The organism is Pseudomonas sp. TMW22080, from assembly GCF_022496745.1.
GTDB classification, from domain to species: Bacteria; Pseudomonadota; Gammaproteobacteria; order Pseudomonadales; family Pseudomonadaceae; genus Aquipseudomonas; species Aquipseudomonas bubulae.
The window spans coordinates 395,479-509,953 of the sequence record NZ_SCFF01000004.1 but is presented as its reverse complement, the minus strand read 5'-3'; the positions used below and the strand labels follow the sequence as shown (position 1 = coordinate 509,953).

Here is a 114,475-nt window from a genome sequence, read left to right as displayed (position 1 = left end):
CAGGGAAGCGATGTCACGGGACAGAACGACGGTAGCGTCCAAGTGGGCAAACGTGGTCGCAGGCGACGGGTCAGTCAAGTCATCCGCAGGTACGTATACCGCTTGGATCGAAGTGATCGAACCGTTTTTGGTCGAAGTGATGCGCTCTTGCAGAGTACCCATCTCTTCAGCCAGAGTCGGCTGGTAACCTACTGCCGAAGGCATACGGCCCAGCAGTGCGGATACTTCAGTACCGGCCAAGGTGTAACGGTAGATGTTGTCAACGAACAACAGTACGTCGTTACCTTCGTCACGGAACTTCTCGGCCATGGTCAGGCCGGTCAGTGCTACGCGCAGACGGTTACCCGGCGGCTCGTTCATCTGACCGTAAACCAGTGCCACTTTGTCCAGTACGCTGGAATCCTTCATCTCGTGGTAGAAGTCGTTACCCTCACGGGTACGCTCGCCCACACCAGCAAACACAGAGTAACCGCTGTGTTCCATGGCGATGTTACGGATCAGTTCCATCATGTTTACGGTTTTGCCTACACCGGCACCACCGAACAGACCAACCTTACCGCCTTTTGCAAACGGGCAGATCAGGTCGATAACCTTGATACCAGTTTCCAGCAGGTCGTTGCCGCCAGCTTGCTCAGCGAAGGACGGTGCTGGGCGGTGAATGCCCCAACGCTCTTCGGTGTCAATCGGGCCAGCTTCGTCGATCGGGTTGCCCAGAACGTCCATGATCCGGCCCAGGGTAGCTTTACCTACTGGAACGGAGATGGCTGCGCCAGAGTCGGTGACTTCCAGACCGCGCTTCAAGCCCTCGGTGGAACCCATCGCAATGGTACGAACCACGCCGTCGCCCAGCTGTTGCTGAACTTCCAGAGTGGTTCCGGCCGCGCTTTGTACTTTCAGCGCGTTGTAGATGCTCGGTACGTTTTCGCGTGGAAATTCCACGTCGATCACGGCGCCGATGATTTGAACGATACGTCCGCTACTCATAGCTGGATCCTCTGAATATTTGAACCGTTAAACCGCGGCAGCGCCGCCGACGATTTCCGAGATCTCTTGGGTGATCGCAGCCTGACGCGCCTTGTTGTAGATCAGCTGCAAATCGCTGATCAAGTCACCGGCGTTATCAGTGGCGTTCTTCATTGCGATCATCCGCGCAGCTTGTTCAGCTGCACTGTTCTCGACCACCGCCTGGTACACCTGCGACTCCACGTAACGCACCATCAAGCCGTCTAGCAGCTCTTTGGCATCCGGTTCGTAGAGATAGTCCCAGTGGTGCTTGAGTTCTTGATCCGGGGTCGCCACCAGTGGAATCAATTGCTCCACAGTAGGCTGTTGCGTCATGGTGTTGATGAACTTGTTGGATACCACGGACAGGCGGTCAATACGGCCTTCCAGGTAAGCATCCAGCATCACCTTAACGCTGCCGATCAAATCATTGATCGACGGTTCTTCACCCAGATGGCTGATAGCAGCGACGACGTTACCGCCGAAGTTACGGAAAAATGCCGCACCTTTGCTGCCGACCACGCACAGATCAATCTCGACGCCGTTTTCACGGTTTACCGCCATGTCCTTGACCAAAGCCTTGAACAGGTTGGTATTCAAACCACCGCACAAACCACGGTCACTGCTCACAACCACATAACCCACACGCTTAACTTCGCGGTCGATCATGAACGGGTGGCGGTATTCCGGGTTGGCGTTGGCCAAATGCCCAATAACCTGGCGGATACGCTCCGCATAAGGACGGCTAGCAGCCATGCGCATTTGTGCCTTGCGCATTTTGCTGACCGCCACTTTTTCCATGGCGCTGGTAATCTTTTGCGTGCTTTTGATGCTCGCAATCTTACTGCGAATCTCTTTTGCGCCTGCCATGTAACACCTATCAGGTTAGCAAGCGGGAGCCTTGCGGCTCCCGCTGCGGCTTACCAGGTTTGGGTGGCCTTGAACTTCTCGATACCGGCTTTGATGCCAGCGTCGATTTCGTCATTGAAGTCACCTTTAACGTTGATCTTCGCCATAAGCTCGGCGTGATCGCGGTTGAAGTAAGCAATCAGCGCTTGTTCAAAGCTACCGACCTTGGTGATTTCGACGTCAGTCAGGAACCCACGCTCAGCGGCATACAGCGACAGCGCCATGTCAGCGATCGACATTGGTGCGTATTGCTTCTGCTTCATCAGCTCGGTAACGCGCTGACCATGCTCAAGTTGCTTACGGGTCGCTTCGTCCAGGTCAGAAGCGAACTGGGCAAATGCTGCCAGTTCACGGTACTGAGCCAGAGCGGTACGGATACCACCGGACAGCTTCTTGATGATCTTGGTCTGAGCGGCACCACCCACACGGGATACCGAAACACCGGCGTTCACTGCAGGACGGATCCCGGAGTTGAACATGGCCGATTCCAGGAAGATCTGACCGTCGGTGATGGAAATCACGTTGGTCGGAACGAACGCGGAAACGTCGCCAGCCTGGGTTTCGATGATCGGCAGTGCGGTCAGGGAACCGGTTTTGCCGGTCACTGCGCCGTTGGTGAACTTCTCTACGTATTCTTCGGATACGCGGGATGCGCGCTCCAGAAGACGGGAGTGGAGATAGAACACGTCGCCTGGGTAAGCTTCACGGCCTGGTGGACGGCGCAGCAGCAGGGAAATCTGGCGGTAAGCCACTGCTTGCTTGGACAGATCGTCATAAACGATCAGCGCGTCTTCACCGCGGTCGCGGAAGTATTCGCCCATGGTGCAACCGGAGTACGGTGCCAGGAACTGCAGCGCTGCGGATTCGGAAGCACTGGCAGCAACGACGATGGTGTTAGCCAGCGCGCCGTTTTCTTCCAGCTTGCGAACCACGTTGGCGATGGTCGATTGCTTCTGACCGATCGCTACGTATACACAGAAAATGCCGCTGTTCTTCTGGTTGATGATCGCGTCGATCGCCAGAGCGGTTTTACCGATCTGACGGTCACCGATGATCAGCTCACGCTGGCCACGGCCGACAGGGATCATGGCATCGACAGCCTTGTAGCCAGTCTGTACAGGCTGGTCTACCGACTTACGCCAGATCACGCCTGGAGCAACTTTCTCGACTGCATCAGTCTCGGTGTTGCCCAGTGGACCTTTGCCATCAACTGGGTTACCCAGTGCGTCGACAACGCGACCCAGCAGTTCCTTACCAACCGGAACTTCCAGGATACGGCCAGTGCACTTGGCGCTCATGCCTTCAGCCAGAGTCGTGTATGCGCCCAGTACTACGGCACCTACAGAGTCTTGCTCGAGGTTGAGAGCCATACCGAAGACGCTGCCCGGAAACTCGATCATCTCGCCGTACATTACGTCGGCCAGACCGTGAATCCGCACAATACCGTCAGATACGCTGACGACAGTGCCTTCGTTACGGGCTTGGGAGGTCACATCGAGTTTTTCGATGCGGCCCTTGATAATTTCACTTATTTCGGAAGGATTGAGTTGCTGCATTGCTCTGCTGCCCCTTCAAACTCAAGATTTCAATGCTTCGGCAAGGCTTGCGAGTTTCCCGCGAACCGAGCCATCGATAACCAGGTCGCCGGCGCGGATGATGACACCACCTATAAGGCTGGCATCCTCCGCAACTTGCAGGCGCACTTCCCGGTCGAGTCGTGCACTGAGAACCTTGGCGAGTTTGTCTTGCTGTTCTTGGTTCAATGCAAAAGCACTGGTGACTTCAACGTCTACCGACTTCTCTTGTTCGGCCTTGTACAGGTCAAACAGAGCGGCGATCTCCGGCAACAGCGGGAGACGGTCGTTTTCGGCAACGACGTTGATGAAGTTCTGTGCTTCTACAGTGAACTTGTCGCCGCACACGTCAATAAACGTGGCGGCCTTTTCTGCGCTCGTCAGTCGCGGGGCCTTGAGCACGCGCTGCATAGTGTCGTCTTGCGACACTGCTGCAGCCAGGCCGAGCATGGCTGACCAAGAGGCCAGTTGCTGGTGGGCCTGGGCGTGCTCGAAGGCTGCCTTAGCGTAAGGTCGGGCCAACGTGGTCAATTCTGCCATGATCGCCCTCGCTTAAATTTCAGCAGCCAGTTTAGTAACCAGCTCCGCGTGCGCGTTTTGATCGATTGTGGCACCCAGGATCTTCTCTGCGCCTTCAACAGCCAGGGTACCCAGTTGGGCACGCAGGGCGTCTTTGACGCTGTTCAGTTCCTGTTCGATCTCGGCCTGAGCCTGAGCCTTCACACGGTCAGCTTCAACGCGAGCCTGTTCACGGGCTTCGTCTACGATCTGAGTACCGCGTTTCTTGGCTTGCTCAATGATTTCAGCTGCTTGAGCCTTAGCTTCGCGCAGTTGTTGACCCGCTTTATCTTGGGCCAACTCCAGGTCGCGAGCTGCTCGGTTAGCAGCGTCCAGTCCAGCCGCAATCTTCTTCTGACGTTCTTGCAATGCCGCGATGACCGGAGGCCACACGAACTTCATGCAAAACAGTACAAAAATGAAGAACGCAACGGACTGGCCAATCAGGGTTGCATTAATGTTCACGCCAACACCTCGCTCGTTCGTTGTCCATCACTCTAATCAACTCGAAAATTCGAGTGATTAGCCAGCGAGTTGACCAACGAAAGGATTAGCGAAGGTGAAGAACAGTGCGATACCAACACCGATCATGGTTACGGCGTCGAGCAGACCGGCAACGATGAACATTTTAACTTGCAGCATTGGAACCATTTCTGGTTGACGCGCTGCGCCTTCCAGGAACTTGCCACCCAACAGGCCGAAACCAATTGCGGTACCCAGTGCGCCCAGGCCGATCAACAGTGCAACAGCGATAGCGGTTAGACCAACTACAGTTTCCATCTTTCCTCCCGACTTTTACGTCGTATGGTTTAGGTTTTTAGATTAAAGCGGTAAAACAAAATCATTTTGCGACGCCCTCTCACCCGAAGGTGAGAGGAGCACCAGATTCGCCGAAGCGGATCTTAGTGATTATCTTCGTGTGCCATCGACAGGTAGACGATGGTCAACATCATGAAGATGAACGCTTGCAAGGTGATGATCAGGATGTGGAATACAGCCCACGCCCATTGCAGCACCACGCCCAGACCGCTAAGCCAAAGCAGGCCGCTGCCGAACATCACGGCGATCAGGATAAACACCAGCTCGCCAGCGTACATGTTGCCGAACAGACGCAGAGCCAACGAAATAGGCTTGGCAATCAACGTCACGAATTCGAGCAGGAAGTTCACCGGAATCAGCAGCGCCTGAACAAAAATGTTCTTGCTGCCGAATGGGTGCAGGGTCAGTTCACCGATAAAGCCACCGATGCCCTTGATCTTGATGCTGTAGAAGATGATCAGTGCAAACACCGACAGGGCCATGCCCATGGTCGCGTTTGGATCAGTCGTCGGTACGGCACGGAACGGGAAGTGTTCATCGCCAGTGATCAAGATGGCCAACTGAGGAATCCAGTCAACCGGGATCAAGTCGATGGCGTTCATCAGGAACACCCACACGAAAATGGTCAGCGCCAGCGGTGCGATTACTGCACTGCGACCGTGGAAACTGTCTTTTACGCTGCCATCAACGAATTCCACCAGTACTTCAACGAAGTTCTGCAGTGCGCCTGGCTGACCGGAAGTTGCCTTCTTGGCCGCCATGCGGAATACGAGGATGAAAATCAGACCAACAAACAGCGACCAGCCGAGGGTATCGACGTGGAACGCCCAAAAGCCCATTGCTTTAGCTTCTGCAACGGTGTGGGCAAAGCCCCAGCCGCCATCAGGTAGCTGCCCAAAGGTCAGGTTCTGTAAGTGGTGCTGGATATAGCCCGAAGCGGTTGTTTCTGCCATGGTTGCCTCAAACGCCCTAAGGTCTCGAAAGTGTTGTTCTCATTAGCAGGGGAGCGAACCAACTGACCAGTTGGGTCAGCACGAAGACACCGAATACTGCTAACGGCGCCAATGGCTTCACACCTGCAAACGTCAGCGCGAACAGCACTGCCGTCAAAATTAACTTGCCTGCCTCACCGGCGTAAAACGACCGGACGATGGCTTGCGCTGCTCGGGCGCCGGAAAACCGAAAAGCCCTGTGAGCAAAATACACATTGGGTAGCAAAGCTATCAGGCCTCCGCAGAGTCCTGAATATCCGGCGACGACTCCATGCCATTGCCAGAGCCCCAGAGCAGCCAGCAATAAAACGACAAATTGAGCCAGCAAAACCGGAAAAACCGCCAAGCGATGGAACGGCAAGCGGTTTGGCGTGCGGGTTTCCATCACAACTGCTCCTCAAAGGTCGGCTACCAAAAACAGAAAACTTGGCATAATTTGTGCCGACAAAATGCGCGCAGAGTATAGGGGCGACGAAGCCCCTATTCAACTGTCAGGTAGTGATTTCCGACTGCGCGCTACATGAGGAATTGTTTCAGCGGATGTGAGCAAGCACTCCTTGCAGCTCATCCAGGGAATTGTAACCAATCACTAACTGGCCTTTTCCCTTCTTTCCGTGGCGGATCTGCACCGCAGAGCCCAGCCGCTCAGCCAGACGCTGTTCGAGTCTGGCAATGTCCGGATCGGTTTTAACCGGTTCCGCGGGTTCCTGTTTGCCACTCAACCACTGGCGAACCAGGGCTTCAGTCTGACGTACCGTCAGGCCTCGTGCGACAACGTGTCGCGCCCCTTCAACCTGCTGAGCATCAGGCAAACCGAGCAATGCCCGCGCATGACCCATTTCCAGGTCACCGTGGGACAGCATGGTTTTGATCACTTCCGGCAACGAAATCAATCGCAACAAGTTAGCCACAGACACCCGGGACTTACCCACAGCGTCGGCGACTTGCTGTTGAGTCAGCTGGAACTCTTGCTGCAAACGCTGCAAGGCGACAGCTTCCTCGATCGGATTGAGGTCTTCACGCTGAATGTTCTCGATCAACGCCATCGCAATGGCGGTTTCGTCCGGCACGTCTTTGACCATCGCCGGGATCGTGTCCTTGCCGGCCTGTTGGCTGGCGCGCCAGCGACGTTCACCGGCGATGATCTCAAAGCGGTTACCTTCGATCGGGCGCACCACGATCGGTTGCATCACGCCCTGGGTGCGGATCGAGCTGGCCAGTTCTTCAAGCGCCTGCGGATCCATGTCGCGACGAGGCTGGTACTTGCCGCGCTGGATCAGGTCCAGGGGCAGGTGCTGCAGTTCGCTTTGATCAACCTTGACCGCTTGCTCTTCCAGCGAGCTGACCGTAGGACCACTCAGGAGTGCATCCAGTCCGCGTCCGAGACCTCGTTTCTTGACGGCCATGGAAATTCCTTAAGTTGGCTGAGGCGTGCGGGTAGAACGACGTTGACGACGAACCAGCTCGCCCGCCAGGGCAAGGTAAGCAATCGCGCCACGGGAATTTTTGTCATACGCCAGCGCTGGCATGCCATAGCTTGGCGCTTCGGCCAGGCGGATGTTGCGCGGAATCACGGTGTCGTAGAGCTGCTCGCCGAAGTGTTCCTTGAGCTGCGCCGAAACATCGTTCATCAGGCTCAGGCGCGGGTCGTACATGGTGCGCAGCAGGCCTTCGATCTTCAGGTTCGGATTGAGCAGCTCGGCGATGCGCTTGATGTTATCCACAAGGTCGCTCAGGCCTTCGAGTGCAAAGTACTCGCACTGCATGGGGATAATCACCCCATCGGCCGCCACCAGGGCATTCAAGGTCAGCATCGACAACGACGGCGGGCAATCGATCAGGATGTAATCGTAGCTTTCGCGAACCGGGGCCAGCGCTGTACGCAGACGGCTTTCCTTCATCTGCATTTCGAGCAGCACGACTTCAGCCGCGGTCAAATCGCGGTTGGCGGGAAGCAACTGGTAACCACCGTGCTCGGAGATGTGCATGGCCTGGGCCAGGTCGCATTCACCGATCAACAGGTCGTAGACCGAATTCTCAAGACCGTGTTTATCCACACCGCTACCCATGGTGGCGTTGCCCTGTGGATCAAGGTCAATGAGCAGCACGCGGCGCTTGGTCGCGACCAGCGATGCTGCGAGGTTGATACAGGTGGTGGTTTTACCCACACCACCTTTTTGGTTCGCTATTGCGAATACCTTAGCCATTCTTGCTTGCGTTCCCAATCATGCCGTGCGGCGCAGTATCAGCAGATGGCGTTGGCCTTGGCAACCCGGAACGGTCAAGGCGTGTTCGCCATCGAGACGAAAATCAGACGGCAATGCTACCAGCTCATCGGCCGGATGAACGCCCTTCATTGCCAACCAGCGGGTTTCGCTGTTGCCAAGGTGGCGCGTCCAGTTGCTGAAGTTCTCCATGCTGCTGAAAGCCCTGGAAACAATTCCGTTGAAAGGCTGCTCAGGCTGGAATTCTTCGACGCGACTGTGGATAACTTGCAGGTTATCCAGCTTCAGCTCGAGTTTTACCTGGGTCAGGAAACGGGTTTTCTTGCCGTTGCTGTCCAGGCAGGTCACTTGCGACTCGGGAAACAGGATCGCCAGGGGAATACCCGGCATGCCGCCGCCACTGCCCACATCCAGCCAACGGCCATTTTCGATGAAGGGCATCACGCTCAGACTGTCGAGCAAATGACGCGACACCATCTCGTCCGGGTTACGCACAGCCGTGAGGTTGTAGGCCTTGTTCCATTTGATCAACAGGGCCAGATAACCCAGCAATTGCTGATGCTGATGCTCGGTCAGTGCGACGCCCAGCTGGCGTGCACCTGTGGATAACTCTTCGGCGTGTTGTGCGGTTACCAGCGAACTCAAGCGTTTTGCTCCAACGTGCGGCCAGCGCCGCGCTTTTTCAGGTGAATCATCAACAGGGAAATTGCCGCAGGGGTCACACCCGGGATACGCGAAGCCTGGCCCAGGGTCTCGGGACGTGTTGCGCCCAACTTGCTCTGAATCTCTTTCGACAGACCGGAGATGGTCGTGTAATCGATATCCACAGGCAGCTTGGTATTTTCACTGGCACGCAGACGGGCAATTTCGTCTTGTTGACGATCGATATAACCGGCGTACTTGGTTTTGATCTCAACCTGCTCGGCAACCAGCGGGTCTTCTGCCCCCTGCCCGGTCACTTCAACCAGGCCGGCGTAATCAATTTCGGGGCGGGTCAGCAGGTTGAGCAAATTGTATTCATGGGTCAGCGGTGTGCCGAACTTGGCAGCAATGGCATCACCCTGCTCGGTACCCGGACGAACCCAGGTACTTTTGAGGCGTTGTTCTTCCTGCGCGATGCTTTCGCGCTTGGTGCAGAAAGCCGCCCAACGAGCGTCGTCGACCAGGCCCAGTTCGCGGCCTTTTTCAGTCAAGCGCATGTCGGCGTTGTCTTCGCGCAGGATCAGGCGGTATTCGGCGCGGGAAGTGAACATCCGGTACGGTTCTTGAGTACCCAGGGTAATCAGGTCGTCGACCAATACGCCGATGTACGCCTCATCCCGGCGCGGGCACCAGCTTTCCTTGCCCTGTGCGAGCAATGCCGCGTTGGCGCCAGCCAGCAAACCCTGGGCGCCGGCTTCTTCGTAACCGGTGGTGCCGTTGATTTGCCCGGCAAAGAACAAGCCGCCAATCACCTTGGTTTCGAGGCTGTACTTCAGGTCGCGTGGATCGAAGTAATCGTACTCGATGGCATAGCCCGGGCGCACGATATGGGCGTTTTCCATACCGCGAATCGATTGCACGATCTGGATTTGCACGTCGAACGGCAAGGAGGTGGAAATCCCGTTCGGGTACAGCTCGTGCGTGGTCAAACCTTCCGGCTCGATAAAGACCTGATGGCTTTCCTTGTCGGCAAAGCGATGGATCTTGTCTTCGATCGACGGGCAGTAACGCGGGCCAATACCTTCGATCACGCCTGAATACATCGGCGAACGATCAAGGTTGGAGGCAATGATTTCGTGAGTGCGGGCGTTGGTATGGGTAATCCAGCAGCTGACCTGGGCCGGGTGCTGTTCCTTGTTGCCCATGAACGACATGACAGGAATCGGTGTATCACCCGGTTGCTCGGTCATCACCGAGAAATCCACAGAACGGCCATCGATACGCGGTGGCGTCCCGGTTTTCAGGCGACCGACTCGCAGGGGCAGTTCACGCAGACGGTGTGCCAGGGCAATCGAAGGTGGATCACCGGCCCGACCGCCCGAGTAATTCTGCATGCCGATGTGGATAAGTCCACCGAGGAAAGTGCCTGTGGTCAGAACCACGGCATCAGCCATAAAACGCAGGCCCATCTGGGTCACTACGCCACGGACTTGATCCTGTTCAACGATCAGGTCATCAGCGGCCTGTTGAAATATCCACAGGTTGGGCTGGTTTTCCAGGATTTCGCGTACGGCGGCCTTGTACAGGATGCGGTCGGCCTGTGCACGGGTGGCCCGTACTGCCGGGCCTTTGCGTCCGTTGAGTACGCGGAACTGAATACCGCCTTTATCGGTGGCTATCGCCATCGCGCCGCCAAGGGCATCGATTTCTTTAACCAGATGGCTTTTACCAATCCCGCCAATTGCAGGATTGCAGCTCATTTGCCCGAGGGTTTCCACGTTGTGGGTCAACAGCAGGGTTTTCACACCCATACGTGCTGAAGCAAGTGCAGCCTCGGTTCCGGCGTGACCGCCGCCGATGACGATCACTGCAAAACGGGAAGGGAAATTCACCACGCACCTCGTGCCTGTTACTAGGGGTTTTTTGGATAGACCGCGAAGTATAGGGACTTCGCCCTTCTTAAAGAACCCTTTGCACAAAATTTAACCAGCTGTGGATAAGGGCAAGATAGATAAATAAATAGAGAAGAAATTTATAAAGCTTTGTTTTTATGTTTATTTCTACTGAGGCACCTTTCTGTGGATAGATTGCTACAGGCTATATTTTACGTACTGTACAGAGGATCAAAAGTCTGTGGTTATGCACTGATGAGGGGTTGGGATAAGTGCTTTAAGCCTGTGGGTAAAACAGGTGCTTATCCACAGGTGTGGTTATCTTCAGTTTTCAGACCTACTTACCCACTGACCTGAGGGCCAGTTATGCACAGGGCTTATTCCCGTGTTTGGGTGCTTTCGAGCCAATAAACAGGCAGCCGAAAAACGCTTGAAGGTGCAATCCGGCAAGCGGTCGGACGTTCGGTCAATGATTAATGTGATAAACGGTAGCCAACAGCCCCGTTAGACGGGGCAAAGCAGCCAGCCTGTGGGTGAGGCCATGAGCCTGTGGGTAATTCCGATTGCGGCCAGAAACACATCATCGTGTGAGGTAACGATCAGAGTGCCCGGGTAATGCTTGAGCATGCTCTCCAGGGCTTGAACGGAAGGCAGATCCAGGTGATTGGCCGGTTCATCGAGCAGTAACAGCTGTGGTGGGGATTGTGTATAAAACACGCAGGCCATCGCCGCTTTCAAGCGTTCACCGCCACTGAGCCGATGGGATGGCAGGTTGATACGATCGGCATTGAGGCCCAATTGCGCCAGCCGGGTACGTAATTCTCCTTCACTCAGTTGCCGGTTAAGTGACTGCAACTGCTCAAGAACTGACCGAGCCGGTTCCAAAACGCCCAGGTGCTGGTCGAGGTAAGTGCTGGTGACCAGGGTCCTGGCCTGACCGGAAACAACTGTTAGTTGCCCGGCCAATACCTTGAGCAAGGTCGACTTGCCGCAGCCGTTCGGGCCGGTCAAGGCAATGCGCTGGCCTCGCGTAACGGCAAGATTGATCCTGCGCAGTTGTTGCGCCCCATAAGGCAGGCGGGCCTCTATCAACCCGGCAATTTGAGCCGGCGAGCCAGAGCAAGGCTGCGGCGCAGAGATAAAGATGGCCTGCTGCTCTTCTACCTGATTCGCAGCCTGACGGACCTGCACAGATAATTGCTCGCGAGCCGCATCCTGCTGTACCCGCAACTTACCGCTGCTGGCCTGGCTGCGCTCCTTTTGCCGGCCCAGCAAAATCTTCGCCTGATTGGCGTCAGCGGCCTGTTTCCGGCCACGGGATTGTTTGCGCTCAAGACTTTCTCTTTGCTCACGCAGGGTCTGTTCCTGACGCTTGCGCTCCAGCCGGTATGCCGCCAGCTGTTGTTGCGCCGCTTGCAGTTGCCCGGTTTTGGCCTGTGCATAAAACGAGTAACCGCCGCCGTAACTGGTGAGGCCCTGTGGTGACAGCTCAACGATGCGCTCCATATTTTCCAGCAAGGCGCGATCATGGCTGATAACAAGTAATCCTTCTGGCCACTGCTGCAACTGTTCATGCAGGGCAAGTCGATGCTGGTAATCCAAATGATTGGTGGGCTCATCCAGGATCAACAGGTCGGCTTTCGACAAAAAGGCGCCCAGCAGAGCCACGCGCATGGTTTCACCACCGCTGAGTGCTGATGCAGGAGTCGAAAGGGTCAGGTGTGCAAGCTTGTTGCGGCTTAGCTGATCGAGCAGTTGCTGGCGGATATTCCAGCGTTCGCCCACACAGTCAAAGTCCGCTTGGGCGCTGCTGCCCCGCTCTATTCGCTCAAGGGCGCTAATGACTGGTTGCACGCCAGCAAGCTCGGCAAGGGTGTGATTGGGGTCATGGCTGACGTGCTGCGTCAGGTAATACACCGTGCCATTACGGATGCAGTGGCCGGTTGAGGGCAAGAGATCCCCTGCCATGATGCGCGCCAATATGCTCTTGCCCACACCATTGCGCCCTACCAGGCCGGTGCGGCGCTGGTCGAGATGCAGATCAATATCTGAAAACAGGGAACTGCCATCGGGCAGATGATAAGAAACGCCTTGCAGCGTTACAGAGGTAACGTTAGCCATACGCACTCCAGAGATGCACAGATCTACCCCCTGTTGCAGGGGAATCAAGAACTGGCCGCAAGCATCGCGGCGGCATCAATGGCGCATCGGACTAATACCTCGTGTGAATGTGGATAACTGTAGCAGCTGCCGTAGGAACGATGCTGCGTTCGGCGACGTAGTCGTCGTAAATCCTGAGCTCCGGTTTTAACTGGCACACCACAGTGTCTGATTTTACGACGGCTGTGCCGCCGGACGCAGCCTCGTTCCTACGGCAGCTGCTACGAGGGTCATTTACCGATACAGAAGCTGGAGAAGATCCGCCCCAGCAGGTCATCCGAACTGAATGCCCCGGTAATTTCGCCAAGGGAATGCTGTGCCTGGCGCAAATCTTCGGCCAATAGCTCCCCGGCGCCCGCCAGGGTCAGTTGTGCCCTGCCATGCTCAAGTGCCTTGCTGGCGTGCTGCAATGCCTCCAGATGGCGGCGGCGTGCGCTGAAGCTGCTCTCCGAGGTCTGCTCATAGCCCATGCAGGCCTTGAGGTGTTCCCGCAGCAGGTCCAGGCCTTCTGTAGATCTGGCACTCAGGCTGATGGTGACATGGCCATCTTCACTGACTTCAAGGGCTACATTCTCACCGCTTAGATCCGCCTTGTTGCGGATCAAGGTCACCTTCGCCGGATCCGGGCGTTGTTCAAGAAACTCTGGCCACAGGGCAAACGGGTCATCAGCTTCCGGTGCCGTGGCATCAACCACCAGCAATACCCTATCAGCTTCACCAATGGCCTTGAGTGCGCGCTGCACGCCAATTTTCTCAACCTGGTCATCGGTGTCGCGCAGACCTGCGGTGTCGACAACGTGCAATGGCATGCCATCGATGTGGATGTGTTCGCGTAACACATCACGGGTAGTACCCGCGATTTCGGTCACGATCGCCGCTTCACGCCCGGCCAGGGCATTGAGCAGGCTCGATTTTCCAGCATTGGGCCGCCCGGCAATCACCACGGTCATGCCGTCGCGCAGCAAAGCACCCTGGCCGGCTTCGCGCTGTACGGTGGATAACTCTTCACGAACCTTGTCGAGCATACCGAGCACATGGCCATCGGCGAGGAAGTCGATTTCTTCTTCCGGGAAATCAATCGCTGCTTCGACATAGATACGCAAACCGATCAATTGCTCGGTCAAGTTATGCACACGTTGAGAGAAAGCACCCTGCAAGGAACGTAATGCGTTACGCGCAGCCTGTGCAGAACTTGCCTCGATCAGGTCGGCAATCGCCTCGGCCTGGGCCAGGTCGAGCTTGTCATTCAAAAAGGCCCGCTCGCTGAACTCCCCCGGACGGGCCAAACGGCAGCCCAACTGGATGCAGCGCTGCAGCAGCATATCCAGAACAATCGGACCGCCGTGGCCCTGCAGTTCAAGGACGTCTTCGCCGGTAAAGGAGTTGGGCCCGGGGAAGTAGAGTGCTATGCCTTCATCCAGCACTTCGCGGTTGTCGCCGTAAAAAGGGCCGTAATGGGCATAGCGCGGTTTTAGTTCGCGTTCGCTGAACGCTTTGGCCGCAACACGGGCGAGTGGGCCGGAAATACGTACGATCCCCACACCACCTCGGCCTTGGGCGGTCGCTACTGCAGCAATAGTCTCTGCCGGAACACTCATAAAACAGGCCTCAAAACAAAAGTGACGGATAGCAAAACGCCCCACTAGGGGGCGTTTTGAGTGGTGCGTATCAGAGTAAGTTACTCAGCGACTTTTTTGGTAGCCGCTTCGACTTTACGCGTGATGTACCACTGTTGAGCGATGGACAGGCAGTTGTTCACAACCCAGTACAGCACCAGACCAGCCGGGAACCACAGGAAGAAGAAGGTGAAGATGATTGGCATCAGCTTCATCACCTTGGCCTGCATCGGATCCGGCGGAGTCGGGTTCAGACGCTGCTGGATGAACATGGTTGCGCCCATGATGATCGGCAGAATGAAGAACGGGTCTTTGATCGACAGGTCGGTAATCCAGAGCATGAACGGCGCCTGGCGCATTTCAACACTTTCCAGAAGTACCCAGTACAAGGACAGGAAGACCGGCATCTGCACCAGAATCGGCAAGCAGCCGCCCAGTGGATTGATCTTCTCTTTCTTGTACAGCTCCATCATCGCTTGCGACATTTTCTGGCGGTCATCACCGAACTGCTCTTTCAGAGCGGCCAGTTTTGGTGCCACAGCGCGCATGCGGGCCATCGACTTGTAGCTGGCGGCCGACAGAGGGAAGAAGATCCCTTTGATCAGCATGGTCAGGAAGATGATCGACCAGCCCCAGTTACCGACCAGGCTGTGGATATGTTGCAGCAGCCAGAAGATAGGCTGGGCAATGAACCACAGGATGCCGTAGTCAACCGTCAGTTCCAGGCCTGGGGACAACTCTTTGAGTACACCCTGGCTTTTCGGACCGGCGTACAACGTAGCGCTGGTTTCAGCGGTTTTGCCCGGCTCAACAGTCAATGTTGGGCCAGTGAAACCGATGATGTAGTTGCCTTGGTTGTCTTTGCGGGTCTGAACGACGTTGTTATCGCCTTTCTGAGGGATCCACGCGGTCACAAAGTAGTGCTGCAACCAGGCAACCCAGCCGCCTTGTACGGTTTCTTTCAGCTGAGCCTTGTCGATATCTTTCATCGACACTTTTTTGTACGGCTCTGCACTTGTCCACAGGGCAGCGCCCAGGTAAGTCGCAGTACCGGTGGCGGTGCTGGAAGAAGGATCGGAGCTGGCATCACGCTTCAATTGCGCGAACAGGTTGCCGTTCCACGGCTTGCCGCTCTCGTTATCAATCAGATAGCTGACTTGTACATCGTACAAACCACGCTTGAGCGTGAAGCGTTTGATGTAGTTGATGCCGTTTTCGCTGAATTTCAGATCAACAACCAGTTGATCCTGACCTGGGGCCAGTTCGTAGGTCTTTTTCTCGGTGCTGAAAACAGGACGACCTGACGGACGGGCGTCCGGGCCATCAACGCCTGTCAGGCCACTTTGGGCCAGATAGGTGCGTTCGTTGCCGTTATCGAACAACTGGAAAGGAACATCCGGGTGATCCTGGCGACGTGGATAAAGCGGCAGACGCAGCTGGGCAATATCACCACCCTGTGGATCAATCGCGATATCCAGAACATCCGTTTTTACGTGGATGAGGTCTTTGCTTGCAGCCACCGGGGTTTCAGTCGGTGTGCTGGTATCGGTATTGGCGCTGGGTACATCGGCACTGTTTGCAACGTTGTTACCTGAAACCGTATCGGGCAAAGCCGGTGCGGTGGTGCTGGCGGCAACATTCTGAGTCGGCAGGGCAGCTTGGCCGTAGTCCTGGTTCCATTTCAGAACCATAACGTAGGACACGACTGCGAGAGCGACGATCAGGATCGTGCGTTTAATATCCATGATTACTCGGCCATCAAGAAGAACGGGAGGTAGGGATAGGTGGAACCGGGTCGTAACCACCGGGATTCCACGGGTGACAGCGACCTAAACGACGAAAGGTCAGCCAGCCGCCGCGCAGAAGGCCATGATTTTCGATGGCTTCCAACGCGTAGCAGGAACAACTGGGGTAGAAACGGCAGTGGCTGGCCATCAAAGGACTAATGGCATAACGATAAAACTGGATCGGAACGAGTGCCAGTTTACGCATCAGGACTGCCTACCCCTACAGTTTCGGTTTTAACCGCTGGAACTGGCGTGTTACGGGCCAGACGCTTCCAGAGTTTGCCGAAATGCTGAATCAATTCGGGGTTCTCTACGTCACCCAAACCTTTGCGCGCGACGATAACGATATCCCAACCAACCAGTAAATCCTGGTGGAGACGAAACGATTCACGCATCAAACGCTTAAGGCGATTGCGCTCAACGGAGAGCTTTACGCTCTTTTTCCCGATCACTAACCCCAGGCGGGGGTGATCAAGATCGTTGCTACGCGCAAGGAGCAGGAGATTTTTCCCCGGAACCTTGCCGGTGGGGGAGTCAAAGACTGCCTTGAAATGTCGGGGAGTGAGTAACCGCTTTTCCCGACTGAAGTCCTGACTCACCACCATTGTCTGATTATCAAACTGCCAGACGTGCACGGCCTTTGGCGCGGCGACGCGACAGGACTGCACGGCCGTTTTTAGTAGCCATGCGAGCACGGAAACCGTGAGTGCGGGCGCGTTTGATAGTGCTTGGTTGGAAAGTACGTTTCATGTCGTGCTACCTGGTTCGTCCACAACGGGCCGGAATGGCCCCCGTTTTAAGAGACCGGCGATTCTAGAGAATGCAAGCCGATAGGTCAATTTCCAACCAACGTTTACTGCTAAATAGATGTTTGCCGTTTTGCACCAGTCTTGTGCCTGCCAACTATAGAAATAAAAAAACGAAGTATTTAAAGCTCTTTTAAAGAACTTACTACTCTTATAGAGCCGTTCTGCTGTGGATAACTCTATGTAGCCCTTGTAGAGCAAGGTTTTCAGAGAACAGAAAGGTTGTCCACAAGCGGTGCTTTGCCTGTGCTGCACCCTCGGAAAAGCTGTGCATGAAAGGGCTACTTATCCACAGCCGTGTTATGCACAGAGTTTTACCCCCACTTGTGCAACGAGCTCAGGCCCGCTTATCCACAGACCTTATGCACATACCATTTGTCGCTTTGTTCACAGTAAAAAGCCTGTCAACGCCTTATATGCAGGTCAGCTACATGTGGATAAGTGGGGCGGCGGTCGCTACAATGGCGCCTGTTTTTGCCTCACCGGCTTTCAACTTAGGGGATATCCGTGTCAGTGGAACTTTGGCAGCAGTGCGTGGAGCTTTTGCGCGATGAGCTGCCTGCCCAGCAATTCAACACCTGGATCCGTCCACTACAGGTCGAAGCCGAAGGCGACGAGTTGCGTGTGTATGCACCCAACCGATTCGTTCTCGACTGGGTTAACGAAAAATACCTGAGCCGTTTGCTTGAACTGTTGAATGAGCACAGCAATGGCATGGCGCCAGCGTTGTCCTTGTTAATAGGCAGCAAACGCAGCTCGGCGCCTCGTGCTGCCCCCAATGCGCCCTTGGCTGCATCGGCTTCTCAACAAGCCCCGGCGCCGAGCGCGCCTACGCCTGCAGTCTCTGCACCCGCGCCCAAGCAGTCCGAGCCCGCCAGCGAAGAGCCTTCGCGTGCCAGCTTCGACCCGATGGCAGGCGCCAGCTCGCAGCAAGCACCCGTGCGCGCCGAACAGCGCACCGTTCAGGTTGAAGGTGCCCTGAAGCACACCAGCTACCTGAACCGCACCTTTACCTTTGAAAACTTCGTCGAGGGCAAGTCCAACCAACTGGCCCGCGCTGCGGCGTGGCAAGTGGCGGATAACCCCAAGCATGGTTACAACCCGCTCTTCCTTTATGGCGGCGTAGGTCTGGGTAAAACTCACTTGATGCACGCGGTGGGTAACCACCTGTTAAAGAAGAACCCGAATGCCAAGGTCGTATACCTGCATTCCGAGCGTTTTGTAGCTGATATGGTTAAAGCCCTGCAGCTCAATGCCATCAACGAGTTCAAGCGCTTCTACCGATCGGTCGATGCCTTGCTTATCGATGACATTCAATTCTTTGCGCGCAAGGAACGGTCCCAGGAAGAGTTCTTCCACACCTTCAACGCCCTGCTTGAAGGCGGTCAGCAAGTGATTCTGACCAGTGACCGTTACCCGAAAGAAATCGAAGGCCTCGAAGAGCGTCTGAAGTCGCGCTTTGGCTGGGGACTGACGGTTGCCGTCGAGCCGCCGGAGCTAGAGACCCGCGTAGCGATCCTGATGAAGAAGGCCGATCAGGCCAAGGTTGATCTGCCCCATGATGCAGCCTTCTTTATTGCCCAGCGCATTCGCTCCAACGTGCGTGAGCTCGAAGGCGCGCTCAAGCGCGTTATCGCTCACTCGCACTTTATGGGCCGCGACATCACCATCGAGCTGATTCGCGAGTCCCTAAAAGACTTGCTGGCGCTGCAAGACAAACTCGTCTCTGTGGATAACATCCAGCGCACCGTGGCCGAGTACTACAAGATCAAGATCTCGGACTTATTGTCCAAGCGCCGTTCGCGCTCGGTAGCGCGACCACGCCAGGTCGCCATGGCACTGTCCAAGGAACTGACCAACCACAGCCTGCCGGAAATCGGCGATGTGTTTGGCGGTCGCGATCACACCACGGTTTTGCACGCATGCCGCAAGATCAACGAACTCAAGGAATCCGACGCGGACATCCGCGAGGACTACAAGAACCTGCTGCGAACTCTGACAACCTGATGACACCAGCGCAGCTTATTAAGGCAAGGGACTAGACCATGCATTTCACCATTCAACGCGAAGCCCTGTTGAAACCCCTGCAACTGGTCGCCGGCGTAGTAGAACGCCGCCAGACCTTGCCGGTATTGTCCAACGTGCTGTTGGTTGTCGAAGGCCAGCAACTGTCGCTGACCGGTACTGACCTTGAAGTCGAGCTGGTCGGTCGGGTGCAACTTGAAGAGCCGGCCGAGCCAGGCGAAATCACCGTGCCTGCGCGCAAGCTGATGGATATCTGCAAAAGCCTGCCCAACGATGCACTGATCGACATCAAACTTGATGACAACAAACTGGTGGTCAAGGCAGGCCGTAGCCGCTTTACCCTGTCGACGTTGCCGGCCAACGATTTCCCGACGGTTGAAGAAGGTCCGGGTTCGCTGACCTGCAGCCTGCAGCAGAGCAAGTTGCGTCGTCTGATCGAGCGCACCAGCTTTGCCATGGCCCAGCAGGACGTTCGTTACTACCTCAACGGTATGCTGCTGGAAGTGTCGGCCGGGATCATCCGTGCCGTAGCTACCGACGGTCACCGTTTGGCCATGTGCTCGATGAAAGCCGATATCGGCCAACCAGACCGTCACCAGGTGATCGTACCGCGCAAGGGTATCCTCGAGCTGGCGCGCCTGCTGACCGAGCCAGACGGCGAAGTGAGCATCGTTCTGGGTGCACACCATATCCGTGCGACCACCGGCGAGTTCACCTTTACCTCCAAGCTGGTAGACGGCAAGTTCCCGGACTACGAGCGCGTTCTGCCTAAAGGCGGTGACAAGGTGGTGATCGGTGACCGTCAGGCACTGCGTGAAGCGTTCAGCCGTACTGCGATCCTGTCCAACGAAAAGTACCGCGGTATTCGCCTTCAACTGGCCAATGGCCAGCTGAAAATCCAGGCCAATAACCCGGAGCAGGAAGAAGCGGAAGAAGAAGTTGGCGTTGATTACAACGGCGGCTCCCTGGAGATCGGCTTCAACGTGAGCTACCTGCTGGACGTACTGGGCGTCATGACCACTGAGCAAGTGCGTCTGATCCTGTCGGACTCCAACAGCAGCGCCCTGGTCCAGGAGTCGGACAACGACGACTCGGCCTACGTTGTCATGCCGATGCGCCTGTAACTTATGCACAGCCCACGCTAGATGTCCCTCAGTCGTGTCACAGTCACCGCGGTGCGTAACCTGCACCCGGTGACCTTCTCCCCCTCCCCCCGCATCAATATTCTGTACGGCGCCAACGGCAGCGGCAAAACCAGCGTGCTGGAAGCTATCCACCTGCTAGGGTTGGCGCGGTCGTTTCGCAGTGTGCGGCTGAACCCCGTTATCCAGCATGAGCAGCAGAGCTGTACAGTTTTTGGTCAGGTAGAACTGGCAGAAGGTGGACACAGTGCACTGGGTGTCTCGCGGGATCGTCAGGGGGAGTTCCAGATTCGTATCGACGGCCAGAATGCGCGCAGTGCTGCGCAATTGGCCGAGATACTTCCGCTGCAATTGATCAACCCTGACAGCTTCCGACTTCTTGAAGGGGCCCCAAAGATCCGCAGGCAATTTCTCGACTGGGGCGTGTTCCATGTTGAACCGCGGTTCATGTCGACCTGGCAGCGGCTACAGAAGGCCCTGCGGCAGCGGAACTCATGGCTGCGGCATGGTACACTCGACGCCGTTTCACAAGCGGCCTGGGACCGGGAACTGTGCCTGGCCAGTGCTGAAATTGATGAATACCGCCGCGCCTACATCAAAGCCTTGAAACCAGTCTTTGAGCAGACCCTGAGCGAGCTGCTGGATCTCCAGGGGTTAACGCTGAGCTATTACCGTGGTTGGGATAAAGACCGTGAGCTGAGTGCTGTACTCGCCGCGTCTGTCCACCGGGACCAGCAAATGGGGCATACCCAGGCGGGGCCACAACGTGCTGATTTGCGCCTTAAGCTGGGTGCAAATAACGCCGCAGATATTTTGTCGCGGGGGCAGCAGAAGTTGGTGGTCTGCGCGCTGCGCATCGCTCAGGGGCACTTGGTCAGCCAGGCCCGGCGAGGCCAATGTATTTATCTGGTGGATGACTTGCCGTCCGAACTGGACGAGCAGCATCGCAACGCACTGTGTCGCTTGTTGGAAGACTTACGCTGCCAGGTATTCATTACCTGTGTAGACCACGAATTATTGAGGGAAGGCTGGCAGACGGAAACGCCAGTTGCCCTGTTCCACGTGGAACAGGGCTGTATCACCCAGACCCACGACCATCGGGAGTGAAGGCATTGAGCGAAGAAAACACGTACGACTCAACGAGCATTAAAGTGCTGAAAGGCCTTGATGCCGTACGCAAACGTCCCGGTATGTACATTGGTGATACTGACGATGGCAGCGGTCTGCACCACATGGTGTTCGAAGTAGTCGACAACTCCATCGACGAAGCGCTGGCTGGCCATTGCGACGACATCACCATCACGATCCACCCGGACGAGTCCATCACCGTGCGCGATAACGGCCGCGGTATTCCGGTTGACGTGCATAAAGAAGAAGGCGTATCTGCAGCCGAGGTCATCATGACCGTGCTGCACGCCGGCGGTAAGTTCGATGACAACTCCTACAAAGTATCCGGCGGCTTGCACGGTGTAGGTGTTTCGGTGGTAAACGCCCTGTCCGAACTGCTGGTCCTGACTGTACGCCGCAGTGGCAAGATCTGGGAACAGACCTACGTCCACGGTGTTCCTCAGGCGCCTATGGCTATTGTGGGTGAAAGCGAAACCACGGGTACGCAGATCCACTTCAAGCCTTCGGCTGAAACCTTCAAGAATATCCACTTTAGCTGGGACATCCTGGCCAAGCGGATTCGTGAACTGTCCTTCCTGAACTCCGGTGTGGGTATCGTCCTCAAGGACGAGCGCAGCGGCAAGGAGGAGCTGTTCAAGTACGAAGGTGGCCTGCGTGCATTCGTTGATTACCTGAACACCAACAAGAACCCTGTGAACCAGGTGTTCCACTTCAATGTTCAGCGTGAAGACGGCATCGGCGTAGAAATCGCCCTGCAGTGGAACGACAGCTTCAACGAGAACCTGTTGTGCTTCACCAACAACATTCCACAGCGCGATGGTGGCACGCACTTGGTGGGCTTCCGCTCTGCCCTGACGCGTAACCTCAACACGTACATCGAAGCTGAAGGCCTGGCCAAGAAGCACAAGGTCGCCACCACCGGTGATGACGCCCGTGAAGGCTTGACCGCGATCATCTCGGTGAAAGTGCCGGATCCAAAGTTCAGCTCGCAGACTAAAGACAAGCTGGTGTCTTCCGAAGTGAAGACCGCTGTTGAACAGGAAATGGGCAAGTTCTTCTCCGACTTCCTGCTGGAACACCCGAACGAAGCCAAGTTGATTGTCGGCAAGATGATCGACGCAGCCCGTGCTCGTGAAGCTGCACGTAAAGCCCGTGAGATGACCCGTCGTAAAGGCGCGTTGGACATCGCGGGCCTGCCGGGCAAGCTGGCTGACTGCCAGGAAAAAGACCCTGCTCTGTCCGAACTGTACCTGGTGGAAGGTGACTCTGCTGGCGGCTCCGCCAAGCAGGGTCGCAACCGTCGTACCCAAGCCATCCTGCCGTTGAAAGGTAAAATCCTCAACGTCGAGAAAGCCCGTTTTGACAAGATGATCTCTTCGCAAGAAGTCGGCACCTTGATCACTGCGCTGGGCTGTGGCATCGGCCGCGAAGAGTACAACATCGACAAACTGCGCTATCACAACATCATCATCATGACCGATGCTGACGTTGACGGTTCGCACATCCGTACCCTGCTGCTGACCTTCTTCTTCCGTCAGTTGCCGGAGCTGATCGAGCGTGGCTACATCTACATCGCCCAGCCACCGTTGTACAAAGTGAAAAAGGGCAAGCAAGAGCAGTACATTAAAGACGACGAGGCCATGGAAGAGTACATGACCCAGTCGGCTCTTGAAGATGCCAGCCTGCACTTGAACGAAGATGCCCCTGGCATCTCCGGTGAGGCACTGGAGCGTCTGGTGTACGACTTCCGCATGGTGATGAAGACCCTCAAGCGTTTGTCGCGCCTGTACCCTCAGGAGCTGACCGAGCACTTCATCTACCTGCCGGCTGTAAGCCTTGAGCAGTTGGGTGACCACGCTGCCATGCAGGACTGGATGGCCAAGTTTGAAGAGCGTCTGCGTCTGGTCGAGAAATCGGGCCTGGTCTACAAAGCCAGCCTGCGTGAAGACCGTGAGCGTAATGTCTGGTTGCCAGAGGTCGAACTGATCTCCCACGGCCACTCGACGTTCATCACCTTCAACCGCGACTTCTTCGGCAGCAACGATTACAAAACCGTTGTGACCCTGGGCGCTCAACTGAGCACCCTGCTGGATGAAGGCGCCTATATCCAGCGTGGCGAACGTCGCAAGCAAGTGACCGAGTTCAAGGAAGCACTGGACTGGTTGATGGCTGAAAGTACCAAACGTCACACCATCCAGCGCTACAAAGGTCTGGGTGAAATGAACCCGGATCAGCTCTGGGAAACCACGATGGACCCAAGCGTACGTCGCATGCTGAAAGTCACCATCGAAGACGCGATCGGCGCCGATCAGATCTTCAACACCTTGATGGGCGATGCTGTAGAACCACGTCGTGAATTCATCGAGAGCAACGCACTGGCAGTGTCCAACCTGGATTTCTGATCCTGTTTTGACCCGCAGTACCCAAAAAGGCCAACGCTCAGCGTTGGCCTTTTTTAATGGCTAAAAAATGACTATGGCGCCAGCAGCACCGCCCTCTCCTCGCGGCACAACTCCAGTAAAAAATCCCACACCACCCTCAACCTTACGGATTTGTGCAGTTCCCGGCGGGTGCTGATCCAGTAACTGCGTTGCACAGACTCGCCCGGCAATACACGCACCAGGTCGGGGTCGTCAGCGGCCATGTAGTTGGGCAATACGGCGATACCCAGGCCGGCGCGAGCGGCTTGTTGCTGGGCAATGACGCTGGTGCTGCGAAAGGTCACGGTCGGGGTGCGGCAGAAGGTATTGAGGAACAGCAGCTCCTGACTGAACAACAGGTCGTCGACGTAGCCGATCCAGTAGTGGTTGGCCAGATCGTCGCGGCTGTTCAGAGGCGGCGCCTTGTCCAGATAAAGGCGGCTGGCATAGAGCGCGAGCCGGTAGTCAGTGAGTTTGCGAGTTATCAACAGGTCGGCGTTGGGACGCTCCAGATGAATACTGATTTCTGCTTCGCGGTTGAGGATGCTGACGAAGCGCGGTACTGCGACCAGTTCCACCTCCAGACCTGGATAACGCTCAAACAAACCCCGCAGTCGCGAGGTGATAAACATGATGCCAATGCCCTCGGTGACACCCAGACGGATTTTGCCCAAGGGGGTGAGGGACTGGTTGATTTCTTCCTGGGCCAGCAGTGCGACGTTTTCCATCGCTTCGGCATGTTTGAGCAAGGCTTGCCCGGCCGGGGTCAGTTCGTACCCCTGGGCATATTGCACAAATAAAGCCGCGCCCAAGTGTTGCTCGATGCTCTCAATATGCCGTGCAACGGTGCTATGGGTGGTGTTCAGGCGCTTGGCGGCGGTGAGTAAACGTCCGCTGCGCTGCAACTCCAGGAAGTACCGCATGTCATTCCAGTCGAACATGATCAACCCCCAGAGCGCTACATCAGATGTGGCTTACGGATGACTGTGCAAAAACGCACAAGCCATGGGTGAAATCTCGCGTTTGCAACACGAAAATAATCAATAGGATGGTGTAGGACAAGAACAATAAATAAAAGGCGCGAGGTGATACATGCCATCAGCCAACAAGGTGTACGACTACATCATCGTGGGTGCCGGGCCTGCAGGTTCAGTGCTGGCCAATCGGCTGTCTGCCGATCCTCGCCACAACGTGTTGCTGCTCGAAGCGGGCGGGCAAGATAACTACCCCTGGATCCATATTCCTGTGGGTTACCTGTATTGCATCGGTAACCCGCGCACCGACTGGTGTTTCAAGACCGAAACCCAGGCCGGTTTGCAAGGTCGCAGCCTGAGCTACCCACGGGGTAAGGTCTTGGGCGGCAGCTCGTCCATCAACGGCATGATTTATATGCGCGGCCAGGCGGGTGATTACAACCGCTGGGCCGAGTTGGGCAATTCGGGCTGGGGCTGGGATGACGTATTGCCATTGTTCAAACGCAGCGAAAAGCACTTTGCCGGCAATTCTGAGCTGCATGGCAGTGAAGGTGAGTGGCGGGTTGAGCAGCAGCGCTATTCATGGCCGATTCTCGACGCGTTTCGTGACGCCGCCGCGCAAAGCGGAATTGCCAGCGTCAGCGATTTCAACGGTGGCGATAACCAGGGCTGTGGATACTTTCAAGTCAACCAGCGCTCCGGTGTGCGCTGGAATGCCTCAAAGGCTTTTCTGCGGCCAATACTCAAGCGCCCCAACCTGACGGTTTTGACCGACGTGCAAGTCGACAAAGTGCTGCTTGAAAACGGCCGGGCCACCCAGGTCAGTGCGCGCTGGCAAGGCGCACAGCATACCTTCACGGCCGGTTGCGAGATTATCCTTTGCGCCGGTTCGATTGGCTCTCCTGGCATCTTGCAGCGCTCGGGTATTGGCCCGCGGCCTTTGCTCGAAAGCCTGGGGATAACTGTGCTGCATGAGCTGCCCGGGGTGGGGGGGAATTTGCAGGACCACTTGCAGTTACGCTTGATCTTCAAACTGACCAAGGCCCGAACCCTCAACCAGGTCGTCAATAGCGTGTGGGGTAAAGTCGGCATGGGCCTGCGATATGCCTACGACCGCAGTGGTCCTTTGGCGATGGCCCCCAGTCAGCTGGGGGCGTTCGTCAAATCCGACCCTGATCAGTTATCTGCCAACTTGCAATACCACGTCCAGCCGCTGTCCCTTGAGCGTTTTGGCGAGCCGCTGCACACCTTCCCGGCCTTTACCGCCTCGGTGTGCAACTTGCGACCAAAAAGCCGGGGGCGCGTGGATATCCGTTCGGCAAACCCGGATGACGCACCGCTGATCGACCCCAATTACCTGAGCCACCCTGATGATCTCAAGGTAGCAGCCGATGCCATACGCCTGACTCGGCGTATCGTGGCCAGCGCAGCTCTGCAGGCCTTTACCCCTGAGGAATATCTGCCAGGCAAGGACTTGCAGACCGAACAAGAGCTGTACGACGCAGCTGCCCGTATTGGTACGACGATTTTTCACCCCGTGGGCACTTGCCGCATGGGCCAGGACGCCGAGGCAGTGGTCGATGCCCAATTGCGCGTTCATGGGGTACCGGGTTTGAGGGTGGCAGACGCTTCGATCATGCCCAGCATCGTGTCGGGTAATACCTGTTCTCCGACCCTGATGATTGGCGAAAAAGCCGCGCAGCTGATTTTGCAGGCTTCGCTTGAAACACCGCAGTACACAGCAGGCGTTAACCGCACGGCAGCTATACCGGTCGCCTGAAGGCGATCGTGGTTTCGGGCGCAGTCATCCGGAACCGGCAGTGGACAACAACAATAATCACTGTGGCCCATAGGGCCGAGGACTTTGCACATGTCAGACGCACTTGCACAACAGGCGGCTACCGTCAAAGGAACGACCGGGCGCGAAGAGCGCAAGATCATTTTTGCGTCATCCCTCGGGACCGTTTTCGAGTGGTATGACTTTTTCTTGTATGGCGCTTTGGCCACCGTGCTCAGCAAGCAGTTCTTTGCTGGGGTCAACGACACCACGGCGTTTATTTTTGCCTTGATGGCCTTCGCCGCAGGCTTTTTGGTGAGACCCTTCGGGGCACTGGTGTTCGGTCGATTGGGTGACATGATCGGGCGTAAATACACCTTCCTCATGACCATCATCTTGATGGGTTTATCGACCTTCGCTGTCGGCCTGTTGCCGACCTACGCCAGCATCGGTATCGCTGCCCCGATCATGCTCGTGGTATTGCGCATGCTCCAGGGGCTGGCGCTGGGCGGTGAATACGGCGGTGCAGCCACTTACGTGGCTGAACACGCCGCACCGGGCAAGCGTGGCTTCAACACCAGCTGGATTCAATCGACTGCCACCTTGGGTTTGTTGTTGTCGCTGCTGGTGGTGCTGAGTTGCCGGTACCTGACCGGTGACCAGTTTGAAGTCTGGGGCTGGCGCCTGCCGTTTCTGCTGTCCATCGTGCTGCTGGGCATCTCGACCTGGATTCGCATGAGCATGCACGAGTCGCCAGCGTTCGTGAAAATGAAAGCCGAAGGTAAAACCAGCAAGTCGCCGATCCGCGAATCGTTCGGTAAATGGGAAAACCTCAAGATCGTGCTGATTGCCCTGTTCGGTATCAACGCTGGCCAGGCGGTAACCTTCTATACCGCGCAGTTCTATGTGCTGTTTTTCCTGACACAGATGCTCAAGATGGACCCGGCCCAGGCCAATCTCTTACTGATTATCAGCGTAGTAATCGGGGCACCGTTCTTTATATTCTTCGGCTGGCTGTCTGACCGTGTGGGGCGCAAGCCGATCCTGATGCTTGGCCTGTTATTGGCCACAGTCCTGTACTTTCCGCTGTTCAAAGCATTGAGCCATTACGCCAACCCGCAGATTGATACCGCCAGCCGTCAATCACCGATTGTGGTCATGGCCGACCCGGGCACCTGCACCTTCCAGTTTGACCCGGTAGGCAAGGCACGTTTTGACAGCCCGTGCGACAAGGTTAAAACCTTCCTGGTGAAGCAGGGCTTGCCGTATACCTCACAGTCGGCTGCACCGGGCGCTGAAGTTCAAGTGTCGGTAGGTGAACAGAAAATCAGCGGTTTTGACGAAGCGGCCATGCGCGCAGCGATAACCGAAGCGGGTTACCCGGCCAAGGCTGATCCAGGCGCGGTCAACCAGCCAATGGTTGTACTGGTGATGGTACTACTGACACTCATTGCCACCATGACCTACGGCCCACTGGCAGCCGTGATGGTAGAGCTGTTCCCGACTCGCATCCGCTACACCTCAATGTCCCTGCCCTACCATATCGGCAACGGCTGGTTCGGTGGTTTTCTGCCCACCGTGTCGTTTGCACTGGTGGTCTACACCGGGGATATCTTCTATGGCCTGTGGTACCCGGTGGTGATCACCGGGGTCAGCCTGGTGGTGGGCATGCTGTGCCTCAAGGAAACGAGGAATGTGAATATCGACAAGGTCTAAGTAACCCGCCTTCCCTTTGAGCGAGCGGTGGAGCGAAGAGCCCCACCGCCTTCCACATTCCCGAACTTGAACGTGGCAATAAAGCCCCATTCAATAACCTGCCCCTCTGTTGTTGTGGTCGGGTCGTCCAAAGCTTTGGACAAGGGCTCATACAAAGTCTCTGGAACCCGCTTTGCTGATAATCCTACTTATAGCCTAGAACGATCATCAGCGAATAAGGAACTCTGTATGTTGCAACTTATCTCACTCTCTCCTAGGGCATTCGACGGTCCATTGGAAAGCTTCGAACCTGTCCAACATCGACTGGACTCAAAGAGTAATTACTTTATCCATGACTATTTAAAGTTGCACGGCGAGAATATTGGCCGACATGCTGATCTTTCCAAAGTACTGACCTATCACTGCGACTCGGATTCTTTTTCAATCAGCAATGAGTACAAGGAACGCTTGATTGCCGATATGGTGGGCCTCGCCAAGGACGTTTCACGAAAGCTTCCCAACGCCGTTTTTATAGAAAAACTGTGCGATTGGTATAGAAACGCGACAACGATCAATAAACAATCCGTTGCGACTGATGTCACTGCTCACCTCAGCAGAAAGGGTAATGACATCGCCACTATGATCATGGAGGTGAATCCAGATTTGGGCCGCGGTTCGAACAAGCTCAAGGTTTTGGATATCGGCGGAAATGACGGCAAGCTGACGTCCTATGTATCCGCCAGTCTGGCCGAGGCCAGCGGCATATATGTCGAGCCCTATGTCCTGGAAGTCGATACTGAAACAGGATGGGACGAAAACAGCAAAACGGTGCAACTCGAGAGTCGCAAGAATTGTGCATCCGTTAAAAAGATCATTTATGACGGCACTAGCATGAGCAGCGGCAAAGTGGCAGGGAGCGATTGTGCAAACCCATTAGTGGAAGGTGGAAAGTTTGATTGCGTCATGTATCAGCATTCACTGCATCACTTCCCCTCCGACGGGGTGCAACAATACAGTATCAAACAAGCCGCCGATCTGCTCAAGGAGGGGGGCGTACTGAGCATCACCGAGCACTCCAGTCGCCTGAGCGGAGATGATATCGACCTGATGCATGTGGTCATTGAGTTGTATAAGAAGCTCCATGAAAACCCGGATATATCGCCCGCACAACTGGAGCGAACCTACAATCAATATATGGAAGCTGAAACACCTGCCAATTATATGTCCCAAGAAAGACTGATCGCCATGGCCACCAATGCTGGATTTACCCCGGTGACGGTCACCCCTACGAGTCCGGGCCCAGACAATGCGTATTCGATAAACTTCGTCAAAGGTGATCAAAAGATGATCGAAAAAACCAGACAGCTGGAAAATCTGGTGTATCCGGCGTCAACCCTCAAGGCCGATCAGTTGAAGTACCAGACCACGTTCATCCCGCATCTGACACGCAGCAATAGCTTTTCCTGACAGCAATGTTGGTTAGGTTGCGATGAATCCAGATATCTTGAATTTACCAAGGTGCAGGATGGCCGCGCGGTAGAAGCAATGAATCGACAGGCACAAAAAACCGGCTGATATAAGCCGGTTTTTTTTGCGCTTAGAAAAACTTATGCACGTATTTAGGTGAAAACTTACAGTCTGAAATAAGCATGAAAATCATAGGCTTACGTCTGTTTTTTCACAAAAAAAGAAAACTTGTGCACAAGTTATCCACAATTTGCTTAGTTCACAATCGTTTCAGAAGGTTTAGCTATAGGAGGCAACGAACCCATGTCGCGCTGAGCCTGCTCGTTCCAGGCCTGTACCCGGTCGTTCAGCTCGGCAATGGCCCGTGGACCGCTGCCGTTGGCGTACATCGGTTCACCGATGACCAGCTCGATGGTGCCAGCCTTTTTCGCCCAGCCCGTCTTGGGCCAGAACTTGCCCGCGTTGTGGGCAATCGGTAGTACCGGTAGTTCGGCGTTGACCGCCAGGGCCGTGCCTCCCCGGGAAAATTTTCCCACCTGGCCAAACGGCACGCGGGTGCCTTCCGGGAAGATCAGCACCCAAATGTTGTCCTTGAGCAGCTCATCACCCTTTTTTGCAATGTGCTTGAGCGCAGCCTTGGGGTTGTCACGGTCGATGGCAATCGGGCGCAGCATCGCCATCGCCCAGCCAAAAAACGGCACATACAGCAATTCGCGTTTGAGTACCTGGCTCAACGGCTGAAAGTAGGCCGAGAGAAAAAACGTCTCCCAGGTACTTTGGTGGTTGGCCAGAATCACGCACGGTCGTTGCGGGATGTTTTCTGCGCCCGTAACCCGAACGTCAATTTTCAAGAACACCCGTGTCAGCCACAGCGCGCAGCGGCACCAGTAAACATTGATAAACCGATAGCGCGCACGGAATGGCAAAAACGGAGCGACAAAAAAGCTCAGCGAGCACCACAGCAGAGAGCTGGTGCCCAGCAGCAGGTAAAAGAAGAAGGTTCTGATGGCCTGCAGTATCGACATAGCGGCTTTTACCGTTGCGGATAAAGCATAAGGGAACAGGCCAGCGCATAACGTGCAGGCCAGTGTTCGAACATGCTTTATTTGTGGATAAGTTCTGCGGCGACTGCCGCCAGATCGTCAAATACTAGAGTATTAACCGGTAACTCTTTGGCCAATGTCTGTAGGCCCTTTCCGGTTTTTACCAAAACTGGCTGAGAATCGACGGCTTGCGCAGCCTGCAAGTCACCCAAACTGTCACCGACGAACCAACATTGGGCCAAATCAACGCCGTAATGGTTGGCAATCGTTTGCAACATGCCAGGTTTGGGCTTACGGCAAGCGCAACCCGCGTCAGGTCCGTGTGGGCAATAGACAATCAATCCGACCTCGCCACCCTGCTCTGCCACCAGCGCCCGCAAGCGGGCGTGCATGGCGTCCAGCGTGGCAACATCATAGTAGCCGCGGGCAATGCCGGACTGGTTGGTCGCGATGGCGACTGTCCAGCCGGCCTTGCTCAACTGCGCAATGGCCTCGATCGCGCCGGGCAGTGGTTGCCACTCCTCGACTGACTTGATGTAAGCGTCGGAGTCGTAATTGATTACTCCGTCCCGATCGAGAATCAGCAGTTTCAACGGCAACCCCTCAGCCCAGCAGTGAAATATCGGCAACACCCAGGAACAGGCCACGCAGACGGGCCAGCAAGGCGTAGCGGTTAGCCCGCACGCTCGGGTCTTCTGCGTTGATCATCACCGCTTCGAAGAACGCATCCACCGGCTCGCGCAACGAGGCCAGACGGGTCAGGGCTTCGTTGTACTGACGGGCAGCAGCCATTGGCTGTACGGCCTCGTCGGCCTTCTGGATGGCCGAGAACAGCGAGAACTCACAAGCATTGTCGAAATAGCGGGCTTCAACGTGGGTCGAAACCGTGCCTTCAACCTTGCTCAGCAGGTTCGAAACGCGTTTGTTCACGGCGGCCAGTGCAGCGGCTTCCGGCAACTGGCGGAACGCTTGTACGGCTTGCACGCGCTGATCGAAGTCCAGCGCCGACGTTGGGTTGAGGGCACGTACCGACAGGTAAGTGGCCACGTCCACGCCTTCGTCTTCGTAACGCGCACGCAGGCGGTCGAAGATGAATTCCAGAACCTGATCTGCCAGACCGGCCGACTTGATCTTGGCCCCGAAAGCGCTGACAGCGAATTTCACTGCTTCAGTCAGGTCGAGGTCGAGTTTCTTGTCGATCAGGATGCGCAGGATACCCAGCGCTGCACGACGCAGTGCGTACGGGTCTTTGCTGCCTGTAGGCAACATGCCAATGCCGAAAATACCCACCAGGGTGTCGAGCTTGTCGGCGATGGCCACTGCAGCACCGGTCAGGGTGCTCGGCAACTCGGCGCCCGCGCCACGCGGCATGTACTGCTCGTTCAACGCCAGGGCGACGTCTTCAGGCTCGCCGTCATTCAGCGCGTAGTAGTAACCGGCAATGCCTTGCATCTCCGGGAACTCGCCGACCATTTCCGTGGCCAGGTCGCACTTGGACAGCAAACCGGCACGGGCGGCACGCGGTGCGTCACCGCCAATGCGCGGGGCAATGAATGCCGCCAGTTTCGAAACACGCTCAGCCTTGTCGTAAACACTGCCCAGTTGGGCCTGGAATACCACGTTTTGCAGACGCAGGTTGAAGCTCTCGAGTTTTTGCTTCTTGTCTTGCTTGAAGAAGAACTCGGCATCGGTCAGGCGCGGGCGAACCACTTTCTCGTTACCCGAGATGATCTGCTGCGGGTCTTTGCTCTCGATGTTGGCCACGGTAATAAAGCGCGGGAGCAATTTGCCATCGACGTCCAGCAGGCAGAAGTACTTCTGGTTGTCCTGCATGGTGGTGATCAGGGCTTCTTGCGGGACGTCCAGGAAGCGCTCTTCAAACGAGCACACCAGCGGCACCGGCCATTCAACCAGCGCGGTCACTTCGTCGAGCAGGGCCGGCGGCACGATAGCGCTGCCTTCCTGCATCGTCGCCAGCTCGGCCACACGCTTGGAAATCAGCTCGCGACGCTCAAAGAAATCGGCCAGCACGTAGGCTTTGCGCAGGTCTTCGGCGTAGTTGGCCGGGGCGCTGATGCGCACGTTTTCCGGGTGATGGAAGCGGTGGCCACGGGACTCACGACCGGCTTTTTGCGCAAGGATCGTGCAATCGATGACCTCGTCGCCCAGCAGCATGACCAGCCACTGGGTTGGACGTACGAACTCGACCTTGCGCGCGCCCCAGCGCATACGCTTGGGGATCGGCAAGTCATTGAGCGAGTCTTCAACGATGGTCGGCAGCAGGCTGGCGGTCGGCTTGCCGACGATCACCTGGCTGAAACGCAGTTTTGGGCCGCTCTGGTCGATTTCGCTCAGCTCAACGCCGCATTTTTTGGCAAAGCCAAGGGCTGCCTGGGTCGGGTTGCCTTCGGCATCGAAAGCAGCTTGACGTGGCGGGCCGTCGATATTGATGCTGCGGTCAGGCTGCTGGGTTTCCAGCTGGGTCAGCAGAACGGCCAGGCGGCGCGGTGCGGCGTAGACTTTTTTCGCGCTGAATTTCAGACCGGCTGTTTGCAGGCCTTTTTCAATCCCGGCGAGAAATGCATCAGCCAGGGTATTGAGGGCTTTTGGTGGCAGTTCTTCAGTGCCCAGTTCAACCAGAAAATCTTGAGCACTCATTGTGCTGCCTCCAACTTAGCCAACACTTCATCACGTAAATCCGGCGGAGCCATCGGGAAGCCCAGCTTGGCGCGAGCTTCAAGGTAGGCCTGAGCCACCGAACGCGCCAGGGTACGCACACGCAGGATGTATTGCTGACGCGCGGTCACGGAAATGGCGCGGCGGGCATCCAGCAGGTTGAACGTGTGGGATGCCTTGAGCACCATTTCGTAGCTTGGCAACGGCAAAGGCTGGTCGAGTTCGATCAGGCGCTTGGCTTCGCTTTCATAGAAATCGAACAGTTCGAACAGTTTGTCGACGTTGGCGTGTTCGAAGTTGTAAGTCGACTGCTCGACTTCGTTCTGATGGAACACGTCGCCGTAGGTCACTTTGCCGAACGGGCCGTCAGTCCATACCAGGTCGTAGACAGAATCCACGCCCTGCAGGTACATAGCCAAACGCTCAAGGCCGTAGGTGATTTCGCCGGTAACCGGGTAGCACTCAATGCCGCCTACTTGCTGGAAGTAGGTGAACTGGGTGACTTCCATACCGTTGAGCCAGATTTCCCAGCCCAGACCCCAGGCGCCCAGTGTTGGCGATTCCCAGTTGTCTTCTACGAAACGGATATCGTGGACCAGTGGGTCCAGGCCGATATGTTTCAGCGAACCCAGGTACAGCTCCTGGAAGTTTGGCGGGTTTGGCTTCAAAACCACCTGGAACTGGTAGTAGTGCTGCAAACGGTTCGGGTTTTCGCCGTAGCGGCCGTCAGTCGGACGACGACTGGGCTGCACATAAGCGGCGTTCCAGGTTTCCGGGCCCAGAGAGCGCAAAAACGTGGCGGTATGGAATGTGCCGGCGCCCACTTCCATATCGTAGGGCTGAAGCACCACACAACCTTGCTCGGCCCAGTATTGCTGGAGGGCGAGGATCAAGTCTTGGAAGGTACGCACTGCTGGCGTAGGCTGGCTCACAAATTCACCTGTTTCTTGGGCTGCGATTTAAAGAGCGGGAGTATACCCGATTCGGTCGCCCCTCCACCCCCTGGAGCCTATATGCCACGTTGCTTCTGGTGTTCAGAAGATCCGCTGTATGCCGCTTATCACGATCAAGAGTGGGGCGTGCCGTTGCGCGATGCGCATGGGCTGTTCGAGTTGTTATTGCTCGAAGGGTTCCAGGCAGGTTTGTCATGGATCACGGTTTTGAAGAAGCGCGAGCACTATCGCAAGGTCATGTTTGGCTTTGATGTGCAGCGTTTGGCAGTTATGACGGACACTGAAATCGAGGTTTTGTTGCAGGATCCGGGGATTATCCGCAACCGTCTCAAGGTGGCCGGAGCACGACGCAATGCCCGGGCCTGGCTGGCTCTGGACAACCCGGTGGAGTTTTTATGGTCGTTTGTGGGTGGTAAACCGAAGATCAACCACTTTACTGAACGCCATGAATTCCCTGCGGTGACGCCAGAGGCCGAAGCCATGAGCAAAGGCCTGAAAAAAGCCGGTTTTACGTTCGTCGGCCCGACCATTTGCTACGCCTTTATGCAGGCCAGCGGCATGGTTATGGACCATGCCACGTATTGCGACCGTTACGCGGAACTGGCCAACGGCGGTTAGAATGTCTTTTTTCGCCACACGCATAACCCGTAGCAGCTGCCGAAGGCTGCGTCCGGCGGCGCAGCCGTCGTGAAGTCAGGCCCTGCGATGTGTCAGTAAAATCAAGCACTCAGCATTTACGATTGCTTCGCAATCGGACGCAGCCTTCGGCAGCTGCTACGAGTGCTTTCGAGAGATTATTCTGTGGAAAAGTTTAAAGGCGCCTTGCTGGTCGGGGCTTTGCGATTGTTTGCCATGCTCCCGTGGAGCGCGGTGCAACGCGTGGGCTCGGCCATTGGCTGGTTGATGTGGAAACTGCCTAATCGTTCGCGCGATGTGGTGCGGATCAACCTGGCCAAATGCTTCCCCGAAATGGACCCGGTCGCCCGTGAGCAACTCGTGGGCCAGAGCCTCAAGGACATCGGTAAAAGCCTGACCGAGAGCGCGTGCGCCTGGATCTGGCCGGCCCAGCGTTCGATTGACCTGGTGCGTGAAGTCGAAGGTCTGGACGTGCTCAAGGACGCCCTGGCCTCAGGCAAGGGCGTGGTAGGCATCACCAGCCATCTGGGCAACTGGGAAGTGCTCAACCACTTCTATTGCAGCCAGTGCAAGCCGATCATTTTTTACCGCCCGCCCAAGCTCAAGGCTGTGGATGAATTGCTGCAAAAGCAACGCGTTCAGCTGGGCAACCGCGTGGCGGCATCGACCAAAGAAGGCATCCTGAGCGTGATCAAGGAGGTGCGCAAAGGTGGTCAGGTGGGCATTCCGGCAGATCCGGAGCCCGCTGAGTCAGCCGGAATTTTTGTGCCGTTCCTCGGCACGATGGCCCTGACCAGCAAGTTTGTGCCCAATATGCTGGCGGGCGGCAAAGCGGTGGGCGTGTTCCTCCACGCATTGCGCTTGCCCGACGGTTCGGGTTTCAAAGTGATTCTGGAAGCGGCGCCCGAAGAGATGTACAGCACCGATACGGCGACCTCGTGCGCGGCCATGAGCAAGGTGGTCGAGAAGTATGTGCGGGCGTACCCGAGCCAGTACATGTGGAGCATGAAGCGCTTCAAGAAGCGTCCGCCGGGTGAGGCGCGCTGGTACTGACCAGACATGCATCCCGTGGGAGCGAGCCTGCTCGCGAAGGTTTCACAAGCGCCGCGATTATCTAACGATCTTCGCGAGCAGGCTCGCTCCCACATCAAGTACCCAATATGAAGCTGGATGAATTACTGCGACTTATCCAGCTTCTTCAAAAACACCGTCATTTCTTTCTCGGCCTGCTTGTCGCCATGGGCCTGAGCCGCTGCAATCCCCTGCTCCCATGCCGCCCGCGCTGCCGCACGATCCCCCGCCGCCAGCTGCGCCTTGCCCAGCAGCTTCCAGGCCGCCGAATACTTGGGGTCAAAGCCGACGCAACGCTGCAGATGCTCCGCCGCTTTCAAGTTATCCCCAAGGTCCAGATAGCCCTTGCCCAGGCCAAAGCGCAGCAATGAGTTATCCACACCCTTGGCGAGCATCTTTTCCAGTGATTCCAGCATCCCTGACTCCTTAGAAAAAACTCAAGCCCACATGAAACAGCTTCTCTACGTCGCGAATATGCTTTTTATCCACAAGGAACAGGATGACATGGTCGCCGGCATTGATGACGGTAGAGTCGTGGGCGATCAGCACTTCTTCGTCGCGAATGATCGCGCCAATCGTGGTCCCCGGTGGCAAGTTGATTTCACCGATGCTGCGGCCAATCACCTTGCTCGACTTGGAGTCACCGTGGGCGATGGCTTCGATGGCCTCCGCCGCACCGCGGCGCAGTGAGTGCACACTGACGATATCGCCACGGCGTACGTGGGCCAGCAAGGTGCCGATGGTGGCCAGCTGCGGACTGATGGCGATATCGATTTCGCCACCCTGGATCAGGTCCACATAGGCCGGGTTGTTGATGATGGTCATCACCTTCTTCGCGCCCAGGCGCTTGGCCAGCAGCGAGGACATGATATTGGCCTCGTCATCGTTGGTCAGGGCCAGGAACACGTCGGCATCGGCGATGTTCTCTTCGAGCATCAAGTCGCGGTCCGAGGCGCTACCTTGCAGCACAACTGTACTGTCGAGCGTGTCGGACAAATAGCGGCAACGTGCAGGATTCATCTCTATGATTTTGACCTGGTAACGGCTTTCAATGGCCTCGGCCAGGCGCTCGCCGATCTGTCCGCCGCCAGCAATGACAATACGCTTGTAGCTTTCGTCAAGGCGGCGCATTTCGCTCATTACTGCGCGAATATTGGCTCTGGCGGCGATGAAAAATACTTCGTCGTCAGCCTCGATGATGGTATCGCCACGGGGTGTAATTGGCCGATCGCGTCGGAAAATCGCCGCGACTCGTGTATCCACATTCGGCATGTGCTCGCGTAGCTGGCGCAATTGCTGGCCAATCAGCGGGCCACCGTAATACGCCTTGACCGCGACCAACTGCGCCTTGCCCTCGGCAAAGTCGATCACCTGCAAAGCACCGGGGTGTTCGATCAGGCGCTTGATGTAGTTGGTGACCACCTGCTCGGGGCTGATCAGCACGTCGACCGGGATGGCGTCGTTATCAAACAACTCCTCGCCGCGTGTCAGATAAGCCGCTTCTCGTACACGGGCGATTTTGGTCGGGGTGTGAAACAGCGTGTAGGCCACCTGGCACGCGACCATATTGGTCTCGTCGCTGTTGGTCACGGCCACCAGCATGTCGGCGTCATCTGCACCCGCCTGGCGCAGCACATTGGGCAGCGAGGCGCGGCCCTGCACGGTGCGGATGTCGAGGCGGTCACCCAGGTCGCGCAGGCGTTCGCCATCGGTGTCGACCACGGTGATGTCGTTGGCTTCGCTGGCCAGATGTTCTGCCAGCGTACCGCCGACCTGGCCTGCGCCGAGGATGATGATTTTCATGCCGTCATTTCCTGGAACCGTTAGCTGCGTGCGGCAGCGATCTTGATCAGTTTGGCGTAATAGAAACCGTCATGCCCACCTTCTTGCGCCAGCAACTGGCGGCCGTGGGGTTGTTTGATACCGAACTGACCGGCGATATCCAGCTCGCGGGCACCCGGTGTCCGGGCCAGAAACGCTTCGATCACCTCGGTGTTTTCGGTCGGCAGCGTCGAACAGGTGGCGTAAAGCAAGATGCCACCGACTTCCAGGGTTGGCCACATCGCGTCCAGCAGTTCGCCTTGCAGGGTGGCGAGTGCGGCGATGTCGTCCGGTTGGCGGGTCAGCTTGATGTCTGGATGACGGCGGATAACACCCGTTGCTGAGCAAGGCGCATCCAGCAAAATGCGCTGGAATGGTTTGCCGTCCCACCAGGTTGCGGTATCGCGGCCGTCAGCCGCAATCAACTCGGCACTCAGGCCCAGACGTTCAAGGTTCTCGCGAACGCGCACCAGGCGCTTGGCTTCCAGGTCCACGGCTACCACGCCGGCGAGCTTGGGCTCGACTTCCAGGATGTGGCAGGTCTTGCCGCCGGGGGCGCAGCAGGCGTCGAGTACACGCTGGCCCGGGGCCAGATCGAGCAAATCGGCAGCCAGCTGGGCGGCTTCGTCCTGGACACTGATCCAGCCTTCGGCAAAGCCTGGCAGATTGCGTACATCGCAGGCCGCAGCCAGCACGATGCCGTCCTGGCTAAAGGTGCAAGGTTGAGCTTCGATCCCTGCCTCGACCAGCAACTGCAGATACGCATCACGACTGTGATGGCGACGGTTGACCCGCAAGATCATCGGCGGGTGCGCATTGTTGGCTGCACAGATGGCTTCCCATTGCTCAGGCCAAAAAGCCTTCAGGGATTTTTGCAGCCAGCGTGGGTGCGCAGTACGCACCACCGGGTCACGCTCCAGCTCAGCCAGTAAGGCTTCGCTTTCTCGCTGTGCATTGCGCAATACGGCGTTAAGCAGGGCTTTGGCCCACGGCTTTTTCAGTTTATCGGCGCAACCTACGGTTTCGCCGATGGCGGCGTGGGCCGGAATGCGGGTGTAGAGCAGTTGATACAAACCGACCAGCAGCAATGCCTCGACGTCAGCGTCGGCGGCCTTGAACGGTTTTTGCAGCAGCTTGTTGGCCAGCGCCGACAGACGTGGCTGCCAGCGCGCGGTGCCGAAGGCCAGATCCTGGGTCAGACCGCGGTCACGTACCTCAACCTTGTCCAGTTGCAGCGGCAACGAACTGTTGAGCGATGCCTTGCCGTTGAGCACGGCAGTCAGGGCTTTGGCGGCGGCCAGACGAGGATTCATTGTGCGGCACCCAAAACTGTACCGACGGCGAATTTCTCACGGCGGCTGTTGAAAAAATCACTGAAGTTCAGCGCTTTGCCACCAGGCAATTGCAGGCGTGTGAGGCACAAGGCGCCTTCACCGCAACCCACGATCAGGCCGTCCTTGCTGGCGGCGAGAATCTGTCCCGGTGCACCTTGAGCGTCAGCCAGGTTTGCGGCCAGTACTTTGAGGGCTTCGCCATTGAGCGTGCTGTGGCAGATCGGCCACGGGTTGAAGGCGCGGATCAGGCGCTCCAGCTCAACGGCCGGGCGGCTCCAGTCGATGCGCGCTTCGTCCTTGTTCAACTTGTGGGCGTAGGTCGCCAGGCTGTCATCCTGGACTTCACCTTGCAGCGTCCCCGCCGCCAGACCGGCAATGGCCTGGATCACGGCCGGTGGGCCCAGTTCGGCCAGGCGGTCGTGCAGGCTGCCGCCGGTGTCATCGGCGGTGATTGCGGTCACGGACTTGAGCAGCATGGGGCCGGTGTCCAGACCCGCCTCCATACGCATTACGGTCACTCCGCTTTCACTGTCGCCGGCTTCGATGGCGCGCTGGATCGGCGCTGCTCCGCGCCAGCGTGGCAGCAAGGAGGCGTGGCTGTTGATGCAGCCCAGGCGCGGAATATCCAGCACCACTTGCGGCAGGATCAGGCCGTAGGCCACCACCACCAGCAGGTCCGGCTTGAGTGCAGCCAGTTCGGCCTGGGCCTCAGGGGCACGCAGGGTGGGTGGCTGCATCACTGTGATGTTGTGCTCCAGCGCCAGCTGTTTGACCGGGCTTGGCATCAGCTTTTGCCCGCGCCCTGCCGGACGGTCCGGCTGGGTGTAGACCGCGACGATCTCGTAAGGCGTGTCTAGCAGTGCCTTGAGGTGTTCGGCGGCGAATTCTGGGGTGCCGGCAAAGACGATGCGCAGTGGCTCAGTCATGGAATACTCACTTGGAATAGGGGGGCGCGGGAACTGACGGCAATGAGCCAGCGAACGGACCGGCTGGCTCATTTTCATGTGGGAGCGGGCTTGCTCGCGATGAGGGCTACCCGGTGTATCAGCAGAACCGTGTTGGCCCGATCGCGAGCAAGCCCGCTCCCACATCGGGTCCCTGCCAGTTCGGGAGTGTTGTGCGTTTTATGCCGATCAAGCGTTCTGGCGGTGCAGTTTTTCCAGTTTCTTCTTGATCCGGTCGCGCTTGAGCGTAGACAGGTAGTCGACGAAGAGCTTGCCGTTGAGGTGGTCGCACTCATGCTGAATGCACACCGCCAACAGGCCTTCAGCGATCATTTCAAAAGGTTTGCCGTCACGGTCCAGCGCCTTGATCTTGACGCGCTGCGGGCGATCAACGTTCTCGTAGTAACCCGGTACCGACAGGCAGCCTTCCTGGTATTGGCCCATCTCGTCGGACAGGATCTCGAACTCGGGGTTGATAAACACCATCGGTTCGCTGCGGTCTTCGCTCAGATCCATGACCACGATGCGTTTGTGCACGTTGACCTGGGTCGCGGCCAGGCCGATACCTGGCGCCTCGTACATGGTTTCAAACATGTCATCGATCAACTGACGGACTTCGTCGTCCACAACCGCCACGGGTTTGGCGATGGTACGCAGACGCGAGTCTGGGAATTCGAGGATGTTCAAAATAGCCATAAGTTTGTTTGGTGCACTGTGTGAAAGATTCAAAAACGGTTGTCAGGTGGGTCCTGGGGACTCGAGCAACCTGTGCAAAACGTCTCCTTCAGAGAGAGCCCGCTCGGGCTCAGGCGTTTCACGCGAGAGCACATAATAAAGGGATTCACCCACGGATGAAACGACTAGCTGCCGGGCTGCACCTGTGCATGTCTCAATTTGAAACCAACCTGCCCGGCCTCCAGGCGACGTTCAACTAATGTTGGGTTTCCCATTGGCGTTTCAAGTTCTGCCAAGGGGCTCAACCCGGTACTTTTCATCGTTAGCCAAACAACTTGTCAACAGAGTTATCCACAGCTTGTTCCTTACAGCCAGATGGAATAACCGATCAAGGATGATCCTATGCCACCCTCAGAAATATCCCCAGCAGAGTTGGAGGCCCGCTTGCGTTTGCACCGTTTGCCCGACGTTGGGCCACGGCGTTATTACAGCCTGTTCAGAGCCTTTGGTTCGGCCAGTTCGGCGCTCAGCGCACCTGCCAGCGCCTGGCGTGCCCTGGGGCTGCCCGAGGGGTGTGCCCAGGCGCGGCGCAGCCCTGAAGTCCGTGAGGGTGCCAGCGCTGCATTGCGCTGGCTTGAGCGCTCCAGACACCATGTGCTGCTGCATGATCAGGCCGATTACCCGGCGCTGTTAAGCGAATTGAGCGATGCCCCGCCGCTGTTATTCGTGGCGGGAGAGCCGTCAACTCTGGAAAAACCGCAGTTGGCGATGGTCGGTAGCCGACGCGCTTCGCGGCCAGGGCTGGACACCGCGACCGCCTTTTCCCGCAGCCTGGCTGGCGCCGGTTTTGTGATTACCAGCGGGCTGGCGCTGGGGATTGATGGCGCAGCGCATCAGGCTGCTCTGGACGTTGGCGGGCAGACAGTGGGGGTTTTGGGGACGGGCCTGGAAAAACTTTATCCACAGCGCCATCGGGCATTGGCAGACGCAATGATTTGCAACGGTAGCGCCGTGGTATCGGAGTTTCCTCTGGACGCCGGGCCCCAAGCCGCCAACTTCCCGCGGCGTAACCGCATTATCAGCGGTTTGTCCCTTGGCGTGCTGGTGGTCGAGGCCAGCGTGTCCAGCGGCTCGCTGATTACTGCCCGTCTCGCCGCAGAGCAGGGGCGCGAGGTGTACGCCATGCCCGGTTCCATCCACCACCCTGGGGCGCGTGGCTGCCATCAGTTGATCCGTGATGGCGCTACGCTTGTCGAGACCGTTGAGCACATTCTCGAAGGCCTGCGTGGCTGGCGCTCGATGCCGTTGCCCACAACAGAAATGTTTACTCCAAGCTGTCATCCATTAGTGCAATTGTTGCAGGCAGCGCCCTATACCAGCGAAGCATTGGCCAATATCAGCGGTTGGGATTTGCCCCGATTGCTGGCTACTCTGACCGAGCTTGAACTGGCGGGGCATGTTGTACTCGAGGGTGGGCGTTGGTTTGCTCGCGCCAGCTAAGTACACTGCGCGCAGCACATATCTGGAGACATTCAATGATCAGCACCTGGCGCGTCCAACAAGCTGCAAGAGCCATTCGCGCAGGCGCGGTGATTGCCTATCCGACCGAGGCGGTCTGGGGCTTGGGCTGCGACCCATGGGATGAAGACGCGGTCGAGCGGCTGCTGGCGATCAAATCGCGGCCTGTGGATAAAGGTCTGATTGTGGTGGCAGACAACATTCACCAGTTCGACTTCCTGTTTGAAGACTTCCCCCAGGAGTGGATCGACCGCATGGCCAGTACCTGGCCAGGGCCGAACACCTGGCTGGTGCCGCATCAGGGCTTGCTGCCCGAGTGGATCACCGGGGTACACGATACGGTGGCGCTGCGCGTGAGCGATCACCCGCTGGTGCGCGAACTGTGCGCGCTGGTGGGGCCGATTGTCTCGACTTCAGCCAACCCGGCAGGTTTGCCGGCAGCGCGTACTCGCTTGAAAGTGGAGCAGTATTTCCGTGGGCAAATCGACCATGTGTTGGGTGGCAACTTGGGTGGACGTAAAAACCCGAGCCTGATCCGCGACCTGGCTAGCGGCAAAATCGTACGCCCGGCGTAATGAGTTGCAGCCCAACCGATCTTGTAGCAGCTGCCGAAGGAACGAGGCTGCGTCCGGTTGCGAAGCAATCGTAAAACCTGAGTCCGAGATTTTTCTGAACGACCACAGTGTCTGGTTTTACGACGGCTGCGCCGCCGAACGCAGCCTCGTTCCTTCGGCAGCTGCTACGAATTTGTTTTAAGGCAACAAAATCGTCGATCCCGTGGTTCGGCGCGCCGACAGTTCCGTCTGCGCCTTGGCCGCATCAGCCAACGCAAAACGCTGGCTGAAATCAACCTTGATTGCACCGCTGCGGATCATCGCAAACAGCTCATCGGCCATCGCTTGCAGGTTTTCGGCGCTATTGGCGTAGGACGCCAACGTCGGTCGAGTGACATACAGCGAGCCCTTCTGCGACAAGATCCCCAGGTTGACCCCCGTTACCGCGCCTGAAGCATTGCCAAAGCTGACCATAAGCCCACGTGGTGCTACGCAGTCCAGTGACGTTAGCCAGGTGTCCTTGCCTACACCGTCGTAAACCACCGGGCACTTCTTGCCGTCGGTCAATTCCAGTACACGCTTGGCAACATCCTCGTGGCTGTAGTCGATGGTTTCCCACGCGCCCAGAGCTTTGGCGTGGGCGGCTTTTTCGGCCGAACTGACCGTGCCGATCAATTTCACGCCCAAGGCTTTCGCCCATTGGCAGGCAATCGAACCTACCCCGCCTGCAGCAGCGTGGAACAGGATGGTTTCACCCCCTTTGAGTTCGTAGGTCTGACGCAGCAGGTACTGGGTTGTCAGGCCCTTGAGCATCACGGCGGCGGCTTGTTCAAAGGAAATATCCTCGGGCAGTTTCACTACATTGGCTGCAGGCAAAACGTGCAGTTCACTGTATGCCCCCAGCGGCCCGGTGCCGTAAGCGACGCGATCGCCGACGTTCACGTTGCGCACGTCACTGCCCACCGCATCAACGATCCCCGCACCTTCATTGCCCAGCCCGGACGGCAGTTCAGCCAGCGGGTACAAGCCACCCCGGTAATAGGTATCGATGAAATTCAGACCGATGGCCTGATTGCGCACCCGAACTTGCTGCGGGCCCGGCTCGGCGGGTTGGTAATCGACATACTCAAGCACTTCAGGGCCGCCGTGGGCCCGAAACTGGATACGCTTTGCCATCTGCACTGTCCTCGCTCATTTCACGAAGCCACCATCCAACGCTGAAGCGTGATCTTCGTCAACTGCGGTGAGCCGGAGTGCGGTGTTATGCTAGCCCCCCTTTGCCGCCGGCCCCGCACGCCGCGTCGCTTTGCCCGATTTAAGGTGATGTCATGACTACTCGCACCGAGGCTGTAAAAGCCTACCTGCTCGACCTTCAAGACCGCATTTGCAACGCATTGCAAACGGAAGACGGCGGCACCCAGTTCGTTGAAGACGCCTGGGAGCGCCCGGCGGGTGGTGGCGGTCGTACCCGTGTAATCGAAAACGGCCACGTCATCGAGAAAGGCGGCGTCAACTTTTCCCATGTGTTCGGCAGCGGCCTGCCACCGTCGGCCAGTGCTCATCGCCCTGAACTTGCGGGCCGTGGCTTTGAAGCCCTCGGTGTGTCGCTGGTGATCCACCCGCACAACCCGCATGTACCAACGTCCCACGCCAACGTGCGTTTTTTTATCGCTGAGAAAGAAGGCGAAGAACCGGTCTGGTGGTTCGGTGGCGGCTTTGACCTCACCCCTTACTATGGCGTTGAAGAAGACTGCGTGCACTGGCACCGCGTGGCCGAGCAGGCCTGTGCGCCATTTGGTGCCGATGTGTACCCGCGCTACAAGGCGTGGTGCGACACCTACTTCCATATCAAGCATCGCAATGAGCCCCGTGGTATTGGCGGCCTGTTTTTTGATGACCTGAACGAGTGGGATTTCGACACCTGTTTCGCTTTTATTCGCGCCATTGGTGATGCCTATATCGACGCCTACCTGCCGATCGTTCAGCGCCGCAAAAACGACGAATACACTGCCCAGCAGCGTGAGTTCCAGGAATTCCGCCGTGGACGCTATGTGGAATTCAACCTGGTCTATGACCGTGGCACCCTGTTTGGCCTGCAATCGGGCGGTCGCACCGAGTCGATCCTGATGTCCCTGCCACCGCAAGTGCGCTGGGCTTATGACTGGAAAGCGGAACCGGAAAGCCCGGAAGCGCGCCTGACGGATTACTTCCTGCAAGACCGCGACTGGTTGGCCAACGCCTGACACTGCCCGAGGAGCTTGCCTGATGGACCGTTACGTTGTTTTTGGTAACCCGATTGCCCACAGCAAATCCCCGGTGCTGCATCGCCTGTTTGCCGAGCAAACTGGCCAGGCCATGCAGTACGACACCTTGCTGGCACCACTGGATGATTTTGCTGGCTGCGCAACGGAGTTCTTCCTGCATGGGCGTGGCGCCAATGTGACAGTGCCCTTCAAAGAAGACGCCTACCGCCTGGCGGATCAACTGACAGCTCGGGCCCAGCGAGCAGGAGCGGTCAACACCCTGAGCAAATTGGCCGATGGCGTTTTGCTGGGGGACAACACCGATGGTGCAGGGCTGGTGCGCGACCTGACGGTCAATGCCGGTTTCAGCCTCAAGGGTAAGCGCATCCTGATCCTGGGAGCAGGCGGTGCGGTGCGGGGTGCGCTGGAGCCGTTGCTGGCTGAAGGGCCGGCCTCGGTCACCATCGCCAACCGCACCGTTGAAAAAGCCGAGTTGCTGGCCGAGTTGTTCAGTGACCTGGGCCCGGTGGCTGCAAGCGGTTTTGACTGGCTGCACGAGCCGGTCGACCTGATCATCAATGCCACCTCGGCCAGCCTGAGCGGCGAACTGCCCCCCATTGCCAGCAGCCTGATCGAGCCGGGTAAAACCCTGTGCTACGACATGATGTATGGCAAGGAGCCGACGCCGTTTTGCGTGTGGGCCAGCGGGCATGGCGCGGGTCAGGTGATGGATGGTTTGGGCATGCTGGCCGAACAGGCCGCCGAGGCGTTTAATCTGTGGCGCGGGGTGCGTCCGGATACTGCACCGGCGCTGGCTGAATTGCGCCGGTTGCTGGCGCTTTAAAGCAGCCCCTCTCCCTCCGGGAGAGGGCGGGGTGAGGGCAAGAGGTACTTATGCAGCGAATCAAGGGCTACCACGCCCATGTCTACTTCGACGCTTCGACCATCGATCAGGCGCGCGCCTTGGGCGAAGAGGCCAGGCGACTGTTTGGCGTCACCATGGGCCGCGTCCACGAACGCCCGGTTGGCCCGCACCCGGACTGGAGCTGCCAGCTGGCTTTCGGCCCTGAACTGATCGGCATCGTCCTGCCGTGGCTGGCGCTCTACCGGCACGGTCTGGTGGTGTTTTTGCATCCCGATACCGGCAACGACCTGCTGGACCACACCGACCATGCTATCTGGATGGGCGCGATTCGGCCGCTGGACTTGTCTGTTTTTTAAACGGGGGCGCGCAGTTCTGCGCCCGGTTTAACCCTCTCCTACATACTATTTTTAGTTACGGAAATATCCGACATTAAGAACGGCGGCTTCGCTGTGGTCATATTTTGGTACCAGGCCTAAAGTTTTCAGGGCGTTAAGGTTTTTAATCTCGCTCTTGGATGGGGTATGGAAATGACACGTCCAAAAACCATGTTCCGCGCTGAGCTATGAAGATTGAATTTTGTTGGTCGCTATATTTATTACTCCTGTGGAAATGGCGATACATCAGTAATATTGGAGGCTGGTAGTGCGTAGATATCTTCAAGGTGGGCTTATATCACTGGTGTTTGCTTGGGGCTCAATGCCCGCCCATGCAGCTTGCACGTTTGTTAATGAAAAAACGAATATCAGTGTTTTTTCCTTTGATGTTTCGGATAAGGATTGCGAGCTTATTGATTTTAACGGTGAAAGCGTGGTCACTCTTCGTGTTGAGTATCCATCCATGAAGTTGGTTGATTATAAAAATAAATCTAACAATGTAATGGTGTTAGTTTTATTTCCTATATCCGTTCCTCCGTTTGATATAAATCGAGCCACCCGAACATTAAAAACCATTGCGTCTTTTGATGGGGTTGAACTGTTAGAGGATAGTGAAAAGACTTATAGAGTTGCGGGCCGTGATGGAAGCAATGCATATATATATGAGTGGGACCTGATTTATATGGGAAAAAGAGCGTACAAAAGTACTTTTGGGATTGACTATTTGTTTAGCCGTGAGATTTCCAACCTTAAAGAAGCCGATGTTTTTGTGTTGAATTTTCTGGATCGTTTTTTAATTAATTAAGGAGGCGCCAATATGGTGCAAATACCTCTGGCACCCGCGGATATCAAATACCTGGAACATAGACTCGCCGTGAAAGACTACGCGGGAGGATACCATTACTTATATAATGTTGCTCAAAAAGCTATTGCCAACCAGGCCGATGGCGAAGTGAGAGACCAGATGTTGATGACGGCTAACTGGCTTATGGCTGCAAAATCTATCAATAATATTGACGGAAGCTTTGCAAGCGAACTGGTTTCCAATTCCATGCGATATGCAGTTGAGCGCTCCGGAAGGAAATTCACTTCGCGTATGTATAAAAATGCTTCTGACAGATTAGCCCACCAAGTTATTGCGGATTTTATTCACGCTAAAGGCATTTTGCCAATTAAAGATGTGATCAAAAGAGACGTGCAAGCCGCAGTAAAATACTTAGGTTTGGAACCATGGCAATGGGCCGGGACGCTCGGTGATGAGTTTCCTGTGTGGGGGGGTGGACTAGGGCATAATTACGTTGAGATTCCGGGCCGTAACTTTTTAGAGCAAATGGAAAATTATGCCACGGTATTTATACAAAATGCCGCTGCTATTGGGATGATTTTCGAAAAGTATTTTGGCAATGCCTCAATGATTATACCTATTGTCATAAAGATAGTATTTGAAGATTTATTAGTAAAAGGTGTAGAAGTTGATATTTCACTGCCTGTGATTCCAGGTGGCGGTATAAGTAACGGTACGGCTGGTAGTCTTGACAGTGGCGGAAGTGGGGGGGCAGGTGGCGCTACTTCTGCATCGAACGGCTACAGCACAGGCGGAGGGGTACCTGTGACAAATATCGAAAGGCCAGCTGCTAATGTTGATATTTCTTTGGAAAGTGTTGGAGGTCTCAACTATATAACGCCAGAACAAATTGCAAGAATGAAATGCGCCTTAGAAAACAAAGTAGACCCTTTGATTTTGGATCTGGGTGGGGCCGGAGCAAAACTCACCAACCCTCATGCCTCTCCTGTTCATTTCGACATGAACAACGACGGCGAGAAGGTGCAAACGGGGTGGAGCAGCCCTGACGAAGGTATGGTTGTTTTGGACCTTGATGGAAACGGAAAAATTGATAATGTCTCGGAGTTGATGTCAGAGTATTTTGGTGCCGAACAAGGAAGCCGAGATTCTCCGAGTAAAAAGAACTTTGATAATGCATTTGATGCACTGCGCAGCCTGGATAGCAACAAAGACCTTAAATTTGATAACCAGGATGAACGCTGGGGCGATGTGAGGGTTTGGGTTGATGCCAATCATGATGGCCAAAGCAGGATTGAGTCGACTGGTACAAGCGAGTTACATTCGCTGGACGAGTTAAGTATTTCACAGATTGATCTGAACTATACAAGGCCATTAGCAGATGCTCGAAATGGTAATGATATTGTAGGTGTCAGTGGTTTTACTCAAAAGGGTGAAATTAAAGAAGCAGTGGCCGTTAATTTCTCGACGATAACTCCCGATGAGCCATCGGCAGAGACATTGAAAAGTTAAATTGATATAAATATCCGTTGAAAGAAAGCATGATTTATCTGTCGATTGATTTTTATCTAGGTTCTATTGTTAACTTCGATGTATGAAAGAGAGTGTTTGTAGTCTTAAATTTTTGATAACTGTAATCGGGTAACATTATCAGGTGTTCTTTGTGAATCTCTGTTTGTTCGTATTGGTGCTTGTAGATTGCGGGCGCCAATGCGAGATAAGTCTCTGGGACCACTTCAATCAATAGGGTCCCCCCCTCTGCTGTAAATTCGTCGGTACTTTCCTCCTGAGGCACTACTGATCGGCGTCTAAATCAGTCTATTTTTTGATCACTGCGCTTCTGCGAACATTTTTTTTGGATTTTTTTTCAGCGCCCGAAATTCCCGTTTTCTTTTGCCGCCTCTCCCCCCTGATAGCCCCACGCTATAAAGGCTGAACGATGATCATGGCCATGTGTCATACCTTGCCATGAGCTAACGTATCAGGCGTGCAGCTGCGGGCAGCGATTAGTGCTGAAAGGCCATCCATGTTTAACTTGAATGCTTGTTCAAGTTAAACCGGTGGTCCGCTGCCCGCTCACAACAGGAGGCTAACCCTTGCCGAATCCGCTCTTTTTGATCCCGTTTTACCTCTATAAGGTGCACATCCAATGAGTGTACCGATCACGTCCGAGACGTCCTCGATCCGCATGAACCCGCCGGTGTTCTACTTTGCCGCCGCGTTTATCCTGATCTTCGGTGTGGTGGTCATCGCCATGCCTGCCGCTGCCGGCGAATGGCTGCTGGCCGCACAAAACTGGGCGGCCAACACGGTCGGCTGGTACTACATGTTAGCGATGACCCTGTATCTGATCTTCGTGGTCGTCACCGCCTTGTCCGGCTACGGCAAGATCAAGCTCGGTGCCGACCACGACGAACCCGAGTTCAGTTACCTGTCCTGGGCGGGCATGTTGTTCGCCGCCGGGATCAGCATCACGCTATTTTTCTTCTGTGTGTCCGAACCCCTCACCCATATGCTCAACCCGCCGCAGGGCCCGGCCGGCAATGCCGAGGCTGCGCGCCAGGGCATGCAGCTGCTGTTCCTGCACTGGGGCCTGCACGGCTGGGGGGTGTTCGCGTTCGTCGGCATGGCACTGGCCTACTTCGCCTACCGGCATAACCTGCCGCTGGCGCTGCGCTCGGCGCTCTACCCGCTGATCGGCAAGCGCATCAACGGCCCCATCGGTTATGCGGTGGATGGTTTCGGCATTATCGCCACGGTGTTCGGTCTGGGCGCCGACATGGGCTTTGGGGTGCTGCACCTCAATTCCGGCCTCGACTACCTGTTCGGCATGCCCCATACCCAATGGGTGCAAGTGGGCCTGATCACGTTGATGATGGGCGCCGCGATTCTGGTGGCCATTGCCGGTGTCGACAAGGGCGTACGGGTGATGTCCGACATCAACATGCTGCTGGCCTGTGCCCTGCTGCTGTTTGTGTTGTTCGCCGGCCCCACCCAGCACTTGCTCAACACTCTGGTGCAGAACATCGGTGACTACCTGGGTGCACTGCCCACCAAGAGTTTCGATGTGTATGCCTACGACAAGCCAAGTGACTGGTTGGGCGGCTGGACCGTGTTCTATTGGGCCTGGTGGATCGCATGGTCGCCCTTTGTAGGCCTGTTTATTGCGCGTATTTCCCGTGGCCGGACCATCCGCGAGTTCGTGTTCGGCGTGCTGCTGATTCCACTGGGCTTCACCCTGGCGTGGATGTCTATTTTCGGCAACAGCGCCATCGACCAGGTGCTCAACCACGGTATGGTTGCCCTCGGCCAGTCGGCTATCGATGACCCGTCGCGTACGCTGTACCTGCTGCTTGAGACCTACCCGTGGAGCAAGACCGTTATCGCGGTGACGGTGTTTATCAGCTTCGTGTTCTTCGTGACCTCGGCTGACTCCGGTACTGTGGTGCTGTCCACCCTCTCGGCCCGTGGCAATAACGCGGACGAAGACGGCCCGAAATGGCTGCGGGTGTTCTGGGGCGCGATGACTGCGCTGGTGACCAGTGCGCTGCTGTTCTCAGGCAGTATCGATGCGCTCAAGTCAGCGGTAGTACTGACCTCGTTACCGTTCTCGCTGATTTTGCTGCTGATGATGTGGGGCCTGCACAAGGCGTTCTACCTTGAGTCGCAGAAGAAGATTGCGCAGACCCACTCCCTGGCACCCGTTTCGCACTCGCGTCGTGGTGGCTGGCGCCAGCGCTTGAGCCAGGCCGTGCACTTCCCGTCGCGGGACGAGGTGTACCGCTTTATGGACACCACCGTGCGCCCGGCGATTGAAGAAGTGAGCGCTGTGTTCCGGGAGAAAGGCCTTAACGTTGTCACCCAGCCAGACCCGGCCAACGACAACGTGAGCCTGGAAATCGGTCATGGGGATGAACATCCGTTTATCTACCAGGTGCAGATGCGTGGCTACTTCACGCCGTCCTTCGCCCGGGGTGGCTTCGGCAAAAAGGAGCAACTGCGTAATCGCCGTTACTACCGTGCTGAAGTGCATCTGGCCGAAGGCAGCCAGGACTACGACCTGACGGGCTACACCAAAGAGCAGATCATCAACGACATCCTCGACCAGTACGAACGCCATCTGCAGTTCTTGCATTTGGTGCGCTGATTGGTTTGGTGGTGATTCAGGCTGCTGTGATGGCCTGAGTCACCGGGCTGATGCCATCGCGAGCAAGCCCGCTCCCACAGGTTTTGGGTGTTCTCACCATGTGTGGATGCTCGTCAAACCTGTGGGAGCGGGCTTGCTCGCGATGCAGGCGCTGCGATTTCTACAGACCTTTCGCGCACTTATGTGGGATCGGGCTTTCACCCGCGTTACCCCATTGTGATGCCCCAAGCGGGCTGCCTATAGTCCGCTCCATCGCTGAACATCAGCGATCAGGCGTGCAAGCCTGACTCTCAGATTTCCAACTTTTCATTTCGCTTGGTAGGCTCTGCGCCTGCAATCGGCGTTATGGCGGTTGTGCGCGGGAGATCTTCGGGTCTGCCGGGTTATCTGGGACCGGTCTTGCACACCCGAGCACAATTGCTAGCCTCTTTCTGCGTGCAAGCTGATTGAGGTGGCTCCTTTTCTTAGGAGTTAAAGCATGTCCCAGTACGTTCCCCAAGCCGACAATCCCGTCGGTTCCCACGTTTTATTGATCGATCCCCGCGCCTCTGTATCTGCCCTGCTGGCCTGTGCCGAGCAGCGCATTCAGGCGGCCAAGAATTTGTTGCGCTGTTTATCGCTGATGAGCGGCCACAGCCATGACCCCCAGGATTTGAGCGCGATTTTCAGGCACAAAAAACCCCGAAGGGCTTACGCCGTTCGGGGCTGTGAATCACCCATGATTTACAACTTGGCGATGGACACTTCAGTGGACTTTACGAACGCGATCACTTCGCTACCGACCACCAGCTCCAGCTCCTTCACCGAGCGGGTGGTGATCACCGAAGTCACGATGCCCGACGCCGTTTGTACGTCGATTTCCGACAGCACGTCGCCCAGTACGATTTCCTTGATGTGGCCTTTGAACTGGTTGCGAACGTTGATGGCTTTAATGGTCATGGTGTCGATTCCTGTCTTGGGATAGAAAGTGGGTTTATTGCGCCCAGCGCAGTTGCGTAGGCAGCGGTGCAACGGGTTCCGGCTCAGGTGGCGAGCCAGGCAGTGCAAGAACACGGTTCAGTACTTCGGTTTCCAGTGCCGCCAGACGATGCGAGCCGCGTAGCCGTGGGCGTTGCAGGTCGACCGTGAGGTCCAGCCCTACCTGGCCTTCTTCAATCAAAATGACACGGTCGGCAATCGCGACGGCTTCGCTCACGTCATGGGTCACCAGCAATACGGTAAAACCATGCTGGCGCCACAGGCGTTCAATCAGTTGCTGCATTTCGATGCGGGTCAGGGCATCCAGCGCGCCCAGCGGCTCGTCAAGCAGCAGCAGGCGCGGTTGGTGGATCAGGGCGCGGGCCAGGGCCACGCGCTGCTTCTGACCGCCCGAAAGTGCTGCCGGCCATTCATTGGCGCGCTCGGCCAGGCCGACTTCTTCCAGTGCCTTGAGCGCCTTTGGCCGCCAGTCGCCCTTAAGGCCCAGACCCACGTTGTCGATGACTTTTTTCCAGGGCAGTAAACGCGCTTCCTGAAACATCAGGCGCGTGTCTTCACGGGCCTCTTGCAGGGGCGCACTACCGGCCAGCAACTGGCCTGCAGTGGGCTGATCCAGGCCGGCCAGCAAACGCATCAGGGTGCTTTTGCCGCACCCGCTGCGGCCTACGATGGCGACAAACTGCCCTGCCGGGATATGCAGGTTGATATCACGTAGCACCAGGCGCTCACCGAAGGCCTTCTGCAAGCCGTTGATGGCCAGCGGTATGCCCTGGCGCAAACGTGGAGGTTGTTGAGCTGTCATGCTGCACCGCCTTTAACCACTTGATACGCCGGGTGCCAGCGCAACCAGATGCGCTCCAGCCCCCGGGCTGCGGTGTCGGCCAGTTTGCCGAGCACTGCGTACAAAACAATCGCCAGCACCACCACGTCGGTTTGCAGGAACTCCCGGGCGTTCATCGCCAGGTAGCCAATGCCGGAGCTGGCGGAGATGGTTTCGGCCACGATCAACGTCAGCCACATAAAGCCCAGGGCAAAGCGCACACCCACCAGGATCGACGGCAGCGCGCCCGGCAAGATCACCTGCCAGAACAGGCTGAAACCGGACAGGCCATAGTTGCGCGCCATTTCCACCAGCGCCGGGTCAACGTTGCGGATACCGTGGTAAGTGTTGAGGTAGATCGGGAATAAAGTCCCCAGCGCCACCAGAAAAATCTTCGCTGACTCGTCGATGCCGAACCACAGGATGACCAGCGGAATCAGCGCCAGATGCGGCACGTTGCGGATCATTTGCACCGAACTGTCGAGCAGGCGTTCACCCCATTTCGACAGGCCGGTGATAAAGCGCCAGCGCCAGACCGATGCTGCCACCGATCACAAAGCCGAGCCCGGCGCGCCAGCCGCTGATGGCCAGGTGTTTCCAGATTTCGCCACTGCGCACCAGCTCGACGCCGGCCGTGATCACGGCACTGGGGGCGGGCAGGATGCGTGTCGACAGCCAGCCCGCTGACACGGACAGCTGCCACACTGCCAGCAGCAAGACCGGCAAGGCCCAGGGCGCCAGGGTGTGACCGATATTTTTGAGGCCCGAGGCCTTGCCTGAACTCATGGCGACCTCAGCTCTGCGACGCGGCTTTAGGGAGGATGTCATTGGCGACCATTTCGCCAAACGGGCTCACGTAGCCTGCACTTTTTGGCAGTTCCGGGCGTTCGATATCCAGGTGCGGGAACAACAACTCGGCCACACGGTAGGACTCTTCCAGGTGCGGGTAACCGGAGAAAATAAAGGTGTCGATGCCCAGGTCGGCGTATTCCTGAACCCGTGCGGCCACGGTCGGACCATCCCCGACCAGCGCCGTACCAGCGCCGCCCCGTACCAGGCCCACGCCTGCCCACAGGTTAGGGCTGACTTCGAGGTTGTCGCGGCTGCCGCCGTGCAGGGCGGCCATACGCTGCTGGCCCACCGAGTCAAAGCGCGACAGCGAGGCCTGGGCACGGGCGATGGTGTCGTCGTCCAGATGCGAGATGAGTTTGTCGGCGGCCTTCCAAGCCTCCTCGTTGGTTTCACGCACAATTACGTGCAAACGAATGCCGAAACGTACGGTGCGGCCCAATTTGGCGGCCTTGGCGCGCACCTGTTCGATTTTTTCTGCAACGGCAGCCGGTGGCTCGCCCCAGGTCAGAACCATTTCCACTTGTTCGGCGGCCAGATCCTGTGCGGCTTCCGAAGACCCGCCGAAATACAGCGGTGGCCGCGGTTGCTGAATCGGCGGGTAAAGCAGCTTGGCGCCTTTGACGGTGATGTGTTCACCATCGTAGTCCACGGTTTCGCCTTCAAGCACACGGCGCCAGATGCGGGTGAACTCTACCGAGGCCTGATAGCGCTCTTCGTGGCTGAGGAACAAACCATCACCGGCCAGCTCTTCCGGGTCGCCGCCGGTGACCAGGTTGAACAGGGCGCGGCCACCGGACAAACGGTCCAGGGTCGCGGCCTGACGCGCTGCAACGGTGGGCGACACAATGCCCGGGCGCAGGGCTACGAGAAATTTCAGGCGCTGGGTTACCGGAATCAGCGAGGCCGCCACCAGCCATGAGTCTTCGCACGAACGACCTGTAGGAATCAGTACCCCGCCAAAGCCCAGGCGGTCAGCGGCTTGCGCGACTTGTTGCAGGTAACCGTAGTCAACGGCGCGGGCGCCTTCGGAGGTGCCAAGGTAATGGCCATCACCGTGGGTAGGCAGGAACCAGAAAATATTGAGGCTCATGGAGTGGTCTCCTAATTAGGGGCAGCAAGCGTTAGTTGGCTTTGGCCAGATTGGCCGGGGGCGTCCAGATCACGTCTTTCACAACCAGCGGCTTGGGGATCAGCTTGAGCTGGTAAAAACTGTCGGCGATTTTTTGCTGCGCGTTGACCACTTCCGGGGTCAGAAACTGTGCGCCGTAGCCCTGGCGTTTGACCGCCGTGAGGGTGATCTCAGGAGACAGGCCCAGCAGTGGTGCGACTTGTTTTGTCACGTCCTCGGGGTGGGCCTTGGCCCATTCGCCAATAGTGCGTACTTCATCGACCAGGGTTTCGATCACCTTGGGGTGCTGTTCGGCATAAGGCTTGGTAGCCAGATAGAACTGATGGTTGTCAGCGATGCCACTGGCGTCACGCAGGGTGCGCGCTTGCAGCTGTTGTTCGGCGGCTGCCTGGTACGGGTCCCAGATTACCCAGGCATCGACACTGCCGCGTTCAAAGGCAGCACGGGCATCGGCGGGGGGCAGGAACACGGTCTGGATATCGGTGTATTTAAGGCCGGCGTCTTCAAGGGCACGCACCAGCAGGTAGTGCACGTTGGAGCCTTTGTTGAGGACGACTTTTTTGCCTTTGAGATCTTTGACCGAGGTGATGGTCGAATCCTTGGGCACCAGAATCGCTTCGCTGGTGGGGGCTGGTGGCTCGTAGGCGACGTAGAGCAAGTCGGCGCCGGCGGCCTGGGCGAACACGGGCGGGGTTTCGCCGGTCACGCCGAAGTCGATGGAGCCCACGTTCAGGCCTTCAAGCAATTGCGGGCCACCGGGGAATTCGGTCCATTGCACGTCAACGCCCTGCTCGGCCAGGCGCTTGTCCAGCGTGCCTTTGGCCTTGAGCAGCATCAGCGTGCCGTATTTCTGATAACCGATGCGCAGGGTATCGGCTTGGGCCTGGGTAACAGCACCGAAGGACACAGCCGCAGCTAAGAGTGCGACCAGACCACGACGCAAAATGACAGGGCGCATGGCGCTCTCCTTTTTTGTTGTTCGGGATTCGGGTAGCACCTGCTGGGCCGTTAGCGGATCAGTAAGGTGGTGGAGCTTTTATCGGTGGGAAAAATGCTGTTTCAGATACTCCAGCGAGCCGTCACCAGACGCTCGTTGAGGATGCTCGGGTCCAGAGGCTTGGGGCGTCGCGCCAGGGCGCTGTAGAACTGTTCGAGTGACTCTTGCAGGCGCTGTTCCAGAATCGGCACCAGTTGCGCTTGTGCGCCGCCTTCGCCGTAAGCAATCTGGCTGTCTTCGGCAAAAATGCCCTGAAGCATTTCCTGGGCCTTGAGTGCCGACAGTACTGGCTTGAGGGCGTAGTCCACGGCCAGCATGTGGGCGATGCTGCCACCGGTGGCGATAGGCAGTACCACTTTGTGGCTCAGGGCGCGTTCGGGCAGCAGGTCGAGCACGGTTTTCAGCGCGCCGCTGAACGAGGCTTTGTACACCGGGGTGGCAATCACCAGGCCATCGGCGTTTTCGATCTGTTGCAGCAGGTCGATGATTTTCGGGCTGTCGAAGCGTGCGTGCAGCAAGTCCTCGGCCGGAAAGTCGCGTACCTGATAGCTCACCACTTCAACGCCTTGCTGGTTGAGCCAGCGTTTGGCGTGGTCCAGCAACACTCCTGAGCGGGAACGTTGGCTTGGGCTTCCTCCGAGTGTCACGACCAGCATCTAGACGTTTCCTTGAATGAATATGTGCAATTCGCTGTCAGCGTTTTCGCTTGAGTGAACAGACCATAACAGGTGATTTATATATCTATAAATCATATTTATTCATTTGTTTATTCTTAAAATGCATATGCCTTTTTGTTAAATCGAAAGCAAAAAAAAGGCCGTCGAAACGGCCAAAAACCCTGTTGAAGACACGGTTGCATGTTTGTGGGAGCAGGCTTGCTCGCGATGGGATCGGCGCGGTGTATCAGAAAAAACCGCGGCGCCATCATCGCGAGCAAGCCCGCTCCCACAGGGTATGAGGTTGGTTTTACTTGTTCGGCTGCGGCGTCAGGCGCAGGTAGGGCTTCACGGCGCGGTAGCCCTTGGGGAAGCGACGCTTGATTTCGTCTTCGTCCTTGAGCGACGGCACGATCACGACCTCGTCACCGTCCTGCCAGTTGGCCGGGGTGGCCACTTTGTGGCTGTCGGTCAGTTGCAACGAGTCGATCACCCGCAAAATTTCGTTGAAGTTGCGACCGGTGCTGGCCGGGTAGGTAATGGTCAGACGGATTTTTTTGTTCGGATCAATCACGAACAACGAGCGCACGGTCAGGGTGTCGCTGGCATTGGGGTGAATCAGGTCGTAGAGGTCAGACACCTTGCGATCGGCATCGGCCAGGATCGGGAAGTTGACCACGGTATTCTGGGTTTCGTTGATGTCTTCGATCCACTTGTGGTGTGAGTCCACCGGGTCTACCGACAGTGCGATGGCTTTGACGCCGCGCTTGGCAAACTCGTCCTTGAGCTTGGCGGTGAAGCCCAGTTCGGTGGTGCACACCGGGGTGAAGTCCGCCGGGTGCGAAAACAACACGCCCCAGCTGTCGCCCAGCCATTCATGGAAACGGATCTTGCCGGCGCTGGAATCCTGTTCGAAATCGGGGGCGATGTCGCCGAGTCTGAGGCTCATGGTGCAGCTCCTTTTTATTGGCAATGGCGGGGCGTGATGGAGCCACTCTGCCTGCCTCTGGAGCTAATTAAAAAGAATAAATATCGATTTGATTAGAACAAAAAGAGATATTAAAAACTGTTTCATTGGACGCAGCCCAGGCGTGGGGCCACTGTGGGTTCTGGTTTAGGCAAGGGGAGCGGCAGGGAGCTGCGACTATTAATGTGTTGCGAATTGACCGTTGAGGTCTTCGGTAAACACCCTGCCCGGCATTGCGCCGGGCAGGATTTTTCTTACTTTGTACTAAATCACGCTTACAGCAACGGGATCGAGTAGCTCACGATCAGACGGTTTTCGTCCTGGTCGCGCTGGCCAGCAATATCGTTGCGCCACATGGCGTTTTTCCACATGAAGCCCAGATTTTTCAGCGTGCCTTCCTGGATCACGTAAGCCACGGTGATATCGCGTTCCCACTCGGAAGAGCCATTGCTGGTTTGCACATTTTTGCTGTTGTAGGTGTCGATATTGTCGCCACGCAGGTAAACCGCGCCCGCCGTCAGGCCAGGTACGCCGACTTTGGCGAAGTCATACGAGTAACGCGCCTGCCAGGTACGCTCGCCAGCACGGGCGAACTTCGAGATCTGCATATCGGTAGGGATGTACGCCGATGCACCGTCGCCCTGGTTCAGGAACGGGAAGTCGCTGCTGCCGTTACTCACCTGATAACCGCCACCAAAGGTGTGACCTTCAACGGTGTACAGGAACAGGCCGCTGATCAGGTTGTTGTCGACCTTGCCCTTGCCGCTACCTGCAGAGCTGTTGGCGTAATCACCGGTGGTGTAATACGCAGAGTCGTGGCCGTTCTTGCCGTCGTCGGTGCTGTTGAAGTAGCGCAGGTCAGATTTCAACACGCCCGGACCGATGGACCAGTTGTGAACCAGGCCCAGGAAGTTTTGTTTGTAGAAATCTTCCAGGTTGCCGTAGTAGTACTGCAGCAACAGGTCTTTGTTGACCTTGTAGTCCACACCGCCGTAGTAGAACTTGTTAACGAACTTGCCCGTAATGGAATTGTTCGCGCCGGCAATCGACAGGCCTTCGTTGTTGCTCGAGTTACGGCCCTTGGCGTGCTCGATCTGGCCGCCGGTGAAGGTCAGGTCCTTGAATTCGCTGGAAGTGATCTGGCCACCCTGGAAGGTTTGCGGCAGCATGCGACCGTCGTTGCTAACGATAACCGGCAGTTTAGGCTGCAGGGTACCGATGCGCAGTTCGGTCTGGGACACCTTGGCTTTTGCGGTCAGGCCCAGGCTGGAGAAATCGTCTACAGCGTGGTTGCCATCGCTTGGGAACACCGAACCGCCATAGTTTGCGCCGTTAGGGTTGCCGTGTTTGCCAGCGCTGGAGTCGAGCTTGACGCCCAACAGGCCAATGGCATCAATACCGAAACCGACTGTGCCCTGGGTGAAGCCCGAAGTGAAGTCCAGCTGGAAGCCCTGGCCCCATTCTTCAGTCTTGCTTTGCGCACCGGCAGCTTTGGTGCCCGAGTCACGGTTATCGTTATTGATATAGAAGTTACGCAGCTTCAGCGTGGCCTTGCTGTCTTCGATAAAGCCGGCAGCGCTGGCTTGTTGTGCCAACAATCCTACGGCCACAGCGATGGCCAAGGTGGACTTGTGCATTGTGTTGCTCCTTTGCGTTTCTAATTTTTGTAGTTCCTCAGCCCCGGATCTGATGCCTGGGTGCTGCAGATGCGCGATTAGCGCCAGACGGTGACCGGCAAGTCAATCGCAACCCATCATGGCTACGACCTTTGTCTAATCATTCGTCGTTTGTGCGCAGATTAATGACTATTTAATAAACCTAAAAAGAATTGTTTCTGATCTTTTCAGATCAAATAGGCATATAGCAGGGTTTCTCCTACACGCGCGCGTGGGAATGCTATCGGTCTTTTGTCTAATTTCTAAACATAATTTCAGGAATCTTTTAATAGCCTTTGGTTCTTAAACATTCGACCTAATCACCCGCTGGCTAAAACGCCCTGGCAGTTAGGGCGCGGGTGCGCGCCTGTATGTTGCGTAACTACATAAGCTAATGCTTAAAAGTTATTTATTTACTGATTCTTAGATCATTTAACCTCGCATCCAGCCGATATCCGGCCACCTGCCGAGGAGCTACCTGATGAAACTGCACTCTCCCCTACGCCTTTTGGCTGCTTTGTCTCTGGCGGGTGCCAGCTTCTTCGCGCAGGCTGCCAGCTCGGATGTCACCGTGGCTTACCAAACCACCGTTGACCCGGCCAAAGTCGCCCAGGCCGACGGTGCTTACGAAAAAGCCACTGACGCCAAGATCAACTGGCGCAAATTCGATAACGGCGCAGACATCATTGCGGCCATTGCCTCGGGTGATGTGCAGATTGCCTACCTGGGTTCGAGCCCGCTCACCGCCGCCGTGACCCGTAACGTACCGGTCGAAACCTTTTTGATCGCCACTCAGTTGGGCGGTTCTGAAGCCCTGGTCGCCCGCAACGGCTCCGGTATCAACGGCCCGCAGGACCTGGTCGGCAAAAAAGTAGCCGTGCCGTTTGTGTCCACCGGTCACTACAGCCTGCTGGCTGCATTGAAGCACTGGAACATCGACCCTTCGAAAGTACAGATTCTGAATCTCGCACCGCCTGCCATTGTCGCGGCCTGGAAGCGTGGCGATATTGACGCCACCTACGTATGGGACCCGGCTTTGGGCACTGCCAAAGAGAACGGCAAAGTGCTGATCACTTCCGGTGAGCTGGGCAAGCTCGGTGCGCCGACTTTTGATGCCTGGATCGTGCGCAAGGACTACGCCGCCAAGCACCCGGAAGTCGTTAAGCAGTTCGCCAAAGTGACTCTGGATGCCTACGCCGACTACCACAAGGACCCTAAAGCCTGGCTGGCCAATCAGGGCAATATCGACAAGGTTGTGAAGCTCTCGGGCGCCAAGGCGGCCGATATCCCGCTGCTGCTGCAAGGCAACGTCTACCCGTTGGCGGCTGATCAGGTGGTATTGCTGGGCGCACCGACTACCAAAGCCCTGGCCGACACTGCTGCCTTCCTGAAAGAGCAGAAAAAAGTCGACGCTGTACTGCCGGACTACGCGCCGTCGGTCAACGCCACTTTTGTTACTCAATAATCAACGCCGCTGAGGAGTCGACCGTCATGGCCTTGTTAACACTGGAGCGCATCAGCGCACAGTACCCGGGCGCCGCTGAGCCGGTGCTGTCGGATATTTCCGTCAGCCTCGGGCCACAGCAACTGCTGGTCGCACTTGGCCCGTCGGGCAGCGGCAAGACCTCCTTGTTGAACCTGATCGCTGGCTTCGTCGAGCCCAGCGCTGGTCGAATTACCCTCGACAACGTACCCGTCCACGGCCCGAGTGCCGAGCGCGGTGTGGTGTTTCAGGATGATGTGTTGCTGCCCTGGCAAGACGTACTGGCCAACGTGGCTTTCGGCCTTGAACTGGCCGGTGTGCCACGGGACAAGCGCGAAGCCCGTGCCCGTGAAATGCTTTCGCTGGTGGATTTGTCCGGCTTTGAAAAGCGCCGCGTATGGGAGCTGTCTGGCGGTCAAAAACAGCGGGTGGGCCTGGCCCGCGCGCTGGCTGCCGACCCTCGCGTATTGCTGATGGATGAGCCCTTCGGTGCCCTCGATGCGTTCACCCGTGAGCAGATGCAGGAACTGTTGCTGCAAGTGTGCCGACGTACCGACAAGCCGGTATTTCTGATTACCCACGACATTGAAGAAGCGGTGTTTCTGGCCACTGACCTGATTTTGCTGGCGCCCAACCCCGGCCGCATTGTTGAGCGTCTGAGCCTGGATTTTGGCCAGCGCTACAACGCTGGCGAATCGGCACGTTCGATCAAGTCCGACCCTCGCTTTATTGAAACCCGTGAGCACGTGCTTGATCGCGTGTTTTCACAACGCGGTGCCGCCCAGCGGCAGGAGCGCGCATGAGCAGTTATGAAGCAGTCGCCGCCAACCCGGTTGCCGCGCCCCACACCCCACGCCCGGTCAAGCGCAGCCTGAGCACACGCTGGATCAGCGTGCTGACCCTCGTCACCCTGATCGCCGTATGGTGGGCCGTTACCGCTGCCGGGCTGATTGAACCCCTGTTTCTGCCGCCGCCCTCTGCCGTGTTGCAAAAAGGCTGGCTGCTGGCGACCACGGGCTATATGGATTCCACCCTGTGGCAGCACCTGGGCGCGAGCTTGAGCCGTATCGGCCTGGGTCTGGGCTTTGCGATTCTGACAGCAGTGCCGGTGGGCATCGCCATTGGCCACAACCGCATTGCGCGGGGGATTTTCGATCCGCTGATCGAGTTCTATCGCCCAATCCCGCCATTGGCCTATTTGCCACTGATCGTGATCTGGTGCGGTATTGGCGAGCTGTCGAAAGTGCTGCTGATTTACCTGGCGATTTTCGCCCCGATCGCGATTGCCACCGCCACCGGCGTGCGTACCGTTGACCCGGCCAAGGTCCGTGCTGCGCAGTCGTTGGGTGCGACGCGCTGGCAGTTGATTCGCCATGTGATTTTGCCGAGCGCCTTGCCGGATATCTTGACCGGTGTGCGTATCGGTCTGGGCGTGGGCTGGTCGACGCTGGTGGCCGCCGAACTGATCGCCGCCGCCAGTGGCCTGGGTTTTATGGTGCAGTCCGCCGCGCAGTTCCTGGTGACCGATGTGGTGGTACTGGGGATTCTGGTGATAGCCATCATCGCCTTTGCCATGGAAATGGGCCTGCGCGCCCTGCAACGCAAGCTGGTGCCGTGGCACGGCCAGGCTCACTAACAACAGAACTCGACGCTGATTAATCGGCGCGCTGATTAAGAGAGAGATCATGAGCCTGACCATTACCCCGATTAGCTCTGCCCTGGGCGCCCAGATTGAGGGTGTCGACCTGACTCAACCGCTGAGCCTTGAGCACCGTGATGCCATCGAGCAAGCATTGCTTGAGCATCATGTGGTGTTTTTCAAGAACCAGTCGATTACACCGCAGCAGCAGGCCCGTTTTGCCGCCAATTTTGGCGACCTGCATATTCACCCGATCTACCCCAACGTGCCTGGCCAGCCGGAAGTGCTGGTGCTGGACACCGCCGTGACCGACGTGCGTGACAACGCGGTATGGCACACCGACGTGACCTTTTTGCCAACCCCGGCCATGGGCGCGGTATTGAGTGCCAAGCAACTGCCGGCTTTTGGTGGTGACACGTTGTGGGCAGCCGGTATTGCCGCTTTTGAAGGGTTGTCGAAACCGTTGCAGGTGCTGCTCGATGGACTGACCGCAACCCACGATTTCACCAAGTCATTCCCGCTGGAGCGCTTTGGTTCGACCCCGGAAGATTTGGCACGCTGGGAACAGACCCGCAAAAATAACCCGCCGCTGTCGCACCCGGTAATCCGCACCCACCCGGTAAGCGGGCGCAAGTCGTTGTTCGTCAACGAAGGTTTCACCACGCGCATCAATGAACTGTCTGAAGCAGAGAGCGAAGCGATCCTGAAGTTGCTGTTTGCCCATGCCACCCGCCCGGAATACACCATTCGCTGGCGCTGGCAGGAGAACGATGTGGCGTTTTGGGATAACCGCGTAACCCAGCATTACGCCGTGGACGATTACCGTCCGAACCGACGTGTGATGCACCGTGCAACGATTTTGGGTGATGCTCCGTTCTGATGGGCGCGGGATGACGTGTAGCCGCTGACGAGCGCAGCGGCATGAACACTGCAACTGTGGGAGCGAGCCTGCTCGCGAAGGTCGTTCGCGAGCAGGCTCGCTCCCACAATAGGGCTTGACCTGCAACAGAGTATCTACAGGTTTACCGTCGGGCTCTTGCGTTTCGGCAAAAACGGCGGCAAATACAACCCCAGATAAGCATCCACCACGCGCATGCCTTCTTCGGCCATACGCGGGGTGATGCTGTCGTGCAGCTGGATGGAGCGTGCATACACGCGGTCGCCCAGCTCCATCGCCAGGGCAAACACGTCCACGTCCTGTGGCAGTGCTGGCAATTCAAAGTGGCGCATAAACAGCGCGTGCATCAATTGCCCCAGCTCAAGGTCGTGCTGGCGGTCGGCTTGTGTGACTTCGGTAAGGCCATGCTGGGCGAGAATTAACTGCCGGGCGGCTGCATCTTCGTTGTAGATCGTCAGCATCCGGTGTTCAACAATGTGCGAAAGATCACGCCAGTCTTTCAACGCATCATGCTCGATCTGCGCCTGCAGACAGGCGCGGAAGGCTGCGTGAATATCACCGGTCAGCGCCTCAAGGAGCGCGGGTACGCCCGCGAAAAAGTGATAGACCGACGATGGCGGGATTTGTGCGTGCTCTGCCACGTTGTAAATCGACAGGCTGGATACGCCCTGCGCCGTCAGCAGCGTGCGGGCAGCGTCAAGTATCGTGTCGATGCGGCCCTGGCTGCGAGCGCGTGGCTTTCGGGGTGTGGCGCGGCTGGACATCAGCGTCTCCTCAAGGGCAGCCGGCATTGTAGACCTGTGAGCATGAAAAAACGCCGCGGGCTGTAAGGCCGGCGGCGTTTTTCGTGGACTGCAATCGCTTACACGGTATGCAAGTACCAGTTGTATTCGAGATCGGAGATGGAGTGTTCAAACTCTTCCAGCTCGCTCTCTTTACAGGCGACAAAAATATCGATGTATTTCGGGTCGATATATTTGGCCATCACTTCGCTGTCATCCAGCTCACGCAATGCATCGCGCAGGTTGTTCGGCAGGCTTTGCTCGTTTTGCTCGTAGCTGTTGCCTTCGACGGGTGCGCCCGGTTCGATCTTGTTGGTCAGACCGTGGTGAACACCGGCCAGCACAGAGGCCATCAACAGATACGGGTTGGCATCGGCACCGGCAACCCGGTGTTCGATCCGTACCGAGTCGGCCGAGCCGGTCGGAACGCGAATGGCCACGGTACGGTTGTCCAGGCCCCAGCACGGCGAGTTGGGCACATAGAACTGTGCGCCGAAACGACGGTAGGAGTTCACGTTGGGGCAAAGGAACGCCATCTGTGCCGGTAGGGTCTCGAGCACACCGCCGATCGCGTGACGCAATGCGGCGTTCTGCTCGGGATCCTCGCTGGCAAAAATATTTTTGCCGTCTTTGTCCAGAATCGAAATATGAACGTGTAGCCCGTTGCCCGCCTGGCCCGGATAAGGCTTGGCCATGAATGTGGTGTCCATCTCATGGTCGTAGGCGATGTTTTTGATCAGACGCTTGAGCAGTACCGCGTAGTCGCAGGCCTTGATGGGGTCGGCAACGTGGTGCAGGTTCACTTCGAACTGCGCCGGGGCACTTTCTTTAACGATGGCGTCAGCCGGGATGCCTTGCTCTTTGGCACCTTCCAGAATGTCCTGGAGGCAGTCGACGTATTCATCGAGGTCGTCGATCAGGTAAACCTGAGTCGAATGCGGGCGTTTGCCGGAGATCGGCGAACGTGGCGGCTGCGGGCGACCGTTAACGTTCTCCTGGTCGATCAGGTAGAACTCCAGCTCGAAAGCGGCGCAAATGGTCAGGCCCAGTTCGTCAAATTTGGTAACAACTTGACGCAGTACTTCGCGAGGGTCGGCGAAGAAAGGTTCACCTTCAAGTTCGTGCATCGTCATCAGCAGTTGCGCGGTAGGGCGCTTTTGCCAGGGTTCGTTGCACAGGGTGTCGGGGATGGGATAACAGATTCTGTCTGCGTCACCGATATCCAGACCCAGGCCGGTGCTTTCCACCGTTGAGCCATTGATATCCAGTGCAAACAGAGAGGCAGGCAGGTTGATGCCTTTCTCGTAAACCTTGTGCAGGCTGGTGCGTTCGATGCGCTTGCCGCGCACCACACCATTCATATCCGCAATGAGAAGGTCTACGTACAGAACCTCAGGATGATCCTTAAGGAACGCGTTCGCTTCGTTAAGCTGAACGGCACGCGGGGGTACCGACATGATGCAACACCTTTGTTGTTAAAAATATCAATCATTGAGCGCTACGGGATTCAGTCAACCCGAACGGCATACCGAAGTCAAGCAGCCTCTTTTTTGCCCTGAAAAAGCGCCGGAAGGCCATTTTTGACGCTTTTTGGGGCGTATTTGTTCTGTTTTGACGGGTGGCGCCCGCAGGCTTGAGCGGGCCGTGTTGTATTTTTTACGGGGGTGTTGTGTAAAAAAATGAACAAGGCTAAGCTCGATTCAAACCCATAACAGCAATAATACCGGGGTGTTACATGTCACGCCTGCCGTTAATCGGCGTCACCGCCTGCACCAAGCAGATCGGTTTGCATCCTTATCACATCACTGGCGATAAGTACGTGCGAGCAGTTGCAGTGGCCGCCAAAGGCTTGCCCCTGATCATTCCGTCACTGGCGGAACTGATTGATCCGACCGATATTATTGACGGTCTGGACGGCCTGCTCTTTACCGGGTCGCCTTCCAATATTGAACCCCACTTGTATCACGGCCCCGCCAGCGCACCAGACACGCTGCATGATCCCGAGCGTGATCGCACCACCCTTCCGCTGATTCGTGCTGCATTGGCAGCGGGCGTTCCGGTGCTCGGCATTTGCCGCGGCTTTCAGGAGTTGAATGTAGCTCTGGGTGGCTCACTTCACCAGAAATTGCATGAAGTCGAAGGTTTTATCGAACATCGCGAAGACCCCAGTGCCCCTGTTGAGGTGCAATATGCGCCGAGCCACGCCATGCACGTCCAGCCGGGCGGAGTGTTGGCAGCTTTGGGCTTGCCCACGGAGTTCGAGGTCAACTCGATTCATACCCAGGGTATCGATCGCCTGGCCCCCGGTTTACGCGCAGAAGCCCTTGCACCGGACGGTCTGGTCGAAGCCGTGTCGGTCAAAGACGGCAAGGCTTTTGCTTTGGCGGTTCAGTGGCACCCCGAATGGCAGGTAAGCTCCAACCCGATTTACCTCGCCATCTTCCAGGCATTTGGAGATGCCTGCAGACGGCGCGCAACACAACGCGACGCAGATGCGTCAGTAAACGCCTGACTTATTCAAGTCAGGACACTCAGCCCAGAGGCATTTATGAGTAACAACCTCGACCAGCTCACCGATTGGTTGAAAGACCACAAGATCACAGAAGTCGAATGCATGATCGCCGACCTTACCGGGATTACTCGCGGCAAGATCTCGCCGACCAACAAGTTCATTGCCGAAAAGGGCATGCGCCTGCCCGAAAGCGTATTGCTGCAAACCGTAACGGGCGACTATGTCGAAGACGACATCTATTACGAACTCCTCGATCCGGCCGACATCGACATGGTCTGCCGTCCCGATCAGAACGCAGTCTTTGTGGTGCCGTGGGCAATTGAGCCAACTGCTCAGGTGATTCACGACACCTACGACAAGCAGGGCAACCCGATCGAGCTGTCGCCGCGCAACGTGCTTAAAAAGGTCCTCAAACTCTACGCCGACCATGGCTGGCAGCCGATCGTGGCGCCGGAGATGGAGTTTTACCTGACCAAGCGCAGTGACGACCCGGATTACCCGTTGCAGCCGCCTGTGGGCCGCTCCGGCCGCCCGGAAACCGGTCGTCAGTCCTTCTCCATTGAAGCGGCCAACGAATTCGACCCGTTGTTCGAAGACGTATACGACTGGTGCGAACTGCAAAAGCTGGATCTGGACACGTTGATCCACGAAGACGGCACGGCGCAGATGGAAATCAACTTCCGTCACGGCGACGCACTGTCCCTGGCCGACCAGATTCTGGTGTTCAAGCGCACCATGCGCGAAGCCGCGCTCAAGCACGATGTCGCCGCCACGTTCATGGCCAAACCCATGACCGGCGAGCCTGGCAGTGCCATGCATTTGCACCAGAGCATCATCGATATCAACACCGGCAAAAACATCTTCTCCAATGAAGATGGAACCATGAGCGACCTGTTCCTGAACCACATCGGCGGGCTGCAGAAGTTCATTCCAGAGCTGTTGCCGCTGTTTGCTCCGAATGTGAACTCGTTCCGCCGTTTCTTGCCTGATACCTCGGCGCCGGTAAACGTGGAGTGGGGCGAGGAGAACCGTACCGTGGGTTTGCGCGTACCGGATGCCGGGCCGCAGAACCGTCGTGTCGAAAACCGCCTGCCGGGCGCCGATGCCAACCCGTACCTGGCCATTGCCGCCAGCCTGCTGTGTGGCTACATCGGCATGGTCGAAGGCATCAACCCGAGTGCGCCGGTAGTGGGCCGTGGGTACGAGCGCCGCAACCTGCGCTTGCCGTTGACCATTGAAGACGCCCTGGAGCGTATGGAAAACAGCAAGACGGTCGAGAAGTACCTGGGCACCAAGTTCATCACCGGCTACGTGGCAGTCAAACGTGCCGAACATGAAAACTTCAAGCGCGTCATCAGTTCGTGGGAGCGGGAATTCCTGCTGTTCGCCGTCTGACACGCTGGAGGGGCGAGCCAGGAAGGCGCCGCCCCCTCCTCTACTGACTAAAGGAGAGCCGTATGACCAACAAGAACCCGCAAACCCTCGAATGGCAACAACTGAGCAACGATCACCACCTGGCACCGTTCAGTGACTTCAAACAGTTGAAAGAAGTCGGCCCACGCATCATCACTCACGCCAAGGGCGTGTACCTGTGGGACAGCGAAGGCCACAAGATTCTCGACGGCATGGCCGGCCTGTGGTGTGTTGCCATCGGCTATGGCCGTGACGAGCTGGCTGAAGCGGCCAGCAAGCAAATGCGTGAACTGCCGTACTACAACCTGTTTTTCATGACCGCCCACCCGCCGGTCCTTGAACTGTCCAAAGCCATCGCCGAGATCGCACCTGAAGGCATGAACCATGTGTTCTTCACCGGCTCAGGCTCTGAGGGCAACGACACCATGCTGCGCATGGTTCGCCATTACTGGGCGATCAAGGGCCAGCCGAATAAAAAGACCATCATCAGCCGCAAAAACGGCTACCACGGTTCTACCGTGGCCGGTGCCAGCCTGGGCGGCATGACCTACATGCACGAACAGGGCGATTTGCCGATTCCGGGCATTACCCACATCCCGCAACCGTACTGGTTCGGTGAAGGTGGCGATATGTCCCCGGAAGAGTTCGGCATCTGGGCGGCCAATCAGCTTGAAGAAAAAATCCTCGAACTGGGCGTCGACACTGTCGGTGCCTTTATTGCCGAGCCGATCCAGGGCGCGGGCGGTGTGATTGTGCCGCCAGCCACCTACTGGCCACGCATCAAGGAAATCCTGGCCAAGTACGACATCCTGTTCGTGGCCGATGAAGTGATTTGTGGTTTTGGTCGCACCGGCGAGTGGTTCGGCAGTGATTTCTACGACCTCAAGCCGGACATGATGACCATCGCCAAGGGCCTGACCTCGGGCTACATCCCGATGGGCGGCCTGATCGTGCGCGACGAAGTGGTGGCGGTGCTGAATGAGGGCGGCGATTTCAACCACGGCTTCACCTACTCGGGTCACCCGGTAGCTGCCGCCGTGGCACTGGAAAACATCCGCATCCTGCGCGAAGAAAAAATTGTCGAGAAGGTGCATGCCGAAACGGCACCGTATTTGCAAAAGCGTCTGCGTGAACTGAACGATCACCCGTTGGTGGGCGAAGTGCGTGGTGTGGGCATGCTGGGTGCCATTGAGCTGGTACAGGACAAAGCCACACGCAAGCGTTACGAAGGCCGTGGTGTCGGCATGATCTGCCGGCAGTTCTGTTTTGATAACGGTCTGATCATGCGTGCCGTGGGTGACACCATGATCATCTCGCCGCCATTGGTGATCAGCAAGGACGAGATCGACGAGCTGGTGACCAAGGCGCGTAAGTGCCTGGATCTGACCTTGGAAACTTTGCAAGGTTAACTGCTAGGCTTTGAGCGCAGGAGAACTGCTGTTTTAAAGCAGGCAATTGCGCTCAGAGCCTTAAGAATCAAGGCTCTTCCCTTGAAAGCCTGCCCCGGATCTTGCCAGACTAGCCGCCGGCTTTAGTCACCTTGAGATCAGGTCGCTGAATCGGTGGTTTAAAAGAACAATTGGAGCATTACAGATGAAGGCATCAGGTTTTAAAAAAGCTGGCAAGACCCTTCTCGCCCTCTCCTTGATGGGTGTGATGGCCGGGGCAGCTCAAGCAGCAGACAAGGTTCTGCACATCTACAACTGGTCCGATTACATCGCACCGGACACGGTTAAAAAATTCGAAGACCAGACTGGTATCAAGGTGGTCTATGACGTGTTCGACAGCAACGAGACCCTTGAGGCCAAGCTGCTGGCGGGCAAGTCCGGCTACGACATCGTCGTGCCTTCCAACAATTTCCTGGCCAAGCAGATCAAGGCCGGGGTTTACCAGGAGCTGGACAAGTCCAAGCTGCCCAACTGGAAAAACCTCGACCCGGCGTTGCTCAAGGCCGTTGGCGATGCCAGCGACAAAGACAACAAACATGCGTTCCCGTACATGTGGGGCACCATCGGCATCGGCTACAACCCGGAGAAGGTCAAGGCCGCGCTGGGCGTGGACACCATCGATTCCTGGGACGTGCTGTTCAAGCCGGAGAACGCTGCCAAGCTTAAAAGCTGCGGCATAAGCTTCCTCGACTCGCCGACCGAAATGATCCCGGCCGCCCTGCACTACCTGGGCTACCCGACCGATTCGCAAGACAAGAAACAACTGGCTGAAGCCGAAGCGCTGTTCCTGAAGATTCGCCCTTCGGTCGGCTACTTCCATTCCTCCAAGTACATCTCCGACCTGGCCAACGGCAACATCTGCGTGGCCGTGGGTTACTCGGGTGACCTTGAACAGTCCATTTCCCGCGCCAAAGAGGCCGGTGACAAGGTCAAGCTCAAGTACGCGATCCCTAAAGAAGGTGCCGGCAGTTTCTATGACATGGTCGCCATTCCCAAGGATGCCGAGAACGTCGACGCCGCCTATGCCTGGATGAATTATCTGATGCAGCCTGAAGTGATGGCCGAAATCACCAACAGCGTGCGTTTCCCCAACGGTAACAAGGCTGCAACGCCGCTGGTGAATAAAGATATCTCGGGCGACCCGAGCATTTACCCGTCCGATGAAGTGAAGGCCAAGCTCTACGCCATCAGCGATTTGCCGCCGACCACCCTGCGGTTGCTGACGCGCAGCTGGACCAAAATCAAGTCCGGTAAATAACGCCTCGCCCCTTGTAGCCGCTGCCGAAGGCTGCGATTGAGACCGGAGGGCTGAGGCCTTCCGGTTTCACAAAAACCGGCGCAATGGTCGGAAAAACAAGGTGTTAGGGCAATTATTCGCGGAAAACTTTGCTGTGCAGGTTTATCGAGGGTAAGTTGCGCGCCGGTTTTGTCTTTGGCGGTTCGACTGCCGTATGACGCGGGCAACTCAGGCCCAACTATTTAGAGGACCATCACGTGTCTATATCTCTGTTTCGCAAGACCTTGCTGGTCGGAGCTGGTTTGACGCTTGCCGTCAGCGTACAAGCGGCACCCACGGTGCACATTTACAACTGGTCGGACTATATCGCGCCGAACACGCTGGCTGATTTTGAAGCCGCGACCGGCATCAAGCCGATTTATGATGTCTTTGATTCCAACGAAACCCTGGAAGGCAAACTGCTGGCCGGGCGTACCGGTTATGACGTGGTCGTTCCGTCTAACCACTTCCTGGGCAAGCAGATCAAGGCGGGTGCGTTCCAGAAGCTCGACCTTGCGCAGTTGCCGAATTATTCCAACCTCGACCCGGCCCTGCTCAAGCGCCTGCAGGCCAATGACCCGGGCAATCAATATGCCGTGCCTTACCTGTGGGGCACCAACGGCATTGGCTACAACGTCGATAAAGTCAAAGAAGTGCTGGGCGTCGACAGTATCGACTCCTGGGATGCGGTGTTCAAACCCGAGAACATGAAGAAGCTCACCAAGTGCGGCGTGGCTTTCCTGGATTCGGCGGATGAAATGCTGCCTACCGTACTCAACTACCTGGGCCTGGATGCCAACAGCACCAACCCCAAGGACTACAAGAAAGCTGAAGAAGTCCTGATGTCGGTGCGTCCATACGTCACCTACTTCCACTCTTCCAAATACATCTCCGACCTGGCCAACGGCAACATCTGCGTTGCGATTGGTTTTTCCGGTGATGTATTCCAGGCCAAGGCGCGTGCCGAGGATGCAAAAAAAGGCGTGAACATCGCCTATATCGTGCCCAAGGAAGGCGGCGCCCTGTGGTTTGACATGCTGGCCATCCCCAAGGATTCCAGCAACGTCAAGGAGGCCCACACATTCATCAACTACCTGCTCAAGCCTGAAGTGATCGCTCAGGTCAGTGACTATGTCGGTTATGCCAACCCTAACCCGGCGGCCGACAAGGTGATGGATGAGTCCATTCGTACCGACGAAGCGGTTTACCCAACCCAGGCGGTGCTGGACAAGACATACGTCTCAACCGAGCTGCCCCCGAAAATACAGCGTCTGATGACGCGTACGTGGACCAAGGTCAAGACGGGCAAGTAATCTCGCCAGACCACCTATCCAAGGCCCGGCCATCAAGGCCGGGCTGCTAAATTTGTTGGGAGTTACGTAATGGCTGTTGCCTCCGGCGCCTATAAGAAAGCCCTCGAGGGCGACCAGACACCTAAGCAGGTGCTGGTCAAAATCGACCGGGTCACGAAGAAATTCGACGAGACGATTGCCGTGGACGATGTGTCCCTGGAAATCAACAAGGGCGAAATCTTCGCCCTGCTCGGCGGATCGGGATCGGGCAAATCCACTTTGCTGCGCATGCTCGCCGGTTTCGAGCGCCCAACAGAGGGTCGTATCTTCCTTGACGGTGTTGATATCACCGACCTGCCGCCCTATGAGCGGCCGATCAATATGATGTTCCAGTCCTATGCCCTGTTCCCGCATATGACCGTGGCGCAGAACATCGCCTTCGGCCTCAAGCAGGACAAGATGTCGACCGCCGAGATCGATGCCCGCGTGGGCGAGATGCTCAAGCTGGTCCACATGAGCCAGTACGCCAAGCGCAAGCCCCATCAGTTGTCCGGTGGCCAGCGCCAGCGTGTTGCCCTGGCCCGTTCGCTGGCCAAGCGCCCGAAGTTGCTGCTGCTGGATGAGCCAATGGGCGCATTGGACAAAAAACTGCGTTCGCAGATGCAGCTGGAACTGGTTGAGATCATCGAGCGCGTGGGCGTGACCTGCGTGATGGTGACCCACGACCAGGAAGAGGCCATGACCATGGCCCAGCGTATTGCGATCATGCATTTGGGCTGGATTGCCCAGATCGGCAGCCCTATCGACATTTACGAAACCCCGGTCAGCCGCCTGGTGTGTGAATTTATCGGCAACGTCAACCTGTTCGACGGTGAAGTGGTCGATGACGCCGAAGGCTATGCGCGGATCAAGTGCCCGGAGCTGGAGAACGATATCTACGTCGGTCACGGCGTGAGCACCTCGGTGGAAGACAAGCACACCACCTACGCGATTCGCCCGGAAAAAATGCTCGTCACCACCGAAAAGCCGACCTGCGAATACAACTGGTCGCGCGGCAAGGTGCATGACATCGCTTACCTGGGCGGGCACTCGGTGTTCTACGTCGAGCTGCCGAGCGGCAAGCTGGTGCAGTCGTTTGTGGCCAACGCCGAACGCCGTGGCGCCCGCCCGACCTGGGACGACGAAGTCTACGTGTGGTGGGAAGACGACAGCGGCGTGGTATTGCGCTCATGAACATGCGAAAACTCAAACGCCGACTGCAACGAATAACCCCCGGTGGCCGCCATATGGTCATCGGGATTCCATTCCTGTGGCTGTTTTTGTTCTTCATGCTGCCGTTCTTTATCGTCCTGAAGATCAGCTTTGCCGAAGCGGACGTCGCGATTCCGCCGTATACCGAGATCTATAGCTACGTTGACCAGAAAATCCAGGTACTGCTGAACCTGGGCAACTACGCCATGCTCGGCGACGATGAACTGTATATCGCCGCGTATCTGGGCTCCCTGAAGATGGCTTTCTTCAGCACCCTGCTGTGCCTGCTGATCGGTTATCCGATGGCCTATGCCATCGCCAATGCCCGTAAAGAGATGCAGACCGTGCTGGTACTGCTGATCATGATGCCGACCTGGACCGCGATCCTGATCCGCGTCTACGCGTGGATGGGCATTCTCAGCAACAACGGCCTGCTCAATGGCTTCTTGATGTCGATGGGCTGGATCAGCGAACCCCTGCAGATCCTCAACACCAATATCGCGGTGTATATCGGCATTGTGTATTCGTACCTGCCATTCATGATCCTGCCGCTGTATGCCAACCTGGTGAAACACGACACCAGCTTGCTGGAAGCCGCGTCAGACCTGGGGTCGAGCACCTTCAACAGCTTCTGGAAGATCACCGTGCCGCTGTCCAAAAACGGCATTATCGCCGGCTGCATGCTGGTGTTTATCCCGGTGGTGGGCGAGTTCGTGATCCCGGAACTGCTGGGCGGCCCGGAAACCCTGATGATCGGTAAAGTGCTGTGGCAAGAGTTCTTCAACAACCGTGACTGGCCGGTGGCGTCTGCGCTTGCCGTGGTCATGCTGGCGATCCTGATCGTGCCCATCATTCTGTTCAACCGCAGCCAGGCTAAAGAGCTGGAGGGCAAGATATGAATCGCTTCCGTTTTTCTAGCTTTATGTTGGTCGCGGGGTTGTTGTTCATCTACCTGCCGATGCTGATTCTGGTGATCTACTCGTTCAACGCCTCCAAGCTGGTGACGGTGTGGGGCGGCTGGTCGTTGAAGTGGTACGTGGGCCTGCTGGACAACACGCAACTGATGGGTTCGGTGATGCGCTCGCTGGAAATCGCCCTGTACACGGCGATTGCAGCGGTGGCACTGGGTACGTTGGCGGCGTTCGTGCTGACGCGTATCAGCCGCTTCAAGGGTCGCACGCTGTTTGGCGGCCTGGTGACGGCGCCGCTGGTCATGCCAGAGGTGATTACCGGTCTGTCGCTGTTGCTGCTGTTCGTGGCGATGGCGCAGATGATTGGCTGGCCGCAAGAACGTGGCCTGGTGACCATCTGGATCGCGCACACGACGTTCTGCTCGGCCTATGTGGCGGTGGTGGTGTCGTCGCGCTTGCGTGAGCTGGATCTGTCGATCGAAGAAGCGGCCATGGACCTGGGTGCCAAGCCGTGGAAGGTGTTCTTTTTGATCACCATTCCCATGATTGCGCCCTCCCTGGCGGCCGGCGCAATGATGTCCTTTGCCCTGTCGCTGGACGACCTGGTACTGGCCAGCTTTGTGTCGGGGCCGGGGTCGACGACCTTGCCGATGGAAGTGTTTTCGGCGGTGCGCCTGGGGGTCAAACCTGAGATCAACGCCGTGGCCAGCCTGATTTTGCTGGCCGTGTCACTGGTGACCTTTATGGTGTGGTTCTTCAGCCGCCGCGCTGAAGAGCACCGCAAAAAGGCGATTCAGCAGGCTATCGATGAGTCTGCGGCGGAATCGTGGAAGCAGCCGGACGTGCGTCGTCCGCAGTCGACCAGCGCGGTTTAAGACAGCGTCATAAAAAACCTCGCCCCCTGTGACAGGGAGGCGAGGTTTTTTTTTGCCTGAGATCAAGAGCCCCTCACCCCAGCCCTCTCCCGGAGGGAGAGGGAGCCGATCTTCAGTGAGGCGTACATCTGCTTTTGCTTTTAGTCCCCTCTTCCATTGGGAGAGGGTCAGGGTGAGGGTTTTTTTGATCTTCCTATGGCTTGGCCACCTTCCACGCCCCGTCCATTTTACCGTCACCGGTCATGTCACCGGCTTTCTTGTCCATCACGAAGGTGTACAGCGGTTTGCCGTCATAGGCCCATTGCATGTGGCCGTCATCGCGCTTGATGGCCGTCCACTTGCCCATGTCCATGGCTGTGCTCTCGGCTGCCAGCGGCGGCCAGTTGGCGGCGCACTTGTCATTGCACATCGATTTGCCGCCCGCATCCTTGGCGAAGGTGTAGAGGGTCATGCCTTTGTGGTCGACCAGCATGCCGTCCTTGGTCATCGCCGGTTCAGCCGCATACGCCAACCCGGGCAAGGTGAAGGCTACGGCCAGCAGCAATGTCTTTAGGGAAAACGAGCTAGATGTCATTGGAATCGTCCTTTTTGTGGTTGTACGATTTGAGACTAAAGCGTAGTTCACGAACCGTTAGCGCGCGCTCATCCCCAAAGCTGTCACACGACTGCAATAATTGCGTTATCTAATGCGCCACAAGACAGTTTAATGACGAGAGGATTACGGCATGGTTGGCAGGAGCATTTTGATCGTTGATGACGAGGCGCCGATCCGCGAGATGATCGCCGTGGCCCTGGAAATGGCGGGCTACGATTGCCTTGAAGCCGATAATGCCCAGGATGCCCATGCCATTATCGTGGACCGTAAACCGGACCTGATCCTGCTCGACTGGATGCTGCCCGGCGGCACGTCGGGCATTGAGCTGGCCCGACGCCTCAAGCGCGAAGAGCTGACCGGCGATATTCCCATCATCATGCTCACGGCCAAGGGTGAAGAGGACAACAAGATTCAGGGCCTGGAAGTGGGCGCGGATGACTACATCACCAAACCGTTCTCACCCCGAGAGCTGGTAGCCCGCCTCAAGGCCGTGCTGCGCCGCGCCGGCCCGGCCGATGCCGAATCGCCCATCGAGATCGGCGGTCTGCTGCTCGACCCCATCAGCCACCGCGTGACCATCGACGGCACCCCTGCCGAAATGGGCCCCACTGAATACCGCCTGCTGCAATTTTTCATGACCCACCAGGAGCGCGCCTACACCCGGGGCCAGTTGCTGGACCAGGTCTGGGGCGGCAACGTGTATGTGGAGGAGCGCACTGTGGACGTGCATATCCGCCGCTTGCGCAAAGCGCTCGGTGAGGCTTACGAAAATCTGGTACAAACCGTGCGTGGTACCGGTTACCGGTTTTCCACCAAGGCCTGATACCGGCTCTCACTGATCCAGCGGCAAGCAAGGACTCGCGCGACGTGAATCAAAACTGGCATGGCACTCTGATCCGTCATTTGTTGCTTTTGGTCACTGGCTGCCTGCTGGTCGGGCTGATCAGTGGCTATTACGGCTGGAGCCTGGCCATTGGCCTGGCGTTCTATCTGGGCTGGACCCTCAAGCAGTTGCTGCGCCTGCACGAGTGGCTGCGCCAGCACAAACCCGACGAAGCACCGCCCGATGGCTACGGTTTGTGGGGCGAGGTGTTCGACAGCATCTACCACCTGCAGCGCCGTGACCAGCGCGTACGCGGGCGACTGCAAGCGGTGATCGATCGCGTGCAAGAGTCCACGGCGGCGCTCAAGGACGCGGTGATCATGCTCGACAGTGACGGCAACCTGGAGTGGTGGAACCTCGCCGCAGAGACCCTGCTGGGTCTCAAGACGCCACAGGACAGCGGCCAGCCAGTGACCAACCTGGTACGCCACCCGCGCTTCAAGGAATACTTCGAGCAAGGTAATTATGGCGAACCGCTGGATATCCCCTCGCCGGTCAACGATCACTTGCGCATCCAGCTCTATATCACCCGCTACGGCAACAACGAACACCTGATGCTGGTGCGCGACGTGACGCGCATTCATCAACTGGAGCAGATGCGCAAAGACTTTATCGCCAACGTATCCCATGAACTGCGTACGCCGTTGACGGTGATCTGTGGCTATCTTGAAACCCTGCTCGATAACGTCGACGACGTAAACCCGCGCTGGAAGCGCCCCCTGTCGCAAATGCAGCAACAGGGTGAACGCATGCAGACCCTGCTCAACGACCTGCTGTTGCTGGCCAAGCTGGAGGCCACGGACTACCCCTCGGATAACCAGCCGGTGGCCATCGACAGCTTGCTGCGTTCGATCAAGAGCGACGCCCAGGCGTTGTCCGGTCAGCGCAACCAGACGATCACCCTGGACGTGGAAGCCGATTGCGCGCTCAAGGGCAGCGAAGCCGAATTGCGCAGCGCGTTCTCCAACCTGGTGTTCAACGCCGTCAAATACACCCCCGATGGCGGCAGCGTACGCATTCGCTGGTGGGCAGACAGCGCGGGCGCCCACTTGAGCGTGCAGGACTCGGGCGTGGGTATCGACAACAAGCATTTGCCGCGCCTGACGGAACGCTTCTACCGTGTCGACTCCAGCCGCAACGCCAGCACCGGCGGCACCGGGCTGGGCCTGGCGATCGTCAAGCATGTGTTGCTGCGCCACCGCGCGCGCCTGGAGATCAGCAGCGTATTGGGACACGGCAGCACCTTCACCTGCCATTTCGCACCGGGCCAGGTGACAAAACCCCAGCCAAAGACACTTATTGACTAGGCCCTGTAGCCCTTTCCCACTAGGCAAGGGCTACATCAGCCGTTACATTGTTTGGCCATACCTCCCTATCTGTAACGACGGAACCCGTAAAACTCCATCATGGACCCTTCCCCTGGCTTGACCCTCGCGACACTCTTCGCCGACTTCGGCATGATTCTTTTTGCTTTGATCCTGGTTTTGCTCAACGGTTTTTTCGTTGCGGCCGAATTTGCCATGGTCAAATTGCGCTCCACCCGGGTTGAGGCGATAGCCGAAGACAACGGCTGGCGCGGGCAGATCCTGCGCACCGTGCATAACCAGCTCGACGCCTACCTGTCTGCCTGCCAGCTGGGTATCACCCTGGCCTCGCTGGGCCTGGGCTGGGTCGGCGAGCCGGCGTTCGCCCATATCCTGGAGCCGCTGCTGGGCGCCATCGGCGTCTCGTCGCCTGAAGTGATCAAGGGCGTATCGTTCTTTACCGCCTTCTTTATCATTTCCTACCTGCACATCGTGGTCGGTGAGCTGGCGCCCAAGTCCTGGGCCATCCGCAAGCCAGAGACCCTGTCGCTGTGGACCGCCGTGCCGCTGTACCTGTTTTACTGGGCCATGTACCCGGCGATTTACCTGCTCAACGCCAGTGCCAACGCGATTTTGCGTATTGCCGGCCAGGGTGAGCCCGGTGCCCATCACGATCACGCTTACAGCCGTGAAGAACTCAAGCTGATCCTGCACTCCAGCCGTGGCCAGGATCCGAGCGACCAGGGCATGCGCGTGCTGGCTTCTGCCGTGGAAATGGGCGAGCTGGAAGTGGTCGACTGGGCCAACTCCCGCGAAGACCTGGTGACCCTGGATTCCAAGGCGCCGCTCAAGGACATCCTGGCGCTGTTCCGTCGCCACAAATTCAGCCGCTACCCGGTCTATGATGCCGACACCAACACCTTCGTCGGTTTGCTGCACATCAAGGATCTGCTGCTGGAACTGGCCGACCTGGACCACTTGCCCGAAACCTTCAACCTTGAAGAACTGACCCGACCGCTGGAGCGGGTGTCGCGGCATATGCCGCTGAGTCAGTTGCTTGAGCAGTTCCGCAAGGGCGGCGCGCACTTTGCCCTGGTTGAAGAAGCTGACGGCAAAGTGGTGGGCTACCTGACCATGGAGGACGTGCTGGAAGTGCTGGTGGGTGATATCCAGGACGAACACCGCAAGGCCGAGCGCGGCATTCTGTCGTATCAGCCTGGCAAGCTGCTGGTGCGCGGCGACACGCCGTTGTTCAAGATTGAACGCTTGCTGGGTGTGGACCTTGACCACGTTGAAGCCGAAACCGTCGCGGGCCTGATCTACGACACCCTCAAGCGGGTTCCGGCCGAAGAAGAACAACTGGAAGTCGAAGGCCTGCGCATCATCATCAAAAAGATGAAAGGTCCGAAAATCGTCCTGGCCAAAGTCCTCAAGCTGGATTAAATCCCGCTCTTTGTAGCAGCTGCCTCGTTCCTTCGGCAGATGCTACAAAGATTTATGCAACTCTCCCTTGTGTAAGAACTTTTGCCAGCGAAAGCTGGCTGAAAGCTTCCCTCTCTAGCATCGAGTCATTACCGGCAACAGACCGGTTGGCCTGCCACGCGTACAACCCGCGGTCAGCGCCTTACTACAACAATAAGGGTGACTTTCATGCTGACCTTCCTTGGCTTTGCCATGGTCATTACATTCATGTACCTGATCATGACCAAGCGTCTTTCCGCCCTGATCGCCCTGATTCTGGTGCCCATCCTGTTTGCCGTTTTCGGCGGTTTTGCCCCGAAAATCGGCCCGATGATGCTCGAAGGCATCACCAAGCTGGCCCCTACCGGGGTGATGCTGATGTTCGCCATCCTCTACTTTGCCCTGATGATCGACTCCGGTCTGTTTGACCCGGCAGTGCGCAAGATCCTCAAGCTGGTCAAGGGTGATCCGCTGAAAATCTCGGTGGGCACGGCGGTGCTGGCGCTGGTGGTGTCCCTGGATGGCGACGGCGCGACCACCTACATGATTTGCGTAGCGGCCATGCTGCCGCTTTACAGCCGTATCGGGATGAGCCCGCGGATCATGGCCGGCCTGATCATCCTGGCCGGCGGCGTGATGAACATGACGCCCTGGGGCGGCCCGACAGCACGGGCGGCCAGTGCGCTGCACGTCGACCCTTCGGATATTTTTGTACCGATGATCCCGGCAATGCTCGCCGGCTGCGCAGCGATCCTGGTCATCGCCTGGTTCTACGGCAAGCGCGAGCGTGCGCGTCTGGGCGAATTGCACCTGCACGGCGATGAAGTCGACCACAGCGAAATCAGCGTGTCGCAGTATCCAGATGCACGTCGACCTAAACTGATCTGGTTCAACGGTGCATTGACCCTGGCGCTGATGATCGCGCTGATTGCCGGCCTGCTGCCTCTGCCCGTGTTGTTTATGGTCGCGTTCAGTATCGCGATGATCGTCAACTATCCTTGCCTGCAACAGCAAAAAGACCGTGTAGCGGCCCATGCTGGCAGTGTCCTGGCAGTGGTTGGGCTGATTTTTGCCGCGGGTATCTTCACTGGCATCCTGTCGGGCACCGGGATGGTCGATGCCATGTCCAAAAGCCTGTTGGCCGTGATTCCGCCTGCGCTCGGGCCGTATCTGGCGGTGATCACCGCGCTGGTGAGCATGCCCTTCACCTTCTTCATGTCCAACGATGCGTTCTACTACGGGGTACTGCCTGTATTGGCCGAAGCGGCCAGCCACTACGGCATCACTGCCGCCGAAATGGCCCGTGCCTCAATTGTCGGCCAGCCAGTGCATTTGCTCAGCCCACTGGTGCCCTCGACCTACCTGCTGGTAGCTCTGGCCGGTATCGAGTTTGGCGATCACCAGCGTTTCACCCTCAAGTGGGCGATTCTGGTGTGCCTGTGCATCATGGTCGCCGCGCTGCTGCTGGGCACATTCCCGCTGTTCAGTACGCTGTAACACAGCAATCGCGTAGCAGCTGCCGAGGAACGAAGGCTGCGTTCGAGCGCGAAGCGGTCGTAAAGTCTGAGCCTATGGTGTGCCTGACACACCGCAAACGCCGATTTTACGACTGCTGCGCAGCCGGACGCAGCCTTCGTTCCTCGGCAGCTGCTACGAGGTATTAATCTTTCAACCCTGCCCCTGCTATGCGATGCTGGCGCTCTGCTCAATTGCCGACTACATCTTAAGAAACATCTGTAGGAACGGCCCGCAGCTATCTGATCCTTAGACACATCTACCACAGGGAGCCAGCATGCTGACCCTGCTCAATCTGCTTTCCGCCGTGGCCTTGCTCATCTGGGGCACGCATATCGTCCGAACCGGCATCTTGCGGGTCTACGGTACCAACCTGCGCCATGTCATCGGGCAAAACGTCTCCAGGCGCATGTTTGCCTTTGTCGCGGGGATCGTGGTTACCGCCATGGTGCAAAGCAGCAACGCCACGGCCATGCTGGTCACCTCCTTTGTCGGCCAGGGGCTGATGGCGCTCACTCCCGCGCTGGCCACCATGCTCGGTGCCGATGTCGGTACGGCCTTGATGGCGCGGGTGCTGACCTTCGACCTGTCGTGGCTATCGCCGCTGTTGATTTTTCTGGGTGTGATTTTCTTTTTGACCCGCAAGCAAACCCGTGCCGGGCAACTGGGGCGGGTGGGCATTGGCCTGGGCTTGATCATCCTGGCGTTGCAATTGATTGTCGAAGCCGCCACACCCATCACCCATGCTCAGGGCGTGAAGGTGATTTTTGCTTCGTTGACCGGCGATATTCTGCTCGATGCCCTGGTTGGCGCCCTGTTCGCCATGGTGTCTTACTCAAGCCTGGCAGCCGTGCTGCTGACCGCCACATTGGCGGGCGCGGGGGTTATCAGCCTGCATGTGGCCATCGGCCTGGTGATTGGCGCCAATATCGGCAGCGGCATACTGGCGTTTCTCAGTACCAATATGCAGAACGCAGCGGGCCGGCAGGTGGCATTGGGCAGCCTGCTGTACAAGCTGATCGGCCTGTTGTTGATCATGCCCGTGCTCGACCCGCTGGTGGCCTGGATGGACAGCCTGAGCTATAGCGCCCAGGAGTTGGTGATCGGCTTCCATCTGCTCTACAACACCGCCCGCTGTTTCTTGATGTTGCCGACAGTAGGCCTGATGGCGCGCATTTGCGCCTGGCTGCTGCCTGAGCGCGAGCAAACCAACGGTGTCGCCAAACCGCGCCACCTGGACCCCGCCGCCCTCGATACACCGAGCCTGGCGCTAGCCAATGCGGTGCGCGAAACCCTGCGTATTGGCGACCTGATCGACACCATGTTGGTCAATATGCTCGACGTTCTACGCGGCAAGCAAACGGCTATCACCGCGGAAATGCGCACGTTGAGCGATGAAGTCGAAGTGCTCTACAGCGCGGTAAAACTCTATCTGGCACAAATGCCTCGGGAGGATTTAAGCGAGCAGGACAGTCGGCGCTGGGCTGAAATCATCGAACTGGCGATCAACCTCAAACTTGCCAGTGATGTAATCGAACGCATGCTGCGCAAAGTCCAGCAGCAGAAAACCTCCCAGCGCCGGTCATTTTCAGAAACAGGGCTGGAGGAGCTGGTGGGCCTGCAAACCCAGTTGATCGATAATTTGCGTCTTGGGCTGACGGTGTTTCTCAATTCCGACCCGCAGAACGCCCGCCAATTGCTGCGTGAAAAACGCCGCTTTCGCGCCCAGGAGCGGCGTTTGGCCCACGCTCACGTAAGTCGCTTGCAGCGTAAAGTCACACAAAGTATCGAGACCAGTTCTATGCATCTGGAGCTGATCGCGGACATGAAACGCCTTAACTCGTTGTTTTGCGGCAGCGCCTACGTGGTGTTGGAGACCTCTGAAACCGGGGCCCTGGAGTTGGATGACGCAGCCGACACGCAACATTCGCCTTGAACGTTGTACGTCGGGCTGTTGTCAGCCGTTATGCAGCGACTAAGCTGCACGGGCTCAAGGATTCGAGAATTCAGGGATTTTTTATGCGTTGCCTGCTGTTTATCTGCTTGCTGCTTGGCGCTGCCCAAGGCTTTGCCGTGGATCGCTACAGCGTTGAGGGCTATCAACTGCCCAATGGTCTGCAACTGATCCTCAAACCCAACAACGATCGCGATCATGTGGCTATTCGGCTGGTGGTGGGGGTGGGTATGGATGACTTTTCCTGCGCCGATCAGCAATTGCCCCATCTGCTGGAACATTTGCTCTTCAGCGGCATCGACGACACCGGTGAAGGGGGGCTGGAGGAGCGCATGCAAGCGCTGGGGGGCGAATGGAACGCTTTTACCAGCAGCGCCGATACCACCTTTGTAATCGAGGCCCCGGCAAAAAATCAGCGCAAGATTCTCGACCTGCTGCTGGGGTTGCTGACCCGCACCCAGCTGACCGAACAACGTATCAGCGACGCCAAACAGGTGGTCGAGCGCGAAGACGGCGGCCATTATTCGCACTTGCAGCGCTGGCTGGACCGTCAGGATCTGGGCCACAGCGCCAGCAACCAGCTGGCTGTCGAATTGGGCCTGAAGTGCGCCGAGCGGGCCGAAGTGCATGACCTTACCCGCCAGCAGCTAGAGGCTGTACGCCAGAAGTGGTACGCGCCCAACAACATGACGCTGATTATCGTCGGCGACCTTGACCGTTTCTTGCCAGCTTATCTCGAGCGAGCCTACGGTGCCCTCGAGCCGGTTGACCCCAGCGAGCACCGTCCCCTGGCCGCCATCGATGCCAAGGCCGACGCAGAGCGCGAGCTGGTGCGCGGTGTGGTCGGCGATACGGCAACCCTGCACTGGTTGCTGCCCGAACCGGTTATCGAAGGGCAATCCGATGAAACCTGGACCCTGCTGCGCGATTATCTGGAGTGGGCGCTGTACAGCGAACTGCGGCTCAAGCACGGCTTGTCTTACGGCCCCTGGGCTGAGCGCGAGGTGTTTGGCGGCGTGAGTTTTCTGAGTCTGAATGCGGATCTTGAACGCGAGAACGTGCCCAGGGCCCGTGAGGTGATGCAGCAACTCACGTCACGGCTGCTCAAGGACGGGCTGGATCCGCAGGTGTTTGCCCGACTCAAGCAAACGGCCATTTCCCGTCAGGCGTGGACGGTGCAAGGCAGCAGTGCGCTGGCCGATTACTACTGGGCCTCGCTGGGAGACTACGATGAAGGCCGTTTTGCCGACCCTGCCCGGCAGTTGCAGGCCATTAACCTGGAGCAGGCAAATGCCGCACTGCGCGAGTTATTTGCCGAGCCCGGGTACATTCGCATCGAAAAGCCGCTATTCAGCTATCACGGCTTGAGCATGGCCATTTTGGGCGGGTTGCTGCTGTTGATCAGCGCCGTGGTGGGTTGGCGCCTCTGGCGCCGGCGTTAAGGCTTGATTGCCGGAGTCGCAAACGTTTTGATACCGTAAAATCATTGCCTATTCGCGGCTGGTTGATCCAGCCGCCAGCGTGCGGAGTATTCATCGTGAGTGATCGTTCCAATCCTTGGCAATTGCAGGCCATCGTCTGCCAACTGCGCGCGGCGCGAAACCAGTGGCGTACGCAAAACGGCCGCGTCAGTGGCGAACAGGGCGGTCGCGAGCTGCCGTCGCGTGCTGCAATGGCCGATATTCTTGAAGCTCTTTGCGGTGCTTTGTTTCCGATGCGTTTAGGCCCGGTGGACCTGCGTGAAGAGAGCGAAGATTTCTACGTGGGCCACACCCTGGACGTAGCCCTCAATGCGTTGCTGACCCAGGCCCGGCTGGAGTTGCGTTATGTCGCGCGTCAGGGCGGGTTGCCGGATGAGGGAGTGGATGCGACGGCGACCTTGCTGATTCAGGACTTTGCCCTGGCTTTGCCGGGTTTGCGCAGCATTCTCGATACTGACGTACTGGCCGCTTACCACGGTGACCCGGCGGCGCGCAGCGTCGATGAAGTGCTGCTGTGCTACCCGGGAATTCTGGCGGTGATTCATCACCGGTTGGCGCACCACCTGTACCGTGCCGGGCTACCGTTGCTGGCGCGGATCAGCGCAGAAATCGCCCATTCGGCCACGGGGATCGACATTCACCCCGGCGCGCAGATTGGCCGCAGTTTCTTTATCGATCACGGCACGGGCGTGGTGATTGGTGAAACTGCGATTATTGGCGAGCGTGTGCGGATTTATCAGGCGGTGACGTTGGGTGCCAAGCGGTTCCCGGCGGATGAGTCGGGACAGCTGCAAAAAGGCCATCCACGTCATCCGATCGTTGAGGATGATGTGGTGATTTATGCGGGAGCGACGATTTTGGGGCGTATCACCATTGGTCAGGGTTCGACCATTGGTGGCAACGTATGGTTGACCCGCAGCGTACCGGCAGGCAGTAACCTGACCCAGGCTAACCTGCTGCATGATGACGGGACGCAGAAGTAATACTGTGTAAGCCTCTTGCCCTCACCCCAGCCCTCTCCCGGGGGGAGAGGGAGCCGATGTGTGGTGACATCCCCCAATCAGTCCCCTCTCCCTCCGGGAGAGGGGCTCTTGATCTAGCGGGCGCTACGTACACCTTCAGCCAGCGCAGCACACAAACTCAGCACACCATCCACCGCCTGTTCAGGCGTCGCTGCATTCTCGATCTTGTCGATCAGGGCCGAGCCCACCACCACGCCATCGGCCAGGCGGGCAATTGCCGCAGCCTGTTCAGGGGTACGGATACCAAAGCCCACGCTGATCGGCAAATCAGTATGCCGACGCAGACGCTCGATAGCCGCGCTCACCTGTTCCGTGGTGGCCGAACCGGCACCGGTCACGCCCGCCACCGAAACGTAATACACAAAGCCCGAACTGCCGGCCAATACGGTCGGCAGGCGCACGTCGTCCGTGGTTGGCGTGGTCAGGCGGATAAAGTCCAGGCCTGCAGCCTGCGCCGGGTCGCACAGCTCGTTGTTGTGCTCGGGTGGCATGTCGACCACGATCAGGCCGTCTACGCCCGACTCTTTGGCTTCGGCGATAAAACGCGCCACGCCATAGTGGTGGATCGGGTTGAAATAGCCCATCAGCACCAGCGGAGTGTCGTTGTTACCGGTACGAAATTCACGAACCATCTGCAGGGTTTTTGCCAGGTTCTGCTTGGCACCCAACGCACGGATGTTGGCCAGTTGAATCGCCGGGCCGTCGGCCATCGGATCGGTGAAGGGCATGCCCAGTTCGATCACATCGGCGCCTGCTGCCGGCAGGCCCTTGAGGATGGCCAGCGAGGTGTCGTAATCCGGGTCACCGGCGGTGACAAAGGTCACCAGCGCCGCGCGGTTTTGTTCCTTGAGAGCGGTAAAGCGCGTTTGCAGGCGGCTCATCAGTGTTGCTCCTGTTGAGACTGTTCCATGTGGTGCATCACGGTTTGCATGTCTTTGTCGCCGCGACCCGAAAGGTTGACCACCATCAGGTGATCGGCCGGCAGGGTCGGTGCGCGCTTGAACACTTCGGCCAGCGCGTGGGCGCTTTCCAGGGCCGGGATGATGCCTTCAAGGCGGCAGCATTTGTGGAAGGCATCCAGCGCCTCAGCGTCGGTCACCGAGGTGTACTGGACACGACCGATATCGTGCAACCAGGCGTGTTCAGGGCCGATGCCCGGGTAGTCCAGGCCTGCGGAAATCGAATGGGCATCGATGATCTGGCCATCGTCGTCCTGCAACAGGAAGGTACGGTTGCCGTGCAGCACGCCCGGTTCGCCGCCATTGAGGCTGGCCGCGTGCTTGCCGGTTTCGATACCGTAGCCGGCGGCTTCTACGCCGATGATTTCAACGCCGGTGTCATCCAGGAACGGGTGGAACAGGCCCATGGCGTTGGAGCCACCGCCGATGCATGCCACCAGGCTGTCCGGCAGGCGGCCTTCCTGGGCTTGCATCTGGTCGCGGGTTTCCTTGCCGATCACGGCCTGGAAGTCGCGCACCATCGCCGGGTAAGGATGCGGGCCAGCCACGGTGCCGATCAGGTAAAAGGTGCTGTCAACGTTGGTCACCCAGTCACGCAAGGCTTCGTTCATTGCATCTTTGAGGGTGCCGGTGCCGGCCACCACCGGGATCACTTCGGCGCCCAGCAGCTTCATGCGGAACACGTTGGCCTGCTGGCGCTCGATGTCGGTGGTGCCCATGTAGATCACGCACTGCAGGCCAAAGCGCGCAGCCACGGTGGCAGTGGCCACGCCGTGCATGCCGGCGCCGGTCTCGGCGATGATGCGTTTTTTGCCCATGCGCCGTGCCAGCAGGATCTGGCCGATGCAGTTGTTGATCTTGTGGGCGCCGGTGTGGTTCAGCTCTTCGCGCTTGAGGTAGATCTTGGCGCCGCCACAGAACTCGGTCAGCCGCTCGGCGAAGTACAGCGGGCTTGGGCGGCCCACGTAGTCGCGTTGGAAGTAAGCCAGTTCCTTGATGAACTCAGGGTCTTTTTTCGCCAGCTCGTACTCGCGATCCAGGTCAAGGATCAGCGGCATCAGGGTTTCAGCCACATAACGGCCGCCGAATGAGCCAAACAGGCCATTGGCATCAGGGCCGGTACGCAAGGTGGATTGAGTCATGTGACGCTCCAGATAAAAAATGGCGAAGGTCTATGGGCCTGACTGTACCCGTGACAGCCCGGGATGAAAACCGATAAGATCGCCGTAACCTGTCAGGAAAACTCACAGATACCATGAGCCGCGATCTCCCCCCTCTTAATGCCCTGCGTGCCTTTGAAGCCACCGCCCGCCTGAGCAGCGTCAGCCAGGCGGCTGAGCAGCTACACGTCACCCACGGTGCCGTCAGTCGGCAATTGAAAGTGCTGGAAGAGCACCTGGGGGTGAGCCTGTTCGTCAAGGAAGGGCGCGGGCTAAAGCTGACCGAAGCCGGTATCCGCTTGCGGGATGCCAGTAGCGAAGCCTTTGAGCGCTTGAGAAATGTATGCGCTGAACTCACGCAAAGCCAGGTTGACGCTCCGTTCGTGCTCGGCTGTTCAGGCAGTTTGCTGGCGCGCTGGTTTATTCCGCGCCTGGGCCGATTGAATGCCGACTTGCCTGACTTGCGCCTGCACCTGTCGGCCGGTGAAGGCGATCTGGACCCGCGTCGCCCCGGGCTGGATGCTTTGCTGGTGTTTGCTGAGCCACCCTGGCCAGCAGACATGCAGGTTTATGAGTTAGCCAGCGAGCGCATTGGCCCGGTGGTCAGTCCCCGTTATGCGCGGTACGAACAACTGCGCCATGCCCCGGCCAGCGCCTTGCTCGACGAACCGTTGCTGCACACCACTTCGCGGCCGCAGGCATGGCCGAGCTGGGCGCAAAAAAACGCAATTGAGACGAAGGATTTGCAATACGGGCAGGGGTTTGAACACTTGTATTACTTGCTGGAAGCCGCCGTTGCGGGGCTGGGTGTAGCGATTGCTCCCGAGCCGCTGGTGGCCCAGGACCTGCAAGCAGGACGGCTGGCTGCGCCCTGGGGCTTCAATGAAACCCCGGGGCAACTGACGTTATGGTTGCCCAAGCGCGCCGCAGACGGACGCGCCAGGCAACTTGCGCAATGGCTCAAGGCAGAGCTTGCGCGCAGCGCAGATTAATTGCCGCGCTTGCACAACAGGAAGGCTGCCAGCAGACCCAGTGCGCCGATGGCAACCCCAGCGGTGGCATACGGATGCTCTTGGGCGTATTCACGGGTAGCGATCGCGGTTTCGCGGGTTTTGTCCTTCACTTCTTCCAGCGCATCGCTGAGCAGATGACGTGAATGCTTCAGCGCGTTCTCGGCGTTGTTCTTGAGGATGCCAAGGGTCTTTTTGGACTCGTCCGAAGCGTCGTGCTTGAGGCTTTCAAGAGACTTGAGCAGGCTCTCGATCTCTGCTTCCATGCTTTGCAATGAGGCTTTACGTAAAGAGTTGCTAGCCATTAGGGCTCTCCTGCATTGATGAGTGAGGTGCTTGTTAAGTCGGACTACAGGGGCGTGAGAAAGTGCAGTTAACCTGAACTTTTCCTTTTAGATTGCCTACAAAGTATTTAGCACATTCGCTGCTAGGCTTTGATTTACGACAAAGGAGAACGTTATGTCTGACCATCACACCTACAAGAAAGTCGAATTGGTAGGCTCGTCCCCGACCAGCATAGAAGACGCCATCGGTAATGCACTGGCCGAAGCCAACAAAAGCATCAAGCACCTTGAATGGTTCGAGGTGATCGACACCCGCGGCCATATCAAGGACGGCAAGGTGGCGCACTATCAGGTAACGCTCAAAATCGGCTTCAGGATTGCCAGCAGTTGATTTGAGGCAAGGTTTTGCCCCGCGGACTGGCCGTTTGCCATAAAGTCCGCTACACAGTCTGGGTGCAATGCGGCATGTTCGCATTGCACCCTTTTTGTTTTGACCGGGGAATGTGACCGATGAAAAAGCTTTTATTGGCTGTAGGTTTGCTGAGTCTGGCAGGAACGGCGTTCGCGGCGGGCAAGCCGTGCGAAGAACTGAAAAGCGAAATCGCGGCGAAGATTGAAGCTAACGGCGCCAGACATTATTCGCTGACGGTTGTGGAAAAAGGTGCTGCCGCTGACGGCAAGGTAGTGGGCTCTTGCGAAGCCGGCACCAAAGAAATTGTCTACAAGCGCGGGTAAGTCCAGCGCAGTAGTAGATCTTGTGGGAGCGGGCTTGCTCGCGATGCGCACGCTGCGGTGTTTCAGATCAATCGCGTCGATACCATCGCGAGCAAGCCCGCTCCCACACTTCCCTTTGTGTCAGGCCCCTTTCATCACCTGCGACAGCAATTCATACGAGTGAATGCGGTCTGCGTGTTCGTACAGATCACAGGTAAAAATCAACTCATCGGCCTGGGTCTGCTCGACCAGCACGTCCAGCTTGGCCTTGATCTTCTGCGGGCTGCCGACCATCGCCAGGCCCAGGAAACTCATCACCGCCTCTTTTTCGTGGGGCAGCCACAAACCGTCCATCGTCGCCACCGGCGCGCGCTGCACCAGACTCTGCCCGCGCATCAGCGCCAGGATTCGCTGGTACACCGAGGTGGCCAGGTACTCGGCCTGCTCGTCGGTATCAGCAGCCACCAGCGGCACGCCCAACATCACGTAGGGCTTGTCCAGCACGGCAGAAGGCTTGAAGTGGTTGCGATAAACGCGAATCGCTTCATGCATCAACCGTGGTGCGAAATGTGATGCAAAGGCGTAAGGCAAACCCAGTTCACCGGCCAATTGTGCACTGAACAGACTGGAGCCCAGCAGCCAGACCGGCACATTGGTGCCAGTGCCCGGCATGGCGATGATCCGTTGGTCGGGAGTACGTGGGCCCAGATAGCGCATCAGCTCGGCCACATCCTGCGGGAAATCATCGGCACTGCCCGAACGCTCACGACGCAGGGCGCGGGCGGTCATCTGATCCGAGCCGGGCGCGCGGCCAAGGCCCAGGTCAATGCGTCCCGGGTACAGGCTTTCGAGGGTGCCGAACTGCTCGGCGATAACCAGCGGCGCATGGTTGGGCAGCATCACGCCGCCCGAGCCGACACGGATGGTTGACGTACCGCCGGCGAGATAACCGATCAACACCGAGGTCGCCGAACTGGCAATCCCATCCATGTTGTGGTGTTCCGCTACCCAGAAACGGTTGTAGCCGAATTTTTCCACATGCTGTGCCAGATCCAGCGAATTACGCAACGACTGGGCTGCACTGCCGTTTTCGCGGACAGGGACCAGGTCGAGGGTCGAGAATTTGATGTCAGACAGTCGTTTCATCAGCCGGCTACTCCAGGTGGGATGCAGGTCAGGGTGCTCGCATAACCTGCCAGTACTTACAGCAATATGGGCATATACCCGAGTTTCAATGGTCGACTGGGAATTGAGCTACTAAAAATGAAGATTGGTCCGACAGGGTGAACTTTGTGGGGCGAACTACCCTCACTAGTTCATTCAAGGCGTGAAACCTTCGCGCCGTTCTTCAGGAGGCACGCATGAGTATTAAAAAGAAAGCATCGGCTCATTGGGCAGGCGACCTTAAAACCGGCATTGGCTCCATCTCCACAGAAACCGGCGTGCTGCGCGAAGCGCCTTATGGCTTCAAGGCGAGGTTCGAAGGCGGTAAGGGCACCAACCCCGAAGAGCTGATCGGCGCAGCCCATGCAGGCTGTTTCTCGATGGCCTTGTCGATGATTCTCGGTGATGCCGGCCTCAAGGCCGACAGTATCGATACCACTGCTGAAGTAACCCTGGATCAAGTGGACGGCGGCTTTGCAATTACGGCCGTGCATCTGGTGCTCAAGGCCAAGGTGCCCGGCGCCACCCAGGCGCAATTCGACGAACTGACCACCAAAGCCAAAGAGGGCTGCCCGGTGTCCAAGGTACTGAACGCCAAAATCACCCTCGACGCGACGCTGGTGAGCTGACACCACCTGTGTGCCCCGCTAACCGCTAGCGGGGCACAATCGCTACCCGGCTGCGACAGATCAGTCCTGCGCTGTGCGATATGTGATCGAATGGTCGTTACTCGCGTCAGATCATGACTTTGCGTTCTGCCTCAAGGGAGTCTCACCATGAAACGTTTTGCTCTAGCTGTAGTTTGCTGCGCCTTGGCCACCTCGGCTCTGGCGGCGCCCAAGCCGTGCGAAGAACTGAAAGCCGAAATCGAAGCCAAGATCCAGGCGAACAATGTGTCGTCCTACACCCTCGAAATCGTGAGCAATGAAGAAGTTCATGACGAGAACATGGTGGTTGGTTCGTGTGAAAGCGGCACCAAGAAAATCATCTACCAGAACAATGACCGTCAGCCTTCAAGGTAAGCAGTTGACCAGCCGCTCCTCGGCGACCACCTTGCCCGTTGCGTCGTACAGCCGGGCGTAGGCGTTGAAGCCCAGTGAGCGGGCCTGTAGCCGGTAACGCTGGCCGGGCTGGAAGTTGTCGTAATCGACGGTGACGTAACACAGGCGTTCCTGTGGGTCACTGAACATACCCATGCCGCCGACAAACACCTCGAAATCGAAGCGCACCATCAACTCGTGGCTACCTGGCGTTACTTGAAAATAGCGGCCATCGGCCTGTCGCTTGTTATCCAGACGCTCGGCCATTACCAGCTTGCCGGTTTGGGTTTCAAGGTCGACCCAGGCCATTGTGGGATCAGCCGGGGGGATTGGCGTGCTGGTACAGGCGCTGAGCAGACAAGCAGCCAGCAACCACAAAAGCGTACGCATGATGATGTCCAAAAAAAGTGTTACGCAAGCATAGCGTGCATTATGGTCACATCACTCGCCTACTGGATCGCTTTATGACCTCGCGTGTTCGCGGCTTGTTGGTCCTTGCCTTGCCGCTTCTGCTCAGCGGTTGCTCCAGTGCGGGCTACTACTCGCAATTGGTCACCGGCCAATGGAATTTATTGCAGGCCCGTGAACCCGTGAGCAAGGTGATTGTTGATCCCCGGCGCCCGACAGTGTTGCGTGAGCAATTGGCAAAAGCCCAGGCTGCGCGCTCCTTCGCCAGCGAGCATTTACACCTGCCGGACAACCAGAGCTATCGTCTGTATGCCGACCTGAAACGGCAGTACGTGGTGTGGAATGTCTTTGCCACCCCGGCGTACTCCCTCGACCCCGTCACCCATTGCTTTCCCATAGCCGGGTGCGTGGCCTACCGGGGTTATTACAGCCAGGGAGCGGCGCGAGGCGAGGCGGCCCTGCAACGCCAGCAGGGCATGGACGTGTTTGTCAGCGGCGTTGAAGCCTATTCCACCCTGGGATGGTTTGATGACCCGATCCTCAATGGCATGCTCAATTGGGGTGATGAGCGCTTGGCCACACTGATCTTTCACGAGCTGGCCCATCAGCAGTTTTATGTGAAGGACGACACTGAATTCAATGAGTCTTTTGCCAGTTTCGTGGAACAGGAAGGCACCCGCCAATGGCGCGTCGAACAAGGCTTGCCACCCTCCGACGGCAGCCATGTGCAGCAACGTGAACAATTTATCACCCTGGTGCTCGACACTCGCCAGCGCTTGAAGACCCTTTATGCACAGCCGTTGCCGGCAGCCGAAATGCAGCAGCGTAAAACCGCTGCATTCGAACGAATGCGCCGTGATTATCGTCAGTTACGGGATGAGCAATGGGCGGGAAATCCGCGCTATGACGCGTGGGTCAATGGCCCTCTCAATAACGCCAAATTGTTGCCCTTCGGTCTTTACGATCAATGGGTGCCTGCCTTCGCAGCCCTGTTCAAGCACGTGGGCGGCGACTGGCCGAGTTTTTATGCCGAAGTTGAACAGCTGGGTAAATTGCCCCCCGAACAGCGTAAGGCTGCCTTGTATAAATGGGCTGAACGCTGAGCTTTTTGAGGCTGCACTACATAGATAGCCCCCCTGAAATCCCTGTCTCAATAGGCTGAGAACCCACCGATACTCAGCCCGAAATGAAGCAGAACTTTCAAGGAATGCTGCCATGGAGCCAACCAACCCGCTGTTGAGCGCGCCCCTTCTGCCCCTTTACAGCAAGGTACGTCTAGAACATCTCAAGCCGGCAATCGAACACATTGTTGCCGACAACCTGCAGTCAATCAGCCGAATCGTCAGTGCCCAGTCCCAACCCACATGGTCGGGCCTGGTGTTGCCGATGGAAGCCCTGACGGCGCGGCTGGATGAAGCCATTGCCGTCATCACGACACTGGGGCAGGTACCAAGAGAAGTGTCATGGGAAACAGACATCGGCCAATGCTTTCTGGCTGCCTACAATTACAAGGCGCAAGTCTTGCAAAATCGCGAGCTTTATCTGGCCTGCAAGGCTTTGGCAGAAAGCCCTGAAGCCATGCAATTTGATCGCTCGCAGCAGGCTCTATTGGGCAAGATACTGCGCGACTACCGGTTGGCTGGGAGTGAGCTGTCAGCCTCTGGCAGAGGCGAACTCATCGAGCTCAACCACGAGATATCCCGACAGGAATGGGTTTTTTACGAAAACGCACGACAATCCAGAAAATCCTGGAGCAAGCTGGTTACCGATGAGTCCTTGCTTGCGGGGCTTGCGAGTGAACTCAAGGGGCAGTTGGCAGACATTGCCACGGACGCCGACCTGCAAGGCTGGCTGATAACTCTTCAGGAGCGCGCTACCTACACCGCGATCATGCGCTCATGCGAAAACAGGGCGCTGCGCGAGGAGTTGTTCACGGCCTACAACACGCGGGCTTCCGAGCAGGGCCCCGCAGGCGGGCAATATGGCAATGGCCCGGTGCTCCATGATCTGCTCAGGCTGCGTCAGCAGAAGGCGCGCCTGCTGGGGTATGACAGCCATGCCGAGCTGAGCCTGCAGGGCAAGACGGCAACCTCGGTTGATGAGGTGCTGAGTTTTCTGCGCACTCGAATTGAACGCAAGTCGGCATTTTTTTCAACTCAAACCGCAGAGCTGAATGCCCTGGCGTCGGCCATGCAATACGACGGACTCAAACCATGGGATCTGTTGTTTCTGGCGCAAAAACGCGCTCTGCAACTAAGCCCGCTGGCGGGCGATCAATTGAAATCATATTTTGCGTTCACACGTGTTTTTGAAGGCATCGTGTTACTCGTCAAGCGCCTCTTCGCGGTCGATCTGGTCGAACAGGTATCGTTTGATACCTGGCACCCGGACGTTCGTTTGTTTGAGGTGGTCGAGTCAGGTGTTCGGGTGGGGCATCTTTATCTCGACCCTTACCTTCGTGAATCCAAGCCGAATATGTGCTGGATGCAGTCGGCACGTAACCGCAGAATCAATCAGCAAGGGGACCTGACCACCCCGGTGGCCATTCTCTATGGCAACTTCTCACCCGAATCCCCTGGCTCCCCATCACTGCTGACGCCGCAGCAGTTAACCCTGCTTTTCCATGAGTTGGGTTGTTGCATGAAGCAACTGCTGACCCGCAGTCCCTACGGTACATTTTCCCGCGTGGATGTACTGAATGCTGAGGCGTCCGGGTTTTCAGGCAAATGCGCTGAAAAGTGGTGCTGGTCACGGGACGGTCTGCGCTGGTTGGCCAGGCATGCCCAGCATGACAGTGAGCTGACCTATGAGCAGATAGACCAAGTACTTGAAGCGCGCAGTGCCGAGCGTTGGCTTGAAACGGCCCGCGAGCTTGGGCTTGCGCTGTTTGATTTTGAACTGCACCGCACCTGGGGCGATGGCCGCAGCGTGGAAGAGATCTGGCGCAGTGCACACAATGAACTCCAGCCGTTACCGTTGGCGCAGAACGACCGATCTGCCAACACTTTCGATGCGATCGTCTCGGGCCATGATGGCGCTTATTTCGTCAATGAATGGGCCGAAGCGATGGCTGAGCAGGTTTTTGCAAGGTTTGAACAGCAAGGTGTGTTTAACCCGCAAACGGGCTTGGCCTATCGCGAAGCCTTCCATGCACCGGGCATCGAACGCCCGCTGCATGAGTCTTTCGAGGAGTTTATGGGCCAGCCGCCCGCGAGCGTGTAGGTATCTTCAGGACTTGAGCCAGTTCTTCACCACGCATGAAGCAAAAGGGCTGGTACTGCATGCGCCGCTGCTCAGGGCTGCGCGCAACTGTGGGATATCCGCCTTCATCATGTAGCTCTCGCCATCTTTGTGGTGCGAGTTTTCGCCAAAGCCGCCCTGGGTCATTTCTTTCAGGGCGTCTTCCTTGCTCCAGTCCTGCACGACCACGCGGTACATCGCCGCCATCAGCCCGGTACGGTCCGAACCGTGCTTGCAGTGCATCAATACAGGGCCCTGTGCTTGTGCCGTCTGGATGGCACGCAGCGCGGCCAGCACATCGGTGTCATCTACATGGTTGGTGCGATAAGGCAGTTGGACTTGAGCGACGCCTGGAGTCTTGAGCCAGGAACTGTCGGCATCAGGCAAGAAGTTGATGACGGTGGTTATCTGTAATTTTTCCAGCAGCGGCTGCGCGGCACTGTCAGGCAGTGCGCTGCGGTACAGGGTCGGGGACATTTGATAGAGGTTGTATTGCGTGGCAATGGGCTGTGCCCACTGTACAGGCCGGGCCTGGGCTGTTTCGTCGGCCAGGGCCTGAGGCACAGAAAACGCTGCCAGCAAGGTCAGGCACAGAGCAGGAAAAAACCGGGCTTTGGGCATATCAGTTCGACCATTAACAAAGAATTTGGAAGTTGAAACGCTAGATTGAGGGATGACTTATCAAAACTGTGTCAGGCATTTGTCAAAAAAGCGTGAGGGCGCAGCCAGTGATGGCCTGATGCTATTGGTGCGGCAAATTTACGCATGAAACGATTCATCTGGTCGCCTGGCCTGTTAGTATTTGTAACCAAACTTTGCCTGCGTTTTTTTTCTCAGGTCGATTTCGACCCGTATCGCTGCCAAAACGAAAAGCTGCCCATGAGCGGCTGTAATCCGTGAATGCCTGATGAGGTGCCCCGCATGTCTGAGCAAGACAACCCCCGGCGTGAGTTTTTGCGCAAAACCCTGACCCTGATTCCAGTGGTCACTGTTGCGAGCACGGGCCTGGGTGGTTCCGTTCTGATGGCTACGCCAGACGCTCAAGCCGCACCGGTCGCTGCGCCGCCCGTTGCCGCATCAGGCCCGGCCTATGAACCAACGTACTTCACGGCTGAAGAGTGGGCGTTCGTTAACGCCGCCGTCGCGCGTCTGATCCCGGCTGACGAGCAAGGCCCGGGGGCGCTCGAAGCTGGCGTTCCGGAATATATCGACCGTCAGATGAACACGCCTTACGCCAGCGGCGCGCTGTGGTTTATGCAGGGGCCGTTCAATGCCGACGCTGCGCCGGAAATGGGCTGGCAGAGCAAACTGGTGCCAAAACAGATCTATCGCCTGGGCATTGCTGCCACGGAGGAGCTCTGCAAAAAAGCCTATAACTCAACATTTGCTGGGCTAGACAGCGCTACCCGAGACGAAGTGCTCAAACAGCTGGAAGCCGGCACGCCTAAATTCGATAGCGTCCCGGCCAAGATGTTTTTCAGCTTTTTGCTGCAAAACACCAAGGAAGGCTTCTTTTGCGACCCTATTCACGGTGGCAACAAAGGCATGATCGGCTGGACCATGATCGGCTTCCCCGGCGCGCGCGCTGATTTCATGGACTGGGTAGAACGCAACGAGCAATACCCCTTCCCGGCAGTTTCCATTCGCGGCGAGAGGGCTTGAGCATGTCGACCGTTATGAAAAAAGTTGATGCAGTAATCGTTGGTTTCGGTTGGACCGGCGCGATCATGGCCAAAGAGCTGACCGAAGCCGGCCTGAATGTTGTGGCCCTGGAGCGCGGTCCGATGCAGGACACCTATCCAGACGGCAACTATCCACAGGTCATCGACGAACTTACCTACAGCGTGCGCAAAAAGCTGTTCCAGGACGTCTCCAAAGAAACCGTCACCATTCGCCATAGCGTCAATGACGTGGCCCTGCCCAACCGCCAGTTGGGCGCTTTCCTGCCGGGTAACGGTGTGGGCGGTGCAGGCTTGCACTGGTCGGGTGTGCACTTTCGGGTCGACCCGATCGAACTGCGCATGCGCAGCCATTACGAAGAGCGTTACGGCAAGAACTTTATCCCCAAGGACATGACCATCCAGGACTTCGGCGTCAGCTACGAAGAGCTGGAGCCGTTCTTCGACTATGCCGAAAAGGTTTTTGGTACGTCGGGTCAGGCCTGGACCGTCAATGGCCAACGGGTCGGTGAAGGCAAGGGCGGCAACCCTTATGCGCCGGACCGTTCGGACCACTTTCCGTTGGTGTCGCAGAAGAACACCTACTCCGCACAGCTGTTTCAGAAAGCGGCCAATGAGGTTGGCTACAAGCCTTATAACCTGCCGTCGGCAAACACCTCCGGGCCATACACCAACCCCTATGGCGCGCAGATGGGGCCGTGCAACTTCTGCGGTTTTTGCAGCGGTTATGTCTGCTACATGTATTCCAAGGCATCGCCCAACGTAAACATTCTTCCTGCCCTGAAGCCGTTGCCGAACTTCGAGCTGCGCCCGAATGCCCATGTGATCCGGGTCAACCTGGACAGCAGCAAAACCAAGGCTACCGGCGTGACCTATATCGATGCCCTGGGCCGAGAAATCGAGCAGCAGGCCGATCTGGTGATCCTGGGCGCGTTCCAGTTCCACAATGTGCGTCTGATGTTGTTGTCGGGCATTGGCAAGCCGTATGACCCGAAAACCGGCGAAGGTGTTGTCGGTAAAAACTTTGCTTACCAGAACATGGGCACCATCAAGGCCTACTTCGACAAAGACGTGCACACCAATAACTTTATCGGTGCAGGCGGCAATGGCGTGGCAATTGATGATTTCAACGCCGACAACTTCGACCACGGGCCGCACGGTTTTGTCGGTGGCTCGCCGATGTGGGTCAACCAGGCCGGTAGCCGGCCGATTGCAGGCACGTCCAACCCGCCGGGTACGCCGGCCTGGGGCAGCGCGTGGAAGCGTGCAACCGCCGATTACTACACTCACCAAGTGTCGATGGACGCCCACGGTGCGCATCAGTCCTACCGTGGCAACTACCTCGATCTGGACCCGGTGTATCGCGATGCCTACGGCCAGCCGTTGCTACGCATGACGTTCGACTGGCAAGAAAACGACATCAAGATGAACCGTTTCATGATGGAAAAAATGGGCAAGATCGCCGAAGCGATGAACCCCAAGGCCATTGCGCGTATCGGCAAACAAGTGGGTGACCACTTCAATACGTCGTCGTACCAGACCACCCACCTTAACGGTGGAGCGATCATGGGGACCAACCCGAAAACCAGTGCACTGAACCGTTACCTGCAAAGCTGGGACGTGCACAACGTGTTTGTGCCGGGTGCATCGGCTTTCCCACAAGGTTTGGGCTACAACCCTACGGGGCTGGTGGCTGCATTGACCTATTGGTCGGCGCGGGCAATCCGTGAGCAGTATCTGAAGAACCCCGGCCCACTGGTTCAGGCATAAGGAGCGATGACCATGAAAGCACTTGTTATCGCAACCCTGAGCCTGCTCGCCAGCTTTTCGGCGGTGGCCGCTGAAAGCGACCCGCAGGCGTTGATCAAACAAGGTGAATATCTCGCCCGTGCCGGTGACTGCGTGGCGTGCCATACGGCCAAGGGCGGCAAGCCGTTCGCCGGTGGCCTGGCGATGGAGACGCCGATCGGCACCATTTATTCGACTAACATCACGCCAGACAAAAACGGCATTGGCACTTACAGCTTTGAAGATTTCGACAAAGCCGTGCGTCACGGTGTTGCTCAGAACGGCAGCACCTTGTATCCGGCCATGCCGTATCCGTCCTATGCACGGGTCAACGAGGCCGATATGCGGGCGTTGTATGCCTACTTCATGAAGGGCGTTAAACCTGTCGAGCAAGCGAACCAGGAAGCCGATATCCCGTGGCCGTTGAGCATGCGCTGGCCGCTGGCGATCTGGCGCTGGCTGTTTGCCCCTGCGGTTGAAGATTTCAAGCCGCAAGCCGGGCAGGACGCGGTAGTTAGTCGTGGGGCGTATCTGGTGGAAGGCTTGGGCCACTGCGGTGCATGCCATACGCCACGGGCCCTGACCATGCAGGAAAAAGCCTTGAGTGCCAGTGATAGCCCGGCATTTCTGTCAGGCAGTGCACCGCTGGAAGGCTGGATCGCGAAGAACCTGCGCGGTGATCACAAGGACGGTCTGGGCAGCTGGAGCGAAGACCAGCTGGTGCAGTTCCTCAAGACCGGTCGCAGTGATCGCAGTGCGGTATTTGGCGGCATGAGCGATGTGATCGTACACAGCATGCAGTACATGTCCGACGCTGATCTGACGGCCATTGCCCGTTACCTGAAGTCGTTGCCAGCGGTGAATCCGGCTGACAAACCGCATCAGTACAACCCGGCAGTGGCGGATGCCCTGTGGAACGGTGATGACAGCAAGCGTGGCGCTGCGGTGTACATCGACAACTGTGCGGCTTGCCATCGTACCGACGGTCACGGCTATACCCGTGTGTTCCCTGCCCTGGCGGGCAACCCGGTATTGCAGTCGGCCGACCCGACGTCGTTGATACATATCGTGCTTAAGGGGGGGACGTTGCCTGCAACGCATACAGCGCCATCAACGTTCACCATGCCCGCTTTCGACTGGCGTTTGTCGGATCAGGAAGTGGCCGATGTGGTCAATTTCATCCGCACCAGTTGGGGCAACCAGGCGGCTGAGGTGAAGGCCGGGGATGTGAAGGCGATTCGTTAACCCTGAGTATTCGGTGGGAGCGGGCTTGCTCGCGATGCAGACAACTCGGTATGCCTGACTTACCGAGTCGCTCCCATCGCGGGCAAGCCTGCTCCCACATTGGGTATTCAGGGCTGTCTTGCAGACATCCCGAACCACTTCTGCGACAACGCCTCCAGCCTCCCGTCTGCCTTGATCCGCTGCAAGGCCTTGTCCAGGCTGGCCTGGAACGCCGGGTTGCCTTTCTGGAAGGGGATTACCAGGGCAACTTCCTCATCTGTGACCGGCGTTTTCTGCGCCACCGTGACCAATGGCCCACGTTCGACAAACCCATTGCCCTGAGCTACGCCTAAAGTCTGGCCTTGAAACATTGCAAGGCTGTTGAGTGAGCGCGGCTGCTCTTGCCGGGCAATCGTCTGCGCTGGCAGATGGCTGTAAGGTTCGCTGAAATCGAACCGATCCTGGAGTTCCTGGGTCAAAGCCACATGATTGATCGCGACATCGTATTTACCGCTCTCAACCCCTGACAGCAAGTCAGCGTTATCGGTGACCAGAATGGAGGAATGTACTTCCAGTTCCTGAGCCAGCAACTCGGCCAGTTCAACGTCAAAGCCGGTCAGACGCCCGTCCTGCTTGAAGCTGAACGGTGCCATGTCGGCTTCCAGGGCTATGCGCAGTTCACCACGGTCATTGATGTCGTCGATCAGTTCGGCCTGAGCAAAAGGGCTCGCCAGTGGCAGTAAAAGCATCAGGCCCGGCAATAAACGCATGGTCACTCCTTTGGTTGGGATGCAAGCGAATCGCATTTAACGTTCGCTTTGCTTTATGTTGGTCACTTGCGGGGTTGGACAACGGTTTGGCTCTAAGTTGTCAGGCACCGAAGAATTTTGCAAAAAACCGGAGAAAAAAATGAAAGCTCTACTGTCTCGTGTTGCGCTGGCTTCTGTATTGATGGGCGCTTCGGTCATGGCCACAGCGGCTGGCCTGGAATCGGAGCCTGCACCAAAAGGCGCCAAAGTGTTTATCGTCGAACCTAAAGACGGTGCCACAGTTGATCAAACTTTCACCGTTAAATTCGGTATTGAAGGCATGCCTCTGGCGCCTATCACCGAGGCCACGCCGCATGCGGGCCATCACCACCTGCTGATCGATGTCGACCAGTTGCCGGCCGAGAACGCACCGATCCCGGCCGATGCCAACCATATCCATTTCGGCAAGGCCCAGACCGAAACCCAGGTCACCCTGCCACCTGGCAAGCACACCCTGCAACTGGTGCTGGGTAACCAGGTTCATGTGCCGTTCAAGCCAAGCATCGTGTCGGAAAAAATCACGGTTAATGTGAAATAAGCTTTTTCGACGCATAAAAAAGGGAGACCCGAGGGTCTCCCTTTTTAGTGAGAGGCGTTTAGAACAACACGCGGCAGCGAATAGTGCCGTTGATGGTCTGCAGCTTCTCTTGCGCCAGGTCCGAAGACTCGGCGTCGACGTCGATCACTACATAGCCAACTTTCTCGTTGGTTTGCAGGAATTGGCCGGAGATGTTGATCCCGTTTTCGGCGAAGATCTTGTTGATCTCGCTCATCACGCCCGGGATGTTCTGGTGGATGTGCAGCAGGCGGTGCTTGCCAGGGTGGGCCGGCAGGGCCACTTCCGGGAAGTTCACGGACGATACCGAGGTACCGTTGTCGCTGTACTTGACCAGTTTTTCTGCCACTTCCAGACCGATGTTGGCTTGCGCTTCAGCGGTAGAACCGCCGATGTGCGGGGTCAGGATCACGTTGTCCAGGCCACGCAGCGGGCTTTCGAACACGTCGTCGTTGGAGCGCGGCTCAACCGGGAACACGTCGATGGCGGCGCCGATCAGGTGCTTGTCCTTGATTGCGTCAGCCAGGGCGTCCAGCTCAACCACGGTGCCGCGAGCGGCGTTGATCAGAATGCCGCCCTTTTTGATGGCACGGATTTCTTTCTCGCCGATCATCCACTGGGTGGCTGCGGTTTCCGGTACGTGCAAGGTGACGATGTCGGACATGCCCAACAGTTCGTGCAGATTGCCGACCTGGGTGGCGTTGCCCAATGGCAGCTTGGTCACGGTGTCGTAGAAGAACACCTGCATGCCCAGACCTTCAGCCAGAACCGACAGCTGGGTACCGATCGAGCCGTAACCCACGATACCCAGCTTTTTGCCGCGGATTTCGAAGGAGTTGGCTGCGCTTTTGATCCAGCCGCCACGGTGGCAGGAAGCGTTTTTCTCAGGGATGCCACGCAACAACAGGATCGCTTCAGCCAGCACCAACTCGGCCACCGAACGGGTGTTGGAGTAAGGGGCGTTGAAAACAGCGATACCGCGTTCGCGAGCAGCGTTGAGGTCGACCTGGTTGGTGCCGATGCAGAAACAACCAACAGCGACCAGTTTCTTGGCGCAATCGAACACTTCTTCGGTCAGCTGGGTACGAGAACGGATGCCGATAAAGTGGGCATCAGCGATCTTTTCCTTCAGCTGGGCTTCAGGCAAGGAACTGGTGATGTACTCAATGCTGGTGTACCCGGCGGATTTGAGCACTTCAACAGCGGATTGGTGGACGCCTTCCAAAAGAAGGAACTTGATCTTGCTCTTATCGAGAGAAGTCTTGCTCATCTGCGTAAACCTGTGTCCCAGAGAAAAAATGGCAGGGAATGGACAGCGAGAGCTGACCTGGCCGGCGTGAAAACCGGCCCCGAGAATCGTCCTGTGGCTCGATTCTGCGAGGGGGTCGTATGCTAGCATAAGCGCCCCGCTAAACACCCATTCCTGCGACGTGAAGCGTTCTCAGGATGACCATGAATTGTTCGAGAGTTCTGTTGATGACCCATCCTGCCTTGATTGATGAGCTGAAGACCCTGGTAGAGCCTGGCAAGGTTTTGACCGACGCTGACTCCCTTAATGCTTACGGCAAGGACTGGACCAAGCATTTCGCTCCCGCCCCGTTGGCCATTGTGTTCCCGAAAACCACCGAGCAGGTGCAGGCCATCGTGCTGTGGGCCAACGCCCATGACGTGGCACTGGTGCCGTCGGGTGGCCGTACCGGCCTGTCCGCTGCTGCAGTGGCCGCCAATGGCGAAGTAGTGGTGTCGTTCGACTACATGAATCAGGTGCTGGACATCAACCTGACCGACCGCACCGTGGTCTGCCAGCCTGGGGTGGTCACCGAGCATCTGCAGAACCTGGCCGAAGAAAACGGCCTGTACTATCCGGTGGACTTCGCTTCGGCTGGCTCCAGCCAGATTGGCGGCAATATCGGCACCAATGCCGGCGGAATCAAGGTGATTCGCTACGGCATGACCCGTAACTGGGTGGCCGGCATGAAAGTGGTCACCGGCAAGGGCGATGTGCTGGAGCTCAACAAGGACCTGATCAAGAACGCCACCGGCTATGACATGCGCCAGCTGTTTATCGGTGCCGAAGGCACCCTGGGCTTTGTGGTGGAAGCCACCATGCGCCTGGACCGTGCGCCGAAAAATCTGACGGCGATGGTGTTGGGCACGGCAGATTTCGATTCGATCATGCCGGTACTGCACGCCTTCCAGAACAAGCTCGATCTGACGGCTTTCGAGTTCTTCTCCGACAAGGCGCTGGCCAAGGTCATGGGTCGTGGCGACGTGCCTTCCCCGTTTGAAACCGACTGTCCGTTCTATGCGCTGCTGGAATTCGAGGCGACCACTGAAGAGGTTGCCAATGCGGCACTGGAAACCTTCGAGCACTGCATGGAAGAAGGCTGGGTACTTGATGGCGTGATGAGCCAGAGCGAAACCCAACTGCAGAACCTGTGGAAACTGCGCGAGTACATCTCGGAGACCATTTCCCACTGGACGCCATACAAAAACGACATTTCGGTCACCGTGTCGAAAGTCCCGGCATTTTTGAAAGAAATTGACGCGATCGTCGGCGAACACTACCCGGATTTCGAAATTGTCTGGTTCGGCCACATTGGCGACGGCAACCTGCATCTAAACATCCTCAAGCCCGAAAACCTGAGCAAGGATGAGTTCTTCGCCAAGTGCGCGACGGTGAACAAGTGGGTGTTTGAAACCGTTGAGAAATACAACGGCTCGATCTCTGCCGAGCATGGCGTGGGCATGACCAAGCGTGACTACCTGACCTACAGCCGTTCGCCGGTTGAGATCGAGTACATGAAAGCGCTCAAGGCCGTGTTCGACCCTAAAGGCATCATGAACCCCGGCAAGATTTTTGCGGTTTAAAGTTAACGGTATTCAATAGCGGAGTCTGTCCATGAGCTATCAGCACCAGTATGTCGACGGTACCCGGATCCACTTTCCCATCGGTAAAGTGGTGTGCATCGGCCGCAACTATGCCGAGCACGCCAAAGAGCTGGACAACCCGATCCCGACCGAGCCCCTGCTCTTCATCAAACCGGGCAGTTGTGTCGTGCCACTGGAAGGCGGCTTTGCGATCCCCACCGAGCGCGGTTCGGTGCATTACGAAGCCGAAATTTCGGTACTGATCGGCAAGCCCCTGTCGAACAACCCGAGCGCCGAAGAAGTGCTGGATGCGATCTCCGGTTTTGCCCCTGGCCTGGACCTGACCCTGCGCGACAAACAGGCCGAGCTCAAAGGCAAAGGCCTGCCGTGGGAAATTGCCAAGTCGTTCGATGGCGCCTGTGTGCTGGCTCCTTTCGTACAGAGCAGCACTTTTGCTGACCTGGCCGATATCGGCATTCGTTTGACCATCAATGGCGAAGTGCGTCAGGACGGAAATAGCGCCCTGATGCTCAACCCGATCGTACCGATGATCCAGCACATGGCTGCGTGCTTCTCGCTACAAGCCGGTGATGTGATCATGACTGGCACACCGGTGGGCGTCGGCCCACTGAATGTGGGCGATGAGCTGGTGCTGGAGCTGACGGGCGTTAGCCGCTTCGAGAGCAGCGTTCGTTAGTCCGGGCCTGGCAATTGAAACAGCCTGTGGCAACGGCCACAGGCTTTGGCATTACACCGCCATCGGCGCGGTCATTGGCGCGTGGTGCTGGTAGCCTTCGAGGCTGAAGTCGCCCGGCTCGATCATGCCCAGCCACTCCGGCTGGTACACGCCGGTCTTGGCGAATTCCGGTACGCGGTCCGAGATTACCAGTTTGGGCATCGGGAACGGCTCGCGGGTGAGCTGCTCGTTAAGCATGTCCAGGTGGTTTTCGTACACGTGGGCATCGCCGATAAAGTAGGTGAACCAGCGTGGTGTATAGCCGGTCAGGCGGCCGATCAGGCTCAGCAGCGCAGCGCCTTCGGTCAGGTTGAACGGTGTCCCCAGGCCCAGGTCGTTGGAGCGGATGTAGAGGGTCAGGGAAATCTCCCTGGTCTCGACATTCGGGTGGAACTGGTACAGCAGGTGGCACGGTGGCAGGGCCATTTCGTCGAGCTGGGCGCAGTTCCAGCCGTGGAACAGGATACGGCGGCTGCCCGGGTCATTGATGATGGTGTCGACGCACTGGCGTACCTGGTCGATGGCCTTGTACAGCACCACATAGGCCTGGCCGTCTTCTTCGCCTTCGGCAATCTGGCGATAACCCTGGCTCAGGCACAACTCGATAGCGGCCACATTGCTGCGATCAACTTGCTTGTAGGCCGGCCATTTGCGCCATTGCACACCGTAGATCTCGCCAAGGTCGTCTTCGCCCTGACGGAACGGGTTGGCCAGCCACTGGGCGTTTTCGTTGGCGTTCTGGTCCCACACCTTGCAGCCCAATGCGCGGAAGTCTGCAGCGCTATTGACCGGGCGCAAGAAACCGCACATCTCGCCAATGGCCGATTTGAACGCCATACGCCGGGTGGTGATGGCCGGGAAGCCTTCCTTGAGGTCATAGCGCAGCATGGCGCCGGGCAGGCTGATGGTTTTTACGCCGGTACGGTTGGCTTGCAGGGTGCCGTTTTTAATGACGTTGGCAACGAGGTCGAGATATTGCTTCATGGTTTTCCTACCGTTTGAATGCGGGGCTCTATAAGCCCCGCCATCCGAATGTATTACGCAGCTTTTTGAGCCGCTGGATCGCGGTGGTAAGCCCACCAGATCAGGAACAGGCCGCCCGCGATCATCGGGATACAGAGAATTTGCCCCATCGTCACCCAGCCGAACGCGAGATAACCCAATTGGGCATCCGGCACACGGACGAATTCGACGATAAAGCGGAAGATGCCGTAGAACAGGGCGAACATCCCGGAAACCGCCATGGTTGGACGGGGTTTGCGCGAGTACAGCCAAAGAATCAGGAAGAGTGCCACACCTTCGAGGGCGAACTGGTAAAGCTGCGACGGATGACGCGCCAGTTGTTGTGGGTCGGTAGGGAAGATCATCGCCCACGGCACATCGCTGGCCTTGCCCCACAGTTCGGCGTTGATAAAGTTGCCGATGCGCCCTGCACCCAGGCCAATGGGCACTACAGGGGCGATAAAGTCCATGATCTGGAAGAATGACTTGCCGTTGCGCTTGCCAAAACCCCACACCGCCAGCATCACGCCGATCAGGCCGCCGTGGAACGCCATGCCGCCTTTCCACACTTCAAAAATCAGCAGCGGGTTGGCGATATAGGCGCTCAGGTCGTAAAACAGCACATAGCCCAGGCGCCCGCCGACAATCACGCCCATGGCCACCCAGAACACCAGGTCGGAGAGTTTCTCCTTGGTCCAGGTCGGGTCGAAGCGGTTGAGGCGGCGTGACAGGATCAGCCAGGCAGCGCCAATGCCGATCAGGTACATCAAGCCGTACCAATGGATTTTCAGCGGGCCGATGGCCAGTGCCACCGGATCAATCTGCGGGTAAGGCAGCATTGCGACTCCTTGTTAGATCAGGAAACTCAAGCCGACACAGAACAACAGTGCGGCAAACAGCCGTTTCAGCAGGCGTGGCGAGAGCTTGTGGGCCAGTCGCGCACCGAAACGGGCGAAAAACATGCTGGTCAGGGCGATCCCGAGCAGCGCGGGCAGGTAGACAAAACCGAGACTATGCGCGGGCAGGTCGGGGTTGTGCCAGCCAATGATCATGAAACTTGCTGCACCTGCCAGTGCAATCGGCAGCCCGCAGGCTGACGACGTGGCCACGGCCTGCTGCATCGGCACGCTACGCCAGCTCAGAAATGGTACGGTCAGCGAGCCGCCGCCGATGCCGAAAATCGCCGAAGCCCAGCCAATCACCGTACCGGCCAGGGTCAGCCCGACCTTGCCAGGTACCGTGCCAGTGGCCTTGGGTTGCAAGCCCAGGGCCATCTGAATGGCGATCACCACGGCGAACACACCGATGATTTTCTGCAAGTGGGGGCCGGCAATGGCTTCTGCGGTCAACGCACCGATGCCCGCACCGATCAGGATGCCCAGCGTCATCCAGAGCACCAGAGGCCAGCGCACGGCGCCTTTTCGATGGTGCTCGCGAATCGAGTTGATCGAGGTAAAAATGATCGTGGCCAGTGACGTGCCAACGGCCAGATGGGTCAGCACCTCGCTGTCAAAACCCTGCAAGGTGAAGCTGAACACCAGCACCGGCACGATGATCAACCCGCCGCCGACCCCGAACAGCCCGGCCAGCACCCCCGCAAAACCTCCCAGTACCAGATAGAGCAGAAATTCCATGACGCCCCCCCCAAATTTGATCCGCATGGTAACGGAGCAAGGGCTTTGGCTCCACTGCGCTGCACGGTATGGCGCGAGCCGCCCGAGCAATCTATAAGTAGTGTGGTTAAAAAAACATTAAGGACTGCCCATGTGTCTGATTGTCTTCGCCTGGCGCCCCGGCCATGCACAGCCTTTGGTCGTTGCGGCCAACCGCGATGAATTCTATGCCCGCCCCGCCAAACCCCTGGCGCAGTGGGCCAATGCGCCACAGGTATATGCCGGGCGCGACCTTGAAGCGGGAGGAACCTGGCTGGGCATCGGCGCCGATGGACGCTTTGCGGCCCTGACCAATATCCGCGAACCGCACAAGCCGCCTTCACGGCGCTCACGGGGCGAGCTGGTGGCAGACTTTCTCACCGGCCACCAGTCAATTGCCGAGTATTTCACCCAGGTAGGCCGACGTTCTGTCGACTATGCCGGTTTTAATCTGCTGTTGGGCACCGCAGATCAGCTCTGGCATTTCAATTCCGGGGAACTGGCGCCGCAACCGCTGAGCGCGGGGATTTATGGTTTGTCCAACGGCGGGCTGGATACGCCGTGGCCCAAACTGCTCAAAGCCAAGGCCGCGCTGGCCGAGGTGCTGGACAACCCGCAGCCACAAGCGCTGCTGGCGTTGCTCAAGGACCCGCAGACGGCCCCGTTCAGCGAACTGCCGGACACCGGCGTAGGTCTGGCCACGGAGAGTCTGCTGTCGAGTGTGTTTATCACCAGCCCCAGCTATGGCACCCGTGCCAGCACCGCGCTTATTGTGAATGCAGACGGGTCAAGGGTGATGGTGGAACACAGCTTCGGGCCGCATGGGGGGCGGTTGGGAGAGGTAAGGCTGGCGGTGTGACGCTAGCCCTCACCCTAACCCTCTCCCTCCGGGAGTGGGTTAGGGTGAGGGCGCTTTTCAGTAAGGCTTGATCGCCGCCGGGTTCATCATGCGGGTCAGGCCCATGTTTTTCAGCGCCAGTTGAATGGTGCTGCGAATGACCTGCGGGTTGTCGATGGTCATCACTTCGGCCAGCAGTTCCTTGGCGCGACTCAGGCTGACCTGACGCAGCATCCATTTCACTTTCGGCAAGTTGGTGGCGTTCATCGACAGGCTGTCAAAGCCCATCGCCATCAACAAGATCGCCGCCGCCGGGTCACCGGCCATTTCTCCACAGATGCTCGCCGGCTTGCCTTCGGCATGGGCGTCACGCACCACCGACTGCAGGGCCTGCAGCACCGCCGGGTGCAGATAGTCGTACAAGTCCGCCACGCGTGGGTTGTTGCGGTCCACAGCGAGCAGATACTGGGTCAAATCGTTGGAACCCACCGACAGAAAGTCGACCTGACGGGCCAGCTCCTTGGTCTGATAAACCGCAGCCGGGATTTCGATCATCACCCCAATAGGCGGCATCGGCACGTCGGTGCCTTCGTCGCGCACTTCACCCCAGGCGCGGTGCAACAGGTGCAGGGCTTCTTCGAGTTCGTGGGTGCCCGAGATCATCGGCAGCAAGATACGCAGGTTGTTCAGGCCTTCACTGGCCTTGAGCATGGCCCGGGCCTGCACCAGAAAGATTTCAGGGTGGTCGAGGGTCACGCGAATCCCGCGCCAGCCCAGGAACGGGTTTTCTTCCTTGATCGGGAAGTAAGACAGTGACTTGTCGCCGCCGATGTCCAGGCTGCGCATGGTCACCGGTTGCGGATGGAAGGCAGATAATTGCTCGCGATAAATCGCCAGCTGCTCCTTTTCGCTGGGAAAGCGCTGGTTGATCATGAACGGCACTTCGGTGCGGTACAGACCTACGCCTTCGGCGCCACGCTGTTGTGCGCGCGCCACATCGGCCAGCAGGCCGGTATTGACCCACAGCGGCATGCGATGCCCGTCAGGGGTGATGCAAGGTAGCTCGCGCAGGGCATCAAGCCCCAGGGACAGCTGGCGCTCTTCCTCGACCACCTCGGCGTATTGCTTGCGCAGCACTTCGCTGGGGTTGGTATAGACCTCGCCGTGGTAGCCGTCGACGATCATCTGGATGCCGTCGACCCTGGAGTACGGCAGGTCGACCACGCCCATCGCCGTCGGGATACCCATGGCGCGGGCCAGGATGGCAACGTGGGAGTTGCCCGAACCCAGTACCGACACCAGGCCTGCCAGCTTGCCTTCGGGCACTTCTCCGAGCATGGTGGCCGTCAGCTCTTCGCTGACCAGAATGGTGTTGTCCGGGTAGACCATGGTTTGCTGGCGATCATGCTGCAAATAGGCCAGCAGACGACGGCCAAGGTCACGCACATCCGACGCCCGCTCACGCAGGTAGTCGTCGTCCATCAGTTCGAAACGGTTGACGTGATCGGTCACGACCTGGCGCAGCGCGCCCTGGGCCCATTGACCGGTCTTGATGACATTTTTGACTTCGCTGCCCAGCGACGCATCGTCGAGCATCATCAGGTACACGTCGAACAATGCCTGTTCTTCGGGGCGCAACTGGGTGGCGAGTTTCTTGGACACCGCGCGCATATCGTTGCGCACGCCTTCCAGGGCGGTCTTGAACAACGCAATTTCGGCGGGGATATCGGTGATGGTCTTGTCGGGCACCACATCCAGATCCGCGGGTGGCAGCATCACCACGGCGGTACCCACGGCAGCGCCCGGCGAACCCGGTACGCCGACGAACTTGGCTTCCTGGATGCCCTTGCCCTGACGGCCCAGACCACGAATCGAACCCGTGGCTTCGGCGTGGGCAATAACCCCGGCCAACTGGGCGCTCATGGTCACCAGGAAGGCTTCTTCACCTTCGTCGAACTGACGGCGCTCCTTTTGCTGAATGACCAGGACCCCGACCACGCGCCGGTGGTGGATGATCGGCGCGCCCAGGAAAGAGGCATAGCGCTCCTCTCCGGTTTCGGCAAAGTAGCGATAGCGCGGGTGATCGGCGGCGTTTTCGAGGTTCAGAGGCTCTTCACGGGTGCCCACAAGGCCGACAAGGCCTTCGTTGGGCGCCATGCTGACTTTGCCGATCGAGCGCTTGTTCAAGCCCTCGGTGGCCATCAGGACAAAGCGGTTGGTCTCTGGATCAAGCAAATAGACCGAGCAGACCTGGCTGCTCATGGCCTCTTTGACGCGCAACACAATAATCCCCAACGCCGCCTTGAGATCCTTGGCGGAGTTAACTTCCTGGACGATCTTGCGCAGCGTATTGAGCATGGCTCGGGGTCGAACTCCGTGTCAGGCGCGCGTTAAAAGGCGCGGGGCAAGCTCTTTGAGAGCGCGACGGTAGACCTCGCGCTTGAATGTCACCACCTGGCCCAACGGGTACCAATAACTGACCCAACGCCAGCCATCGAACTCCGGTTTACCGGTCAAATCCATCCGCACCCGTTGCTCGTTGGAGACCAGGCGCAGCAAAAACCACTTTTGCTTCTGGCCGATGCACAGCGGTTGGCTGTGGGTACGTACCAGGCGTTGCGGCAAACGATAACGCAACCAGCCTCGCGTGCAGGCGAGTATTTCTACATCTTCGCGTTCAAGGCCAACTTCTTCGTTCAGCTCACGGTACAAGGCGTCTTCCGGCGTTTCGTCAGGGTTGATGCCACCCTGTGGAAACTGCCAGGCGTCTTGATTGATACGGCGAGCCCAAAGTACCTGACCAGCGTCATTTGTCAGAATAATCCCGACATTAGGGCGGAAACCATCGGGGTCGATCACGGCAACAACCTCGCAAACGCATGTCGCCGCATTGTTCCACAAAGGTTGTGAAAGCAGCAACGCGCCTTCCTGCCTTATGTGCACTCTTGTTAAAAGACCGTATTCTTGTGGCCTTTTCTCAGGCAACTCAACGGGTAACCTCAATGCGTCTGGCTTTATTCGACTTGGACAACACCCTCCTGGGCGGTGACAGCGATCACGCCTGGGGCGATTACCTGTGCCGCCGGGGCATTCTCGACGGCGACGCCTACAAGGCGCGCAACGACGCGTTCTATCAGGACTACCTGGCCGGCAAGCTGGACAACGCCGCCTACCTTAATTTCAGCATGGAAATCTTTGGCCGCCATGACATGGCGCAACTGGATCAATGGCACCGCGAATTCATGCGCGACTGCATTGATGGCCTGATGCTGCCCAAGGCCCATGCCCTGCTGGCCAAACACCGTGAAGCCGGCGACACCCTGGTGATCATCACTGCCACCAACCGCGTGATCACGGCCCCCATTGCCGAAAAACTCGGCGTGGAACATTTGATTGCCACCGAATGCGAAATCATCGATGGCCGTTACACCGGTCGCAGCACAGACGTACCGTGCTTCCGTGAAGGCAAGGTGACACGCCTGAACCGCTGGATCGAAGAAAACGGCTACAGCCTGGAAGACAGCTACTTCTACAGCGACTCGATGAACGACTTGCCGCTGCTGGAGCAGGTTGACCATCCGGTGGCGGTCGACCCGGATCCGAACTTGCGGGCGGAGGCCATCAAGCGTGGCTGGGAAGTCATCTCGCTGCGCGACTGACACACAACCTGTGGGAGCGGGCTTGCTCGCGATAAGATCGCCGCGGTTTTTCTGCAAGACCGCAGTGATGCCATCGCGAGCAAGCCCGCTCCCACACAAGCACGTGTGCTTAAACCGGCTTGGCGCCCATCAATCCCGCGATGGCGATAAAGCAGACTGCACAAAAAATGGCCAGCACCAGGGTAAACCACGGGTATCTGGCCATTCGCCCCAAGCGCAGACGGTTAAGGCGCACCACCAGCCACAGCCAGCTCAGGCTGCCGAGCAGGTACAAACAACTGCCCGCCAGCAACCACAGCTGGCTCAGCGGCCAACCGGCCAGATGCACCAAAAACCAGCCACTGACCGGCAGCGCCAGCAAACACAGGCCCATCAACGCCCAGACAAAGCTCCAGGGCCGCTGCACCACTCCGCCTGACAGGTTCTTGTCCCCTGCCCGCCAGCGGCGAATCACCACCACCAGCAGAGCCACGGCGCTGACAAACAGCAGCAATGTCGATACGCCATGCAGCAGTTTTAACGCTGTGAACGTTTCCATTTGATTAATCCCTTGAGCCGTTCAATCAGCGTAGCGCCTATCAGCCAAGAAACAGCTGGTAGGCAGGGTTATCGCTCTCATCCCAGTACGGGTAGCCGATTTCTTCCAGCGCCGCCGGCACCAGGTGGCGCTCGTCCGCCGGTACCTGCAGGCCGGCCATGACCCGGCCATCCGCTGCGCCGTGGTTGCGGTAATGGAACATCGAGATGTTCCAGCGCCCGCCCAGCTTGTTGAGGAAGTTGAACAGCGCCCCCGGCCGCTCCGGGAACTCGAAACGGAACAGCAACTCATCGCTGACCTTCGCAGCATGGCCGCCAACCATATGACGGATATGCAACTTGGCCAGCTCGTTCTCGGTCAGGTCGACCACCGGGAAGCCCTGCTCAGTCAGACTGGCCAGCAGCGCGCTGCGGGGATCGCTCTCGGGGTGGGTCTGCACGCCAACGAAAATGTGCGCTTCGCTGCCAGTGTGGTAGCGGTAGTTGAACTCGGTGATCTGACGCTTGCCCACGGCCTGGCAGAACGCCTTGAAGCTACCCGGCACCTCAGGAATGGTCACCGCAATGATGGCTTCACGGCCTTCACCCAGCTCGGCACGCTCGGCCACATGACGCAGTCGGTCAAAGTTGACGTTGGCACCGGAGTCGATTGCCACCAGGGTCTGGCCGCGCACGCCGCGCTGCTCGACGTACTTCTTGATTCCGGCCACGCCCAGCGCACCGGCAGGTTCGGTGATCGAGCGGGTATCGTCGAAGATATCCTTGATGGCTGCGCAGATCTCGTCAGTGCTGACGGTGATCACTTCATCCACATAGTCCTTGCAGATATCGAACGTGTGCTGGCCAATCTGCGCCACGGCCACGCCGTCGGCGAAAATCCCCACGGTTGGCAGCACCACGCGCTCGCCCGCCGCCATCGCGGCTTGCAGGCAGTTGGAGTCATCGGGCTCGACACCAATGATCTTGATGTCCGGGCGCAGGTACTTCACATACGCCGCAATACCGGCAATCAGCCCGCCGCCGCCCACAGGTACGAAGATCGCATCCAGCGGCGCCGGGTGCTGGCGCAGAATTTCCATCGCCACGGTGCCCTGCCCGGCAATGGTGTGCGGGTCATCGTAGGGGTGAACGTAGACGTAGCCTTCTTTTTCGACCAGTTGCAGCGAGTAGGCCAGCGCCTCGGGGAACGTGTCGCCATGCAGCACCACAATGCCACCACGGGAGCGCACGCCTTCGACCTTGATCTCGGGGGTGGTCTTGGGCATCACGATGGTCGCTTTGACCCCCAGCACCTTGGCCGCCAGGGCCAGGCCCTGGGCGTGATTGCCCGCTGACGCCGTCACCACGCCGCACGCGCGCTCGGCGTCGGTCAGGTGCATCAGTTTGTTGTAAGCGCCACGAATCTTGAACGAGTACACCGGCTGCAAATCTTCGCGCTTGAGCAAAATCTGGTTGCCCAACCGCTGGGTAAGCTGGTTGGCAGCTTGCAGTGGGGTTTCTACGGCAACGTCATAAACGCGCGAGGTGAGGATCTTCTTAACGTACTGTTCGAGCATCGGAAAGCTTCACTGGGCGGGTTGGCAGGGACCAAGGAGTCTACCCCAGCGTTTGCGCAGGCGACCATACGAATCCAAAGGTTTTAAAGCCTTGGGTTATACTCAGCTCCTTTCTTTTTCCCCCTTCCCGCCCCGGAGCCCGCATGACCCAGGATCAACTCAAACAGGCCGTAGCCCAGGCTGCTGTCGACTTCATCCTTCCAAAACTGGATGACAAGAGCATCGTCGGGGTCGGTACCGGCTCCACTGCCAACTGCTTTATCGATGCCCTGGC

Annotated in this window: 106 protein-coding genes and 1 pseudogene (2 of these 107 running past the window's edge); 52 read left to right on the top strand and 55 right to left on the bottom strand. The window is 57.6% G+C overall.

What is annotated here, in order from left to right:
• The 18 genes from atpD to rpmH all read right to left on the bottom strand — a co-directional run.
• Positions 1-984: the 5' portion of a F0F1 ATP synthase subunit beta gene (atpD, locus tag EQV96_RS16615; protein WP_016782877.1), read on the bottom strand. It extends 396 nt beyond the left edge of the window; only the first 984 of its 1,380 coding nucleotides appear in the window; its start codon is at positions 982-984; its stop codon lies off the left edge, out of view.
• 27 nt (positions 985-1,011) lie between these two features.
• On the bottom strand, positions 1,012-1,872 hold the full coding sequence (gene atpG, locus EQV96_RS16610) for a F0F1 ATP synthase subunit gamma (protein WP_003438003.1): 861 nt from the start codon (positions 1,870-1,872) through the stop codon (positions 1,012-1,014).
• 50 nt (positions 1,873-1,922) lie between these two features.
• Complete coding sequence (gene atpA, locus EQV96_RS16605) at positions 1,923-3,467, bottom strand: F0F1 ATP synthase subunit alpha (protein WP_086799496.1); 1,545 nt, start codon at positions 3,465-3,467, stop codon at positions 1,923-1,925.
• 21 nt (positions 3,468-3,488) lie between these two features.
• A complete protein-coding gene (locus tag EQV96_RS16600; protein WP_016782875.1) occupies positions 3,489-4,025 on the bottom strand; it encodes a F0F1 ATP synthase subunit delta in 537 nt (178 codons plus the stop codon).
• A 12-nt stretch (positions 4,026-4,037) separates the two neighbouring features.
• Entirely contained in the window at positions 4,038-4,508 is a 471-nt protein-coding gene (locus tag EQV96_RS16595) for a F0F1 ATP synthase subunit B (protein WP_094999573.1), read from the bottom strand.
• A 57-nt stretch (positions 4,509-4,565) separates the two neighbouring features.
• Positions 4,566-4,823 carry a F0F1 ATP synthase subunit C gene (atpE, locus tag EQV96_RS16590; RefSeq protein ID WP_002555987.1) on the bottom strand — a complete coding sequence of 86 codons (258 nt, stop codon included), beginning with the start codon at positions 4,821-4,823 and terminating at the stop codon, positions 4,566-4,568.
• A 122-nt stretch (positions 4,824-4,945) separates the two neighbouring features.
• On the bottom strand, positions 4,946-5,815 hold the full coding sequence (gene atpB, locus EQV96_RS16585; protein ID WP_086799500.1) for a F0F1 ATP synthase subunit A: 870 nt from the start codon (positions 5,813-5,815) through the stop codon (positions 4,946-4,948).
• A gap of 16 nt (positions 5,816-5,831) precedes the next feature.
• Positions 5,832-6,239, bottom strand: coding sequence for a F0F1 ATP synthase subunit I (locus EQV96_RS16580; protein ID WP_003437994.1), 408 nt, complete (start codon positions 6,237-6,239; stop codon positions 5,832-5,834).
• Between the two features lie 148 nt (positions 6,240-6,387).
• A complete protein-coding gene (locus EQV96_RS16575; RefSeq protein WP_094999574.1) occupies positions 6,388-7,260 on the bottom strand; it encodes a ParB/RepB/Spo0J family partition protein in 873 nt (290 codons plus the stop codon).
• A gap of 9 nt (positions 7,261-7,269) precedes the next feature.
• Positions 7,270-8,061 (bottom strand): ParA family protein, encoded by a 792-nt coding sequence (locus EQV96_RS16570; protein WP_094999575.1) that lies wholly within the window; start codon positions 8,059-8,061, stop codon positions 7,270-7,272.
• Positions 8,062-8,079: 18 nt separating this feature from the next.
• Entirely contained in the window at positions 8,080-8,724 is a 645-nt protein-coding gene (gene rsmG / locus EQV96_RS16565; protein ID WP_094999576.1) for a 16S rRNA (guanine(527)-N(7))-methyltransferase RsmG, read from the bottom strand.
• A complete protein-coding gene (mnmG, locus tag EQV96_RS16560; RefSeq protein ID WP_016782869.1) occupies positions 8,721-10,613 on the bottom strand; it encodes a tRNA uridine-5-carboxymethylaminomethyl(34) synthesis enzyme MnmG in 1,893 nt (630 codons plus the stop codon). The genes rsmG and mnmG overlap by 4 nt, the downstream gene beginning before the upstream one ends.
• Positions 10,614-11,117: 504 nt before the next feature.
• A complete protein-coding gene (locus EQV96_RS16555) occupies positions 11,118-12,734 on the bottom strand; it encodes an ABC-F family ATP-binding cassette domain-containing protein (protein WP_240882196.1) in 1,617 nt (538 codons plus the stop codon).
• Between the two features lie 269 nt (positions 12,735-13,003).
• Positions 13,004-14,371: a tRNA uridine-5-carboxymethylaminomethyl(34) synthesis GTPase MnmE gene (mnmE, locus tag EQV96_RS16550; protein ID WP_094999578.1), complete on the bottom strand. Its 1,368-nt coding sequence runs from the start codon at positions 14,369-14,371 to the stop codon at positions 13,004-13,006.
• A gap of 80 nt (positions 14,372-14,451) precedes the next feature.
• The gene (gene yidC / locus EQV96_RS16545) at positions 14,452-16,134 is read right to left on the bottom strand and encodes a membrane protein insertase YidC (RefSeq protein WP_094999579.1); all 1,683 of its coding nucleotides are present in this window, start codon (positions 16,132-16,134) and stop codon (positions 14,452-14,454) included.
• A 13-nt stretch (positions 16,135-16,147) separates the two neighbouring features.
• Complete coding sequence (gene yidD / locus EQV96_RS16540) at positions 16,148-16,381, bottom strand: membrane protein insertion efficiency factor YidD (protein ID WP_019828647.1); 234 nt, start codon at positions 16,379-16,381, stop codon at positions 16,148-16,150.
• Entirely contained in the window at positions 16,374-16,775 is a 402-nt protein-coding gene (gene rnpA, locus EQV96_RS16535) for a ribonuclease P protein component (protein ID WP_019828646.1), read from the bottom strand. Before rnpA ends, yidD begins: the two co-directional genes overlap by 8 nt.
• A 16-nt stretch (positions 16,776-16,791) precedes the next feature.
• Positions 16,792-16,926, bottom strand: a complete 135-nt coding sequence (gene rpmH / locus EQV96_RS16530; protein ID WP_003213577.1) for a 50S ribosomal protein L34 — start codon at positions 16,924-16,926, stop codon at positions 16,792-16,794.
• A 563-nt stretch (positions 16,927-17,489) separates the two neighbouring features.
• Here rpmH and dnaA point away from each other — a divergent pair.
• Genes dnaA through gyrB form a run of 4 tightly spaced genes read left to right on the top strand, consistent with a single transcriptional unit; the run spans position 17,490 to position 23,679 of the window.
• Positions 17,490-18,989, top strand: coding sequence for a chromosomal replication initiator protein DnaA (gene dnaA, locus EQV96_RS16525; RefSeq protein WP_095031564.1), 1,500 nt, complete (start codon positions 17,490-17,492; stop codon positions 18,987-18,989).
• A 38-nt stretch (positions 18,990-19,027) separates the two neighbouring features.
• On the top strand, positions 19,028-20,131 hold the full coding sequence (gene dnaN / locus EQV96_RS16520) for a DNA polymerase III subunit beta (protein WP_016782864.1): 1,104 nt from the start codon (positions 19,028-19,030) through the stop codon (positions 20,129-20,131).
• A 21-nt stretch (positions 20,132-20,152) separates the two neighbouring features.
• On the top strand, positions 20,153-21,256 hold the full coding sequence (recF, locus tag EQV96_RS16515; protein WP_094999581.1) for a DNA replication/repair protein RecF: 1,104 nt from the start codon (positions 20,153-20,155) through the stop codon (positions 21,254-21,256).
• A 5-nt stretch (positions 21,257-21,261) separates the two neighbouring features.
• A complete protein-coding gene (gene gyrB / locus EQV96_RS16510) occupies positions 21,262-23,679 on the top strand; it encodes a DNA topoisomerase (ATP-hydrolyzing) subunit B (RefSeq protein WP_016782862.1) in 2,418 nt (805 codons plus the stop codon).
• Positions 23,680-23,750: 71 nt separating this feature from the next.
• Here gyrB and EQV96_RS16505 read toward each other — a convergent pair whose 3' ends face one another.
• On the bottom strand, positions 23,751-24,638 hold the full coding sequence (locus EQV96_RS16505; RefSeq protein ID WP_095020603.1) for a LysR family transcriptional regulator: 888 nt from the start codon (positions 24,636-24,638) through the stop codon (positions 23,751-23,753).
• A 151-nt stretch (positions 24,639-24,789) separates the two neighbouring features.
• Here EQV96_RS16505 and EQV96_RS16500 point away from each other — a divergent pair, with 151 nt between their 5' ends.
• The 3 genes from EQV96_RS16500 to EQV96_RS16490 all read left to right on the top strand — a co-directional run bounded on the left by EQV96_RS16500 (position 24,790) and on the right by EQV96_RS16490 (position 29,610).
• Positions 24,790-26,451: a GMC family oxidoreductase N-terminal domain-containing protein gene (locus tag EQV96_RS16500; RefSeq protein ID WP_240882195.1), complete on the top strand. Its 1,662-nt coding sequence runs from the start codon at positions 24,790-24,792 to the stop codon at positions 26,449-26,451.
• 90 nt (positions 26,452-26,541) lie between these two features.
• Positions 26,542-28,164, top strand: a complete 1,623-nt coding sequence (locus EQV96_RS16495) for an MFS transporter (RefSeq protein WP_094999584.1) — start codon at positions 26,542-26,544, stop codon at positions 28,162-28,164.
• A gap of 228 nt (positions 28,165-28,392) precedes the next feature.
• Positions 28,393-29,610 (top strand): class I SAM-dependent methyltransferase, encoded by a 1,218-nt coding sequence (locus EQV96_RS16490; RefSeq protein ID WP_095017923.1) that lies wholly within the window; start codon positions 28,393-28,395, stop codon positions 29,608-29,610.
• A gap of 254 nt (positions 29,611-29,864) precedes the next feature.
• On the opposite strand, the gene EQV96_RS16485 is transcribed toward EQV96_RS16490, so the two are convergent.
• The 4 genes from EQV96_RS16485 to glyQ form a co-directional block, all read right to left on the bottom strand.
• The gene (locus EQV96_RS16485; RefSeq protein WP_094999585.1) at positions 29,865-30,635 is read right to left on the bottom strand and encodes a lysophospholipid acyltransferase family protein; all 771 of its coding nucleotides are present in this window, start codon (positions 30,633-30,635) and stop codon (positions 29,865-29,867) included.
• 77 nt (positions 30,636-30,712) lie between these two features.
• Entirely contained in the window at positions 30,713-31,252 is a 540-nt protein-coding gene (gene gmhB, locus EQV96_RS16480) for a D-glycero-beta-D-manno-heptose 1,7-bisphosphate 7-phosphatase (RefSeq protein ID WP_165446529.1), read from the bottom strand.
• Between the two features lie 4 nt (positions 31,253-31,256).
• The gene (glyS, locus tag EQV96_RS16475; protein ID WP_094999587.1) at positions 31,257-33,311 is read right to left on the bottom strand and encodes a glycine--tRNA ligase subunit beta; all 2,055 of its coding nucleotides are present in this window, start codon (positions 33,309-33,311) and stop codon (positions 31,257-31,259) included.
• Complete coding sequence (gene glyQ / locus EQV96_RS16470) at positions 33,308-34,261, bottom strand: glycine--tRNA ligase subunit alpha (protein WP_003437964.1); 954 nt, start codon at positions 34,259-34,261, stop codon at positions 33,308-33,310. Before glyQ ends, glyS begins: the two co-directional genes overlap by 4 nt.
• Before the next feature lie 81 nt (positions 34,262-34,342).
• Between glyQ and tag the strand changes: the two genes are divergently transcribed.
• The gene (gene tag / locus EQV96_RS16465) at positions 34,343-34,900 is read left to right on the top strand and encodes a DNA-3-methyladenine glycosylase I (RefSeq protein ID WP_095020604.1); all 558 of its coding nucleotides are present in this window, start codon (positions 34,343-34,345) and stop codon (positions 34,898-34,900) included.
• A 183-nt stretch (positions 34,901-35,083) separates the two neighbouring features.
• Positions 35,084-35,971 carry a lysophospholipid acyltransferase gene (locus EQV96_RS16460; protein ID WP_094999589.1) on the top strand — a complete coding sequence of 296 codons (888 nt, stop codon included), beginning with the start codon at positions 35,084-35,086 and terminating at the stop codon, positions 35,969-35,971.
• Positions 35,972-36,093: 122 nt separating this feature from the next.
• Here the strand turns inward: EQV96_RS16460 and EQV96_RS16455 are convergent, their stop codons facing one another.
• From EQV96_RS16455 to def, 5 genes are all read right to left on the bottom strand, one after another.
• On the bottom strand, positions 36,094-36,405 hold the full coding sequence (locus EQV96_RS16455) for a tetratricopeptide repeat protein (RefSeq protein WP_094999590.1): 312 nt from the start codon (positions 36,403-36,405) through the stop codon (positions 36,094-36,096).
• Positions 36,406-36,415: 10 nt separating this feature from the next.
• Positions 36,416-37,792, bottom strand: coding sequence for a Trk system potassium transporter TrkA (trkA, locus tag EQV96_RS16450; protein WP_094999591.1), 1,377 nt, complete (start codon positions 37,790-37,792; stop codon positions 36,416-36,418).
• Positions 37,793-37,812: 20 nt separating this feature from the next.
• The gene (rsmB, locus tag EQV96_RS16445; protein ID WP_095017920.1) at positions 37,813-39,123 is read right to left on the bottom strand and encodes a 16S rRNA (cytosine(967)-C(5))-methyltransferase RsmB; all 1,311 of its coding nucleotides are present in this window, start codon (positions 39,121-39,123) and stop codon (positions 37,813-37,815) included.
• A complete protein-coding gene (fmt, locus tag EQV96_RS16440; protein WP_094999593.1) occupies positions 39,120-40,070 on the bottom strand; it encodes a methionyl-tRNA formyltransferase in 951 nt (316 codons plus the stop codon). Before fmt ends, rsmB begins: the two co-directional genes overlap by 4 nt.
• Before the next feature lie 207 nt (positions 40,071-40,277).
• Entirely contained in the window at positions 40,278-40,784 is a 507-nt protein-coding gene (gene def / locus EQV96_RS16435; RefSeq protein ID WP_016782844.1) for a peptide deformylase, read from the bottom strand.
• Positions 40,785-41,165: 381 nt separating this feature from the next.
• Between def and dprA the strand changes: the two genes are divergently transcribed.
• Positions 41,166-42,263, top strand: coding sequence for a DNA-processing protein DprA (gene dprA, locus EQV96_RS16430; protein WP_094999594.1), 1,098 nt, complete (start codon positions 41,166-41,168; stop codon positions 42,261-42,263).
• 35 nt (positions 42,264-42,298) lie between these two features.
• Complete coding sequence (locus tag EQV96_RS16425; RefSeq protein ID WP_094999595.1) at positions 42,299-42,856, top strand: L-threonylcarbamoyladenylate synthase; 558 nt, start codon at positions 42,299-42,301, stop codon at positions 42,854-42,856.
• A 177-nt stretch (positions 42,857-43,033) separates the two neighbouring features.
• Here EQV96_RS16425 and EQV96_RS16420 read toward each other — a convergent pair whose 3' ends face one another.
• Entirely contained in the window at positions 43,034-44,011 is a 978-nt protein-coding gene (locus EQV96_RS16420; protein WP_153326294.1) for an NADPH:quinone reductase, read from the bottom strand.
• A 152-nt stretch (positions 44,012-44,163) separates the two neighbouring features.
• Between EQV96_RS16420 and hemF the strand changes: the two genes are divergently transcribed.
• The 6 genes from hemF to betT all read left to right on the top strand — a co-directional run bounded on the left by hemF (position 44,164) and on the right by betT (position 51,266).
• The gene (hemF, locus tag EQV96_RS16415) at positions 44,164-45,078 is read left to right on the top strand and encodes an oxygen-dependent coproporphyrinogen oxidase (protein ID WP_094999596.1); all 915 of its coding nucleotides are present in this window, start codon (positions 44,164-44,166) and stop codon (positions 45,076-45,078) included.
• 22 nt (positions 45,079-45,100) lie between these two features.
• Positions 45,101-45,922: a shikimate dehydrogenase gene (gene aroE, locus EQV96_RS16410; RefSeq protein ID WP_240882194.1), complete on the top strand. Its 822-nt coding sequence runs from the start codon at positions 45,101-45,103 to the stop codon at positions 45,920-45,922.
• Positions 45,923-45,972: 50 nt separating this feature from the next.
• Positions 45,973-46,299, top strand: a complete 327-nt coding sequence (locus EQV96_RS16405) for a DOPA 4,5-dioxygenase family protein (protein WP_153326288.1) — start codon at positions 45,973-45,975, stop codon at positions 46,297-46,299.
• Between the two features lie 286 nt (positions 46,300-46,585).
• A complete protein-coding gene (locus EQV96_RS16400; protein ID WP_141228134.1) occupies positions 46,586-47,122 on the top strand; it encodes a hypothetical protein in 537 nt (178 codons plus the stop codon).
• A 12-nt stretch (positions 47,123-47,134) separates the two neighbouring features.
• Positions 47,135-48,631, top strand: coding sequence for a hypothetical protein (locus EQV96_RS16395; protein WP_153326286.1), 1,497 nt, complete (start codon positions 47,135-47,137; stop codon positions 48,629-48,631).
• Positions 48,632-49,268: 637 nt separating this feature from the next.
• Positions 49,269-51,266 (top strand): choline transporter BetT, encoded by a 1,998-nt coding sequence (gene betT / locus EQV96_RS16390; RefSeq protein WP_094999601.1) that lies wholly within the window; start codon positions 49,269-49,271, stop codon positions 51,264-51,266.
• 723 nt (positions 51,267-51,989) lie between these two features.
• On the opposite strand, the gene EQV96_RS16385 is transcribed toward betT, so the two are convergent.
• The 8 genes and pseudogenes from EQV96_RS16385 to EQV96_RS16350 all read right to left on the bottom strand — a co-directional run bounded on the left by EQV96_RS16385 (position 51,990) and on the right by EQV96_RS16350 (position 59,302).
• Positions 51,990-52,205 (bottom strand): TOBE domain-containing protein, encoded by a 216-nt coding sequence (locus tag EQV96_RS16385; RefSeq protein ID WP_003444581.1) that lies wholly within the window; start codon positions 52,203-52,205, stop codon positions 51,990-51,992.
• Positions 52,206-52,239: 34 nt separating this feature from the next.
• Complete coding sequence (gene ssuB / locus EQV96_RS16380) at positions 52,240-53,046, bottom strand: aliphatic sulfonates ABC transporter ATP-binding protein (protein ID WP_095017916.1); 807 nt, start codon at positions 53,044-53,046, stop codon at positions 52,240-52,242.
• Positions 53,043-53,850, bottom strand: a pseudogene (gene ssuC, locus EQV96_RS16375) (aliphatic sulfonate ABC transporter permease SsuC). The gene ssuB and the pseudogene ssuC overlap by 4 nt, the downstream one beginning before the upstream one ends.
• A gap of 7 nt (positions 53,851-53,857) precedes the next feature.
• Positions 53,858-55,006 (bottom strand): FMNH2-dependent alkanesulfonate monooxygenase, encoded by a 1,149-nt coding sequence (gene ssuD, locus EQV96_RS16370; protein ID WP_016782830.1) that lies wholly within the window; start codon positions 55,004-55,006, stop codon positions 53,858-53,860.
• Positions 55,007-55,037: 31 nt separating this feature from the next.
• Positions 55,038-56,003 carry a sulfonate ABC transporter substrate-binding protein gene (locus EQV96_RS16365; protein WP_095017915.1) on the bottom strand — a complete coding sequence of 322 codons (966 nt, stop codon included), beginning with the start codon at positions 56,001-56,003 and terminating at the stop codon, positions 55,038-55,040.
• A 101-nt stretch (positions 56,004-56,104) separates the two neighbouring features.
• Positions 56,105-56,698: an NADPH-dependent FMN reductase gene (ssuE, locus tag EQV96_RS16360; RefSeq protein WP_094999605.1), complete on the bottom strand. Its 594-nt coding sequence runs from the start codon at positions 56,696-56,698 to the stop codon at positions 56,105-56,107.
• 310 nt (positions 56,699-57,008) lie between these two features.
• Entirely contained in the window at positions 57,009-57,647 is a 639-nt protein-coding gene (locus EQV96_RS16355) for a peroxiredoxin (RefSeq protein ID WP_083369699.1), read from the bottom strand.
• A 293-nt stretch (positions 57,648-57,940) separates the two neighbouring features.
• The gene (locus EQV96_RS16350; protein ID WP_095017914.1) at positions 57,941-59,302 is read right to left on the bottom strand and encodes an OprD family porin; all 1,362 of its coding nucleotides are present in this window, start codon (positions 59,300-59,302) and stop codon (positions 57,941-57,943) included.
• A 499-nt stretch (positions 59,303-59,801) separates the two neighbouring features.
• Here EQV96_RS16350 and tauA point away from each other — a divergent pair, with 499 nt between their 5' ends.
• The 4 genes from tauA to tauD are packed head-to-tail and all read left to right on the top strand — an operon-like array spanning position 59,802 to position 63,322.
• Positions 59,802-60,785: a taurine ABC transporter substrate-binding protein gene (tauA, locus tag EQV96_RS16345; RefSeq protein ID WP_094999607.1), complete on the top strand. Its 984-nt coding sequence runs from the start codon at positions 59,802-59,804 to the stop codon at positions 60,783-60,785.
• A gap of 26 nt (positions 60,786-60,811) precedes the next feature.
• Positions 60,812-61,606, top strand: coding sequence for a taurine ABC transporter ATP-binding subunit (gene tauB, locus EQV96_RS16340; protein WP_094999608.1), 795 nt, complete (start codon positions 60,812-60,814; stop codon positions 61,604-61,606).
• Entirely contained in the window at positions 61,603-62,439 is an 837-nt protein-coding gene (tauC, locus tag EQV96_RS16335) for a taurine ABC transporter permease TauC (RefSeq protein WP_240882193.1), read from the top strand. Before tauB ends, tauC begins: the two co-directional genes overlap by 4 nt.
• A 49-nt stretch (positions 62,440-62,488) precedes the next feature.
• Positions 62,489-63,322 (top strand): taurine dioxygenase, encoded by an 834-nt coding sequence (gene tauD, locus EQV96_RS16330; protein WP_095017913.1) that lies wholly within the window; start codon positions 62,489-62,491, stop codon positions 63,320-63,322.
• Between the two features lie 134 nt (positions 63,323-63,456).
• Here tauD and EQV96_RS16325 read toward each other — a convergent pair whose 3' ends face one another.
• Both EQV96_RS16325 and EQV96_RS16320 read right to left on the bottom strand, forming a co-directional pair.
• Positions 63,457-64,104: a TetR/AcrR family transcriptional regulator gene (locus EQV96_RS16325; RefSeq protein ID WP_240882192.1), complete on the bottom strand. Its 648-nt coding sequence runs from the start codon at positions 64,102-64,104 to the stop codon at positions 63,457-63,459.
• Between the two features lie 98 nt (positions 64,105-64,202).
• Positions 64,203-65,579 carry a glutamine synthetase family protein gene (locus tag EQV96_RS16320; RefSeq protein ID WP_094999612.1) on the bottom strand — a complete coding sequence of 459 codons (1,377 nt, stop codon included), beginning with the start codon at positions 65,577-65,579 and terminating at the stop codon, positions 64,203-64,205.
• A 278-nt stretch (positions 65,580-65,857) separates the two neighbouring features.
• On the opposite strand from EQV96_RS16320, the gene EQV96_RS16315 reads away from it, so the two are divergent.
• The 8 genes from EQV96_RS16315 (at position 65,858) to EQV96_RS16280 (ending at position 75,100) form a co-directional block, all read left to right on the top strand.
• Positions 65,858-66,634: a gamma-glutamyl-gamma-aminobutyrate hydrolase family protein gene (locus tag EQV96_RS16315; protein WP_095017911.1), complete on the top strand. Its 777-nt coding sequence runs from the start codon at positions 65,858-65,860 to the stop codon at positions 66,632-66,634.
• A 36-nt stretch (positions 66,635-66,670) separates the two neighbouring features.
• On the top strand, positions 66,671-68,029 hold the full coding sequence (locus EQV96_RS16310) for a glutamine synthetase family protein (RefSeq protein WP_094999614.1): 1,359 nt from the start codon (positions 66,671-66,673) through the stop codon (positions 68,027-68,029).
• Between the two features lie 62 nt (positions 68,030-68,091).
• Complete coding sequence (locus EQV96_RS16305) at positions 68,092-69,456, top strand: aspartate aminotransferase family protein (protein WP_094999615.1); 1,365 nt, start codon at positions 68,092-68,094, stop codon at positions 69,454-69,456.
• A gap of 184 nt (positions 69,457-69,640) precedes the next feature.
• A complete protein-coding gene (locus tag EQV96_RS16300) occupies positions 69,641-70,753 on the top strand; it encodes a polyamine ABC transporter substrate-binding protein (RefSeq protein ID WP_095017910.1) in 1,113 nt (370 codons plus the stop codon).
• Positions 70,754-70,989: 236 nt separating this feature from the next.
• Entirely contained in the window at positions 70,990-72,084 is a 1,095-nt protein-coding gene (locus tag EQV96_RS16295; RefSeq protein WP_094999617.1) for a polyamine ABC transporter substrate-binding protein, read from the top strand.
• 69 nt (positions 72,085-72,153) lie between these two features.
• Positions 72,154-73,296 carry a polyamine ABC transporter ATP-binding protein gene (gene potA / locus EQV96_RS16290; protein ID WP_094999618.1) on the top strand — a complete coding sequence of 381 codons (1,143 nt, stop codon included), beginning with the start codon at positions 72,154-72,156 and terminating at the stop codon, positions 73,294-73,296.
• Positions 73,293-74,213, top strand: a complete 921-nt coding sequence (locus tag EQV96_RS16285; protein WP_029611643.1) for an ABC transporter permease subunit — start codon at positions 73,293-73,295, stop codon at positions 74,211-74,213. The genes potA and EQV96_RS16285 overlap by 4 nt, the downstream gene beginning before the upstream one ends.
• Positions 74,210-75,100, top strand: coding sequence for an ABC transporter permease subunit (locus tag EQV96_RS16280; protein ID WP_016782811.1), 891 nt, complete (start codon positions 74,210-74,212; stop codon positions 75,098-75,100). The genes EQV96_RS16285 and EQV96_RS16280 overlap by 4 nt, the downstream gene beginning before the upstream one ends.
• A gap of 193 nt (positions 75,101-75,293) precedes the next feature.
• Here the strand turns inward: EQV96_RS16280 and EQV96_RS16275 are convergent, their stop codons facing one another.
• Positions 75,294-75,674 (bottom strand): hypothetical protein, encoded by a 381-nt coding sequence (locus EQV96_RS16275; protein ID WP_094999620.1) that lies wholly within the window; start codon positions 75,672-75,674, stop codon positions 75,294-75,296.
• A 151-nt stretch (positions 75,675-75,825) separates the two neighbouring features.
• Between EQV96_RS16275 and phoB the strand changes: the two genes are divergently transcribed.
• The 7 genes from phoB (at position 75,826) to epsC (ending at position 85,276) form a co-directional block, all read left to right on the top strand.
• A complete protein-coding gene (phoB, locus tag EQV96_RS16270) occupies positions 75,826-76,518 on the top strand; it encodes a phosphate regulon transcriptional regulator PhoB (protein WP_094999621.1) in 693 nt (230 codons plus the stop codon).
• A 44-nt stretch (positions 76,519-76,562) separates the two neighbouring features.
• Positions 76,563-77,885: a phosphate regulon sensor histidine kinase PhoR gene (phoR, locus tag EQV96_RS16265; RefSeq protein ID WP_094999622.1), complete on the top strand. Its 1,323-nt coding sequence runs from the start codon at positions 76,563-76,565 to the stop codon at positions 77,883-77,885.
• Positions 77,886-77,984: 99 nt separating this feature from the next.
• Positions 77,985-79,325, top strand: coding sequence for a hemolysin family protein (locus tag EQV96_RS16260; protein WP_094999623.1), 1,341 nt, complete (start codon positions 77,985-77,987; stop codon positions 79,323-79,325).
• Between the two features lie 207 nt (positions 79,326-79,532).
• Positions 79,533-80,840: a CitMHS family transporter gene (locus EQV96_RS16255; protein WP_094999624.1), complete on the top strand. Its 1,308-nt coding sequence runs from the start codon at positions 79,533-79,535 to the stop codon at positions 80,838-80,840.
• A gap of 295 nt (positions 80,841-81,135) precedes the next feature.
• Positions 81,136-82,794 (top strand): Na/Pi cotransporter family protein, encoded by a 1,659-nt coding sequence (locus EQV96_RS16250; protein WP_094999625.1) that lies wholly within the window; start codon positions 81,136-81,138, stop codon positions 82,792-82,794.
• 83 nt (positions 82,795-82,877) lie between these two features.
• Positions 82,878-84,254: a pitrilysin family protein gene (locus EQV96_RS16245; RefSeq protein ID WP_240882191.1), complete on the top strand. Its 1,377-nt coding sequence runs from the start codon at positions 82,878-82,880 to the stop codon at positions 84,252-84,254.
• Positions 84,255-84,349: 95 nt separating this feature from the next.
• Positions 84,350-85,276, top strand: a complete 927-nt coding sequence (epsC, locus tag EQV96_RS16240) for a serine O-acetyltransferase EpsC (protein ID WP_094999627.1) — start codon at positions 84,350-84,352, stop codon at positions 85,274-85,276.
• Positions 85,277-85,389: 113 nt separating this feature from the next.
• Here the strand turns inward: epsC and trpA are convergent, their stop codons facing one another.
• Positions 85,390-86,196: a tryptophan synthase subunit alpha gene (gene trpA / locus EQV96_RS16235; RefSeq protein ID WP_095017907.1), complete on the bottom strand. Its 807-nt coding sequence runs from the start codon at positions 86,194-86,196 to the stop codon at positions 85,390-85,392.
• Positions 86,196-87,416 (bottom strand): tryptophan synthase subunit beta, encoded by a 1,221-nt coding sequence (gene trpB, locus EQV96_RS16230; RefSeq protein WP_094999629.1) that lies wholly within the window; start codon positions 87,414-87,416, stop codon positions 86,196-86,198. Before trpB ends, trpA begins: the two co-directional genes overlap by 1 nt.
• Positions 87,417-87,529: 113 nt before the next feature.
• Between trpB and EQV96_RS16225 the strand changes: the two genes are divergently transcribed.
• The gene (locus EQV96_RS16225) at positions 87,530-88,426 is read left to right on the top strand and encodes a LysR family transcriptional regulator (protein WP_094999630.1); all 897 of its coding nucleotides are present in this window, start codon (positions 87,530-87,532) and stop codon (positions 88,424-88,426) included.
• Here the strand turns inward: EQV96_RS16225 and EQV96_RS16220 are convergent.
• Positions 88,423-88,749, bottom strand: a complete 327-nt coding sequence (locus EQV96_RS16220; RefSeq protein WP_016782799.1) for a DUF883 family protein — start codon at positions 88,747-88,749, stop codon at positions 88,423-88,425. The genes EQV96_RS16225 and EQV96_RS16220 overlap by 4 nt on opposite strands.
• A gap of 154 nt (positions 88,750-88,903) precedes the next feature.
• Here EQV96_RS16220 and EQV96_RS16215 point away from each other — a divergent pair, with 154 nt between their 5' ends.
• Positions 88,904-89,119 (top strand): dodecin, encoded by a 216-nt coding sequence (locus EQV96_RS16215; RefSeq protein WP_094999631.1) that lies wholly within the window; start codon positions 88,904-88,906, stop codon positions 89,117-89,119.
• A 119-nt stretch (positions 89,120-89,238) separates the two neighbouring features.
• Positions 89,239-89,463: a DUF1161 domain-containing protein gene (locus EQV96_RS16210; protein ID WP_094999632.1), complete on the top strand. Its 225-nt coding sequence runs from the start codon at positions 89,239-89,241 to the stop codon at positions 89,461-89,463.
• A 120-nt stretch (positions 89,464-89,583) separates the two neighbouring features.
• Here EQV96_RS16210 and EQV96_RS16205 read toward each other — a convergent pair whose 3' ends face one another.
• Positions 89,584-90,588 (bottom strand): LLM class flavin-dependent oxidoreductase, encoded by a 1,005-nt coding sequence (locus EQV96_RS16205; RefSeq protein WP_095020613.1) that lies wholly within the window; start codon positions 90,586-90,588, stop codon positions 89,584-89,586.
• A gap of 215 nt (positions 90,589-90,803) precedes the next feature.
• Here EQV96_RS16205 and EQV96_RS16200 point away from each other — a divergent pair, with 215 nt between their 5' ends.
• Together EQV96_RS16200 and EQV96_RS16195 are read left to right on the top strand one after the other, a co-directional pair.
• On the top strand, positions 90,804-91,235 hold the full coding sequence (locus tag EQV96_RS16200; RefSeq protein WP_094999634.1) for an OsmC family protein: 432 nt from the start codon (positions 90,804-90,806) through the stop codon (positions 91,233-91,235).
• Between the two features lie 147 nt (positions 91,236-91,382).
• The gene (locus EQV96_RS16195; RefSeq protein WP_094999635.1) at positions 91,383-91,628 is read left to right on the top strand and encodes a DUF1161 domain-containing protein; all 246 of its coding nucleotides are present in this window, start codon (positions 91,383-91,385) and stop codon (positions 91,626-91,628) included.
• On the opposite strand, the gene EQV96_RS16190 is transcribed toward EQV96_RS16195, so the two are convergent.
• Complete coding sequence (locus EQV96_RS16190; RefSeq protein ID WP_133144125.1) at positions 91,620-92,036, bottom strand: hypothetical protein; 417 nt, start codon at positions 92,034-92,036, stop codon at positions 91,620-91,622. The genes EQV96_RS16195 and EQV96_RS16190 overlap by 9 nt on opposite strands.
• Before the next feature lie 74 nt (positions 92,037-92,110).
• Here EQV96_RS16190 and EQV96_RS16185 point away from each other — a divergent pair, with 74 nt between their 5' ends.
• Both EQV96_RS16185 and EQV96_RS16180 read left to right on the top strand, forming a co-directional pair.
• Positions 92,111-93,157, top strand: coding sequence for an aminopeptidase (locus tag EQV96_RS16185; RefSeq protein ID WP_240882190.1), 1,047 nt, complete (start codon positions 92,111-92,113; stop codon positions 93,155-93,157).
• Between the two features lie 112 nt (positions 93,158-93,269).
• Positions 93,270-95,276 carry a M3 family metallopeptidase gene (locus tag EQV96_RS16180; RefSeq protein WP_276616830.1) on the top strand — a complete coding sequence of 669 codons (2,007 nt, stop codon included), beginning with the start codon at positions 93,270-93,272 and terminating at the stop codon, positions 95,274-95,276.
• Between the two features lie 6 nt (positions 95,277-95,282).
• Here EQV96_RS16180 and EQV96_RS16175 read toward each other — a convergent pair whose 3' ends face one another.
• Entirely contained in the window at positions 95,283-95,915 is a 633-nt protein-coding gene (locus EQV96_RS16175) for a dual specificity protein phosphatase family protein (RefSeq protein WP_094999639.1), read from the bottom strand.
• A 300-nt stretch (positions 95,916-96,215) separates the two neighbouring features.
• On the opposite strand from EQV96_RS16175, the gene EQV96_RS16170 reads away from it, so the two are divergent.
• The 3 genes from EQV96_RS16170 to EQV96_RS16160 are packed head-to-tail and all read left to right on the top strand — an operon-like array spanning position 96,216 to position 100,006.
• A complete protein-coding gene (locus tag EQV96_RS16170; protein WP_094999975.1) occupies positions 96,216-96,956 on the top strand; it encodes a gluconate 2-dehydrogenase subunit 3 family protein in 741 nt (246 codons plus the stop codon).
• A gap of 2 nt (positions 96,957-96,958) precedes the next feature.
• Complete coding sequence (locus EQV96_RS16165) at positions 96,959-98,743, top strand: GMC family oxidoreductase (RefSeq protein ID WP_094999640.1); 1,785 nt, start codon at positions 96,959-96,961, stop codon at positions 98,741-98,743.
• Between the two features lie 12 nt (positions 98,744-98,755).
• On the top strand, positions 98,756-100,006 hold the full coding sequence (locus tag EQV96_RS16160) for a cytochrome c (RefSeq protein WP_095026757.1): 1,251 nt from the start codon (positions 98,756-98,758) through the stop codon (positions 100,004-100,006).
• A gap of 107 nt (positions 100,007-100,113) precedes the next feature.
• Here EQV96_RS16160 and EQV96_RS16155 read toward each other — a convergent pair whose 3' ends face one another.
• The gene (locus tag EQV96_RS16155) at positions 100,114-100,755 is read right to left on the bottom strand and encodes a transporter substrate-binding domain-containing protein (RefSeq protein ID WP_094999642.1); all 642 of its coding nucleotides are present in this window, start codon (positions 100,753-100,755) and stop codon (positions 100,114-100,116) included.
• Positions 100,756-100,894: 139 nt separating this feature from the next.
• On the opposite strand from EQV96_RS16155, the gene EQV96_RS16150 reads away from it, so the two are divergent.
• Positions 100,895-101,332: a DUF4399 domain-containing protein gene (locus EQV96_RS16150; RefSeq protein WP_094999643.1), complete on the top strand. Its 438-nt coding sequence runs from the start codon at positions 100,895-100,897 to the stop codon at positions 101,330-101,332.
• Positions 101,333-101,390: 58 nt separating this feature from the next.
• Here EQV96_RS16150 and serA read toward each other — a convergent pair whose 3' ends face one another.
• A complete protein-coding gene (gene serA / locus EQV96_RS16145) occupies positions 101,391-102,620 on the bottom strand; it encodes a phosphoglycerate dehydrogenase (RefSeq protein ID WP_083369705.1) in 1,230 nt (409 codons plus the stop codon).
• A gap of 206 nt (positions 102,621-102,826) precedes the next feature.
• On the opposite strand from serA, the gene EQV96_RS16140 reads away from it, so the two are divergent.
• Both EQV96_RS16140 and EQV96_RS16135 read left to right on the top strand, forming a co-directional pair.
• A complete protein-coding gene (locus EQV96_RS16140) occupies positions 102,827-104,221 on the top strand; it encodes an FAD-binding oxidoreductase (protein WP_094999644.1) in 1,395 nt (464 codons plus the stop codon).
• 31 nt (positions 104,222-104,252) lie between these two features.
• Positions 104,253-104,918, top strand: coding sequence for a fumarylacetoacetate hydrolase family protein (locus EQV96_RS16135; protein WP_095017903.1), 666 nt, complete (start codon positions 104,253-104,255; stop codon positions 104,916-104,918).
• 51 nt (positions 104,919-104,969) lie between these two features.
• Here the strand turns inward: EQV96_RS16135 and EQV96_RS16130 are convergent, their stop codons facing one another.
• From EQV96_RS16130 to EQV96_RS16120, 3 genes are read right to left on the bottom strand one after another with little or no spacing between them, the layout of a single operon-like run.
• On the bottom strand, positions 104,970-105,941 hold the full coding sequence (locus tag EQV96_RS16130; protein WP_095020616.1) for a thymidylate synthase: 972 nt from the start codon (positions 105,939-105,941) through the stop codon (positions 104,970-104,972).
• 53 nt (positions 105,942-105,994) lie between these two features.
• Entirely contained in the window at positions 105,995-106,798 is an 804-nt protein-coding gene (lgt, locus tag EQV96_RS16125) for a prolipoprotein diacylglyceryl transferase (RefSeq protein WP_094999647.1), read from the bottom strand.
• Positions 106,799-106,810: 12 nt separating this feature from the next.
• The gene (locus tag EQV96_RS16120; RefSeq protein WP_095020617.1) at positions 106,811-107,593 is read right to left on the bottom strand and encodes a sulfite exporter TauE/SafE family protein; all 783 of its coding nucleotides are present in this window, start codon (positions 107,591-107,593) and stop codon (positions 106,811-106,813) included.
• A 130-nt stretch (positions 107,594-107,723) separates the two neighbouring features.
• Between EQV96_RS16120 and EQV96_RS16115 the strand changes: the two genes are divergently transcribed.
• A complete protein-coding gene (locus tag EQV96_RS16115; RefSeq protein WP_130872206.1) occupies positions 107,724-108,470 on the top strand; it encodes an NRDE family protein in 747 nt (248 codons plus the stop codon).
• Between the two features lie 57 nt (positions 108,471-108,527).
• On the opposite strand, the gene ptsP is transcribed toward EQV96_RS16115, so the two are convergent.
• Together ptsP and EQV96_RS16105 are read right to left on the bottom strand one after the other, a co-directional pair.
• Positions 108,528-110,807, bottom strand: a complete 2,280-nt coding sequence (gene ptsP, locus EQV96_RS16110; protein WP_094999650.1) for a phosphoenolpyruvate--protein phosphotransferase — start codon at positions 110,805-110,807, stop codon at positions 108,528-108,530.
• Positions 110,808-110,828: 21 nt separating this feature from the next.
• Positions 110,829-111,308: an RNA pyrophosphohydrolase gene (locus EQV96_RS16105; RefSeq protein ID WP_019828104.1), complete on the bottom strand. Its 480-nt coding sequence runs from the start codon at positions 111,306-111,308 to the stop codon at positions 110,829-110,831.
• 143 nt (positions 111,309-111,451) lie between these two features.
• Between EQV96_RS16105 and EQV96_RS16100 the strand changes: the two genes are divergently transcribed.
• Positions 111,452-112,108 (top strand): HAD family hydrolase, encoded by a 657-nt coding sequence (locus EQV96_RS16100; protein ID WP_094999651.1) that lies wholly within the window; start codon positions 111,452-111,454, stop codon positions 112,106-112,108.
• 109 nt (positions 112,109-112,217) lie between these two features.
• On the opposite strand, the gene EQV96_RS16095 is transcribed toward EQV96_RS16100, so the two are convergent.
• Together EQV96_RS16095 and ilvA are read right to left on the bottom strand one after the other, a co-directional pair.
• Positions 112,218-112,646 carry a DUF2269 family protein gene (locus tag EQV96_RS16095; RefSeq protein ID WP_095020618.1) on the bottom strand — a complete coding sequence of 143 codons (429 nt, stop codon included), beginning with the start codon at positions 112,644-112,646 and terminating at the stop codon, positions 112,218-112,220.
• 40 nt (positions 112,647-112,686) lie between these two features.
• Positions 112,687-114,201 carry a threonine ammonia-lyase, biosynthetic gene (gene ilvA, locus EQV96_RS16090; RefSeq protein ID WP_240882188.1) on the bottom strand — a complete coding sequence of 505 codons (1,515 nt, stop codon included), beginning with the start codon at positions 114,199-114,201 and terminating at the stop codon, positions 112,687-112,689.
• Positions 114,202-114,344: 143 nt separating this feature from the next.
• On the opposite strand from ilvA, the gene rpiA reads away from it, so the two are divergent.
• Positions 114,345-114,475, top strand: partial view of a ribose-5-phosphate isomerase RpiA gene (gene rpiA, locus EQV96_RS16085; RefSeq protein ID WP_048361307.1) — the 5' portion only. The gene runs 541 nt beyond the window's last position; the window shows 131 of its 672 coding nt (coding positions 1-131); its start codon is at positions 114,345-114,347; its stop codon lies beyond the right edge, outside the window.

Bases quoted from the DNA above. Each gene is read 5' to 3' on its own strand.
- EQV96_RS16150 (WP_094999643.1), top strand. From the start codon at position 100,895: ATGAAAGCTCTACTGTCTCGTGTTGCGCTGGCTTCTGTATTGATGGGC.
- aroE (WP_240882194.1), top strand. From the start codon at position 45,101: ATGGACCGTTACGTTGTTTTTGGTAACCCGATTGCCCACAGCAAATCC.
- dnaN (WP_016782864.1), top strand. From the start codon at position 19,028: ATGCATTTCACCATTCAACGCGAAGCCCTGTTGAAACCCCTGCAACTG.
- trkA (WP_094999591.1), bottom strand. From the start codon at position 37,792: ATGAAAATCATCATCCTCGGCGCAGGCCAGGTCGGCGGTACGCTGGCA.
- hemF (WP_094999596.1), top strand. From the start codon at position 44,164: ATGACTACTCGCACCGAGGCTGTAAAAGCCTACCTGCTCGACCTTCAA.
- ssuB (WP_095017916.1), bottom strand. From the start codon at position 53,046: ATGACAGCTCAACAACCTCCACGTTTGCGCCAGGGCATACCGCTGGCC.
- EQV96_RS16210 (WP_094999632.1), top strand. From the start codon at position 89,239: ATGAAAAAGCTTTTATTGGCTGTAGGTTTGCTGAGTCTGGCAGGAACG.
- recF (WP_094999581.1), top strand. From the start codon at position 20,153: ATGTCCCTCAGTCGTGTCACAGTCACCGCGGTGCGTAACCTGCACCCG.
- betT (WP_094999601.1), top strand. From the start codon at position 49,269: ATGAGTGTACCGATCACGTCCGAGACGTCCTCGATCCGCATGAACCCG.
- EQV96_RS16275 (WP_094999620.1), bottom strand. From the start codon at position 75,674: ATGACATCTAGCTCGTTTTCCCTAAAGACATTGCTGCTGGCCGTAGCC.
- EQV96_RS16425 (WP_094999595.1), top strand. From the start codon at position 42,299: ATGATCAGCACCTGGCGCGTCCAACAAGCTGCAAGAGCCATTCGCGCA.
- trpA (WP_095017907.1), bottom strand. From the start codon at position 86,196: ATGAGCCGCCTGCAAACGCGCTTTACCGCTCTCAAGGAACAAAACCGC.
- EQV96_RS16115 (WP_130872206.1), top strand. From the start codon at position 107,724: ATGTGTCTGATTGTCTTCGCCTGGCGCCCCGGCCATGCACAGCCTTTG.
- EQV96_RS16310 (WP_094999614.1), top strand. From the start codon at position 66,671: ATGAGTAACAACCTCGACCAGCTCACCGATTGGTTGAAAGACCACAAG.
- EQV96_RS16350 (WP_095017914.1), bottom strand. From the start codon at position 59,302: ATGCACAAGTCCACCTTGGCCATCGCTGTGGCCGTAGGATTGTTGGCA.
- glyS (WP_094999587.1), bottom strand. From the start codon at position 33,311: ATGAGTGCTCAAGATTTTCTGGTTGAACTGGGCACTGAAGAACTGCCA.
- yidD (WP_019828647.1), bottom strand. From the start codon at position 16,381: ATGCGTAAACTGGCACTCGTTCCGATCCAGTTTTATCGTTATGCCATT.
- tag (WP_095020604.1), top strand. From the start codon at position 34,343: ATGCCACGTTGCTTCTGGTGTTCAGAAGATCCGCTGTATGCCGCTTAT.
- EQV96_RS16505 (WP_095020603.1), bottom strand. From the start codon at position 24,638: ATGTTCGACTGGAATGACATGCGGTACTTCCTGGAGTTGCAGCGCAGC.
- EQV96_RS16165 (WP_094999640.1), top strand. From the start codon at position 96,959: ATGTCGACCGTTATGAAAAAAGTTGATGCAGTAATCGTTGGTTTCGGT.
- EQV96_RS16315 (WP_095017911.1), top strand. From the start codon at position 65,858: ATGTCACGCCTGCCGTTAATCGGCGTCACCGCCTGCACCAAGCAGATC.
- EQV96_RS16180 (WP_276616830.1), top strand. From the start codon at position 93,270: ATGGAGCCAACCAACCCGCTGTTGAGCGCGCCCCTTCTGCCCCTTTAC.
- EQV96_RS16135 (WP_095017903.1), top strand. From the start codon at position 104,253: ATGAGCTATCAGCACCAGTATGTCGACGGTACCCGGATCCACTTTCCC.
- EQV96_RS16385 (WP_003444581.1), bottom strand. From the start codon at position 52,205: ATGACCATTAAAGCCATCAACGTTCGCAACCAGTTCAAAGGCCACATC.
- atpA (WP_086799496.1), bottom strand. From the start codon at position 3,467: ATGCAGCAACTCAATCCTTCCGAAATAAGTGAAATTATCAAGGGCCGC.
- EQV96_RS16500 (WP_240882195.1), top strand. From the start codon at position 24,790: ATGCCATCAGCCAACAAGGTGTACGACTACATCATCGTGGGTGCCGGG.
- EQV96_RS16570 (WP_094999575.1), bottom strand. From the start codon at position 8,061: ATGGCTAAGGTATTCGCAATAGCGAACCAAAAAGGTGGTGTGGGTAAA.
- yidC (WP_094999579.1), bottom strand. From the start codon at position 16,134: ATGGATATTAAACGCACGATCCTGATCGTCGCTCTCGCAGTCGTGTCC.
- rpmH (WP_003213577.1), bottom strand. From the start codon at position 16,926: ATGAAACGTACTTTCCAACCAAGCACTATCAAACGCGCCCGCACTCAC.
- EQV96_RS16495 (WP_094999584.1), top strand. From the start codon at position 26,542: ATGTCAGACGCACTTGCACAACAGGCGGCTACCGTCAAAGGAACGACC.
- ssuD (WP_016782830.1), bottom strand. From the start codon at position 55,006: ATGAGCCTCAATATTTTCTGGTTCCTGCCTACCCACGGTGATGGCCAT.
- EQV96_RS16250 (WP_094999625.1), top strand. From the start codon at position 81,136: ATGCTGACCCTGCTCAATCTGCTTTCCGCCGTGGCCTTGCTCATCTGG.
- fmt (WP_094999593.1), bottom strand. From the start codon at position 40,070: ATGACTGAGCCACTGCGCATCGTCTTTGCCGGCACCCCAGAATTCGCC.
- EQV96_RS16155 (WP_094999642.1), bottom strand. From the start codon at position 100,755: ATGCGTTTATTGCCGGGCCTGATGCTTTTACTGCCACTGGCGAGCCCT.
- atpE (WP_002555987.1), bottom strand. From the start codon at position 4,823: ATGGAAACTGTAGTTGGTCTAACCGCTATCGCTGTTGCACTGTTGATC.
- EQV96_RS16600 (WP_016782875.1), bottom strand. From the start codon at position 4,025: ATGGCAGAATTGACCACGTTGGCCCGACCTTACGCTAAGGCAGCCTTC.
- trpB (WP_094999629.1), bottom strand. From the start codon at position 87,416: ATGACTCAATCCACCTTGCGTACCGGCCCTGATGCCAATGGCCTGTTT.
- EQV96_RS16190 (WP_133144125.1), bottom strand. From the start codon at position 92,036: ATGCGTACGCTTTTGTGGTTGCTGGCTGCTTGTCTGCTCAGCGCCTGT.
- EQV96_RS16485 (WP_094999585.1), bottom strand. From the start codon at position 30,635: ATGTCGATACTGCAGGCCATCAGAACCTTCTTCTTTTACCTGCTGCTG.
- EQV96_RS16095 (WP_095020618.1), bottom strand. From the start codon at position 112,646: ATGGAAACGTTCACAGCGTTAAAACTGCTGCATGGCGTATCGACATTG.
- def (WP_016782844.1), bottom strand. From the start codon at position 40,784: ATGGCTATTTTGAACATCCTCGAATTCCCAGACTCGCGTCTGCGTACC.
- tauB (WP_094999608.1), top strand. From the start codon at position 60,812: ATGGCCTTGTTAACACTGGAGCGCATCAGCGCACAGTACCCGGGCGCC.
- tauA (WP_094999607.1), top strand. From the start codon at position 59,802: ATGAAACTGCACTCTCCCCTACGCCTTTTGGCTGCTTTGTCTCTGGCG.
- EQV96_RS16175 (WP_094999639.1), bottom strand. From the start codon at position 95,915: ATGCCCAAAGCCCGGTTTTTTCCTGCTCTGTGCCTGACCTTGCTGGCA.
- EQV96_RS16285 (WP_029611643.1), top strand. From the start codon at position 73,293: ATGAACATGCGAAAACTCAAACGCCGACTGCAACGAATAACCCCCGGT.
- tauC (WP_240882193.1), top strand. From the start codon at position 61,603: ATGAGCAGTTATGAAGCAGTCGCCGCCAACCCGGTTGCCGCGCCCCAC.
- EQV96_RS16555 (WP_240882196.1), bottom strand. From the start codon at position 12,734: ATGGCTAACGTTACCTCTGTAACGCTGCAAGGCGTTTCTTATCATCTG.
- EQV96_RS16365 (WP_095017915.1), bottom strand. From the start codon at position 56,003: ATGCGCCCTGTCATTTTGCGTCGTGGTCTGGTCGCACTCTTAGCTGCG.
- dprA (WP_094999594.1), top strand. From the start codon at position 41,166: ATGCCACCCTCAGAAATATCCCCAGCAGAGTTGGAGGCCCGCTTGCGT.
- potA (WP_094999618.1), top strand. From the start codon at position 72,154: ATGGCTGTTGCCTCCGGCGCCTATAAGAAAGCCCTCGAGGGCGACCAG.
- EQV96_RS16195 (WP_094999635.1), top strand. From the start codon at position 91,383: ATGAAACGTTTTGCTCTAGCTGTAGTTTGCTGCGCCTTGGCCACCTCG.
- mnmE (WP_094999578.1), bottom strand. From the start codon at position 14,371: ATGAGTGTTCCGGCAGAGACTATTGCTGCAGTAGCGACCGCCCAAGGC.
- EQV96_RS16490 (WP_095017923.1), top strand. From the start codon at position 28,393: ATGTTGCAACTTATCTCACTCTCTCCTAGGGCATTCGACGGTCCATTG.
- EQV96_RS16255 (WP_094999624.1), top strand. From the start codon at position 79,533: ATGCTGACCTTCCTTGGCTTTGCCATGGTCATTACATTCATGTACCTG.
- EQV96_RS16170 (WP_094999975.1), top strand. From the start codon at position 96,216: ATGTCTGAGCAAGACAACCCCCGGCGTGAGTTTTTGCGCAAAACCCTG.
- EQV96_RS16320 (WP_094999612.1), bottom strand. From the start codon at position 65,579: ATGTCGGTACCCCCGCGTGCCGTTCAGCTTAACGAAGCGAACGCGTTC.
- EQV96_RS16355 (WP_083369699.1), bottom strand. From the start codon at position 57,647: ATGAGCCTCAGACTCGGCGACATCGCCCCCGATTTCGAACAGGATTCC.
- EQV96_RS16200 (WP_094999634.1), top strand. From the start codon at position 90,804: ATGAGTATTAAAAAGAAAGCATCGGCTCATTGGGCAGGCGACCTTAAA.
- ilvA (WP_240882188.1), bottom strand. From the start codon at position 114,201: ATGCTCGAACAGTACGTTAAGAAGATCCTCACCTCGCGCGTTTATGAC.
- tauD (WP_095017913.1), top strand. From the start codon at position 62,489: ATGAGCCTGACCATTACCCCGATTAGCTCTGCCCTGGGCGCCCAGATT.
- EQV96_RS16220 (WP_016782799.1), bottom strand. From the start codon at position 88,749: ATGGCTAGCAACTCTTTACGTAAAGCCTCATTGCAAAGCATGGAAGCA.
- EQV96_RS16245 (WP_240882191.1), top strand. From the start codon at position 82,878: ATGCGTTGCCTGCTGTTTATCTGCTTGCTGCTTGGCGCTGCCCAAGGC.
- EQV96_RS16160 (WP_095026757.1), top strand. From the start codon at position 98,756: ATGAAAGCACTTGTTATCGCAACCCTGAGCCTGCTCGCCAGCTTTTCG.
- EQV96_RS16325 (WP_240882192.1), bottom strand. From the start codon at position 64,104: ATGTCCAGCCGCGCCACACCCCGAAAGCCACGCGCTCGCAGCCAGGGC.
- EQV96_RS16300 (WP_095017910.1), top strand. From the start codon at position 69,641: ATGAAGGCATCAGGTTTTAAAAAAGCTGGCAAGACCCTTCTCGCCCTC.
- EQV96_RS16120 (WP_095020617.1), bottom strand. From the start codon at position 107,593: ATGGAATTTCTGCTCTATCTGGTACTGGGAGGTTTTGCGGGGGTGCTG.
- serA (WP_083369705.1), bottom strand. From the start codon at position 102,620: ATGAGCAAGACTTCTCTCGATAAGAGCAAGATCAAGTTCCTTCTTTTG.
- atpG (WP_003438003.1), bottom strand. From the start codon at position 1,872: ATGGCAGGCGCAAAAGAGATTCGCAGTAAGATTGCGAGCATCAAAAGC.
- lgt (WP_094999647.1), bottom strand. From the start codon at position 106,798: ATGCTGCCTTACCCGCAGATTGATCCGGTGGCACTGGCCATCGGCCCG.
- EQV96_RS16205 (WP_095020613.1), bottom strand. From the start codon at position 90,588: ATGAAACGACTGTCTGACATCAAATTCTCGACCCTCGACCTGGTCCCT.
- ssuE (WP_094999605.1), bottom strand. From the start codon at position 56,698: ATGCTGGTCGTGACACTCGGAGGAAGCCCAAGCCAACGTTCCCGCTCA.
- EQV96_RS16130 (WP_095020616.1), bottom strand. From the start codon at position 105,941: ATGAAGCAATATCTCGACCTCGTTGCCAACGTCATTAAAAACGGCACC.
- EQV96_RS16140 (WP_094999644.1), top strand. From the start codon at position 102,827: ATGACCCATCCTGCCTTGATTGATGAGCTGAAGACCCTGGTAGAGCCT.
- EQV96_RS16395 (WP_153326286.1), top strand. From the start codon at position 47,135: ATGGTGCAAATACCTCTGGCACCCGCGGATATCAAATACCTGGAACAT.
- EQV96_RS16305 (WP_094999615.1), top strand. From the start codon at position 68,092: ATGACCAACAAGAACCCGCAAACCCTCGAATGGCAACAACTGAGCAAC.
- EQV96_RS16185 (WP_240882190.1), top strand. From the start codon at position 92,111: ATGACCTCGCGTGTTCGCGGCTTGTTGGTCCTTGCCTTGCCGCTTCTG.
- phoB (WP_094999621.1), top strand. From the start codon at position 75,826: ATGGTTGGCAGGAGCATTTTGATCGTTGATGACGAGGCGCCGATCCGC.
- EQV96_RS16420 (WP_153326294.1), bottom strand. From the start codon at position 44,011: ATGGCAAAGCGTATCCAGTTTCGGGCCCACGGCGGCCCTGAAGTGCTT.
- EQV96_RS16215 (WP_094999631.1), top strand. From the start codon at position 88,904: ATGTCTGACCATCACACCTACAAGAAAGTCGAATTGGTAGGCTCGTCC.
- ptsP (WP_094999650.1), bottom strand. From the start codon at position 110,807: ATGCTCAATACGCTGCGCAAGATCGTCCAGGAAGTTAACTCCGCCAAG.
- rsmB (WP_095017920.1), bottom strand. From the start codon at position 39,123: ATGAATCCTCGTCTGGCCGCCGCCAAAGCCCTGACTGCCGTGCTCAAC.
- atpB (WP_086799500.1), bottom strand. From the start codon at position 5,815: ATGGCAGAAACAACCGCTTCGGGCTATATCCAGCACCACTTACAGAAC.
- EQV96_RS16580 (WP_003437994.1), bottom strand. From the start codon at position 6,239: ATGGAAACCCGCACGCCAAACCGCTTGCCGTTCCATCGCTTGGCGGTT.
- EQV96_RS16405 (WP_153326288.1), top strand. From the start codon at position 45,973: ATGCAGCGAATCAAGGGCTACCACGCCCATGTCTACTTCGACGCTTCG.
- EQV96_RS16575 (WP_094999574.1), bottom strand. From the start codon at position 7,260: ATGGCCGTCAAGAAACGAGGTCTCGGACGCGGACTGGATGCACTCCTG.
- EQV96_RS16100 (WP_094999651.1), top strand. From the start codon at position 111,452: ATGCGTCTGGCTTTATTCGACTTGGACAACACCCTCCTGGGCGGTGAC.
- EQV96_RS16280 (WP_016782811.1), top strand. From the start codon at position 74,210: ATGAATCGCTTCCGTTTTTCTAGCTTTATGTTGGTCGCGGGGTTGTTG.
- EQV96_RS16260 (WP_094999623.1), top strand. From the start codon at position 77,985: ATGGACCCTTCCCCTGGCTTGACCCTCGCGACACTCTTCGCCGACTTC.
- EQV96_RS16455 (WP_094999590.1), bottom strand. From the start codon at position 36,405: ATGCTGGAATCACTGGAAAAGATGCTCGCCAAGGGTGTGGATAACTCA.
- EQV96_RS16225 (WP_094999630.1), top strand. From the start codon at position 87,530: ATGAGCCGCGATCTCCCCCCTCTTAATGCCCTGCGTGCCTTTGAAGCC.